This window comes from Pseudomonas sp. KB-10, from assembly GCF_018221585.1.
GTDB lineage: Bacteria > Pseudomonadota > Gammaproteobacteria > Pseudomonadales > Pseudomonadaceae > Aquipseudomonas > Aquipseudomonas yangonensis.
Window position 1 is genome coordinate 1 of the sequence record NZ_QYYB01000012.1, and the last position, 103,085, is coordinate 103,085.

Below are 103,085 nucleotides of genomic sequence, written 5' to 3' on the forward strand. Positions count from 1 at the left end.
CAGGATCGACCGTATGCAGACGGCCATTGAACAGGATGAGATCGGCGCTCATGGAGCCTCCCGGGGAACTGGTTGAAGAGTCATTGGCGAAGGTGGCGAAAGGCAGGGCGGACCAGATGGCCCCGGCGGCGCCCAATACTCCGCCGGCAGCAAGGACGCGGCGGCGGCTTTCATCGTGCGGATTGCGGCTCATGAGCGCTTCTCCTGGCCGTGAGGCATCAGCCAGGCAGCAAATGCGCGCGTGGCCATGGGCATGAACAGGTACACCACGAGCAGAACGATGCTCAGGGTGATCAACACTTTGCTCAGCAGATGGCCTGCGAGCCATGGAAGCATAGTGAATACTGGCTGCCACAGCGCCGGCACCAGAAGGCTCAGCGGCATGATCACCAGAAAGGTGACAATCGCCTGCTTCCAGCGCGGCGGTGGCTGCACGGCATCCCGTGGCACGAACCAGAAATCCTTGCCCAGCAACACTTCGGTGTCGTCACCTGCGCGCAACAGCGGCTGAACCTCGACGACCAGTTGCTTGCGCACCTCGGAGTCGAGCCAGCCCTGCATGTGCGACAGCTGGTCAAAACGCAGCACGCAGGTGAAATGCACCAGGCCACCCTGGCGCTCACGCGCGACGTCGACGCCCAGGTGACCAGCGCAATCGCCGGCGATGTCGATGATCTGGCGCAGCCAGGTTTCGTAACGTTGCTCGTGTTGCTGCTGCACCTGATGGCGCACCACCAGGGTGACGGTGTCCGCTTGCGTCTGCTTCATTGTCTGTCTCCGCATCTGATGCGAGTTGGAACCAGCCTCCGCCGCGCGAAGGCTGGCATCGGCTCAGATAGGAGCGGCGACTGGCGCCAGAGTCGGGCCGTGCTGCACGCGCTCGGGCGCCTTGTGGACCATGGTGTAGGCGTAGTCGACGCCCATGCCGTAGGCACCGGAGTGCNACGCTGCCATTCCAGCAACACCTGCTGCCAGGTCACCGGTACCACGCCGGCCTGGATCATGCGCTGCATGGCGTAGTCGTGGGCCGCCTGGGTGGTGCCACCGGAGGCGTCGGCGACCATGTAGATCTCGTACCCGGCATCGTGCATGGCGGACAGGGCGAAGGTGGTGTTGCACACCTCGGTCCACAGGCCGGAGACGATGATCTTGTTGCGACCGTTCTTCTTCAGCGCGTCCCGCACTTTCTGGTCGTCCCAGGAGTTCATCGAGGTGCGCTCCAGCAGCGGCGCATCGGGGAACACGGCGAGCAGCTCGGGGTAGGTGTGGCCGGAGAAGCTCTCGGTCTCGACCGTGGTGATGATGGTCGGCACGTTGAAGATCTTCGCCGCCTTGGCCAGGCCAACGGTGTTGTTCTTCAGGGTCTGGCGGTCGATGCTCTGCACACCGAAGGCCATTTGCGGCTGCTGGTCGATGAAGATCAGCTGGCTGTTGAAGGGAGTGAGAACTTCGGTTTTCGGATTGCTCATGGCGGTTACCTGTCTGCTGAACTGATTATTGTTGGGCACCCATCCCGGTGCTCGTCTTTGCCCCGGCGGCGTCGTGGACTCGCTGGTCACGACCGGAACAGGGACTCAAGTTAGCGGATCGACAGGCGCTTTGTTCGTGCATTTTTGCGCCTCCATGAGCGCAAAAATGCACCTTCCACAGTGCATGGCCGGTGCTAGGATTTTCCTCCCGACCACTCGGGAAGCCGCGAAATACGCGGTCCTTACATGCATGGAGAAGGCAATGGCAGCTTCACGTCCGTACAACGAAAACACCGCCTATTGGGGCGTTCCATGGGAAGACGCTTACGGCTATCCGCAGGCCAGAAAGGTGGGCGACGAAATCTTCGTATCCGGCCAGTTCAATCACGATGAAAAGGGCAATCTGGTCGCACCGGCGCCGCTGGACAACGAAGGCCGGCCGAGCGATTTCTCCGCGATGGGCGACCAGATGCGCAGCGCCTACGACAACATCGCCAAGCTGCTGGCGCTCTATGGCGCGACGCTCGCAGACGTCGTCGAAGAGACGCTGTTCGTCCTCGACATGGATGCGGCATTCGCCGTGGTTGGCAAAGTGCGCAAGGCCGCCTATGGCGCCGAGCGGCCACAATGCGCCAGCAACATCATCGGCGTATCCAGGCTGGCCCAGCGGCCGCAACTGATCGAGATCGCCTGCCGGGCGGTGATCGGTGCACGCGCCGACTAAGTCGCGCTCCCGGTTTCGTCCAACGCAACCGGGAGAGCCCGCTGCCCTTCGATCAGCGCCTTCTGCTCGGCCACGGCAGCGGCGCAGAACGCCATGAACGCCTTGACCCGCCACGACTTGCGAATGTCCTGGTGGGTAAGCAGCCATAGCTCGTCATGGAGCTCGGGCACCACCGGCCCGACGCGCACCAGCCCGGGCGTGATATCGCCCAGCATGCAGGGTAGAAAGCCGAAGCCAAGCCCCGCGGCGATGGCCGCGCTCGCCGCCGCGACCGAATCGGTACGATAGGAAATGCATTCGGCCGCCACCCGACATTCCAGATAGCTCGCCGCCCTGAGGCCGGACAAGGCGCCGGAGTATGACACCCAGGCCTGGCCATCGAAGGGGTCAGCACTCGACGCATGCCCAGCGCGTCCGTACGACGCCCAGGCGATGGTCGCAAGCTTGCGCCCGACCAGGCTTTCCCCCGGTTTTCTCGTCGCGCGCACGGCGATATCCGATTCGTCCCGGGCCAGGCTCAGGGTCTGGTTGCCCACCAGCACCTCGACGGCGATGCCTTCGTTGACGACCTTGAAGTCGGCGATGATCGGCGTGAGAAAGTGCAGCAGCAACGAGTCACTGGTGGTGATGCGCAGCTTGCCCTGCGGCCCCTGCCCCGCTCGCGACACGCGCCGCGTGACGCTGACGATATCCAGTTCGACCCGCTCGCCGAGGGCGCGCAGTTCCTCGCCCTCGGCAGTGAGCATGTAGCCCGAACGACGATGGTCGAACATCGCGACACCGAGCGTCTTCTCGACCTGCGCCAGGCGGCGCGACACGGTCGAGACGTTGATGCCGAGCTTCTTCGCCGTGGCGGCGCGATTGCCGCACTCACTCAGCGTCTTGATGATGCGCAGATCGTCCCAGGAGAGCTGGCTTACCGCTTCGCCCGCATCCCATTTTCCAGCAGCTACGCTCGGGCTCGATGAAGCATTTCTAGATGACGAACTCACGCCAGGGCATCCCAACTACGGTGTGCGTCCATCATACGAAAAGGCTATCGGCGAACCAAGGCAGCCCCCGTCATCCGGGCGAAGGCTGGGCTTTCAGCGCAGTTTTTCCAGCATCTGGTAGTACCACATGCCGGCCGCCAGCATCGGGTTGCCGAGCTGGTCGCCGAGCGGCACCTTGATGTGCTTACAGGCGGCGAAGGTGTCGTACTGCTCCAGGTCGCCGGTGATGGCCTTGGCCATGATCTCGCCCATGATGTGGCTGGTGGCGATGCCATGGCCGGAGTAGCCCTGGCAGTACCAGACGTTGCTCGACAGCTTGCCCAGCTGCGGGATGCGGTTCATCACGATGCCCATGGCGCAGCTCCAGTGGAAGTCGATCTGCACGCCCTTGAGCTGCGGGAAGGTGCGCTCGATGCACGGCCGCAGTTCACCGGCGATATCGCGCGAATCACGCCCGGAGTAGTTGCAGCCGCCGCCAAACAGCAGGCGACCGTCGGCGGTGAGGCGGTAGTAGTCGAGCACGAAGCGGCAGTCGTATACCGCCAGGTCCTGCGGGTTGATCTCTTTCGCCAGCTCGCCCAGCGGCGCGGTGGTGACGATGCCGCCCATGGCCGGGAAGATCAGGCCCTTGAGCTTGCGCCGCTCCAGCTTGTGGTAGACGTCGCCGGCCAGCAGCACCTGTTTGGCCTCGATCCGCCCGCCGCGGGTGACCACCGCCGGGCGCTTGCCGTGAACGATCTCCAGCACCTCGGAATGCTCGAAGATCAGCGCGCCCAGGCTCTCGGCGGCCCTGGCCTCGCCGATGCACAGGTTGAGCGGATGCAGGTGCATGTTGCGGCTGTTCCTGATCGCCCCGCAGTAAAGCTCGCTGCCCAGTTGCGCACGTACGCCGGCGGCGTCGAGCAGCGTCACCTCGTCACCCATGCCGCGGCGCAGCGCCTCTTCGAAGGAAGCCTTGAGCTCGTCCATATGGCTGGGCTTCATCGCCGCGTGCAGATGGCCGTGCTTGAGGTCGCAGTCGATGCCGTACTTCGCCACGCGATTCTTGATGATCTCGTGACCACGCCAGCGCAGGTGCCAGATGAAGTCGTCCACCTCCTCGCCCAGGCTGTTGCGCATCTGCTTGCGCATGGCCTCGTCGCCGGACAGGCTGCCGGTGACCTGGCCGCCGTTGCGCCCGCTGGCGCCCCAGCCGACCTTGTTGGTTTCCACAACCGCCACTTTCAGTCCGCGCTCGGCCAGCTCCACCGCCGTGGCGATGCCGGTGAAGCCGCCGCCGATGATGGCCACGTCCACCGTCACGCTGCCCTGCAGCGTCGGGTAGTCGGTCTCGAAATTGAGCGAGGCCGAGTAGTAGGAAGGCGCGCGCTCTGCGGCGGGTTTGACGGGTTGCTTGATCATGTTCACTGCTTGTCCTTGGGGTGCGTTGGCACCGATGAATCTGGGATCGCGGCTGAAGCCGCTCCTACGATGCCGGCCTGGTAGGAGCGGCTTCAGCCGCGATGCTGTTCAGTCAGGCGTTGCTCAGGTACCAGCGCCAATCCTGCTCGCCGACTTCGCCCATGAACTGGCGATACTCGGCGCGCTTGACCGCGAGAAACACCTTGAGGAAATCGGCACCGAAGGCATCGCGCGCCCAACCGGACTGCTCCAGCGCCTGGATCGCCGCCGACCACTGGGTAGGCAGATGTTCCGTGGCCTGGGCATAGCCGTTGCCCTCGATCGGCGCACCGGGATCGAGATGTTCGCGGATGCCGCGGTGTATCCCGGCGAGGATCGCCGCCGCGGCCAGATAGGGGTTGGCGTCGGCGCCGCAGATACGGTGCTCGACATGCCGGGTCGGCGCCGGGCCGCCCGGCACGCGCAGGCTGACGGTGCGGTTGTCCACACCCCAGGTCGGCGCCAGCGGCGCGTAGCTGTTGGCCTGAAAGCGCCGGTAGGAGTTGGCGTTGGGGCAGAACAGCAGCAGCGAGTCGAGCAGGCCGGCGAGCATACCGCCCACAGCCTGGCGCAGCAGCGGCGTGCCGGCAGGATCCTCGCTGGCAAACAGGTTGTTGCCCTGCCCGTCGGCCAGGCTCACGTGCATATGCATGCCGGTGCCGGCGATCTCGGCGAACGGCTTGGCCATGAAACAGGCCTGCATACCGTGGGCATGCGCCACACCCTTGACCAGGCGCTTGTAGCGCACCGCCTGGTCCATGGCTGCCAGCGCCGGGCCGTGTTCCAGGGTGATTTCCACCTGGCCGGGGGCATACTCGGAAATCGCCGTACGCGCCGGGATGCCCTGGGCCTTGCAGGCGGCGTAGAGATCGCGCAGAAACGGCTCGATCTGTTCCAGCTCGCGCAGGCCGTAGACCTGGGTCTGCCGCGGGCGACCGCCGTCGGCGTCCAGCGCCGGCTGCGGGCGGCCCTGGGCATCGCGTTTCTGATCGAGCAGATAGAACTCCAGCTCGCAGGCCATCACCGGGTGGTAGCCGTCGGCCTCCAGCTGCTCGATCACCCGCACCAGCAACTGACGCGGATCGGCCGGCGTGGCCGGCAGGCCTTCGCTGGGGTGCATCGATACCTGCACCGCGGCGGTGGGGATCTGCCGCCAGGGCAGGCGCACCAGGCTGCCGGGCAGCGGATAGGCGCGGCAGTCGATATCGCCCACCTCCCAGACCAGGCCGGAATCCTCGACGTCCTCGCCCTGGATGGACAGGCCGAGCATGGTGCTCGGCAAGGGCCGGCCGCTCTGGTACAGCGCCAGTAGCTCCTCGCGGTGCAGCAGCTTGCCGCGCGGCACGCCATTGGCGTCGAGGATGAACAACTCGATCAATTCGATATCGGGGTGGCTGGCCAGGAAATCCTGGACCTCCTGCACAGCAGCGAAAGTCGTCATATCGCACTCGCTTGCGCCAGTCGGGCGCTCGGTGTCCGCACGGCCCGTTCGACTCTCGAACAGGTTGCACAGGCAGACAAATGGGCATCGGCGGCTGCGGACATGGCGCAGCCATCGGAGTCAGCGGGAGGGGACGATGTCCGGCGGGCGCGCGTGGCGGCAATGCCACAGCGCCCAGAAGGCGAGGATGATGGTCAGCAGCGGGTTGAGCCGCTCGAGCAGGCGGCGCCGCGCCGGGGCGCGGTGGAGCGGAACAGGGACTTGGCAGGCCGGGGAGTTCATGGCTTGGCAGCGTCGCACAGGGTCTGACGTGCGTTAAATCGGGATTTTCATACGCTTGGTTATGCGTTGGCTAAACAATCCCCGCCCACGCCCAGCCATGGCTCAGGCCATGCGCACCGCTGTCCAGGCAACTACCAGTGGCAGCGCATCTCAGGGCTCCGGCCGATAACCCAGACGCAGGCCACCCCAATGCCGCCCGCGCACCATGATCGGTACCGACAGGTCATGCATCAGCTCGCCGGTATCGCGCATGTAGGTCTGCAGCAGCAACGCCTGCTTGTGGCTGCCGCAACGGATGCCGGTGCGGTCGTTGAACAGGCGCTTGCCGCGGCTCTTGGCGGCATCCACCGCCGGGTCACCGCTGGGCGGGTGGTTGAATGCGGCGTTATGGGTCGGCACGTAGCCTTCCGGGGTGGTGGAGATGGCGAACACCAGCCCTTCGTGGCGCTTGAGCAAGGGCTCCTGCAGCGCCGGCAGCACCTGATCGGCGTACTGGTCGAAACGCGTGCGATATTTCTGCGGCCGGGTGCCGGGTATCGGCTGGTAGTGGCGATCGAACAGGTCGTCGAGGCTGATGCGGCCACCCTGCAGATCCTGTTCGAACTGCGCGGCTATGGCTGCCGCACCCTCGCGGGCGAGGTCATAGGCGCGCTGGTGATAGTCGTCCAGGCCCACTTCGGCGAGCTGTTCGCTGACCGTCTCGGCCTGGCCGACCAGGTGATCGGCGGCAGCGGCGAGCTGCCGCGTCTGCCCTTCGCTGCCCTGCACATCGTCCTGCAGCTGCAGCGCAGCCGCCGACAGGCTGGCCAGGCGCTGATGGTTGTCGGCAGTGCCGGCGCTGATCTGCGCCACCTGCTGTTCGACCTCCTCGGCCTGATCGGCAATGCCATGCAGGCGGCTGCCGGCGGTCTCGATCTGCTGCGCGGCCTGCTCCAGCTCGACGCTCTGACGCTGAATGTGGGCGACCACCGCCGTGCTCTGCTGACGGATGTCGGCGATCATCTGGCTGACTTCCTCGGTGGCGCTGGCGGTGCGCGCGGCGAGGTTGCGCACCTCGTCGGCGACTACGGCAAATCCCCGGCCCATCTCGCCGGCGCGTGCGGCTTCGATGGCGGCGTTGAGCGCCAGCAGGTTGGTCTGGCTGGCGATGGACTGGATCACCTGGGTGACCTGCTCGATCTGTTCGGTACGACTACCCAGCCCATCGATCAGCTCGCGGCTGGCCAGGGTTTGCGCGCTGAGCTGCTGCATGCGCGCAATGGCCTGGCTGAGCTCGGCCTGGCCGCTGGCACTGGCTTCACGCACATGCTGCGCGGCCGCCAGGGTGTGTTCGGCACGGCCAGCGCTGTCCTGCTCGGTGTGGGTGATGGCCTCGGCCGCCTGGCTGACTTGTTGCACCGCGGCCAGTTGCGACTGCAGACGCTCGGCCAGATGCTTGACCGCGTGGGCGACCCTGGCCGCAGACAGCGCGTTGTGGCAGGTATGTCGCGACAGGCCGCGGCTGAGTTCGACGAAGTCCGTCGCGGCAGCGGGTCGAACGACGGGCGCGGCATCGTCACGACGCTGCCAGGGGCCGAGCCAGGGCCAGAGCGCCAGCAACAGGAGGGACGGCACGCTGACATAGGCCGGTAGCTGCACCTGCTGGTAGACCAGCATCAGCGCGGCCAGCCCCAGGGCGTGGAGAAGGCAGGCAACGGGTGAACGGATAAAGGCAGCTTGCATGACCGACCTCAGAGTTCTTGTTCTGGTGCGCGAGGCGCTGTAGGCGGACGGGGTCACGGCGGGTTCTCTCCTTGAATATCCCACGCACCCTGGGCAGCGGCTACGTGTTCGACAGGCCCGACGAAAATAAGCATACGACCGGGCACCATGACCCGGATTCGAACAGCCTGGAAGCACCTGCACCATAAAACTTTGGTAGTACGCCGTCATGAATTTAGACGGTCCGCCCATTGGCAGACTGATCGAACAGGCTTCCAGCGCCGCCTTCGGTGGGTGCACCCAGTCACTGTATCGACGCCTAGCCGCCGGGCATTAGCGGCGGGAGGAAAACGCTTCCGGCGTAAGCGCCCCGGCCTGGGTTTCCGATGGTTAACCCACCATGCGGTGGCGCTTTAAGAAGCGTCGGTCCAGCCAGTCCTTGCAATGCCCGTACAACTGCCCGCCAGCGCTCCAGTCATGCCAGCCCAGCAACGCTCCACCATCACCGGTGGCAAGCAGCGCCAGGCTCTGCCATTGCGCACGGTACTGACGCAGCGGGCGGCCCTGTAACGCCGCCTGAAGGTTGGCACCGAGTACCGGCGCCTGACGCACCGCGAATCGCCCGCTGCGACGCATGCCGTCGAGGCTGGCGCTGTCGCCGACGGCGAAGATCTGCGCATGGGATTCGCTCTGCAGAGTCGGACGAATGGCGATGAATCCGCCGGCATCGCTGGCCAGCTGGCTGGCTGTCAGCCACGGCCAGGGTCGCGCACCACTGGCCAGCAGCAGGCGCCGGCCACGCCATACCGGCTCGTCGCCGCTGAGCAGCCAGTCATCCTCGATCCGCCCGATCGGACAATGTTCGCGCACCTGTACGCCGCGCTGACGCAGATGGCCCAGCGCGCGCAGGCGCAGCCCCGGTGAAAGACCATCGAGCAAGGTGCCGCCACAGAACAGCGCCAGCGCCGGTACCTGGTCGGCCAGTGCCAGGGCCAGCTCTACGCCGCCGGCTCCGCCACCGAGAATGGCCATGCGCCGCGGCTCGGCCTGCCACTGCTGCCAGCCTTCGAGCAGCTTGTCGATGGGCCTGGCGGCCAGCACCTGCATGGCATCGCCCTGCTGCGGCGGGATGGCCATGCCGGCACCGACGTTGAGCGACAACCATTCGCCATGCAGGCGGCGTCCGTATTCGAGTTGCAGGATCCGCGCATCGGCATCGAGCGCAGCGATCTCGCCCTCGATCAGATCGACCTTGGCTGCACGGCACAGCGGCTGCAGCTCCACGCGGCAATCGTCCGGGCTGAACCGGCCGCTGATCAGCCCCGGCAACATGCCGGCATACCAGGCCTCGGGCCCGATACTGAGCAAGGCGATACGACCGGGCGGGCGCTCCACCAGGGCCCAGCGGCGCAACACACCAAGATGGGCATGGCCAGCCCCGGCCAGGATCAGGTCGTACCGGGTCATGCGTCGCTGCATCCGTCGCGGTACTGGCTCGGCGTCTGCCCGGTCCAGCGCTTGAACGCTCGGCCGAAGCTGCTGCTGTCGCTGAAGCCGAGCAGGTAGGCAATCTCGCTGATCGAACAGCGCGGGTCGCGCATATGCCGCAGGGCCAGGGCGTGGCGCGTCTCGCCGAGCAGCGCCTCGTAGCTGGTGCCCTCCTCGGCCAGGTGACGCTGCAGGCTGCGCAGGCTCAGATGCAGGGTCTGGGCAATGCGCTCGGCGGAGGGCTCGCCATCGGGCAATTGCGCCTCCAGACAACTGCGCACCCGCTCGCTGCAACTGGCCGCCTGCAATTGCTCCAGATTGCGCCGCAACACCGTCTCGTTGTGCTCGGCCAGCTCCGGGTTGCCATCGTCCAGGCGCTGCTCGAACGCGGCACGAGGGAAACGCAGCAGGCTTTCCTCGGCATCGAACTGCAGCGGCGCGCGAAACACCGCCTGCCAGGGCGCCGGGTCCGCCGGCCGTGGGCGTTGCAGCTGCACCAGCAACGGTGAGAACTCCCGACTCAGGCGATTGCGACAGCTACGCACGTAGATCGCGGCGAAGGCGTCCAGCGCTTCGGGCGCCGGCGCGGGGCTGCCTGGCGGTACGCGAAAGCGAAACTCGTATGCATCACCGACCTCGCGCAGCTCCAGTTGCAGCGCATCGCTGACCACCCGGTGGTAACGCACGATGCGCTCGAACATCTCGCGCAGGCTGCTGCTGGCGATCAGCGCATAACCCAGGGCATGGAAGGTGGTCGGGCTGACGTACTGCGAGGTCTTCAGGCCCAGCGCCGGATCACCGCTGGCGGCCACTGCCAGTTGCCACAGGCGCGTGGTCAGCGACAGCGGGCAGCGCGCGTTGGGGTCGTCGAGCAGCGCCGGCTCGAGCCCCGCCTCGCGGCACAGGGCAGCGCTGTCGAGCCCGAGGGCATCGAGCTGCTTGCGCAGGGCGCGGGTCCAGCTGGCCAGGGTGGTGGGTTCGGCGGTCATGCAGATTGGCGTATCCGGTAGGCAGGTTGGCGTGCACGGTCGGGCGCTCTGACGACCGTCACGGCACAGTGAAGTCACAACCCGATAACAAGAGGATGTCGGCATGTCCCCTTCTCCCGCAAGCCTTAATGACCAGCAACGCGCCGCTTATATCCGTGAACAGGTGATGGCCCACGGCAATGCCCTGCGCCAGCGCTACCCGATCCTGCAGCATCAGGACGCCCTCGGCGCCGGCATCCTGGCTTTCGCCCTGCTCGGCATGATCGGCTCGGCAGCCTTGTACATCGGCGGTCATCTGGCCTGGTGGGCCTGCCTGCTGCTTAACGCCTTTTTCGCCTCGCTGACCCACGAGCTGGAGCACGACCTGATCCACTCGATGTACTTTCGCAAGCGCCCCGTGCCGCACAACCTGATGCTGGCGCTGGTCTGGCTGGCGCGGCCGAGCACCATCAACCCCTGGGTACGCCGCCATCTGCACCTGAACCACCACAAGGTGTCCGGCAGCGAGGCGGACATGGAGGAGCGCGCCATCACCAATGGTGAGCCCTGGGGCATCGCGCGCCTGCTGATGGTCGGCGACAACATGATGAGCTCGTTCATCCGCTGGCTGCGGGCGAAGAACCCCGAGCACCGCCGGCTGATCCTTACCCGCACGCTGAAGGTCTACGCGCCGCTGGGGCTGCTCAACTGGGCGACCTGGTACCTGTTCCTCGGTTTCCACCTGCTGGGCTGGGCCGCCACCGCGCTCGGCGCCCCCATCGCCTGGTCGGCCGCCACCCTGGGGGTGATGCAGGTCGTGAACATCGCCGTGGTGGTGCTGGTCGGCCCCAACGTGCTGCGCACCTTCTGCCTGCATTTCATCAGCTCCAACATGCACTACTACGGCGACGTCGAGCCGGGCAACGTGATCCAGCAGACCCAGGTGCTCAACCCCTGGTGGCTGTGGCCGCTGCAGGCGTTCTGCTTCAACTTCGGCAGCAGCCACGCGATCCATCATTTCGTGGTCAAGGAGCCCTTCTACATTCGCCAGCTGACCGTGCCCTTCGCCCATCGGGTAATGCGCGAAATGGGCGTGCGCTTCAACGACTTTGGCACCTTTGCCCGTGCCAATCGCTGGACGCGTTCTCGGAAGGCCCGCGAGGAGCTTACGCAGGCCGCATGATCGAGGCGCTGCGGCACGCCCATTCGTCACGCGATCCTGACGGATGAGACCCGCAGCGCAATCATCGCGCCAGTAGTCAGCTAGAATCCTCCTGCGCCCGACCGCTCCTCAGACCCAACAGCGTCCACCGGATCTCGGCGCCCTCGTAGTAGCCATGAGGCGCCCAGGATGCTTCGACCGCTTCGCGCACTGATCTTGCTGCTCTGCCTGGCCGGTGCCGTGCCGACCTGGGCAGGCAGCGGGCTGCCGCTAATGAAGCTCAGCGCTGCCGACCTGGCCAGCCCCGTGAGCATCGAACACAGCCTGCTGCTGGAAGATCCCAGCGGCCAGTTGAGCGCCAGCGAAGTCCTGCAGCGCATCGAGACGGAAGGTCGGCAGATTCAGGGCAGCGCGCGCATCGGCTATACGCGCAGCGCCTGGTGGCTCGCCGTGCAACTGCAGGCTCCAGCGGCCGAGCGTCTGCAACTGATCATCGGCCAGGCCTTCCTCGATGATCTGGAGGTCTGGCTGTTCGACGGTGAGCAGTCACTCGGCCCGCTGTACAGCGGGGCCCGACGTGCCTTCGCCGAACGTGGCGAGCCCTATCCACAGTTCCTGCTCAATCTGCCCCGCCTGACCGATGGCCCGCACAGCCTGCTGCTGCGCGTACAGAGCCATTCGGCGATCAACCTGCCGCTGCAACTGGTCGGTGCGCAGCAGGGCCAGCAGTTGATCGCCTACAGCTGGCTGCAGAGCGGCCTGCTGATCGGCGCACTGATAGCCCTGGCGCTGTTCTATCTGGTCAAGTACAGCACCCTGCGCGAAGCGCAACTGGCCTATTTCAGCCTCACCTCGCTGTGCGTGGCGCTGTACAACGCCAGTCTGTACAACCTGGCCGGGCTGCTCTGGCCGCAGTGGCCGCATCTGCCCAAATTACTGGTCAACCTGCCCACCGCGGGCATGATGATCTTCAGCTCGCTATTCATCGCCAGCGCGCTCGGTCTGCGACTGGGTCGCCTGCGCTGGCTGCGCGACGCCCTGTTCGCCGCTACGCTGCTGGTCAGCGTGGGCAGCTTGCTGGTCGAGCATCCCTATGCCTACCAAACGCTGAACCTGCTGATCCTGGCCACCGGGCTCTATCAGTTGCTGCTGATGGGGCTCGGCATCGCCCAGCGCCGCCCCTATGCGCCCGGTTACCTGCTGTGCTGGAGTGCCGCGCTGGCGCTGATGCTGCTGGTTCCGCTGAGTCGCGCCGGGTTGATTGCGCTGCCCACCGGATTCTATGCGCTGTACGCCTACCTGCCGGCGTTGAGCATGCTGCTGTTCGGTGCCCTGCTCGACAAGCAGCTGGAGCGCGTGCGCCGCGTGCTGCTGAGCAGCCAGGCGCAGGCCATCGACAACCTGGAACAGTATCAGGCGCTGTTTCGCAACAGTGGTGAGGGCATATTCCGCTGTCAGCGCGACGGCCGACTGCTGGAGGCCAACCCGAGCCTGGCGCGTCTGCTCGGCGCTGCAAACCTGCCGGACGATATCGACCAGCTCTCCCTGCAGCGTCTGCTGGGTGAAGCGCAGTGGCGTTCACTGCTGCGCCAGCTCGACGAGCAGGCCGGCATGGTCAGTTGCGAGTGTGAACTCTACGACCTCAAGCAGCGCCCGCTATGGGTCTACCTGTCACTGCATCTGCGCGTTCAGCGAGACTGCATCGAGGGCATCGTGGTCGATCTCAGCGAACGTCGCGCTCTGGAAGAGCGCCTGCAACAACTGGCGGCCCACGACGCCCTGACCGGCCTGCTCAACCGCCGCGAGCTGGAGCGGCTGCTGGCGGAAACCCTTGGCGGCACTGCCAAACGGCGCTTCAGCCATCTCTTGCTGCTGGGGCTGGATCGCTTCAAGCAGGTCAACGACCTGTTCGGTCACTCGGCGGGCGATCAATTGCTACGCCAGCTGGCCGGCCAGCTGCAGCACCAGCTGCCGCGCCATGCCGAGCTGGCGCGCGTCGGCGGAGACGAGTTCGCCGTGTTATTGCGCGAGGTCGATGACGGCGCCGCACTGGACCAGGCCGAACAGCTACGGCGAGCTGTCGAACAGTTCGTCTTCACCTGGCAGGGACGGCCATTTCGCCTGCACGTCAGCATTGGCATGCTGGCCTTGAGCTCTGGCGTACGCGACTGGGAAACCGCGCTGAACTGGGCCAGCAGCGCCAGCCAGCTGGCCAAGCATCAAGGACGCAACCGCGTGCAGCAGTTCAACCCGGCCGATGGCGCGCTGCTCGAACATCAGCGCCAGCTGCAGTGGATCACCCGCCTGCGCGAGGCCACCGAGCGCGGTCATTTCGAGCTGTTCTTCCAACCGGTACAGGCGCTGCAGAGCACCGTGGCCGGCCTGCATTACGAAGTGCTGCTGCGTTACCGTGACCCACACAGTGGCGAATGGATCAGCCCGGCGCAGTTTCTCGACGCGGCGGCGCGCTACGACTTTCTCGGCGCCATCGACCGCTGGGTGATCCAGCACCTGTGCGCCTGGCTGGCTGCCAATCCGCACCATCTGGCGCAGCTGGGCCAGGTCAACGTCAACCTAAGTGCCAGCTCACTGCTCGATTGCGACTTTCACCAGTTGCTGGAGCAGGAATTGGCCCGTCATGGCCTGTCGCCCCGCAAGATGTGTATCGAGGTCACGGAAATGGTCGCTCTGGGCGAGCTGGGCGTATCGGCACAGTGGATCGAGAAATTGCGCGGCAAAGGCCTCAAGGTCGCGCTGGACGATTTCGGCAGCGGCTTTGCCTCCTACGCCTACTTGCGTCACCTGCCGCTGGATATCCTGAAGATCGACGGCAGCTTCATCAGCGGCATCGAGCACGACCCGATCAACCAGGCCATGGTCGGCTCGATGCGCCAGATCGCGGCGCAGCTCGGTCTGGTCACAGTCGCCGAGTTCGTCGAAACCCAGGCCAGCCTGGACTGCCTGCGCCGCCTGGGTATCGACTACGCCCAGGGCTATTTCGTCGGTCATCCGCAGCCCCTGCGCCAGCTCGCCGACGACGCCCGCCGCCACGGTACTCAGCAAGCCTGATAGAGCGCCGCTGGCAGACGTTCGAGCAGCGCCAGATCGAGCCGTAACAGACGCACGCAGCGCGCCTCAGCCAGGCTCGTCGGCTGCTCGCCGGCCGGCAGCGCCAGGAGCAGGCCGCTGAGGTTGAGCACCAGCGCCTCGCGCGAGAACACACCGCTGCCCAGACCATAGAACGCCGCGATCAGCTCGCGCAGGCCGAATGGCAGACGCCAGCGAATACGCAGAGCCGAGCCGAAGCTCGCCGCGCGGCGCTGCATGGCCTGGTCGATCTGCGCGTTGCTCAACTCACCGCCGGCCTCCAGCCAGTCCTGCAGACTGCGCAGCAAGGCCAGCTCGCCCAGGTTGTGCAGCAAAGCAGCGGTGTAGCACAGCTCGGCATCGAGCCTAAGCTCGAGCGCCAGCCAGCGCGCCAGGTCGGCACTGCGCCGTGCCTGCTGCCAGGCATGAGCGGCCAATTCGGCCAGGCGCGGATCGCGCAGCTGGGCGTTGCGCTGCAGGGCCAGCCCCAGCACCAGGTTCAGCGTGCGTGCCACGCCCAGGCGATGCAGCGCCTGCGCCAGCGTCTGACAGGGCACGCCCTGATGCTGGGCGGCGCTGCTGGCGGCAGCGATCAGTAGTGCTGTGATCTGCGGGTCACTCCCGAACACCGCCTCCAGTTCACCGAGGTCCTGCTCGCCGGCCTGCAAGCCCTGACTCACGGCATTACGCACGTCGCTGAGCAAAGGTGCACCCTGCCCCTCTTCGCGAATCGTATCGAGAAAGTCGCGCAGCTCGCTGACCAGCAACGCCGGCCGCGCCGTCACGGCACCCGCAGGCGCTGGCAACAGGGTACGCAGGCGCTGCCGCAGACTCTCGGCATTGAAGGGTTTGGCCAGATAGGCGCTGGGCGCCAGCGGCCGCGCGGCGCGCACGCTGCTGGCATCGAGGCGACCGCTGATAAGCACGAACGGCAGTGCCGGCGTACGCGGATGACGACGCAACTGGCGCAGTAGCTCCAAGCCGTCGAGCCCAGGCAACTCGCCATCGGCGATCACCAGGTCGGGCAGGTGGCGCTTGCAACGAGCCAGTGCCGCCTGGCCATCACTGACCTGCAACACACGGGCATCGCCACGCACATCGAGCACCAGCTGCTGCAGCAGATTGGACGTCCAGGGGTCGGCTTCGGCGATCAGAACTTCCACACAATGAGCTGAAGCAGTCATGCGAGCCTCTGGGCAAACGACGAACGGAAAGTGCCCGAACCCCCTGTGCCCACATCCAGCAAAAGTGGATGGATATGTCAGTTCCACGGCAACGGCGCAGTCTAAACTCGAGCCTTGTGTGACGTAAGTGACAGATGATCGAGTTGCGCAAAAACAGGCGCGACCAAAAGTCGCTGTGCCCCGCGCAGGCGTGAGCAGCGGAAGAGCAGGCACAAAAAAGCCCGCCGGTATGGGCGGGCTTCTTCGACAGGCAGCCGATCAATTACTTGATCTTGGCTTCCTTGTACATCACGTGCTTGCGTACGACCGGATCGAATTTCTTGATTTCGATCTTGTCGGGGGTGGTGCGCTTGTTCTTGTCGGTGGTGTAGAAGTGGCCGGTACCGGCGCTGGACACCAAACGGATCAGTTCACGCATGACTCTCTCCTTAAACCTTTTCGCCGCGAGCGCGCAGCTCAGCCAGCACTACGTCGATGCCACGCTTGTCGATGACGCGCATGCCCTTGGCAGAAACGCGCAGACGCACGAAGCGCTTCTCGGACTCGACCCAGAAGCGATGGTGCTGCAGGTTCGGCAGGAAACGACGACGGGTTTTGTTGTTTGCGTGGGAAATGTTGTTCCCGGTTACCGGACCCTTACCGGTAACTTGACAGACTCTCGACATGCCTCAGCCCTCTAAAACCACATGCCCAACCCGGCATGGGTTGGCCGCTTAAACTCAATGTCATTGGCGCTCAGCGCCGCGTTTCTCGAGGGTCTTACCGGGCGCACTGGATAGCGCAAGAACCGGGCCCCTAGAAAAGAGCGCTGCTTTATACCAGAAAGCCCCGGGAGCAACAAGGAAAACCGTAGGATAAAACACTGGCCCTGCTACGCAGACTGCTCGGGGGCCGGGGTTCTGGGGGCTGATCAAGATTCGACCGCTCGTCGCCTTCTCCCGGTATTCATGCCCGCGCAAATCGACTAGGGTTGCAAGCTTAGCGTTCCACAGGGAACAAGGAGTCCGCCATGCGTCTGTTACTCGCCACTTTGCTGTGCACCCCGCTACTGGCCCAGGCCGCCACCCTCAGCGTATGCACCGAGGCCAGTCCGGAAGGCTTCGATGTGGTGCAGTACAACTCGCTGACCACCACCAACGCCTCCGCCGACATGCTGATGAACCGCCTGGTGGAGTTCGACGCCGAGCAGGGCAAGCTGCTGCCGAGCCTGGCGCGCAGCTGGACGGTCTCCGACGACGGCCTGGTCTACGATTTCACCCTGCGTGACGACGTGCAGTTTCACCACAGCGCCGACTTCAGCCCCAGCCGCCACCTCGAGGCTCAGGACGTGGTGTTCAGCTTCCGGCGCATGCTCGACCCCGAGCATCCCTGGCACAAGGTCGCCGTCAGCGGCTATCCACACGCCCAGTCGATGCAGTGGCCCAGCCTGATCGCCAAGATCGAGGCGCCGGATTCGCATAGCGTACGTATCACCCTGAACCGCCGCGATGCCACCTTCCTTGCCACCCTGAGCATGGGCTTCGCCTCGATCTATTCCGCCGAATACGCCGACCAACTGATGGCTGCCGGCAACCCACAGAAGCTCAACAGCGCGCCAGTGGGCAGCGGCCCGTTCGTCTTCGAGCGTTTCCAGAAGGACGCCGTAGTGCGCTACCGGGCCAACCCGGAGTATTTCGCCGGCAAGCCGGGCGTGGATCGGGTGATCTTCGCCATCACCCCGGACAGTAACGTGCGCCTGCAGAAACTGCGCCGTGGCGAATGCCTGGTCGCCCTGTCGCCCAAGCCGCAGGACGTGCAGGCCATCGCCGGCGACACCAAACTGAAAAGCGCACAGACCGCCGCGTTCATGACCGCCTTCGTTGGCATCAACAGCCAGCACCCACCGCTGGACAAACCGCAGGTGCGCCAGGCGATCAACCTGGCCTTCGACAAGGCCAGTTACGTCAAGGCCGTGTTCGAGGGCAGCGCCGAGCCGGCCGATGGTCCTTACCCACCGAACACCTGGAGTTATGCCAGTGAACTGCCCGGCTACGCCCATGATCCCGAGAAAGCTCGCGCCCTGCTGAGCGAAGTCGGTCTGCCCGACGGCTTCAAGACCACCATCTGGACGCGCCCCAGCGGCAGCCTGCTCAACCCCAACCCCAGCCTCGGTGCGCAACTGCTGCAGGCCGATCTGGCCAAGGTCGGCATCGACGCCGAAATCCGCGTGATCGAATGGGGCGAGCTGATCCGCCGCGCCAAGGCCGGCGAGCATGACCTGCTGTTCATGGGTTGGGCCGGCGACAACGGCGACCCGGACAACTTCCTCACTCCGCAGTTTTCCTGCGCTTCGGTCGAGTCCGGGCTGAACTTCGCCCGCTACTGCGACGAGGCGCTGGATAAACTGGTTGCCGATGGCAAGGCCAGCAGCGACCAGACCGAGCGCAGCCGCCTTTATCACCAGGCGCAGAAAATCATCCAGGGGCAGGCGCTGTGGCTGCCGCTGGCTCACCCCACCGCCTTCGCCCTTCTCAGCGAAAAGGTACAGGGCTACAAAGTCAGCCCGTTCGGCCGGCAGGATTTTGCCTCGGTACAAATGGCGCCGTGAGCCGTCAACATGGTGGGCTAGAGCCCACCCTACGCAATGTAGGAGCGGATTTATCCGCGATGGGTCAGGCCCCGAGCCGCCAGGATCGCGGATAAATCCGCTCCTACCGTCAGTGCGCCGCCCTACATCCAGCCCAGCTCGGCCATCGACAGCGGCTCGCCGTCACCGACTATGAAGTGATCGAGCACGCGCACCTCCACCAGCGCCAGCGCATCCTTGAGCCGCTGGGTCAGCACGCGGTCGGCCTGGCTGGGTTCCGACACGCCCGATGGATGGTTATATATCGGGGAAAATGGCCCCCAGACGATTTGTTGACAGCGATGCTAGGTAGGTGTCGCAGGGCGACAACCGTCATGAAAAGCCCCTCTAACCTTCGGCAGGCCCCCAATGGGAACAAAAAAAATCTTGGTGCGCGGCTGCGTATATGCGGTTAACCCATTGAATGGGAAACCGCTACATTGCGACACTTACATAATTCAAGACCGAGATGCCAAATATTACTGGCATGAAAACTTATTCCTCTGCGAAGTTGCAAAATGCAAGTCACTTAACACTGTTAGATCATACGCATCCGACTTGGTAATGTTTTGCGAAATGAGCAACCCGTTAGGCGGATGGCAAAACATTACGAGCACTATAATGCGAGGCTATATCAATGGCGCAATGTTCAGCACCCGGAGATACAGCGAAAAAACGCTTGCAAGACATCTCACAACAATCAAACAATTTTATTCCTGGCTGTACGAAAAGGGATATCTTGACGCCCCCACCAATCTAGACTTTTCTTACAAAGATATTTTTATTACGGATCGATCTGCAGATCAAGCGTACGCCATCGCTCAGCACACTTTCAATGCGTCATACATAAGCCATCTGAAATTCAAAAAAATACTGACTGGCATTCAAAGCAGATCAGCATTCATTGTATCGCGAAACGAAATCATTCTACGGCTAGGATTTGAAACAGGAACTAGAGCATCAGAAGTTCTCCAACTAGACTACCCATTAGTAAGAAAAGCCATAAACAGATCCCGCGATGAAAATAACGGATTATGGGCAGCCACGACTGTACCTCTTATCGGAAAAGGCAATGTTAGGCGCGATTTAATCATACCGCCCAACCTATGCGAAACAATAATGCGATACATAAATACGTATCGCTCAAAAATATCGAGCAAAGGTCCGATTTTTTGCACTCGAGCGGGAAAAGGAATTAAAGATACAAAGTTTGCAAGTTCAATCTTTACGACAGCCTGCAAAAAAGCCCTTATTATGCGTAGTTGCCATCAGGGTTATCACGCCTTAAGGAAAAGCTTTGGTACACATTTAGTCGATGAATGCTACAAGCATGGGCGAGACCCCTGGGTTGAGGTGCCCAGACGTCTGGGGCATAAAAATGTAGATACGACGCTGAAATATATACATTTCGATGCACTTCTTAACAAACGAAGTAAAATTTTGTCCGAGCTAAATATGCGCCGCCAAAAGTTCAGGGGGTTACAGTGAACACAAACAGACCTGACTCAATCGACGACGCGAAACTGAGAGAACTAGCGAAGGTACTAAAGTCTAAAAATTTTAGCAGGGAATCAACCCTAAGGCGGCTTCTATCACCAACGGATGCACTGATAGAAACAACCGCGGAACCCGGTTACAAAGTACTTAGTCTTCCGCAGAAATTCACATCCAATGAAGCACTACAAGCGCTACTTGGATACGTGGCCACCCCTGACTATGCAAGACAGAAAAAGCCTGCTCAAAAGAAGTACATAGTGGCTTTTGAGCGCTTTGTAACTCATCTAGACAGCCAATACGAGACCAATATAATCATTGACTTACAAGTTCTCAAGGAATTCATACGTGCATGTGCCATCAAAGTAAGCGAGTTCATGAGCATCAATCACTTTATTGATATAAGACGAGCATTCTTTAGAGCTGCACCCTGCTTGTACGGAGCAGCACATAGTTGGCCGAAAGAGATAAAGGCAACGTATACAAGCTTCAAAAGCATCAAGGTTCGAAGCATTCAGGAAAAAACACCTCCTTTAGGCAAGTACCTAAAAATTCCAAGCACCCAATTCACAAACAAGGAGCTTCTATTTGGACTACGAATGGGAGCAATCTGGACGCTTAATAAAATTCAAGAGCTTCGGCAATCACTTTGCAATAACCCGAAAACCTACGACTGCTTGCTAGAACTCAAAGGCAACAACCTATCAACATACAAATTCGCTTTCAGGGGATTTGTAGACTATAAAGCCGACCCGGATCCAGAGAGATTCAACCACGAGTTAATATCAAGAATTGGAGGCGTTGTTTGGAACGATATATCTAACAACCCACTAATGGCAGAATGGCAATTCTATTCATTTAAAAAAATTAGACCACAGATTGAAAATGATAGATTCAAAGCTAACGTAGACTTTACCTCACACGATCACAAACTGTTATTACAATGTTTCATTCTTCCCAACGGAACAACTAACAAAAGGCCAAAAGCCTCGCCAGATAACATACTGGCCAAACAGAAATTTAGACCCCATCTTTCAGCACCATTTTCAAGCCTGCCCATTACTAAACCTATACTGTGGGCAGAGGAATTACTTACTCACACGCCTCTTGAAAAACTCCTAATGGTTTGGCTTCTAGCAACTGAGAGAGGGCAATCATCCGGAATCTCAAAACTGCTAATACCAGACATTATTTATGGCGCCAATAACTCGACAATACAAATTTCAACAATAAAACTTAGACGCTTGAGCGGTAGGGGAACACTGAACTTCAACTCCCAAGACGCGAGAGTATTTTCTAACATTTACAGAAGAAAATCTCCACCATATAAAACTTACGACAACTGGGTTAGGCAGCTAGCTTGCGGCATGGAGTTCGTAAATGACTTCAATCCGAAGAAAGAATTTCTGCCAACTCCAGGGAAGAGGATTCAGGGACTAATTGCAAACCCAGAAGCACCGGAGATAACCGCATCTTTTCTACCACTATTATTATTAGCCACCGAAGGGTCAACTTGGCAGCGCTCATTCTTAGCGTGTGCGAAGGGCGCTGAGCGAGAGGCAGCATCATTTATTGAAATCTTACGAAACAGGATACTCGAACTCTGGCGAGGTGAAGGAAGCAGTTCAATACCTCCCAGCGTCATAGGGCAATCATTAGTTGTTGAAACTGAGCTTGAAGGCAACCAATCATTTACCTCCAGCAGTGTAGTGTCGGAGACTGTGGGGCACACCCCCTCGACTGGTCGTAACATTTATAAAGACCGTTTCTATGAGATTGGCGTAGCCGAGATTTTCGAGCCCGTTGCGGCTTTCTCAAGGAGAGTTGGCAATGACAAAATTGAGCTTGCCAAAAGCATGGCGCTGAAGCTTTACGAATCAAACGAGAAAGTCACACTCTCAGATTTAGAAGAAATTTCAGGGTTGGACTCTAGTTCACTAACTGTAGAAAACTATCTTTCCAAACTAGACCAAGCAGGAAAGCTTGCCATATCTGGCGAAATAATTTGCGGAGACAGAACCTTAATAGTACAAACCGACATTACAGCAGCCCAAATCTTTGGCTATATAACTCACCTTGAAGCTCACCTCCCTGCGCTATTTAAAAGTCCGCGCCATGAAAACTCTATCAAGCACCTCTCAAAACTGATTTTTCTTCGAGGTATTTTTCAAGAATTTCCAGCACACCTTCAAGAGCAAGGGGTGCGACTCGCTGAAGAAATGTCTTTCCCATTCCCGCCCATCGACTAACTCACATGAATAATCTCGCGGACATAGCAAATACTCCAAAAGCCAAAAATCTTTCAATTGATGCGGCTCAGAGTTTACGCTGGGCACTAAAGATCCAAGACTTAGACAGAGTGCGAATTTCGACCCTGGACTTTCAACGTCTCAATCTCCCCCCAGAGAAGCTAATACTAGCTCAATGTATTTGTCTTGAGTTTCTTGAGGTGGAAGCGGCTACACATGATGTATTCGTTACAGACACATCTTTCACTAAATGCAAATCACTTCTGCTCATTCTTGAGATCCTACATCAGGAGCATCCAAACACTCGTATCGCAGATATTTCATTGGGCGAACTAAACAGCTTGATAATATTAATACTTTTTACCTGTCATGACGCCTCCGCCGCTGATGGAGCACCCAAATGGCAAAGGACTAGCACTCCAAAATCAAAACCACGCCTCGAAACCATAATATCTGCTCTTAAGCTTTGGCATAATATTTTCGTTGAAGGCCGTGTTAGTGACGGCCCGTCTTATCTGGTTTCTTCACAACAATTGCTGCCAATTCTCAAATCAGTTTTCGAGAATGAGGGCATTGACGTTCACGACTGGGCACAAGGAGGAACACATGGATCCATACCCTTCGTAGTTAGTCACCTACTGCTAGCCGATGCACTTGAGGTCGTCGGTTCACTCAAAAGCAAACAGGTAGCAACATACTTTTCATTAGTACAACAAACCAATACCCAGCATCACCTCAGTAGATTCTGGTCGTCATCAACAAGACTAGCCTGGCAACAATACCGCCTCACCTCTGATATTCAAGAATTAGCGCAAAAAATGCGTAGATCAAGAGATGACGCATCGAGGGCCTGTTTCGAACAACTTGCAGAACCCTTACATCATGCCCTTGCCGCATTTGTTTCTGATGGCACAGGCGAGAAAAAAATTTTCCCTTGGTGCTCTTACTCTGAACTAAGCGATGACTATAGAGAAATCATTTCAGCGATCTTGGTGATTTTTCTGTCCGTCATGGGTAAGCGAGGCCCCAGCGAGGTTGGGACGCTTCGTGCAACTGATATCAAAATTCCACTTAACGGAAAGCAGGAGTACGCGACGGTACATCCGGCCATTTTCAAGACTCATCAAGGCCAACGTCTTAGTCATGGTATAACGTGTTTTGTAGATGAGGCATTCCTTATGGCATTGACTCTCGGGAACACTAACAAGTCGGGTACGGATTTACCTCTATTCAGTGCGCCACCCACACTTACTAATCCTTGCACCCAGCCTAAGCGACTGAGTTCCGATAGGTTAAATGCCTACCTCCATTCGTACTATGCGTCATTCTGCACTCGGATATCCCAAAAGGTCGACTTTGACGTCAAAGATTTTCACGCATCTATTACATCTCATCAGTTTCGACATAGCTTTGCCGAGTTCGCACTTCGTAGATATGACGGTAATGTCGAGGAGCTATTAAGGCAACATTTCCTTCATGCATATGATCACTGGTGGACGAAAAGATATACCGCGGACAAGTTAGACAAGGACTATGTTCAACGACTTAATAAGTCCTATATCAAAGAACTAATTCCAAACATCGCATTTGATTCTAGGCTTGAGCCAAGCTACGTAGGAGGAATGGCACTTTATATTCGATCAATTATAAATGAGCAGGTGCTTTCTTTACCGCCACCAGAAGTAGAAAAGCACATTGCGTCGCTCTGCTCAAAAATAACATCGATTACTGCCCACGAGTACGGTTGGTGCCTAGTATTGAAGGAGTTTTCTATGCAGGCCAAGTGTGCTGACTCGACCGGGGCTCCATCGCCTACAAGTACATCCCAAGACAAATGTACTAGCTGTGTGAATTTTTGCTCGTCAAGGAAATCACATCTCGAAGTTAATACCCAGATCGTTATTAGCCACTTAGACTTTCTTGAGCAGGAGGTTTGGCGTTTTCCTGACATCAAGGAACGTAGTCGCCAGGCGGTGCTAAACTCTCAAAAGCTATTTCCTGAACTAAAATCACTTGGGGTCCCAGATGAGTCTTAGAGAAAAACTTAGAAATCCAAAAAATAAAGCCGTTGATGAGCTAGTTCCCCCTGCTTGGGTAGTTCAGGGGTCAGAAACCACGCAAGCTTTGTATCAATCCGCATCTAGCGAATTTATCCGTGTAACAAGTTTAATAGAGCAGAAAAAGCTTCTTTCTCCTAAGGAGCGGAAAATCGTGGCAAGTCATGTAGCACGTATCGCAGGAAGAGACCGTAGTATTATCAACACCAGGCGCCAGGCTGAGTTAGTGGACTGGATTGACCGCGCGAACGAATCTCTAGAAAAATTGTATGAATTGCATAAACCATCCAAGTCAGGCACTAAAAAAGAGAACCCTCACAATCAAATCGCAACTTTACGCAAACAGCTAAAATTATTACAAGAAACAAATGCGAAGGAATTTGTCGATAGAATCTTTGACTCAAACCTATTAGACAACAGAGACAAGCTTGCCGCCGAAGTCATAACACTGAGACGAGTAAATACAGAGCTCCTAAAGAAAATTGATATTCTTCAGGATGAACGTCAAAAGCAAGACCGTAAAATTAGCCTTTTGCTCGTTCAGTTAGGGAAACTCTGAAAGCCCGTTATTTACAAGCTCATAGCTTTCTCTGTCGCATGCCGACTAGGCTGCAATTTTCGATGAAGGACTTTTCTAGGTCATTCCTAGGCGAAAGCAAAGCCGAGATAGCACCAGGGTACTTGGACCGCATCATTAGCGTCACCAGCCACCCCGAACGGCCAGGGCCTGCGCGCCTCACGAAAGTGACTAATGAAATGTCTTCACACCAGGAAAATCTCTAGCGCTACCCGTGAAAAATGCGCCCCCAGTCTCGCGCAGCCATATCACGACATACCTCGTGCACGCCGCCAAAGCAGCGCGAAGACACCGTCCTCATCCGCTCTTCGGAGTTGTACGAAACTGGCACTCCGTCTTGATCAAGTAACACACCACCTGCGCCGATCAGCAACGCATGACCACCCACAACATCATGGGCTGACACAGGGACAAGTGACATGCCGACAACCGCATCACAAGCAGCAACACGTGCCAGGCGATAGGCGATACTCGGCATGGGGATGAAGCTAGCCGGAGCACATAGCTCCGCATTGAGTTCCGGCTTACTGGAAGCCCCGGTGCTCACCAGAACTGAACTACTTTGTAGTGCGAGCTGCTCAAGCACTCTGGGGACTGCTTGCCCGTTGCGAATCACATTCGGCAGTCCCACCGCCCAAGAGATGCAATCCGATCCACGGTCTGAAGTGACAGGCGCGTGAACCACCCCTAAAACAGGCACGCCATTGCGCAGAAGCCCCACTGAAACGGCAGATCCCACTCGCCCTTGTAAAAAATCCCCGGTTCCATCATTGGGATCGACAACCCAGCAATATTCGTGCCCCATTAAGCGGGCACCCGTCTCCTCCCCCCAGAAGTCACAAGCCAAGAGATGCAGCAAATCCGAACGCAGCTGCACTTCGATTACAGAATCGATATCTGCTTTATCACCCTGCCCCCGGGGACCGCCTATGCGATGCCACTCCAAAGCCAGTAGTTTCCCAGCGGAAAGCACGCTACCAACTACAAGATCAAGCAAGCCAGCTAAGCTCATGGGGCACCCTCCACGCACGTAGATCACCTGATCAAGATTGATCACTTTTAATGCGGCCATGGGTAGATGTAACGCCCATCGTTACCCGCAGGTTCGGCCGATGTACCATTTCCGGGTGCGAATACCGTGTTCCGGTCGCAGCGTTTGAAAAGTACAAGCAGCCGGCATCTCGTCCGAGCGGGAGGTTCCTGGCCTCTCCTGGGGCGATTAAATGTTCGATGGAGCGCCTCTCTGACTCGTGCAAACCGAGAGCCACTCTAGAGGGCATGGGTCAGTGGCGAGAAAGCGTACGAGCTAGTCGCCATACCGCGAACGCCAACACCCTTGCGATTCTCATAGTAGGCGCGGGGTTCAATACGAGGTGATACTGGGATTCTAGCCTAATCAGCTTGCGGTGCAGATAGCGCTCCTCCACAGGCAATACATCTGACTGGTGAAGCCGTGCCTCGACAGCACCGCGATAGCCCCAGTACCCTCTCAGAAGCCTGTCGCGGTTAAGCGTCACGGTGACGGGCAGGCACATATAGAGGGCGTAGGAAACGAAACACGACAGCGCAGCAGCGCCATAACTCCAATTCCCCTGCCCCCATAGCCCAAGCAGGGGTAGCAACGTCAGCGCGGGTAGAAGAGCGTACCTGTAGACCCCCGCGGTGGCGGGGCCAGACCAGAAGCCCGGACCGTATTTGGGTTTTCTCATTCTGATTTACTCCATGCAGCTACGATTGATGTCTCGACATGGAAACACCTTTGCCGCGCAGTCTTCACCTCAAAACGATGCATTTTTATCGCTCGCTACCCTCGTCACTGTCGAGTGATGCTGCTCTGGCCTCCAGTACCTAGCTATCTTCTCAACGTGTTTTGGAGTTCCCAACCTGCCTGCAATTACATTTACGTCTTGCGAATCCAATCTAGACTCATCGACATCCCGTAATCCCGCTTGGGTATCTAGCAAGGATCTGATTTGCTCCAGGTTCGCCTCAACGTCTCCCTCACAACCCACCTCCGAAACAGGCTCCCACGCCAGATTTAAGATCACTGTCAGTCGTCGGCTCAAGCAGCCCATGGATTGCAAGGCATGAGCCTTAAGCTCAGTATCGAACCAAGCTTGGTCGTCGCAATCAATTACCGGAGTATCCAATTCTCTCCACTGGTGCGATGAAGAATCGAAGCACGTGCCTCATAGGGTCTACCGATACGCTTGCATCGGATCTCGATGGAGTTAATCCCAGGGCAATTTACCCCTACTGTATCTTCCTACAACTCCGCCAACAACTCTTGTCGCGCGCCGTAAACAATGAAAAACTGAGCACAAAACTTTAGCAATAGCAGGAACTGCAAACCATATGCTCAAGCGGGGAGCTTATATGAAAAGAGATGATCTTTATCTTGCACAATACAAAGCGATCCATAAAAAAATTGACGAGCACCTTGATATTAGAGGAAGCGCTTTGAGTGCACTGGTGCAAATATGCATCAGCAATGACGGCAAGCTACCACAAGCAGCACGAGAAAAATTTAAAGACTGTGTTCCGGACTCGTACTACGATTACATCGAGGCCGCAGCTAAGGATGTTCTTCAGTCGATCCATTAATTTTACAACGTCGTAACATATAGATTCTGAACATTTCTCTCCGCTTGAAGCCTGTTCGTGCCCCCCTCAGAGTCCCCCGAGCTCAATAGCTAAGCCCTTATATGAGCAGCCCATTCCCAAGGGCCATCGACTGTTTGCGGCCAAAAGCAGCCGTTAAGGATTGGGTGAGAAGTTACTTGTGATCCATAACCTTCATAAATCTGAACATCTCATTGTCCTCCCCTTCTTGATGGGCCTGAACAGAAGCCTGGTTTGGATCCGCATGAAATTTGTTGTAGAACTCAACAATCTTGAAGCCACACCTATTTACATAAAAGTGAATGTTTCGCTTCTCAAAATATGGGGTGACGGTTTCCCAGACCTTGGTGTTTGGATACTCGTTCTCGATTGCTTTCCAAGCTTGTAGCCCTAGCCCGCGACTCTGCTGGCCGGTAGAAATGAAGAAGAAGGACAGTGAGTTTAGATTGCTTATTTCATCAATTACCAAAACTGCGCCACCGACTCGCTGATCGTTTGCCATGATCCAGTACGTAGCAGCTCCATCAACAGCGATGGACTGCTCTATGTCCTCATCAGAAGGAATGGGCTCCTCAAGCGGCTGACCTAAGTCAGCTTCTGCCGCCACTCGGAACGAGTCCTGGAGAGCAGTTTTAAACTCGCTGAGAGTGTCTACGTTAGCTTTCAGGAGTTTGATCATTATGGAATCCTCGAACGTTCTGCTAGTGGTTTAGCAAGATCCACAGATAGTGAGATCGTGCGGCTAAATATATTGGACATGAATACGCCGAAGCAGCTGATCCCGAGGCCTGTGCCCAACTCGTACGCAGAGGCTTCCAACGAGCCCGCCGCACCGCCCTTACTGGCACCCACCGAGGCCATGATCGCAATGGACGATGCCGTCAGGTCGATACTGAGTGGCCTGAGCCGCTCTGACAGCGACAATCTCTGCCACATCACGTGCGTGCAGGCCGCCACCGAGCGACTTGTACAGCGCCACCCGGTTGGCGATCTCAGCACCACGCAGCTCCAGCAGCGCCTGCCGCGCGGCTTGCAATTGGCGCTGGGCGTCGAGCAGTTCCAGACGACCATCGACGCCCGCGCGGTAGCGCAGGTCGGACAGCGTCAGGCGTCGTTCGGCCGCGCTCACCGCACGCAGTTGCGCCTCGATCTGGCGGTCGAACGTAGCCGTCCCGGCCAGGGCATCGGCCACCTCACGGAAGGCGCCCTGGATGGCGCGCTCGTACTGGGCCACCGCCTCGGATTTACGCACCTTGGCCAGGCGCAGTTCGGCGCGCAGGCGCCCAGCCTGGAACAGTGGCTGCGAGATCTGCGGCGCAAAGCGCCAGACCTGGCGGCTTGGGTCGAACAGCCCACCGAGCGAGGTGCTGGCGTAACCAAAGGAGGCGGTCAGGGATATCTGCGGGAAGAACGCAGCCCGCGCCGCACCGATGTCGGCATTAGCGGCGATCAGCGTCTGCTCGGCCTGGCGCAGGTCCGGCCGGTTCAGCAGCAGGTCGGCTGGCAACCCCGCCGGTAGTGGCGCAATCACCGACTGGCGCTCCAATGGCAAGCCGGCGGGCAGATCGCCCGGCAGCTCGCTACCCACCAGCAATTGCAGGGCGTTGTCCGCCTGCGCCAGAGCGCGTCGGCGGGCTTCCAGGTCCGCTTCGGCCAGGGCCACTTGCCCTTCGGCCTGGGCCATGTCCAGGCTGCTGTTCTGGTCGGCCTGCTTGAGCAGGCGAGCCAGTTCCAACGACTGCTGCCAATCGGCCAGGGTGCGTTCGGTCAGTTGCAGTTGCTCGTCGGCCAGACGCTGAGCGAAGAAGGCCTCGGCCACTGCACCGACCAGAGCGATCTGCGCGGCATCGCGGCCCTGCTCACTGGCCAGATAAAGGGCCAGCGCCGCATCGGACAGCGAGCGTACACGGCCGAACAGATCCAGTTCGAAAGCGCTGCTACCGAAATTCACCGCGATCTGGCGATTCACCTCGCGGCGCGATTCGCCAGCATTTCCCTGCGCCAGGGCCCGTTCGCGCGTGTGACTGGCGTCGAGCGACACCGAGGGCAGGCGCGCAGCCTGCTGAATATTGAACATCGCTCGCGCCGCCTCGACGTTCAGCGCTGCCAGCCGCAGGTCACGGTTATTGGCCAGCGCGAGGTCGATCAACCGTTGTAGGCGCGGGTCGCCGAACATCGCGTGCCAGCCCACAGTGCTGGCCGAAAGCGTCGTGGCCGGTGCGGCAGCAGCCATGGGGAAGCTCGTCGGCACCGGTGCGGCCGGGCGCTCCAGGGTCGGCGTCAGCGAGCAGGCGCTCAGGCAGATGAGCAGCGGCAGGGTCAGTAACGGACGCATCAGGGGTTCTCCTGGCTCAGCGCGGCGCGGCCACGCTGCGCACGCCAGGCGCTGAAACGCTCCTGGGTGCCGATGACGAAAACGAAGAAGGCCGGCACGAAGAACACCGCCAGCAGGGTGCCGCTGAGCATGCCGCCGAACACCCCGGTGCCGATGGCATGCTGAGTTTCGGCACTGGCGCCGGAGGCGAGCATCAGCGGTACCACGCCGAGGGTGAAGGCCAGCGACGTCATCAGGATCGGCCGCAGGCGCAGGCGTGCGGCGGTCACGGCGGCGTCGATCAGCGTACGCCCCTCGCCATGCAACTGGCGGGCGAACTCGACGATGAGGATGGCGTTCTTCGCCGACAGGCCGATGATGGTGATCATCCCCACCTTGAAGAACACGTCGTTGGGCATGCCACGCAGCATCACCGCGGCCACCGCACCGAGCAGGCCCAGCGGCACCACCAGCATCACCGACAGCGGGATCGACCAGCTCTCGTACAACGCCGCCAGCACCAGGAACACCACCAGCGCCGAAAGCAGCATCAGCAGTGGCGCCTGCGCTGCCGACTGATGCTCCTGCAGCGATTGCCCGGTCCAGGCCACGGCGAAGCCCTGCGGCAACTGCGCCACCAGGCGCTCCATCTCGGCCATCGCCGCACCGCTGGACACACCAGGCGCCGCGCCGCCGGCGAGTCGCACGGCGGGAAAGCCCTGGAAGCGCATCATCTGCTGCGGCGACTCGCTCCACACCGGCGTCACCACCTCGCGCAGCGGCACCATGCCGCCACTGGTATTGCGCACGCGCAGGCCGAGCACATCGTCCAGTTGCATGCGCGCCGGGGCGTCGGCCTGCAGGATGACCTGCTGCATGCGCCCGGCATTGGGGAAATCGTTGACGTACAACGAGCCCATGGCCGCCGACAGCGTGCTGCTCACCGCCGCGAAGGACAGGCCCATGGCCTCGGCCTTCTGCCGGTCGATCTCCAGGCGGATGCTCTCGCCGGGTGGCAGGCCATCGGGGTAGACATCGCTGACCACCTCGCTCTGCGCCGCCAGTTCCAGTAGCTGTGCCTGCGCCGCCAGCAGTGCGGCCTCACCCCGGTTGGCGCGATCCTGCAGGAACAGGGTGAAGCCGGAGGAGGTGCCCAGCTCGTCGATGGCCGGCGGCATCAGGCTCATCACCGTGCCTTCGACGTTATCGACCATGGCCTGCTGCGCCAGCGCCGCCTCGTCGGCAGCCGTGGCGCCCTCGCGCTGATCCCAGTCCTTGAGCATGGTGAAGGCCATGGCGGCGTTGGGGCCGGAGCCGGCGAAGCTGAAGCCCAGCACCACCAGGTTGGCGTCCAGACCAGGGCGCGAGGCGACGTGCGCTTCGTAGGCCTTGACCACATCCAGCGTGCGCTCGCTGGTGGCACCCGTGGGCAACTGGATGGAAGTCATGAAGTAGCCCTGATCCTCCTCGGGCAGAAAGGACGAGGGCAGTTGCGCGGCCGCGATGGCCAGCACCGCGCAGAGCACGGCGAAGGCCACCATCATCCGCCCGCTGCGCCCGACCAGGCGCGCCACCCGTGCCCCATAGCCCGCTGTGAGGCGCTCGAAGGCGCGGTTGAAGGCGCCGAAGAAGCCGCGTTTGGCATGATGATCCGTGCTCACCGGGCGCAGCAGCGTGGCGCACAGCGCCGGTGTCAGGCTCAGGGCGAGGAAGGCCGAGAACAGGATCGACACCGCCATCGACAGGGTGAACTGCTGATAGATCACCCCCACTGAGCCACTGCCGAAGGCCATCGGGATGAACACGGCAGTGAGCACCAGGGTGATGCCGATCACCGCCCCGGTGATTTCCCGCATGGCCTGCCGAGTCGCCTCCTTCGGCGACAGCCCCTGAGTGGCCATCAGCCGCTCGACGTTCTCCACCACCACGATGGCGTCGTCGACGATGATGCCGATGGCCAGAACCATGCCGAACATGGTCAGCGAGTTGATTGAGAAGCCGGCCAGCAGCATCACCGCGAAGGTGCCGAGCAGCGCGATGGGCGCAACGATGGCCGGGATCAGCGTATAGCGCAGGTTCTGCAGGAACAGGAACATCACCAGGAATACCAGCGCCATGGCCTCGAACAGGGTGTAGATCACCTTCTCGATGGACACTTTGACGAAGGGCGCGGTGTCGAACGGCACCGAGTAGGCCATGCCCGCCGGCATGCTCGGCGCCAGCTCGGCCAGGCGCTCGCGCACGGCTGAGGCGGTGCGTACGGCGTTGGCGCCGGGCGACAGTTGGATGGCCGCACTGGTCGACGCCACGCCGTTCTCGCGGTTGGAAAAGGCGTAGGACTGCGCGCCCAGTTCGATGCGTGCCACGTCGCCGAGCACCACTCTGGCACCATCGGCACCGGCGCGCAGCGCCACGGCAGCGAACTGCTCCGGCGTGCTCAGTTGCCCCTGCACGGTCAGCGGCACGGTCAGACGCTGGCCCGGCAATGCTGGCTCGTCACCGATACGCCCCGGTGCGATCTGCGCATTCTGCTGCTCGATGGCCTGGGCCAGCTCGTTCATGGTCAGGCCATAGGCGGTGAGTTTGTTGGGATCGACCCAGACACGCATGGCCTGCTCGGCGCCGAACAGCTGCACGCGCCCCACCCCGTCGATACGGCGCAGCTCCTGGACGATATTGCGCGCCAGGTAGTCGTTCAGCGCCACCTCGTCATACTGACCGTTGGGCGAGGTCATGCCCACCATCATCAGAAAGCCCGAGGCGGCGGACTCCACCTGCAGACCGTTCTGCCGCACGACCTGGGGCAGGCGCGGCTCCACCGCCTTGATGCGGTTCTGCACGTCCACCTGGGCCAGCTCCGCGTCGGTACCCGGCTTGAAGGTGGCGGTGATCTGCGCAGTGCCCGAGGTGTCCACCGAGGACTCGAAGTACAGCAGGTTCTTCACCCCCGACATCTCGCGCTCGACCAGGCTCACCACCGAGTCGTTGAGCGTCTGCGGGGTGGCCCCCGGGTAGGTGGCGTAGAGGGTTACCGACGGCGGCGCCACCGACGGGTAGCGGGCGATGGGCAACTGCGGAATGGCGATGACGCCGACCAGCACGATGAACAGGGCGATGACCCAGGCGAACACCGGGCGATTGATGAAGAACTGCGGCATGACGATCTCTCCGAACTCAGCGCGCGACGGCGCTGAGGCGTTCGCCGTTGGCGGCGGGCTGCCACGGGCGTGTGGCGACCTGGGCATCGGGACTCAGGCGTTCGATACCCTCAACCACCACCTGCTGCCCGGCACTGAGCCCGGACACCACGCGGTAACGGTGCTCCACCAACTCACCGAGTTCGACAGGCACCTGGCCTACTTGGCCCTGGGCATCGACCACCCACACGCTGGCCTGGCCCGCTGTACGGCTCACCGCCTGCTGCGGCACGCTGAGTGCGGCGGAATAATGGGCACGGGGAATCCGCGCCTGCACGTAGAGGCCAGGCAGCAGGCGGCGTTGCGGGTTGTCCACCAGCACGCGCAGCAGCACGTCGCCGGTGCCGGCATCCACCTCGATACCGGAGAACAGGATGCGCCCACGCATGCCCAGCGGCTTGCCGTCGTTGCCGAGGATGTCGACGCTCAACTCCGGTGTCGCCGAGCCGGCCTGCTGACGCAGTGTGTCCAGTATCGAGGCGGACTGGCGCACGTCGACGTACACCTGGTCGATCTGCTGGATGCGCGCCATGGGCGTGGTATCGGTGGGCGATACCAGCGCGCCTTCGCTGACCAGCGCCTCGTCGATGCGCCCGGCAATCGGCGCCTCGACACTGGCGAATTGCAGATCCAGCTTGCGCCGCGCCAGCGTCGCCTTGGCCTGAGCCACATCGGCGGCAGCCTGCTCACGCTGCGCCACGGCGTCGTCATACACCTGGCGACTGACTGCCTCGGCCTGCACCAGCGGGCTCAGGCGCTCGGCCTGCACCCGCGCCCGCGCCAGGGTCGCCTCGGCGCGCTGTAAGGCAGCAGCGGCACTGTCGACCTCGGCCTTGAACGGCGCCGGGTTGATCTGGAACAGCATGGCGCCGGCCTCGATCTCGGCGCCCTGCTCGAACAGGCGGCGTTGCACGATGCCGCCGATCTGCGCGCGAATCTCGGCGCTGCGCACGGCGGCCACACGCGCTGGCAGATCCTCGCTGACCGCCAGTGCGTGCGGCTCAAGCGTCAGCACCGACACCTGCAGCGGCGCGGCCGCTTCGCTTTGCTCTGGCGCCGAATCGCACCCTGCCAGTCCCAACACGGCGAGCCCTGCGAGCACGATACTCAGATGCCGCTGTTTGCTGCCCATAACCCACTCCTCGTTGCCCACTGCGCTCCGGTAACCTGATGACTACCGGGAGCTGATCGAGGCTGCAGTCTGGAACAGCGCTGTTGCGAATGATTCGAGGCTTTGTGGAGAAAGCATGGAGGCCGCGATAACATTCGCAACCACCGTCTGCGAGCCTGTCCATGTCCGATCCCCACGCGCGCACCAGCCCCGCATCCCCCGCCACGGCACTGGTACTGATCGCCGAGGATGAAGCCGAGATCGCCGACATCCTCATCGCCTACCTGCAACGCAGCGGCCTGCGCACCCAGCACGCCAGCGACGGCCAGCAGGCGCTGGCCATGCACCAGGCGCTCAAGCCGGATCTGCTGCTGCTCGACGTGCAGATGCCCATCGTCGATGGCTGGAAGGTGCTCAGCGAAATCCGCTCCCGCGGCGATACGCCGGTGATCATGCTCACCGCGCTCGATCAAGACATCGACAAGCTGATGGGGCTACGCCTGGGCGCCGACGATTACGTGGTCAAACCCTTCAACCCGGCCGAGGTGGTGGCGCGGGTGCAGGCGGTGCTGCGGCGTACGCGGGCCAGCGCACCTGCAGCCATCCAGGTGTTACGCGTCGGTGCATTCCAGATCGACCTGGACAGCCACGAAGCCAGCGTGCAGCGTGATGGTCAGCACCACACGCTGGACCTGACCCTGACTGAGTTCAAGCTGCTGGCCTGCCTAATGCGCGCACCTAAACGGGCGTTCAGCCGCGCCGAACTGCTGGAGAGCTGCCTGCCCGAGGGCGACACCCAGGAGCGCACCGTGGACAGCCACATCAGCAAGCTACGCAAGAAACTCGAAGCCCTCGATATCCAGGGCGTACCGACCAGTGTCTGGGGCGTGGGCTATCGCTTCGGCACCGAATCATGAAGCCGACTCCGGGCCTGCGCCGGCAATTCATTCAGTCCCTGGCGGTGATGGCGCTAAGCATCATTTTCATCGCGGTGTTCGGCTCCTACGTGTTCTACGCCATCGCGATGGCCTACCTGCCGGACAGCATCTCCGAAACCTGGATGCCTTCGCGGGTGGAGATGATCTGGATCGGCTGCACCACCATCGCGGCCCTGGGCCTGGCGGTATTCTTCGCCGTGCGCCTGTCGCGACGGCTGATCACCCCACTGAACTCCGTGGCACACAGCCTGCGTGAAGTGGCTCAGGGCAAGCTCGACGCCCGCGCGCCACTGGACGATCAGGCCATGGGCGAGACCGCGCAACTGGTGCGTGACTTCAATGCCATGGCCGAGCGCCTGCAGAGCATGACCCGCGAGCGCGAGTTCTGGAACGCCGCCATCGCTCACGAACTGCGCACCCCGGTGACCATTCTGCGCGGACGCCTGCAAGGCTTGGCCGAAGGCGTGTTCAGCCCCAGCAACGAGCTGTTCGAGGGACTGCTGCGCCAGGTGGAGGGCCTCAACCACCTGATCGAAGACCTGCGCGTGCTGAGCCTCAACGACAGCGGCCATCTGGAAGTGCAACGGAGCCGTGTGCACCTGGCCGATGAATTGGGCAGCGTGCTGCAGGCCTTCGCCGCCCCCCTGGCCGCCAAGGGCTTTCACCTGCATAACCAACTGGACGCCGAATTGCGAGTGGAGTGCGATGCGCTGCGCATGCGCCAGGCCCTCATGGCGCTGCTGGAAAACGCCCTGCGCCATGCCGATCCAGGCAACCTGCGAGTGCGCCTGGAACAGGTCGGCGACAGCTGCCAACTGAGCGTGGCAGACGACGGTCCCGGCGTCGACAACGCACTGGCCGCAGATATCTTCGAAGCCTTTCGCCGTGGCGACCCGTCGCGCTCGCGCAAGAGCGGCGGCAGCGGCCTAGGGCTAGCGGTGGTCAAAGCCATCGCAGAGGCTCATGGTGGTCATGCGATATGCCAGGCCTCTGGAGCGGGGAGCTTGTTCATTATTTCTTGGCCGGTAAGCAAGCCGGTTGCTCAGACATAGCCTTTTAACCCAATGCCCGCTTTTGGCCGGTTAGCGACCACTTCTCAGGCTAGCCATGCTTGTCCTCCCACATGTGGAGGACTTGCCATGAACATCACTGCTACCTGCACCCGCCGGCCCTGGAACAAAGGAAAGTTGGTCGGACAGAAAACCCCGCTCCGGCTGAGAGATATCTGGGCCATCCGAGTAAGGCTTCAGCTTGCAGAACGAACCCGGGATCTGGCTTTGTTCGATCTGGCCATCGACAGCAAGCTTCGAGCCTGCGACTTAACCAAGCTCCGTGTATGCGACGTTGCTCATGGCGAGCATGTGTCATCACGAGCAATGGTTATGCAGCAGAAAACGAAGCGACCAGTGCAGTTCGAAATTACTGAGCAAACACGGTCTGCTCTCGCCGCCTGGATACACCAAGCCCAGCTCCGTAGCCAGGACTGCCTTTTCCCGAGCAGGCTGCACACCTCAGACCATCTATCCACCAGGCAATACGCTCGAATCGTCAAAGCCTGGGTGACAGCCATTGGCCTTGACCCGGCCATGTACGGCACCCACACGATGAGGCGTACAAAGGCATCCCTGATCTATCGCAGAACGAAGAACTTGAGGGCAGTCCAACTCCTGCTTGGCCATACGAAGCTTGAAAGCACCGTCAGATACCTGGGAATCGAAGTTGACGATGCCCTGGAAATGGCGGAACAGAGCGAAGTCTGACAAAGCATAGCGACGGCCAAAGCCAGACCGTCGCTATCCGGCCAATTGCAGTCGTTCGAGCCGCCGTTCCGCGGTCTATTCGCCATTTCTAGAGCTAATCGACCTCAATTCCCTGCTATCGAACCGCGCTCTCCAGTTCTGTGGTCGCAAACCGGTCAGCTGGAGCCAATGACGACGGGCAACTGGTCATTATTTGTTCACGAATCGTGTATTTCGGAAACTCTTTTGAGAGATTGAGTTACGTATCGCATTCAATATTCTTGTGTGGCATGCCTAGCGCAAAGCCACCGTGATGTCTCAGGACACTCGCATAACAAGCACAAGCGAGAACCGCCCAATGAACCAGCCCAAAACACTCTACGATAAGCACATCGATTCCCATACGGTCTGCACCCTGGATGATCAGGGCCATGTGCTGCTCTATATCGATCGGCAGGTCGCTAACGAATACACCAGTCCGCAGGCGTTTAGTGGCCTGCGCGAAGCCAACAGAAAAGTCTGGCGTCCCTCGGCCACGCTGTGCGTCGTTGATCACGTCAACCCGACTGCCCCGGAGCGTATCGCCGCTATGCCGGACGCTGGCGGTGCCCTGCAAGTGTCGTACTTCGAAGAAAACTGCCGCGACTTCGGTATCGAGCTGTTCGACGTGCTGGACAAGCGCCAGGGGATCGAGCACGTGGTCGCCCCCGAGCAGGGCTTCATCCTGCCCGGTATGATGGTAGCGGCAGGGGATAGCCACACGACCACCTACGGTGCACTGGGAGCGTTCGGCTTCGGTATCGGCACATCCGAGATCGAACACCTGCTGGCTACCCAGACGTTGGTCTACAAGCGTCTGAAAACCATGCGCGTGACCGTTCAGGGCGAGATGGGAGCGGACGTTACCTCGAAAGACATCATCATGGCGCTGATTCAGCGCATCGGTGCTTCCGGGGCAACGGGATACGCCATCGAATTCTCCGGTAGCACCATTGAGTCGCTCAGCGTCGAAGCCCGCATGACCATCTGCAACATGGCGGTAGAAGCTGGTGCACGCGGCGCGTTCATGGCGCCGGACGAGAAGGTCTACGCCTATCTCAAGGACAAGCCTCGCGTACCCAAGGGCGCGTTGTGGGATCAGGCGTTGGAGAAGTGGAAGGCGCTCTACAGCGATCCGGGCGCACAGTTCGACAAGGAAGTAGAGCTTGATGCCAGCGAGCTGATCCCCATGGTGACCTGGGGCACCAGCCCCGATCAGGCCGCGCCCATCGGCGCCCGCGTACCCGACCCGGCGAACGAGCCCGATGCGATCCGCCGCATGGATCTGCAGCGTGCCCTGCGCTACATGGGCCTCGAGCCCGGAACGCCGCTGACTGAAATAGCCATCAGCCACGCGTTCATCGGTTCCTGCACCAATGCCCGCATCGAAGACCTGCGCGACGCTGCGCGGGTGGTGCAAGGTCGCAAGGTCGCGGCGAACGTGCGCGCGATGATCGTGCCCGGCTCGACGCAGGTGCGTGACCAGGCGGAAGCCGAAGGCTTGGCGCAGATTTTCCAGGACGCGGGCTTCGAATGGCGCCAGTCCGGTTGCTCCATGTGCCTGGCGATGAACGATGACGTGCTGGCGCCCGGCGACCGTTGCGCCTCGAGCACCAACCGCAATTTCGAAGGACGCCAGGGCGCGGGGGCACGTACGCACCTGATGAGCCCGGCCATGGTCGCGGCTGCTGCCGTCAGTGGCCGCCTGACCGATGTCCGTACCCTGTCGCTGGAGGCCTGAGATGCAGCCATTCACTACTGTCAGCGGTGTAGCCGCACCGTTTCTCGCTGCCAACGTCGACACCGACGTGATCATGCCCAAGCAATTTCTCAAGGGTATCGACCGCAACGGCCTGGATCGTGGCGTGTTCTTTGATCTGCGCTTTTTGCCGGACGGCAGCCCCAATCCTGAGTTCGTGCTCAATCAGGCGCCCTGGAATCAATCCAGCTTTCTGGTCGTCGGGCCGAACTTCGGCTGTGGCTCGAGCCGTGAGCATGCTGTCTGGGGGCTCAAGCAACTGGGGATTCGCGCCATCATCGGCACCAGCTTCGCCGGTATCTTTTTCGACAATTGCCAGCGAAACGGCGTCTTGCTCATCCAGCTGAGCGAGGCCGAGCTGCAAGTGCTGGGTGCGATGGTCGCCGAAGCGCAAAGCGCCGTCATCGACGTCGATCTGGCCGAGCAAGTCATCTCCCTGGCAGACGGGCGCAGCATCGCGTTCAGCATCGACACGCTGCGCAAGGACGCGCTCATGCGTGGTCTGGACGCCATCGGCAGCACGTTGCAGCGCACCGAACAGATCAAGGCATTTGAAGCCCGGCACCTGCAGGCCAATCCCTGGCTCGCCTGAACTCTTTGACTGGAAACCGGCCGGGTTCTTATGGGCCTGGCCTGGAGACATATCGATGCTCGAAGTAGCGCAAAATCAACAATGGCCAGCCGGCTACATGATCAACCCCCGCGCAGCAGAACTGGATACGCATTGGCTTGAGGCCTTTCGTGGCATGCCAAGTGCCATCCTCAGCGACTGCCTGGGGCGTAATGTCGGAGGCCTTGGCCTGAAGCCTTATCATGGCACCCGTCATCTTTGTGGGCAGGCGCTCACGGTCAGGGTCAGGCCCGGTGACAATCTGATGATCCTCAAAGCCATTCAATTGGCGCAGCCGGGAGACGTGCTGGTCATCGACAGCAGTGCGGATCTGACGCGCGCAGTCGTTGGCGGCATCATGCGGGCGATGGCGATCAAGGCGGGCATTGCCGGTATCGTCGTCAACGGCGCCATACGTGACCACGACGAGTGGCTTGAGGGTGATTTGCCCGTCTTTGCATTGGGCTGTGTGCACCGGGGGCCGAGCACCGATGGTGGCGGGGAGATCAATGTACCGGTTTCTTGCGCGGGGTTGGTGGTCAGCCCGGGGGATCTGGTGATTGGCGATACCGACGGCGTCGTAGCGGTTTCTGCAGTTGAATTACCCGCGGTGCATGCGCGATGCAGCGAGCTACTGGACAGAGAGGCGAGCATCATGCGAGCCATCGAGGAAGGAACGCTCGACCCTGCGCGTTTCGATGCCCTGCTGCGCAGCAAGGGGTGCCCGCTCTAATACCCATCAGGCCCCATTAAGTGAGTCAGCGTCGGGCCTGAGAGGCCCCACCCTAAAGCTTTGACAGGACAGGCCTACAGGGAAATGGCGCGAAAATGCTCGGTCAGAAACTCGACGCATACCCTCAGCTTGGCCGAGTTGGAAAGCCGGGTGGGGTAAACGGCCCAGACGTTGGCGCTCTGGCTGTATTCCGGCAGTATCTGTACCAGCTCGCCGCTGTCCAGCAGAGGTTTAACATCCCAGAGAGAGCGCAGAAGGATCCCGCGCCCATTGAGTGCCCACTGCAGCACGATTTCTCCGTTATTGGATGACAGTGGCCCACTGATTCTGACGCTTTGTTGCTTACCGCCACGATCCAGATTCCACACGCCGAACACGTTGTTGCGTTCCTTTAGCACGAGGCAATCGTGGCGTTGAAGGTCTTCCAGGCTGCGAGGCACACCGCGTCGCTTAAGGTACTCCGGTGTCGCGCAGAGAATGCGTTTGTTGGTGACCAGGCGCTTGCTGATGTGCTGGCCTGGCAAGTCGTCGCCGACGCGAATCTCCAGATCGAAACCTTCCCCCACCAGATCCACGACGCGGTCGAACACCTCGAGACGAATCTCCAGTTCGGGATAACGCTCGGCCAGCAATGAGATGGCCGGGGCCACATGGTTGCGGCCAAAACCGAACGAACTGCTGATGTGCAACAGCCCACGCGGGGTCTGTCTGGCTTGCGAGAGCTCGTCGAAAAGGTCGTCCAGATCTCCGAGGATCCGCACCGCCCAGCGCTGAGCACGTTCGCCATCTTCGGTCAGCGCGATACGTCGGGTAGTGCGATGTAGCAGCCGCGCCTTGAGGGCGCCTTCGAGTATCTGGACGCGTTTGCTGATGTAGGCCGGGGATACGCCCAGCTCATCCGCCGCGCCGGCGAAGCTCTGCTTGCGGATGACCGTGAGGAAAACACGCAAGTCTTCAGGGAGCGGCAATTGATCACGAACTGTGTTCACAGGCCCCATGATTCACCCATTTTTTACACGATGGGCGAAATATAGCATGAGCGTAACTGGACGTATCCATAGGCGTCCGGCCCAAAAAATCCTCACACAAGAACAACCAGAGGAAACACGAAAATGCACACGCTCCGTGGCCTGAAGCTTTACCCCGTCTGCGCCTGCTTTCCTGCATCAGGCCTCTCCGTTGCGTCTCTGGACGTCCTCCGCTGAGTGCCTCGTGCACCTTTCAAGCTGAAACAGGTGAATCATGAATAATTCCGTTGAGCGGGCTGGTAACTCCAGTCACGTGGCTTCGCCGCAGGTGAAATCCGCTGTAACTCTGTATGGCCTGCCTTGGCCCATCTTCGCCCTCATTACCGCCGTCCTACTGGCGGCGGTTTACCTGAATGTGCTGCCGGCCGGTCTGATCGGCAGCCTGATGGTGATGCTGGTCCTGGGCGAGATTCTCGGCTTCATCGGTGATCGACTGCCTATCGTGCGCAGCTATCTGGGCGGCGGCGTGATCCTGGCGATATTCGGCGCCGCCGCGATCGTCTATCTGGAACTGCTACCGAAGCCGGTAATCAGCGATATCACGACTTTCATGAAAGGAGGGGAATTCCTCAACTTCTACATCGTCGCCCTGATCGCCGGCAGCATCCTCGGCATGGACTCCAAGGCGCTGGTGAAGATCGGCATGCGCTATTTCGTACCGATCATCGGTGCCACCGCGGGCGCCATTTTGCTGGCCATCGTGGTCGGCGCGGCATTCGGTTTCACGGTACAGGACGCCGTGTTGGTGATTGCCCTGCCGATCATGGGCGGCGGTATGGGGGCGGGCGCCATTCCCATGAGTCAGGTGTATGAGCAACTGTTGGGACAGCCTGCCAGCTACTACGTTTCGCTGCTTGTGCCGGCCTTGGCATTGGGCAACGTATTCTCCATCGTGCTGGCCAGCGTCTTGGCCAGGGTAGCGGACAAGTTCCCTAGCCTCAGCGGCCAGGGTCAGATCATGCAAGGCGTGAGCATCGAGGAGAAAGCCCAGAGGCTGGACCTGGGCAAGATGGGCATCGGCATGATGATTGCGGCTGCCTTCTATCTTGCCGGCTCGGTGCTGGGCGCCTTCATTCCGCTGCATCCCTATGCGCTGATGATCATTCTGGTGGCCGTGGCGAAGATCGCCAATCTGGTGCCGACCCTGGTGACGGACTCATCCTCGCAGTGGCTGAGCTTCGTGGCGAAGAACCTGACCTTGGCGCAGTTGTTCGGTATCGGCATCGCCTATACCGATCTGCAAACTGTGATCGATGCGCTGAGCATCACCTACGTCGCCATCGTGCTCGCCGTTGTGGTCGGTGCAGCTCTGGGGGCTGGCCTAGTGGGCAAACTGGTGGGCTTCTACCCGATCGAATCGTCCATTACCGCCGGCCTGTGCATGGCGAACATGGGCGGCACCGGTGATGTGGCTGTGCTCTCCGCGGCCAAGCGCATGAACCTGATGCCCTTCGCACAGATCAGTTCGCGACTGGGCGGCGCGTTCATTCTGCTGCTTTCGGGCCTGCTGGTAACGTTCTTCGTATAAGGGGAGCGATCGTTGCGACCGCCGGAGTCGGTAAGGGACCCGGCGGTTTAGTATTTAGTTCGGCTGATCGGCCGTAAGGGTCGTAACGCTCTCGATCAAGCGTTGCAGGGCGGGCGAAACCCTCTGCCGGTTCCAGGCCAGCCCGGTTTCCAGTGTGGGTATGCCACCTTGTAGCTGGAGGTAGAGAACGCCGGTACGTTGCAGGTTTCTCAGCGAGGCCGGTACCAGCGCCATCCCCATGCCGGCAGATACCAGGCTGACAATGGTTTGCATCTGAATTGCCTGTTGGCCCTGGCGGGGTGTGAGTCCCTGGCGGCTGAAATAGCCGCGGATCATCTCATACAGTGCCGGTGCGCTTTCCTGCGGAAAGCAGATCAGTGGCTCGTCCATCAGGCTGGCGATGTCGATCTGCTGCTGCCTTGGGGCAATCTTGCCTGAGGCCTGCCATTGCTGAGGCACTGCCACGACCAAGGGTTCCTCGAACAGGGGCAGATACGACAGACAGGGCGGCAGCTCGATGCGAGGTGGAATGATCATGCCGGCGTCGATGCGTCGTTCCATCAGCGCCGCGATCTGCACGTCACTGGTGGCCTCGCGTAGGTCGACCTGCACTTCGGGATAGCGCGACGTGTAGTCATGCAGCACACGTGGCAGCAAGTTGTAGTCGGCGGTGCTGACGAACGCCAGGGACAAGGTGCCGCATTCACCCGCTGCCAGGCGTCTTGCTAAGGGCTTCAACGCATCTACTTCGGCTAGGACGCGGCGCACTTCCGGCAGCCATTGTGCGGCGGTAGGGGACAGGCTCACCGAGCGTTTGCTGCGGATAAAAAGCGCAACGCCAAGATGCTCCTCCAGTGCCTGGATCTGCTGACTCAGCGGCGGTTGCGTCATGCCCAGGCGTTCGGCTGCACGGCCGAAATGCAGCTCCTCGGCGAGCGTGACGAAATACTGCATCTGACGAATATTCATATATGCAAAAGCAATTAGTGAAGCCTGAATAATATATTTCACAGCGTTTAAGCGGCTCACCATAATCGAAGTCGCCTGATGAAATCACCCGGAGAGCCACACATGCCTTATAACAAGCGCTCAAAAAACATCACTCAGGGCGTCGCCCGCTCGCCCAACCGATCCATGTACTACGCAATGGGTTACGAGAAAACCGACTTCGACAAGCCGATGATCGGCATCGCCAATGGTCATTCGACCATCACCCCCTGTAACGCCGGGCTGCAGCGTCTCGCCGACGCAGCGATCGCGGCTGTGCGCGTGGCGGGCGGTAATCCACAGGTATTCGGCACCCCGACCATTTCCGACGGTATGTCGATGGGCACCGAGGGTATGAAGTACTCATTGATTTCCCGCGAGGTCATCGCCGACAGCATCGAAACCTGTGTTCAGGGCCAGTGGATGGATGGCGTGATGGCCATCGGCGGGTGTGACAAGAACATGCCAGGCGGCATGATCGCCATGGCTCGCACGAACGTGCCGGCGATCTACGTTTACGGTGGCACCATCAGGCCGGGACGCTGGAAAGACCGAGACCTGACCATCGTGTCGTCGTTCGAGGCCGTCGGTGAACTGATTGCCGGGCGCATGAGCGAAGAGGATTTCGACGGTATCGAGCGCAATGCCTGCCCCAGCACGGGCTCTTGTGGTGGGATGTATACGGCCAACACCATGAGTTCGTCCTTCGAGGCATTGGGCATGTCGCTGCTGTACTCCTCGACCATGGCCAATCCTGATGAAGAAAAGGTCGACAGTACCGTGGCATCGGCACGGGTGCTGGTAGAGGCGGTCAAGCGCGACATCAAACCTCGCGACATCATTACCCGCGAATCCATCGAAAACGCGGTCTCGCTGATCATGGCCACAGGCGGCTCGACCAATGCGGTTTTGCATTACCTGGCAATTGCGCACGCCGCTGATGTGCACTGGACGCTGGACGATTTCGAACGCGTGCGGCGCAAGGTGCCGGTCATCTGCAACCTCAAACCTTCCGGGGAATATGTCGCCACCGACCTGCACCGGGTCGGCGGTGTCCCGCAGGTATTAAAGATGCTACTCGACGCGGGGCTTCTGCATGGCCACTGCTTGACGATCACCGGCCGCAGCCTGGCTGAAGAGCTGGCGGATATTCCCGCGCAGCCACCGCTCGATCAGAACGTCATCCTGCCGCTACATGCGCCGCTCTACGCTGAGGGTCATCTGGCGATACTCAAGGGCAACCTAGCGCCCGATGGTGCCGTCGCCAAGATTAGTGGCCTGAAGGTGCCGGCCATCACCGGACCAGCGCGTGTATTCGACGATGAAGGCAGCGCGATGCAGGCTATTCTCGAGGATAGCATTCAGGCTGGTGATGTGCTGGTGCTGCGCTACTTGGGGCCTAAGGGTGGGCCGGGTATGCCGGAAATGCTCGCGCCAACCTCCGCACTGGTGGGCAAGGGATTGGGCGAGAGTGTCGGCCTGATCACCGATGGGCGTTTCTCTGGCGGTACCTGGGGCATGGTAGTGGGGCACGTCGCGCCTGAAGCCTTCGTCGGCGGAACCATTGCCTTGGTCGAGGAAGGCGACTCCATCACTATCGATGCCCATCGCCAAGTGTTGCAACTGAACGTGGATGAGTCGCTGTTGCAGGCCAGACGGGCGCGTTGGAACCCTCCAGCACCGCGTTATACGCGGGGCGTGCTTGCCAAGTTCGCACAGCTAGCGATGCCGGCGTCCAAAGGAGCTTGCACTGGGTAAGTGTCTTCCAATCCCTAGCTTGTGGGCGGTTGTAAGAGCGCTGATTATCCAAGCTAACGAACCAAGCCCGCCATCTGATTTGATGCTGACTGGACTGCCGATCGCTACGAGTAAGCTGTTGGTATTAACGGATCGGATGGCCACTTTTGGCCGATTGCAGCCGGTGACGACGGGCCGCTTCCGGCCAAAAGCAGCCATTCGCTTCCGGCGCAGGTGGTGAAGAAGCGCGTGTTAGAAAAATCTCCCGAACCGAGACGGAATGCTGAGCTGTTGATCATCGGCCCGTCACACATACCTCGCCGCTTTTGACAGATGCTGATGGAAATAGCCGATGAATTCACGGAGACGCGGGGTTGCATGTTTGTTGGTAGGCCAGAGCAAGTGCAGACCGTAGGTCGTGCTCACCGCTTGGCCTAGTACAACAACGAGGTCGCCAGAATCGACGTATTGATCTGCAAGTAAACTGGGCATGAAAGCGATACCCCTATCCTGCAAAGCTAAGCCCAGCCTAGCGTCAGCATTGTTACAGACCAGTTGCTTTGCAAAGCTCAGATTTCTCTCTGGCGTGTCCAAGCTCGGCCAGGTTTCCAGCCGGCCAGTCGTGGGATATCGGTACTGTATACATTGATGATTTGCGAGATCTTCAACGGTACCAGGCACTCCAAAACGTGCGAGATAGCGAGGTGAGGCAACCAGATGCATCTGGAAGTTTCCGATGAGCCTCGAGGTCAGGCGAGAATCAGCTAACTGACCCACGCGGACCACCACGTCAAAACCTTCATCTATCACGTCCACCACCCGGTCACTGAAGTCCAGTTCCAGGTCTATAGCCGGATAAGCGTCTTGAAACCGTCCGATTATGGGGAGAAAAAACGAGGTGATATTCGGCATGCTGATCTTCAGCTGCCCAGTAGGTGCCTCGGCAACCAGCGAGATGTCCAGTTTCGCGGCGTTGAGCTCTCGCAAGATGACCCGACTTCGCTCCAAGAACAGTCTTCCTTCCAGAGTCAGACTGATGCTTCGAGTGTTACGGTTCAGCAGCCTTGTCCCGAGCGTATCTTCGGTTCTTCCGACGAGCTTGCTAACGGCAGACGGTGAAAGATCCAAGTGTCTTGCCGCGCTTGCAAAACTCCCTAAATCCGCCACATGGACGAAAGCTTCAATTCCATCGAGCAGATTCATTTGCGCTCCTGGGCGAGGCGGCTAGGCAGTAGGCATTCGAACGACACAGACCACCAACACGCTGATTCGACTCATGACAAAACGTCACTACTGAACTGATTATCGCCTTATTTTAGTCGCGAAACGACACCCATAGACTTTCTCCCTCAATTCGAATTAGCGAGGAGTAAGTCATGTCAATCAAGCCACGCAACGTCATTATCACCGGCGCGGGTAGCGGTATTGGAGCAGCCACGGCCCACGCATTCGCCACTTCTGGCGACCGTGTACACCTGTTCGACGTGTCTCAAGAACGGCTCGACGCGGTCTCTTCGGGTATGGACAACGTCACCACCCACCTCATCGACGTCGTCGATGCGAAGAAAGTCCGCAAGGCCATCGAAGACATTGAAAAGAAATTTGGCTCGATTGACGTTTTGGTCAGCAATGCCGGGATTTTCGATGGTCTTGCTGGCATTGAGCAGACCACCCCAGAGCTATGGGATCGTATCATCGCAGTGAACCTCACCGGCGCGTTCAACGTCATCAAGCCGGCTTCTGAAGCCATGGTTCGTCAAAAGTCGGGACGAATCATCACTATCAGTTCGATCGCGGCAACTCGAACCACTCCTGATGGCCTCTCCTACGACGCGTCCAAAGCCGGCTTGGAGGGAATGACTCGTCGCCTGGCGGTCGATCTGGGCGGCTACGGCATCACTGCCAACGTAGTGGCTCCCGGGGTCATCAGCACCGGAATTCTGGCTACTTCGCGAGAGATCCTCGGGGACATGATTCCTGACACCGGCTCAGATAACGATGCGACAAATGCAAAGTTTCTTGAGATGGCTGTACCGGCCGGCCGTCCCGGCCAACCCTCCGAAGTAGCCGCGACCATTCACTTCTTGTCCAGCGTTGGCGCTGCATACATCAACGGCGAAGTCATTCACGTCGACGGTGGCTGGATCGCGAGCTAGTCCGTTCCCTCTTCCCGCCGCATCACGCTAGATGCAGCGTTCGCCTCTGTAGCGGCGCTGCATCTTTGCGGCTTAAGGCGCGCTTGCAGTGATTCGTGTTCAACCCATCCTAACGAGCGAGATCCATCGCTATGTCTAAGACGATGTTTTCAAAATTCCCGAACGTAAGCGGCTTTGGATCGGTGACCGGTGTCCCGTACCTGCCTGAAGGATTCAAGTCTGAGTTTCAGAGTATTCATGTCGATACAGGCTCAGTTGGCCTGCATGCCGTTGTAGGAGGTGAAGGACCGCCTCTCTTGCTTATCTGCGGTTGGCCTCAGAACTGGTATGCCTGGAGCGGCATGATGTTGCCACTCAGCAAGCGGTTTACCGTTATTGCAGTGGATCCACGCGGGGTAGGCTTGTCCGATAAACCGTGTGATGGTTTCGATGCAGACACGCCTTCGGGCGACCTTTTCGCCCTTATGGATGCGTTCGGATTCGAGGAGTTTTTCCTTGCCGGCCATGACGTGGGCATGTGGATTGCGTTCGCCATGGCTGCCGATATATCACGCCGCGTGCGCAGGGTTGCGCTAGGCGAGGCTATTGTCCCTGGCGTGTTCGAGACCCCGCCGATTGTCTGCGACGATCAGGAGACGAACGAGTTTCTCTGGCACCACATGTTCAACCGTGTTTCGACCATCAACGAAAGGTTGGTTGAGGGACGAGAGGAGATATATTTTGGTTCCCAGATGGACCACAAAGCAGGTCCCCCCGGTGCCATGCCGCGTCATGCACGGGACTTCTATATCGAGATGCTGCGCCGCGTGCCCGGCGCGTTAAAAGGTAGTTTTGATTACTACCGCGGAATCGGAAAAGCGATTCCCCAGTATCGCGAACGTGGAAAGCTCGGCATCAACATTCCTGTCCTGACATTCGCGGGTGACCTTGCCTGCGGTGATCTGGTTGAACGCGAAATGCGCAAAGTCGCGGGCGATGTTCAATCCGTCATATTCAAGGGTTGCGGCCATTACGTTCCAGAGCAGGTGCCGAAGGAACTCGCAGCTGCGTTCGAGGAATTCTTCTCCCTCTCCTAGGTACCACATAGCTCCGCCCTGAGGGGCGGGGCCGAACAACATCCATAGCTTTTCGTAACCGACGCCTGATCGCTCCCAGATCGTTAGGTTGGGCGACCAGTTACCTCGAGCGATCTAGATCACAACGTGAGGCCTTACCAATGCAGGGCACTTCGTCGGGCCTCTCTTGCCTCGCAGCGAGGCAGATGGAGCGGCTTGGCTGATGGAAATCAAATGCACGATTCAATGAATACTCAACAAGACACCAGCAACTCTGTGCTCGGAACAACACCAGCAAGAGAAAGCGTGGGAGCCAGCCCAGGTCTCACATTATTTTTCATTGCGATGGGGCTCTTCGGCATGTTCACCGTCGAATTCAGCGTCGTGGGCGTCATGCCAATGATCGTCGAGAGGTACGGTGTCTCTATCGCAGAGGCCGGAATGTTGGTATCGATCTTTGCTGCTGTACTGGCTTTGTTCGGTCCCGTGATGGTCCTCTGGCTGTCCAGCTATGAGAGCAAAAAAGTACTCGTTCTCTCGCTGGGGGTGTTTTCGGTTTGCAGCATCCTCTCGGCATGGGCTCCTAACTTCGCGACGCTGATGGCGTTACGGTTACCTTCGGCGCTGATGCTGTCAGCTTTTTTTTCCGTCGCATTCGTAACTGCAGTTTCGCTGTATCCCCCCGAGCAAGCAGCCCGTGCTTCCTCTATGGCGATCATGGGGGAGAGCGCAGGCTTGGTCTTCGGTGCCCCGGTAATTACTTTGATCGCATCGACGATTTCATACGAGGCGAGTTTCTATTTCTGCGCTGCGGTATGCGGTGCTGCCGCGCTCGGCCTGCAGCTGGCAAGACTTCCCGAAGTCCGCAGTCGATCGCCGAGGATCACCAGCAGTTTCAGGATCCTGCGTGATTCTTCGTTTTGGATGGCCATCACGTTCAGTGTTCTGGCGTTCGCTGCCATCTACTCCGTTTACAGCTACACCGTCGAGTACCTTTCCAGTGAAGGGTTTAGAGGTGAGAAAGCAAGCCTTGTCATGGTTCTCTTTGGCATCGGAGGGCTGATCGGTACCTACCTTGCCGGGCGGTTGCTCACCTACAGCGTTCGGATAGCGTTAATGGTGTACCCAGTATTGATGGGGTTGTCCTATCTCCTGTTGAGCTTCACCAATCAGCCATCACTGGGCGTGATGGCGGCGCTGTGCCTTGTATGGGGTGCTGTTCAGATGGGCCTCGTCGTGGCCACCCAGTTTTTGGTAACGACCGCTGGCAAAGAAGCCCCCCAGTTCGCCACCAGTCTATTCGTATCGTCCGCGAATATTGGAATCACCGCAGGCGCTGCGATTGCCGGCTTGTGGATAACCACAGCCGGTGTTGAAGGCGCCTTTTCGGTTGGCTGGGTTTTCTGCGCAGCGGCCCTTATCGCGATTGGAGCAGTGCTGCCAATCCTTAGACGAAATGGTCAGATGAAGAACTGGTAAGCGACCGAGTTTAAAACGCGTTTGGAGATCTTATGAAGTCGTCTAGCAACGAATCTCAGCTTGTTGAAGAGTCGCATGCCATCCACGTTTATGGCGCACAGACCCACAATCTGAAGGACGTCTCTGTGGCAATCCCACGGGATTCGCTGGTGGTTTTCACAGGTGTCTCCGGATCGGGAAAATCCTCTCTCGCGTTTGATACGATCTACGCGGAAGCGCAGCGCAGATACATAGAGTCAGTGGCGCCGCATGCTCGTCGGCTGATTGATCAGGCGAGCACTCCAGAGGTCGGCGACATCACTGGGCTTCCACCCGCGATAGCCTTGCAGCAGAGTCGCGCTGGTGCGCAAGAGCGCTCGACCATCGGCAGCCTGACACGACTGTCGGTCACACTGAGGTTAATGTTCTCGCGTGCAGGGCAACGACCTGAGGGCGCTGCGATGCTGCCGGCAGAGTCGTTCTCCGCGAACAATCCACAGGGTGCCTGCCCAGGCTGCCACGGACTCGGGGTCATTCACGAAGCCTCGGCTGAGGCAATGGTGCCGAACGATGCCCTATCGATTCGGCAGGGCGCCATTGCGTGCTGGCCCAACGGTTGGCAGGCCAAGAATCTGTGCTCGATCCTTTCCACCCTAGGCTACGACGTGGATGCGCCTTGGAAATCATTGCGGAAGAAAGACCGCGACTGGATCCTTTTTACCGACGAGCAGCCATCAGTTCCGATCTATGTGGGACGAGATGGGGCCAAGAGAAAAGCCGCGATCGAAGCCGGTGAGCAGCCCGACTACACCGGGACATACACCGGCGCGAGAAGAAACCTTTTCCAGAGCTACTCCAACGGTAGTGATGCAGCCAAACGTAGGTTGTCTCGGTTCATCACGGTTGTGCGTTGCCCGGAGTGCCAGGGTAAGCGCCTGAGACCAGAAGCACTCGCTGTGAAATTCGCTAACTACGATATCTCTGAGTTCAGCGAGCTAACCATCGATGAGTTACAGGGGGTGCTTTCGCCTTATGCGGATCAGACCGCGCGGGATCTTCCCCAGGAGCCCGCTTTGCGCGAGGCAGTTGTTCGCATGAGCTCAGATCTCTGTGAACGCTCAAAGCAGCTCTCCAACCTCGGTCTCGGGCATTTGTCGCTGGCGCGTAAAACTACGATGCTGTCTTCAGGTGAGCTGCAGCGTGTTCGACTTGCGACGCAACTGATCTCGAAATTATTCGGGGTGCTGTACGTTCTCGACGAGCCATCCGCGGGACTGCATCCCGGAGATGTAGCAAGCCTCATGAAGCCACTGAAAGCGCTGCTGCACGCGGGGAATTCTCTTCTCGTAGTAGAACATAACTTAGAGCTAATCGGTAGCGCGGAATGGGTTGTGGACGTCGGCCCCGGGCCAGGTGTCGAAGGTGGTCATATCGTTTACAGCGGTTTTCCAGACGGGCTTCGGCATGCGGGCAACTCTTCAACTGCGAAATATCTTTTTGAACAGGCAGGACCAGGGCTACGCAGGCGAAGCGAGCCAGAAGAGTGGCTTAGGCTTGAGGCAGTGTCTTGTAACAACGTTCACGGGGTCGATTTCTCCCTGCCCTTGGGCCGTATGACTGTGCTCACAGGTGTCTCGGGGTCCGGAAAGTCCACGCTGCTTACTCAGGTCATACCAAGCTTGCTCGAACGGATCGACAGCACTCGCGTAGTTGACGAGGACCAAGAGGCTCCAGCGTCAGCGCCCGCTGTGGAAGGGGTAGTAGTGGAAGGCGGTGAAAAGGTGAAGCGTCTCGTGCGCATTGACCAGCGCCCTATCGGCCGTACCCCTCGTTCCAACCTGGCCACCTACACTGGTTTCTTCGACACGGTACGGAAGCTATTCGCTGAAACTGACCAGGCTAAACGGCTCGGATTTGATGCCGGCAGGTTCTCGTTCAATCTTCCTTCGGGCCGTTGTGACGTTTGCGAGGGGCAAGGCAGGATTACTATCGAGCTGATGTTCATGCCCAGCGCAACTGCACGCTGTAGTGCTTGCAGAGGAACCCGCTATAACGAACAGACCCTGTCTGTTCAGTGGCAGGGTAGATCCATTGCGGAGATCCTGGATCTCACCGTGAAGGGCGCTTGCGAGGTTTTTGAGGGACATGAAGGCATTCAGCGCTCGCTAACTGCGTTGATGGCGCTTGGACTAGGCTACCTTCGACTGGGGCAACCTGCCACTGAGCTCTCTGGTGGGGAATGTCAGCGGATCAAACTGGCGTACGAGCTACAGAAGCTCCAACGCGCCAAAACGCTTTATTTGATGGATGAGCCAACATCGGGACTCCATCCAGCCGATATGGATCGGCTGATGACTGTATTGGATCAGTTGGTTCAACGCGGGCACACGGTGTTGATGGCTGAGCATGATATGCGTATTGCCGTAGAAGCCGACTGGATCATCGACTTGGGGCCAGGAGCGGGCTTGAATGGTGGAAAGGTCGTTGCAGCCGGCACGCCTGAGACTGTTGCTGCCACGCCGAGTAGCGCTACAGCTCCGTATCTTACCCGCCGTCTCAAAAAGCGAACGGGAGATCCTGGCTGACTTTCAAGAGTGTTACCAATGTAAGCGTATTGGTCCACGGTAAATCGCAATTAGATGCTAGGTCGCGGGTTAGGCTGGCGTTTTATGCGCAACGTGATCGACCAGCGCCGATCCTTGACCGGCGGTACCGAATGCTGCCAATCCCATCGAGCTGGACCTTCCATCTTGTAAATCGATCTAGGGATCACTTCTAGCTTCACAGCATGGCGATTCGTCAGTTGGCTCGGTGGATAGGGCCGAAAACCGATGACGGCGGAGCTCCCAAGGGAAATTCCCACGACTTCCTCGTAATAGGGGACGTCGCGGTGCCAGCCCAGCTGCGTACCCGGCTCGTACTCCGTCACGAGCAGGTGCTCAATTTTCTGCTCCTCGACATTGAGCCAATCTGCGACACGCTTGCGAATGGGATAAAACCGAGGATCCAGTTCTACGCTTGGCTTAACCGTATTAGTACTGAAATCGTAGAGCCCACCATAGCTAATGATCTTGCACCGGGACTCGAATTCTTTGTACTGGACAGGGTGCAGATCAAGCGTACGAATGATGCGAAGCAGCTCTTGCTCCTCATCTTCTGTTAAGAAGCCAGGCTCATAGCTGAGGCCGGGGATTGCTTGGCCTTCGTCATGACCGAATAGATCTATCTGCATCAGTGCCCCTAGTGCATTCCCCAACTGGGATGCTTGATTGATGCTTTTCATTATATCGACAGCCATAAATGGATAGCCTCATACAACCGCATTGATCGTAACGAGGCTCATTGATCGCCAGCTTTTGGCCGGTAGCAGTCATCAGCGAGAGGCCATTTGGAACTGCAAGTCAGTGACTGGATATCTCCGGGCGTAGGCGAAGCGGACTGTCGGAGGATGCGAATAGGTGTCGACGGGCGCGAATGGCTGTCGGTTTTGAAGAACCGTGTTGTGTCGGTTTTGCATGCGAATCAGTGTCGGTTAGGCATGCGAATTGATGTCGGAACCAATGCGAATACTCAGCCTGCAAAGCCAGCATGGGAGATGCGTCGGGATATGCTGAGCCAGAGAAACACGACTCGCTGGGATGATGCGATCGGAGTGTGTGGGTAGCATGTTCATACAGACTACTTCCGGCCGGTTCCGCCGACTTTGGAACAGAAAATTGACCGCCAGCTCTGCCAAGGGAGCGCTTTCGTTGCCTCATGATCGAAGTAAGTGGCCCCAGAATAGAGTAGATAGGCGTAGCTGGTTCCGCGGGCCAACTCTATTCCTTTGATTTCCCTTAGTTTCTCCATCTGCCACTCGCCCGTCCCGTTCATTCGCCCAGGGCTTACCAGCTGCACAGACTGAATTTCCCACCCCTGCGACTCGGCTGCTGCTAGATCCAGCAGATCATGCACGGTGTAAACGAGCAGCGTCGTAGGACGAGTGCGGTCGTCATCGACATCAAGTGCAGTTACATGAAAGTAGGGGAAAGAAGCCAGGTACTCGACGTATCGCCATGTATGCACGCCCTTCAGGAGCGCTCCAACAGGGATCTCTGCGTGATCAAGCGTGAGGAACATTATCGCACCCCTTAAAAATGCACATTATTACTTGTAGCATTATAGTGTGCGCAATTGCTTTATCGTTCCTTTTGCCGGTACCGCAAATGGAACTGAATAAGGCCTTCGGGCAAGCCCTCAAACGATCAAGAATGACAGCAGGACTAACCCAGGAAGATTTCTCCACTGTCAGTAGCCGAACATACCTAAGCGCTCTTGAGCGAGGCCTCCAATCACCGACACTTGAAAAGCTTGCAGCTATCTGTGAACTGCTTGGAGCTCACCCCGTTACGCTCGTAGCGGCTACGTACTTGGCAAAGGAGGACATGAGCGTGGAAGAGCTCCTGCGTACCTTGACAGAAGAGTTGGGTACGATGGGGTTTCTTCCTCCAGAGCCACGCTAATGGGCTGGCAAGAACACCTCTTACAGTTGCGATCTCGCTCCTCATTGGAGCCCCAGACGTGAGCTGTAACACTCGGATAGTCGCTCGCTAAGCTGAACGCAAATACTCGCGTTCTAAGGGCGATCACGTAACCTTATCCTGTCAACAGTGACACCTGATTCTTCTGAGAAAATTTACCTATAATCAAGGCAGATCAAGCCTTCCACACATCCAATTGCTGCCAGACAACAAAAACACTTGCGATAAGATATGGGGTGAGGATGACGGCGGCGGCATTGTTGGCCAGCGAGCGTTTGACCACCTGCCTGGGATAAACGCTGGCGCTGTCGATGCTGCCGCGAAACAGCACCTCGAAGGCCAGCACGCGGTGCTTGGCATCGAGGAACAGGCAGCCGAATACCTCATGCGGTTCGTGGCGCAGTTGCGCCTTGAGGTAGTCGCGCACCGCCTGCGGGCTTTCCAGCGCCGAGTCGCGGCGCAGGCGCTCGGCCAGATGCCGCCGCGACATTTCCAGCACGGCCTGCAACTGCGCGTACTTGGCCGGACCGAGTCCGAGGTGCTGGCTGAAGCCAGCCAGATCGGCTTCCAGCAGGGCTCTCAGGCTGCCGAATTCGCTGAGCAGATAGCGCGCCAGGTCCACCGCACTCTTGCCGGTCACCCCGGTGCGCAGAAAGATCGCCAGCAGCTCGGCGTCGGTCAGCGAGGCCGCGCCCTGCTCCAGCAGTTTTTCCCGCGGACGCTCTGCCGCGGGCCAGTCACGAATGCTCATCGGCACCTCCATGTTGAGCCAGGCGCCCACTGCTTCCGTTATAGGCGCTGTGCTATCGTAGCCCATCTTTTTACACGGGGCCGGCCTGGGGAGGCGTTGGTCACGTGGCGCACATCCACCGGTTTATAAAAGGCAAGCCTATGCAGCGGCTGTATCGCAAACGCATCATCGTCGGCGTGGGGGGCGGTATTGCTGCCTACAAGAGCGCCGAACTGGTTCGCCGGCTGAAGGATCAGGGCGCCGAAGTCCGCGTGGTCATGACCCAGGGCGGCCGCGAGTTCATTACCCCGCTGACCCTGCAGGCGCTGTCCGGCCACCCGGTTCATCTCGATCTGCTCGACCCGGCCGCCGAAGCGGCGATGGGCCATATCGAACTGGCACGCTGGGCCGACCTGATCCTCATCGCCCCGGCCACCGCCGACCTGATCGCGCGCCTGGCCCAGGGCGTGGCCAACGACCTGCTGACCACCCTGGTACTGGCCACCGATGCGCCGATCGCCCTGGCCCCGGCGATGAATCAGGCCATGTGGCGCGACGATGCCACCCAGGCCAACCTCGAGCTGTTGCAGCAGCGCGGCATGCGCCTGTTCGGCCCTGCCTCCGGCAGCCAGGCCTGCGGCGACGTCGGCCTCGGCCGCATGCTCGAACCCAATGACCTGGCCAACCTGGCCGCCGACTGCTTCCAGCGTCAGGCGCTCGAAGGCCTGCACGTTCTGATCACCGCCGGCCCGACCCAGGAAAACATCGACCCGGTGCGCTACATCACCAACCACAGCTCCGGCAAGATGGGCTTCGCCCTGGCCGAAGCCGCTGCCGAGGCCGGAGCCAAGGTCACCCTGGTCAGCGGGCCGGTGCACTTGCCGACGCCGGATCGGGTCAGCCGCATCGACGTGGTCAGCGCTCGCGACATGCTCGCGGCCTGCGAAGCGGCGATGCCCTGCGACGTGCTGATCGCCGCTGCCGCAGTGGCCGACTACCGCCCGGAAGTGGTCGCACAGCACAAATTGAAGAAAGACCCCAGCAGCGGCGAAGGGATGCTCCTGCAAATGGTGCGCAACCCCGATATCCTCGCCACCATCGCCGGCCGCGACGACCGGCCCTTCAGCGTGGGCTTCGCCGCCGAAACCGAGAACCTGCTCGAATACGCCTCGCGCAAGCTGCGCGACAAGAATCTCGACCTGATCGTCGCCAATGATGTGGCCAACCCCAGCATCGGCTTCAATAGTGAAGAGAACGCCATCACCGTGATCGACCGAGGGCTGCAGCAAATCAGCTTTGCCCAGACCAGCAAGGGCAAGATCGCCCGCCAGTTGATCACCCTTATCGCCGAACGACTGAACAAGAACTGACCATGCACGCTCTGCAAGCCAAGATCCTCGATCCCCGCCTCGGCCAGGAATTCCCGCTGCCGCAATACGCCACGCCCGGTTCCGCCGGCCTCGACCTGCGCGCCATGCTCAAGGAGGACATCGTCCTCGAACCGGGGCAGACCGTACTGATCCCCACCGGTCTGTCGATCTACATCGGCGATCCGGGTCTGGCCGCGATGATCCTGCCGCGCTCGGGCCTCGGCCACAAACACGGCATCGTGCTCGGCAACCTGGTCGGCCTGATCGACTCCGACTACCAGGGCGAGCTGATGGTGTCGTGCTGGAACCGCGGCCAGACGCCTTTCACCATCGCCATCGGCGAGCGTATCGCGCAGCTGGTGCTGGTGCCGGTGGTTCAGGCGCATTTCGAGCTGGTCGAGCAGTTCGACGAGACCCAACGTGGCGCTGGCGGCTTCGGCCACTCCGGTAGTCACTGACCCATATCCCACAGGACGACCCGCCGAGGAGCGCCTACGTGAAACTCTTCAAGCGTACTGCCAAGGAAGTCGATAGCGCCGCCAGCCTGGTACCGGACCAGCCCAAGCGCAAGGCCGCCGGTCCCTCGCTGGGCACGCTGCTGCCAGGCCTGCTGGCCGCCCTGATCGGCATTGGTGCAGGCGGAGCATTGCTCTGGTTCGCCGAAGGCAGCAGCCGCCAGGCGCGCCAGACCGAGCTGACCCAGGCCCTCGGCGGCAGCCAGGCGGCCGCCGTGCAACAGGCGCTGAAGCAGATGCAGGCCGACAGCCTCGCTGCCGCGCGCAACCCTGAGCTGCTGCAAGCACTGCAGAGCGGCGACAATCTTCAGGTCAACCAGGCCGAGCGGCGCCTGAGCTACTGGGACGGTGTGATCGACGCCCATCTCAACCGCCGCGGCGAAGCCGTACAGAACACCAGCCGCAGCGCACCGATGAACTTCGCCGGTCTGGACCTGCTGCGCCGCGCCGAAAGCGGCCAGCAGCCTGCCGTCGAAGCCTACCGGGTCGGCCAGCGCTGGCTGGCCTACAGCGCCGTGGTGCTGCGCGTCGGCGAGAACCAGCCGGCCCAGGGCACCTTGCTGCTGGCCTTCGACCTGCAACGCCTGCTCGCCGCCCTGCCAGCGCTGCCTGCCGAATATGGCCAGGTGCAGCTGATCCAGCAGTTCGCCAACACCCCGGAGCAGGTGCTGCTGCAACGCGGCCAGGCGGGCGAGGGCGCGGCGCAGAACTTCGCCACCGGCAATCCGTACTGGAAGATCAGCTTTACCCCCGGTCCGGCCTTGGCACAGGGCAGCGTCCCTGCGTCCATGCTCGGCCTGGCGCTCCTGCTGGCATTGGGCGGCGCCCTGATCGGTCTGATTCTGGTGCAGGGCGCCCTGCAGCGACGCGTCAATGGCGATGCACAGCAGCTCGGACAAATGCTGAAAGAACTCTCTGCCGGCAAGACCGTCAAAGCCTTCAGCCTCAGCGTACCGGCACTCGATACGCTGGCCCAGAGTCTGGCGCGCCTGCCGCGTCGCAGTAGCCCTGAAGGCAGCAATACCGCCGTTAGAGAAACAGCCGCGGCCCCCGCCGTTCAGCCGGTCAGCAAACCTGCCGAGCTGGTCGACCCGCTGTTTCAGGACACCGATATCCTTGATATCGACATTCTCGATGAAGACCAGGATCTCCTGGGACTGGAGCAGAGCCCCGCAATGAGCACTAGCCAAAGCGCCCCGAAACTCCCCGCCGACATCTTCCGCGCCTACGACATTCGTGGCGTGGTAGGTGACACCCTGACCGCCGAATACGCCTACTGGATCGGTCGCGCCATCGGCTCGCAGAGCCTGGCCCAGGGCGAGCCCAAGGTCGTCGTCGGCCGTGATGGCCGCCTGTCAGGCCCCGAACTGCTGCAGCAACTGGTACAGGGCCTGCTCGACTGCGGCTGCGAAGTCACCGACATCGGCATGGTGCCGACACCGGTGGTGTACTTTGCCGCCAACGTGCTGGAAGGCCGTTCGGCCGTGATGCTGACCGGCAGCCACAACCCGCCGGACTACAACGGCTTCAAGATCATCATCGCTGGCGACACCCTGGCCAACGAGCAGATCCAGGCACTGAAGACCCGCCTGGACAACAACGAGCTGGCCACGGGCGTCGGCAGCGTGCAGCAGGTCGACGTGCTGCCGCGCTACTTCAAGACCATCCGTGACGACATCGCCCTGGCCAAGCCGCTCAAGGTGGTGGTCGACTGCGGCAACGGCGCTGCTGGCGTGATCGCCCCGCAACTGATCGAAGCCCTCGGCTGCAGCGTGATCCCGCTGTTCTGCGAAGTGGATGGCACCTTCCCCAATCACCACCCGGACCCGGGCAAGCCGGAGAACCTGGTCGATCTGATCGCCCGTGTGAAATCCGAGAACGCCGACCTCGGCCTGGCCTTCGATGGCGACGGCGACCGCGTCGGCGTAGTGACCAACACCGGCACCATCGTCTACCCGGACCGCCTGCTGATGCTGTTCGCCAAGGACGTGGTCTCGCGCAACCCCGGTGCCGACATCATCTTCGACGTCAAATGCACCCGTCGCCTGACCCCCCTGATCAGCGGCTACGGTGGCCGTCCGGTGATGTGGAAGACCGGCCATTCGCTAATCAAGAAGAAGATGAAGGAAACCGGCGCCCTGCTGGCAGGCGAGATGAGCGGTCACATCTTCTTCAAGGAACGCTGGTACGGTTTCGACGACGGCATCTATAGCGCCGCGCGCCTGCTGGAAATCCTCAGCCTCGAGAAACGCAACGCCGAACAGGTGTTCAGCGCCTTCCCCAGCGATATTTCCACGCCGGAGATCAACATCAAGGTCACCGAGCAGACCAAGTTCGGCATGATCGAACGTCTGCAGCGTGAAGGTCAGTGGGGCGAGGCGAACATCACCAGCATCGACGGTGTACGCGTCGACTATCCCAAGGGCTGGGGCCTGATTCGCGCGTCCAACACCACGCCGGTGCTGGTGCTGCGCTTCGAGGCCGACACCCAGGAAGAGCTGGAGCGCATCCAGGATGTCTTCCGCGCCCAACTGCTCAAGGTCGCCCCCGACCTGCAACTACCATTCTGATCGATTGTTCCAGGAGCCCCCTGCATGACCCTCGAGCGTGACGCCGCCGCCCAGGTTGCCAAGGTACTGTCCGAAGCCCTGCCCTATATCCGCCGCTTCGTCGGCAAGACCCTGGTGATCAAGTACGGCGGCAACGCCATGGAAAGCGAGGAACTCAAGCAGGGCTTCGCCCGCGACATCGTGCTGATGAAGGCGGTCGGCATCAACCCGGTGGTGGTACACGGCGGCGGCCCGCAGATCGGCGATCTGCTCAAGCGGCTGTCCATCGAAAGCCACTTCATCGATGGCATGCGTGTCACCGACACTGCCACCATGGACGTGGTGGAAATGGTGCTCGGCGGCCAGGTCAACAAGAGCATCGTCAACCTGATCAACCAGCATGGCGGCAGCGCCATCGGCCTGACCGGCAAGGATGCCGGCCTGATCCGCGCGAAGAAGCTCAAGGTCACCCGTCAGACGCCGGAAATGACTCAGCCCGAGATCATCGACATCGGTCATGTCGGCGAGGTCACCGGGGTCAATACCGAGCTGCTGAACATGCTGGTCAAGGGCAACTTCATCCCGGTCATCGCGCCGATCGGCGTCGGCCAGGACGGCGAGTCCTACAACATCAACGCCGACCTGGTGGCCGGCAAGGTTGCCGAGGCGCTGAAGGCCGAGAAGCTGATGCTGCTGACCAACATCGCCGGCCTGATGAACAAGCAGGGTGAAGTGCTCACCGGCCTGACGACCGAGCAGGTCGATGGCCTGATCGCTGACGGCACCATTTACGGCGGCATGCTGCCGAAGATCAAGTGCGCCCTGGAAGCCGTGCAGGGCGGCGTCACCGCCGCGCACATCGTCGACGGCCGTGTGCCCAACGCAGTGCTGCTGGAAATCTTCACCGACACCGGCGTCGGCACCCTGATTACCAACCGCAAACGCCCCTGAACAGCGGCCGCAACGCGGCCTTCTGATGACCCTCTCCCGCTTGCGGGGCGAAGAGGCGCGCCTTTGGAAGCACTGCTTCCTGCACCGATGAGCGCCTGATCGCTAGCGATCAGGCCGGGGCGCGGAGCGGGGTGCCCGGTGGGCACCACGAATCCCCCACGCATGTACGCATGGCGACCCGAGCGGTGCGCATAGCGTACCCTACCCAAACCATCGAGCAGCCTTATCGCAGCCCATCCGCACGCCAACTCGAACTTGCGGCAATCCCCCTCTACAAGCACGCTCACCAGGCACCCCTGATAAGGAACACCCATGAGCAGTCAGCCCGAAGCCAGCCAGTTCACCTTCTTCCATCCGTTGCGCGTGCGCTGGGCCGAGGTCGACCCGCAAAGCATCGTCTTCAACGGCCACTACCTGACCTACGCCGATGTTGCCATCACCGAGTACTTTCGCGCCCTCGGCGTCGCCTACCCCGGTGACCTGGCCCAGGACGGCGGCGATTTCTTCGCCATCCGCACCTTGCTCGAATACCACGCCCCGGCACGCTTCGACGATGAGCTACAGATCGGCATCCGCAGTGCACGCCTGGGTCGCTCCAGCCTGACGTTCGCCCTTGGCATCTGGCGTGACGGCGAGCTACTGACCAGCGGCGAAATCGTCTACGTGCACGCCGACAGCGCGACACGCAGCAGTGCGCCGCTGCCGCAGTGGCTCAGAGAAAAGATCGGGAGTTTCGAGAAGACTCAGCCGCAGAGCTGAATTACCGAGCCTTAAGGCTTTTTCTGCGGCTCGCCAAACAGCTCGGCCAGACGTGCGCGATCAGCGGCGAAACCCGCTTCGGCCTGGGTGCGCGTCTCCTTGTAGCGGGCGATGTCGCGCTGCAGACGCTGCTGTTCTTCCTTGAGGTTATTGATCTGCACCAGCAAATGCTCAGGCACCGGGCGCCCGGCACGTTCGTGATCGGCGGCCTGGCTCTGCAGGTTGGCCTGCTGAGTGCGCACCGACTGCAGATTGCCGCGAGCCACGCTGGTGACGCTGTCGAGCTCGGCCAGCTTGCGTTCGCGGGCGCGGTCGACGTCATCGAGATTGGTATACAGGCGCAGCAGCTGAGCATCGCTGCTGGCGCGCGCCTTGTCCGCCTGCATGCGGGCAAACTCCTCCGGCGTCGGCGCCGGCGGAATCACACGCACGACGCGGCCCTGGTCATTGAGCACTTCATAACCCTTGCCGATGAACTCCGGTGGCACACCCTGGCGGCTGAGCACCGTCACGCCCTTGTCGTCGACATAGCGATACAGCTCGGCGGCCACTCCGGACAACGGCAGCAGCAGACTACAGAGCAGCGTACAGCGGGTCAGGAGCGGTGCAGGCATAGGACGACCTTGTGCTAGGGCTAGATTCCGTATTCGGTGCGATAGGCTTCGACAGCCGGCAGATATTGCTTCAGTTCAGCATCACCTGCCAGATATTCCAGTACCTGCTGCAGTGACACGATGCTCACTACCGGCATGCCGAAGTCGCGCTCGACTTCCTGGATGGCGGAAAGCTCGCCCTGGCCGCGCTCCTGACGGTTCAACGCGATGAGGGTGCCGGCGGCCTGCGCGCCCTGGCCCTGGATGATCTGCATCACTTCGCGAATGGCGGTGCCGGCGGTGATCACGTCGTCGACGATCAGCACACGGCCCTTGAGCGGCGCACCGACCAGAGTGCCGCCCTCGCCGTGATCCTTGGCTTCCTTGCGGTTGAAGCACCAGGGCAGATCGCGCTGATGATGCTCGGCCAGCGCCACGGCAGTGGTCGCCGCCAGCGGAATACCCTTGTAGGCCGGCCCGAACAGCACGTCGAAGTCGATACCGCTGTCGACGATCGCAGCCGCGTAAAAACGCCCCAGCTGAGCCAGCGCCAGACCGCTGTCGAACAGGCCGGCATTGAAGAAATAAGGGCTGGTACGCCCGGACTTGAGGGTGAACTGGCCGAAACGCAGAACCCCGCGTTCGATGGCGAAGCGAATGAAATCGCGCTGGTACGCTTGCATGAAAAAGTCCCGGACGGCACGGATTTAGCTAATTGAGGTGAGCTCGGGTATCATACACGCACGTGTTTTTGGGGGCCATTTATGCGGATCATCAGTGTGAACGTGAATGGTATTCAGGCTGCGGCCGAGCGAGGTTTGCTCAGCTGGCTGCAAGCCCAGAATGCCGACGTGATCTGCCTGCAAGACACCCGTGCCTCCGCCTTTGAAATGGACGACCAAGCCTTCCAGCTGGATGGTTATTTCCTCTATGCATGCGACGGTGAAGTGCCCAGCCAAGGTGGCGTGGCGCTCTACTCGCGATTGCAACCCAAGGCGGTGATCAGCGGCCTCGGCTTCGAGATGGCCGATCGCTACGGGCGCTACCTGCAGGCAGATTTCGACAAGGTAAGTATCGCCACTCTGCTGCTGCCGAGCGGGCGTGACGGCGACGAGAGCTTGAATCAGAAATTCAAGTTCATGGACGACTTCACCCATTATCTGGACAAGCAACGGCGCAAGCGCCGCGAGTACATCTACTGTGGCTCGCTGCACGTGGCGCATCAGAAACTGGACGTGAAGAACTGGCGCGACTGCCAGCAATCACCGGGCTTCCTGGCACCCGAGCGTGCCTGGATGGATGAGGTGATCGGCAACATGGGCTATGTCGATGCCCTGCGCGAAGTCAGCCGCGAAGGTGACCAGTTCAGCTGGTGGCCGGATAACGAGCAGGCGGAAATGCTCAACCTGGGTTACCGCTTCGACTACCAGCTGCTCACACCGGGCATGCGTCGCAGCGTGCGAAGCGCGCGCCTGCCACGCCAGCCGCGCTTCTCCCAGCATGCGCCGCTGATCGTCGATTACGACTGGATTCTCAGCGTCTGATCGACAGGTACGAAAAAGCCGGCATACGCCGGCTTTTTTTCACTCGTGATTCTGCTTCAAACCACTCTCAGCCTGCACCAACAGATTGCGTATGTACGCATCATCGGCATAGCGCTGACTCAGATCGAGCAGATGGACATGAGCCTGCTCATAGTCCTCTAGCACCAGGTAGTTACGCACCAGTGCGATCTGGGTAATACGACCCGGCTCGATCTCGAAAGCAGCCTGGTTATAGGCAAGCGCCTTGCGATGATCGGAGTACTGCTCGCCGTTATCGCCCAGATAGAGTAGGCCCAGCACGTTATTGGCTGCCAGACCGCGGGGCTCCAGCGCATGTGCCTGCTCGAGCTTGGTGGCGGCTTCCGGCACCCTGCCCTGCATCAGATCGGCGTCAGCCATATTCACCAGGTAATCGTAGGAACCCTGTGGATAGTAGGCTGCAGCCTTGGCCGCGTATTCGCCTGAGCGCGGAAAGTCATTCAGCTCGTAATAGCCCAGCGAGATGAAGCGAAGCGCATGGGCCTTCTCCGCATTCGTTGCAGCCGAGCTATAGACCACCTCTTCGAACTTGGCAATCGCCTGCCGCGACTGTCCCGCGTCATGCAGTTGCGCAGCCTCGATCCTCAAGGCCTGCAGTTTCGCCTGCTCGGCCAGCGTCCGAGCGGCGTCACCGCACCCGACCAGCGCTGCCAGAAAACACGCCAGCACCAACATTCGCCCATTCATCAAACCTGTCCTTCCCTGACACGGAAGAAGTCGCCCTTCCGATCACTTCCTATGCAATTACTTGATTAACCGCCAACTGAAGGGGTAACGATAAGTCTGCCCTTCGTTGGCCTTGATCCCGGCGATGATGGTCAGCACCAGCGCCGCCAGGCCCAGCAGCATGAGCAGCGGGAAGCCGATCACCACCACCATGAGGATGAAGCAGACCACCGCAGCCAGCGCCACGCTGATCTGGAAGTTCAACGCTTCCTTGCCCTGGGCGTCGACGAAGGGGTCGAAGTCCTTCTTGATCTGCCAGACGATCAGCGGGCCGAGCAGATTACCGAAGGGGAACACCAGGCCGAGAAATGCGGCGAAGTGGCAGAACATGGCCCACTGGCGCGCTTCCTGGCTGGGCGTCGGAAGCGGGTTTTGCATATCGTCGTTCATCCTGGTGCTCCTTGCTCGGTTACGGGTTTCAGTCGACCAGAGCGGCCTTCTGCAGTTCAAAGATCTCGTCCATGCCTTTCTGCGCCAGGGCCAGCATGGCGTTGAACTCATCGGGTTGGAACGGCGCACCCTCGGCCGTGCCCTGCACTTCGATGAAGCCACCGGCGTTGGTCATCACGACGTTGAGATCGGTCTCGGCGGCGGAATCTTCCAGGTAGTCCAGATCCAGCACCGGCTCGCCCTGATAGATGCCGACCGATACGGCAGCGATCATCTGCTTGAGCGGCTCACCCTTGAGCGAACCACGCTTCTTCAGCACCTTCAGCGCGTCGATCAGCGCCACCATGGCGCCAGTGATGGAGGCGGTACGGGTACCGCCGTCAGCCTGGATCACGTCGCAATCGACGTACAGGGTGTTCTCGCCCAGCTTGCTCATGTCAAGCGCAGCGCGCAGCGAGCGACCGATCAGGCGCTGGATTTCCAGAGTGCGGCCACCCTGCTTGCCGCGACTGGCCTCACGCTGGTTACGCTCGCCGGTGGCGCGCGGCAGCATGCCGTATTCGGCAGTCAGCCAACCCTGGCCCTGGCCCTTGAGAAAACGCGGCACGCCGGATTCGACGCTGACAGTGCAGATCACCTTGGTATCGCCGAACTCGACCAGTACCGAACCCTCGGCATGCTTGGTGTAGTTGCGGGTGATGCGAATCGAGCGCAACTGATCGGCGGCGCGGCCACTGGGACGTTTCATCGAGCGATACCTACTTCGTTAAGTGAAAACAGCACGCATTATAGGGGGCGGTCGGCCGCGACGACATGCCGAATTGGCAGCGACTGACCGCAGGCCTGATCGCCTGCACATGAAATGGGCAGGCGCGCTGCGCTACAATCCTGCGTTTTTCGAGCCGACTTTCGCGAGGTATCCCATGGTTCACAGCATGACGGCCTTTGCCCGCAACGAGCAGGCAACCGCCCACGGCACACTGAGCTGGGAGCTGCGCTCGGTCAACCACCGCTACCTCGAGCCGCACCTGCGCCTGCCCGACGCGTTCCGCGATCTCGAAGGCGCGGTGCGTGAGTCGCTGCGCCAGGGCCTTTCGCGCGGCAAGGTGGAATGCACGCTGCGCTTCGCCGAAGAAAGTGCCGGCAAGCAACTGCAGGTCGACAGCGAGCGGGCGCGCCAGCTGATCGCCGCCGCCGAACAGGTCGCCGCGCTAATCCAGCAACCGGCGCCGCTCAACCCACTGGAAGTGCTGGCCTGGCCCGGCGTACTGGTGGCCGACTCGGCCGACCCGCAAGCGCTCAACGCCGCCGCGCTGAAGCTGTTCGACCAGGCATTGGGCGAGCTGAAGACCGGCCGCGCCCGGGAAGGCGCCGAGCTGGCCAAGCTGCTCAACGAGCGCCTCGACAGCATCCTCGATGAAGTCGCTGCCCTACGCGAACTGGTGCCGCAGATGCTCGCCGGCCAGCGCCAGAAGATCGAAACCCGCTTCGCCGAGATGCAGGCCGAGCTCGACCCGCAACGTCTGGAGCAGGAGCTGGTGCTGCTGGCGCAGAAGAGCGACGTGGCCGAGGAACTGGATCGCCTGAGCACCCATGTCAGCGAAGTGCGTCGCGTGCTCAAGGCCGGCGGAGCTGCCGGGCGGCGCCTGGACTTCCTGATGCAGGAGCTCAACCGCGAAGCCAACACCCTCGGTTCCAAGGCCTTCGACCCGCGCAGCACGCAGGCGGCGGTCAACCTGAAAGTGTTGATCGAGCAGATGCGCGAGCAGGTGCAGAATATCGAGTAACGCCAGCCAGACGGCTGCTATCTTTCTTTCGCTCAACGTTTTTCAGGACGCTTCTTTCATGGCCATCACCACCGGCACCCTCTATATCGTTTCCGCACCCTCGGGCGCCGGCAAGACCAGCCTGGTCAAGGCCCTGATCGAGAGCGAGCCGCAGATTCGCGTCTCGGTATCGCACACCACCCGCGCCATGCGCCCGGGCGAAGTGGACGGGGTCAACTACCACTTCGTCGACCATGCACGGTTCAGCGCGATGATCGAGCGCAGCGAGTTCCTCGAGCATGCCCAGGTCTTCGACAATTTCTACGGCACCTCGCAGAAGTGGGTCGAGCAGACCCTGGCCGAAGGCTTCGATCTGATCCTTGAGATCGACTGGCAGGGCGCGCAGCAGGTACGCAAGCTGATGCCGCAAGCCAAGTCCATCTTCATTCTGCCGCCGACCCAGGAAGCACTGCGCCATCGCCTGACCAACCGCGGCCAGGACAGCGGCGAGATCATCGAGCGCCGTATGCGCGAGGCGGTCAGCGAAATGAGCCACTACGTCGAGTACGACTACCTGGTGATCAACGATGACTTCAATCACGCCCTGAGCGATCTGAAAGCCATCTTCCGCAGCAACCAGTTGGCGCAGACGCAGCAGCAGCAGCGCCATGCCGGCCTGCTCAGTGAACTGCTGGCGTAAAACAGCGCTTCCATTGTCGCTGGTGATTTTTTAGACTATTCAGTCCGCTCGCCCGCTCGGGCCAAGCTTATCCGCACAAGTTACGAGGAACACCATGGCTCGCGTTACCGTCGAAGATTGCCTGGACAACGTTGATAACCGCTTCGAACTGGTCATGCTCGCGACCAAGCGTTCGCGCCAGCTGGCCACCGGCGGCAAAGAGCCGAAAGTGGCTTGGGAAAACGACAAGCCCACCGTGGTTGCCCTGCGCGAAATCGCTGCCGGCCTGGTGGACTATGAAGTCGTCGCCCAGGAAGACATCGTCGAAGAAGAACCGCTGTTCGCTGCCTTCGAGGAAGAGGCCAACGAGCCTCTGTAAGTCGATGATGCCGGGTCGAAGTCGCGCGGCGCAGGGCCACAGCTGCCAACGGGAGAGTCTCCCATGGCTGGCATAGACGCTCTCGCCGATCGGCTTTCGGCCTATCTCGGCCATGATCAGGTCAACCTGGTCCGCCGAGCCTACTTCTACGCCGAACAGGCGCACGATGGCCAACGCCGCCGCAGTGGCGAAGCCTACGTGACCCATCCGCTGGCCGTGGCCAGCATCCTCGCCGACATGCACATGGATCATCAGAGCCTGATGGCCGCCATGCTGCACGACGTCATCGAAGACACCGGCATCGCCAAGGAAGCGCTCAACGCGCAGTTCGGCGAAACCGTGGCCGAACTGGTCGACGGGGTCAGCAAGCTGACCCAGATAAACTTCGAGACCAAGGCCGAGGCGCAGGCCGAGAACTTCCAGAAGATGGCCATGGCCATGGCCCGCGACATCCGCGTGATTCTGGTCAAGCTCGCCGACCGTCTGCACAACATGCGCACCCTCGATGCCATGCCGCACGAGAAGAGCCGGCGCATCGCCAAGGAAACCCTGGAAATCTACGCGCCCATCGCCAACCGGCTGGGCATGCACAACATGCGCGTGGAATTCGAAGACCTGGGCTTCAAGGCCATGCACCCGATGCGCTCCGAGCGCATCCGCGCCGCCGTGCGCCGCGCTCGGGGCAACCGCAAGGAAATCGTGGCCAAGATCGAGGAATCGATCCAGATGTGCCTGCAACGCGAAGGCATGGAAGGCGAAGTGATCGGCCGCGAGAAGCACCTGTACAGCATCTACCAGAAGATGCGCGGCAAGCGTAAGGCGTTCAACGAGATAATGGACGTCTACGCCTTCCGCATCATCGTCGACAAGGTCGACACCTGCTACCGCGTGCTCGGCGCCGTGCACAACCTGTACAAGCCGCTGCCGGGACGCTTCAAGGACTACATCGCGATTCCCAAGGCCAACGGCTACCAGTCGCTGCACACCACGCTGTTCGGCATGCACGGCGTGCCCATCGAAATCCAGATCCGCACCCGCGAAATGGAGGAGATGGCCAACAACGGCATCGCCGCGCACTGGCTGTACAAGTCCAACGACGACGAGGTGCCCAAGGGCAACCATGCCCGTGCACGGCAGTGGGTCAAGGGTGTACTGGAACTGCAGCAGCGCGCCGGCAATTCGCTGGAGTTCATCGAAAGCGTAAAGATCGACCTGTTCCCGGACGAGGTCTACGTGTTCACGCCCAAGGGCCGCATCATGGAGCTGCCGAAAGGCTCCACCGCGGTCGACTTCGCCTACGCGGTGCATACCGACGTCGGCAATACCTGCATCGCCTGCCGCATCAACCGCCGCCTGGCTCCGCTGTCGCAGGCGCTGGAAAGCGGCTCGACGGTGGAAATCGTCACCGCGCCGGGCGCCCGTCCGAATCCGGCCTGGCTCAACTTCGTGGTCACCGGCAAGGCGCGCACGCACATCCGCCACGCCCTCAAGCAGCAGCGCCGCTCGGAATCCATCAGCCTCGGCGAACGCCTGCTGAACAAGGTCCTGGCCAGCTTCGACACGCATCTGGAGAAGATTGCCCCCGAGCGCGTACAGGCGGTGCTCGGCGAATACCGCCAGGAAGTCATCGAGGATCTGCTCGAAGACATCGGCCTGGGCAACCGCATGGCCTATGTCGTGGCCCGTCGTCTGCTGGCCGAGAGTGGCGACGAGACCCTGCCGAGCAGCGAAGGGCCGCTGGCGATCCGTGGCACCGAAGGCCTGGTGATGAGCTACGCCAAGTGCTGCACGCCGATTCCGGGCGACCCCATCGTCGGCTACCTGTCCGCCGGCAAGGGCATGGTGGTGCACATGGAAAGCTGCCGGAACATCGTCGACATCCGCCACAACCCGGAAAAATGCATCCAGCTCAACTGGGCCAAGGATGTCACCGGCGAATTCAACGTCGAACTGCGCGTCGAGCTGGAACACCAGCGCGGCCTGATCGCCCTGCTGGCCAGCAGCGTCAATGCCGCCGATGGCAACATCGAGAAGATCAGCATGGACGAACGCGACGGCCGCATCAGCGTCGTGCAGCTGGTGGTCAGCGTGCATGACCGCGTGCACCTGGCCCGCGTGATCAAGAAACTGCGCGCGCTCAAGGGCGTGATGCGTATCACCCGAGTACGCGCCTGACACAATTCCCCTATTTCGATTCTGTAGGCTGGGCGCTCGACCCAGCCAGTTCTCACAAGGAGCGATTCATGAGCAAGACCGTCATCACCAGCGACAAGGCCCCCGCCGCCATCGGCACCTACTCCCAGGCGATCAAGGCCGGCAACACCGTCTACATGTCCGGCCAGATCCCGCTGGACCCGGTGAGCATGGAGCTGGTCGAAGGCTTCGAAGCACAGACCGTGCAGGTGTTCGAGAACCTCAAGGCCGTTGCCGAAGCCGCCGGCGGCTCGTTCAAGGACATCGTCAAGCTGAACATCTTCCTCACCGACCTCTCGCACTTCGCCAAGGTCAACGAGGTGATGGGCCGCTACTTCGAGCAACCCTACCCGGCCCGTGCCGCCATCGGTGTGGCCGCCCTGCCGAAGGGTGCACAGGTGGAAATGGACGCCATCCTGGTCATCGAGTAAGTCATTCGAGCGGGGCACCAGGCCCCGCTCTCCCCCTTCCCCGGCATGGAGATCGCCATGCGTCTGCTTGCTCTGCTGTTACTGGCCGCCCTGCTCGGCGGCTGCGCCAGCGCGCCGAACAACGACCCGAGCGGAACCTGGATCAACCAGGCGGCCATCGACGCCGCACGCGAAAGCGGTCGTCTGCGCGAAGCTCTGCTCGCCTACGGCCCCAACCTCGAATGGCAGATCGACCCCGAGCAACGCCAGGCCAGCTACAGCAACGGCTTCGAACTGGCCGAGGGCAGGCTGCAGAGCGCAGGGGAAGGCCGCTGGCAGGTAACCTTCTATGGCGACTACAAGGAGCAGCTTGCCATTCAGAACGGCGAACTGGTGCAGATCGCCAGCGGCTACTGGCCCGAACAGCACTTCGCCCGTGTTTCCGGCGAATCGAAAGCGCTGGGCAGCAGCTTCGAACAGGCGCTGTACCGCGACTACCTGGGCGGCGACTGGCTGATCGAGGAAGGTCTCGGCCAGGGTGGCCTGGTGCGCTTCAACAGCGACGGTCAGGTCCAGGGCCTGCCTGGCGCCGAACGCTTCGCCCTGTGCCTGGCGGGTGATTGCGCGGCCATGAGCGGCGAACATGACAGCATCTGGCTGCAGGCCGGCGAGCAGGGCAGCCCCTGGCTGTTCGTTCATGAAGGTAATCAGCTGCGCATCTTCGAAGCGCAGAACCGCGCACAGTTCGACGAGATGCCCGAGTACCAGCCCGGCCCGCAGCGCTGGTTGCTCAAGCGCCGCTGATCGCAATGCGCCGCCCGGCAAGGAGCGGCGCCACGCTACAAGGCACCCAGCAACAACCAGCCACCCAGCGCCAGCAGCAAGCCGCCACAGCCGCGATCCAGCCAGCGCACGCGACGCTGCAACCAGCCGCGCCAGCGTTCCTGATCGAGCAGGCGCACCAGCGCCAGATCCCAGAACAGCACCACCAGGGTCATCCATAGCATTGCCAGACCCAGCCCCCAGGCCGGCATCGCCGATTCGCGCAGCACCCCGAACAGCCCGGCATAGAACAGCGGCAGTTTGGGGTTGAGGCTGCTGGCCAGAAGGCCCTGACGCATGCCCTTCCACATCCCGCCCAGCAGCAACTGCTCACCCTGCGGCAGGACCAGATCCCGCCGCGAGGCCAGCGCCTGCAGACCGACCCAGGCGAAATACAGCCCGCCGCCAAGCTGCAAGCCGCGCCACAGCCAGCTGCCTTCGGCAGGCAACAACGCCAGGACGAACAGCACCAGCAGCATGCTCAGCAGGTTGGCCAGGGCGATGCCACAGGCGCAACCATCGGCCTGGCGCCGTCCTTTCGTCAGCGCGGTACGAATCAACAGAAAAAAGTCCGGCCCCGGCGACAGCAAGGCCGCGAAATGAGTACCGGCAACCAGCAGAAACAGCGCGAACATGAAACCTCCGTTTGGCGGAGGCAGTGTCGACAATGACCGGTAGCGCTGTATTGGAAGAAAGTCAGGCTCGCCAGCGTCGCTGGTCGAGGCTGTTTAGTCCTGCATGTGAGGCGCCCCGATGCCGCAACCGCGCCGCATCACGCTTGCGCCAGCATGCGAAAACGGCCTGGAGTGACCCCGGTAAAGCGGCGAAAAACGCCGTTAAAATGCGCCTGGTCGTAGAAGCCCAGGCCCAGCGCGACATCGGCCAGCGCCTGGTCCTGCAGCAACCTGCGCTTGGCCTCACGCACCCGGCGCTGCAGCAGATAGGTATGCGGCGGCACGCCATAGGCACGACGGAAGGCTTCGATCAGGTGACGTGGATGACGCTGCACCAGCGCGGCCAGCTGCTCCAGGCTGACGGCCTCGGTGTAGTGCGCTTCCAGGTAATCACGCAGGTACGCTATCACTCCGCTGTCGCGTGATGCCGGGCGCGCCTGGCGCAAGCCGCCGTGACGCACGAACACCAGCTCCAACAGCGCCAGCAGCTCACTCTCCAGCGCCAGCGCATCGCCCCGCTCGAACTCGCCGGCCAGCCGCGCCAGACCTGCCGCGACCTGACCGTCGTCATGCGGATTGAGTGTACTGAAGCCATTGGGCAGACGCTTGCGCCCGAGCAGCGCGGGCAGACGCGATTCCTCGATATAAAGCATGCGATAGACGACCCGCGCCGACTCGGCATGCCCGGTATGCGGCTCCTCGGGATTCATCAGCGACAGGGTGCCGGCAGGCAGCGCATAGCGCTGGCCACGGCACTGGTAGCCCCCGACACCCCGCACGATGGCGCCGATGGCAAAGGCATCGTGGCTGTGGCGGCCGAACGCCTGACCGGAGAAGTCGGCGTGGAACAGCTCGACGCCCGGCAGCCAGGGCTTGGCCAGCAGACTGTTGGCGTCCATCTCAGCGCTCGGCGAGGATCGCCGCATAACCTTCGCGATAGCTGGGATACTGCGGCGCCCAGCCAAGGGCGCGGGCGCGGGCATTGCTGCAACGCTTGCTGCCGGCGCGGCGCACGCGCTGCTCGTCGCTCCAATGGCTGACGCCCAGGCGCTCGCGCAACCAGGCCACCACCTCGTGCAGCGGCGCCGGCTCGTCATCGACGCCCAGATAGCAATCGGCCAGGGGTACGCCCGCGGCATCGGCCTGCAGCAGCGTGGCGAGCAGCCCCGCTGCGTCATCGACATGAATGCGATTGCCATAGAGCGGCGGCGTCTCGTTGACCTGGTAGCCACCGCGCACTTGCCCCAGCAACCACTCGCGGCCAGGGCCGTAGAGGCCGGTCAGGCGCACCGTGGTCGCAGGCAGGCCACTTTCGAGCGCGACGCGCTCGGCCTCGCGCATGATCACCGCAGAAAAACTCTGGGCTTCGGCCGCAGATTCCTCGTCTACCCATTCGCCGTCCTGCTGCCCATACACCCCGCTGCTGGAGGCGAACAGGATGCGCCGCGGTCGCTGGCCATGCAGCGCCAGCCAGCCCAGCACGCGGCGCAGGCCATCGACATAGGCGGCGCGGTAGCCGGCTTCATCGTGCTGGGTGGCGGCCGCGCAGTACACCAGATAGTCCAGCTGCCCCTGCGGCCAATCCGGCGGGCAGGCATCGGCATGCAGATCGCCCGCCAGCGGTTCGATCGCAGCAGGCAGCGCGGCTACGTTGCGGCGCATGCCCAGCACGCGCCAACCCTGTTCGGCCATACGCAGGCCAAGACGGGTACCGACGTCCCCGCACCCGGCAATCAGCAGGCTGTTGCATCCCGACATGCTGTTCTCCATGACTTAAGCAAAGGCGCAGTGTAACAGCCCGTTTGAAGTCGTCAGCGGAGGGCATGGACGCGGGATATAGGACAGCGCAGAGGCGCAAGTCGAGATAGTTTTGCAACAGTCTATTAGCGCGGTTGGTTCATCTGTTTGCAAAGGCTATGCTTGGCAGCAACTTAATGGATAAACACTATGACCCTCACCGAACTGCGCTATATCGTCACCCTCGCCCAGGAACAGCATTTCGGCCGCGCCGCCGAGCGTTGCCATGTCAGCCAGCCGACCCTGTCGGTCGGCGTGAAGAAGCTGGAGGATGAGCTCGGTGTGCTGATCTTCGAGCGCAGCAAGAGCGCGGTACGCCTGACCCCGGTCGGCGAAGGCATCGTTACCCAGGCACAGAAGGTGCTGGAACAGGCCCAGGGCATTCGTGAGCTGGCTCAGGTCGGCAAGAACCAGCTGGCCGCGCCGCTGAAGATCGGCGCCATCTACACCGTCGGCCCTTATCTGTTCCCGCATCTGATCCCACAGCTGCACCGGGTCGCCCCGGACATGCCGCTGTACATCGAGGAGAACTTCACCCACATCCTGCGCGACAAGCTGCGCACCGGTGAGCTCGACGCCATCATCATCGCCCTGCCATTCCAGGAGGCCGATGTACTGACCAAGCCGCTGTACGACGAGCCGTTCTACGCTCTCCTGCCGGCCGGCCACCCCTGGGCAGCGATGGAAACCATCGACACCAAGCTGCTCAACGACAAGAGCCTGCTGCTGCTCGGCGAAGGCCACTGCTTCCGCGATCAGGTGCTGGAAGCCTGTCCGACCCTGCGCAAGGGCGGCGATGACCACGGCAAGCACACCACGGTGGAGTCCAGCTCGCTGGAAACCATCCGCCATATGGTCGCCTCCGGACTGGGCGTGTCGATCCTGCCGTTCTCGGCGGTGGACAGCCATCACTATGCGCCAGGCGTGATCGAAGTGCGTCCGCTCAGCGCGCCAGTGCCGTTCCGTACCGTGGCCATCGCCTGGCGCGCCAGCTTCCCGCGGCCCAACGCCATCGAAGTGCTGGCCGACTCCATCCGCCTCTGCTCGGTCGCCCGCAGCCCGCAGACCAAGAGCGCCTGAGGCCGGACGTGAGCGAGCTGTCAGCGGTTTCCGTCACCGCGCTGAAAGGCGTAGGCGCCGCGCTGGCGGAAAAACTGGCCAAGGTCGGCCTGGAAAACCTGCAGGACGTGCTGTTCCACCTGCCACTGCGCTACCAGGATCGCACCCGTATCACACCCATCGGGGCACTGCGACCGGGGCAGGATGCGGTGGTCGAGGGCATCGTCGCCGGTGCCGACGTGGTCATGGGTCGGCGGCGCAGCCTGCTGGTGCGTCTGCAGGACGGCAGCGGCACGCTGAGCCTGCGCTTCTTCCATTTCAGCCAGGCGCAGAAGGAAGGCCTCAAACGCGGCACGGCGCTGCGCTGCTATGGCGAAGTGCGCCCCGGCGCCACCGGCCTGGAGATCTACCATCCGGAATACTGCGCGCAGAGCGGCGACGAGCCGGCCCCGGTGGAACAGAGCCTGACCCCCATCTACCCGACCACCGAAGGCCTGACTCAGCAGCGCCTGCGCCAGCTCAGTCAGCAGGCACTGGCGCGCCTGGGCCCCCGCAGCCTGCCGGACTGGCTGCCTGACGAACTGGCCCGCGACTATCGCCTGGCGCCGCTGGATGAGGCCATCCGCTACCTGCACCGACCGCCGCCGGACGCCGATCTCGAAGAGCTCGCCGAAGGCCGTCACTGGGCCCAGTATCGCCTGGCCTTCGAAGAGCTGCTGACCCACCAGCTGTCGCTGCAGCGTCTGCGCGAACAGGTGCGCGCGCAACAGGCGCCGGCCCTGCCGCCAGCGAAGAGGCTGCCGCAGCAGTATCTCGCCAACCTCGGCTTCGCCCCCACCGGCGCGCAACAGCGCGTCGGTGCCGAGATCGCCTATGACCTGGCGCAGAGCGAACCCATGCTGCGTCTGGTGCAGGGCGACGTCGGCGCCGGCAAGACGGTGGTCGCCGCCCTGGCTGCATTACAGGCGCTGGAGGCCGGTTATCAGGTGGCGCTGATGGCACCGACCGAAATTCTCGCCGAGCAGCACTTTCTCAACTTCAGCAAATGGCTTGCACCGCTGGGCCTGGACGTCGCCTGGCTGGCCGGCAAGCTCAAGGGCAAGGCGCGCGCCAGCGCACTGGAACAGATCGCCGGCGGTTGCCCGATGGTGGTCGGCACCCATGCCCTGTTCCAGGACGAAGTGAAGTTCAGGCGTCTGGCTCTGGTGATCATCGACGAGCAGCACCGCTTCGGCGTACAGCAGCGCCTGGCCCTGCGCCAGAAAGGCATCGACGGACGCTTGAGCCCGCATCAGCTGATCATGACTGCCACGCCCATCCCGCGCACCCTGGCGATGAGCGCCTATGCCGATCTGGACACCTCGATCCTCGATGAGCTGCCGCCGGGGCGCACCCCGGTCAACACCCTGGTAATCGCCGACAGCCGCCGTGACGAGGTCATCGAGCGGGTGCGCAACGCCTGCCAACAGGGACGCCAGGCCTACTGGGTGTGCACCCTGATCGAGGAATCAGAAGAACTCACCTGCCAGGCCGCGGAAACCAGCTTCGAGGAACTCTCCGCCGCGCTCGGCGAGCTGCGCGTCGGGCTGATCCACGGGCGCATGAAACCGGCCGAAAAGGCCGCGGTGATGGACGAGTTCAAGCAGGGCCACCTGCAGCTGCTGGTGGCCACCACGGTGATCGAGGTGGGCGTAGACGTGCCCAACGCCAGCCTGATGATCATCGAGAACCCGGAAAGATTGGGATTGGCGCAACTGCACCAGCTGCGCGGCCGGGTCGGTCGCGGCAGCGCCGCCAGTCATTGCGTGCTGCTCTATCACGCGCCATTGTCTCAATTGGGCCGCGAACGCCTGGCGATCATGCGCGAGACCACCGATGGTTTCGTCATCGCCGAGAAGGATCTGGAGCTGCGCGGCCCCGGGGAAATGCTCGGCACCCGACAGACCGGTCTGCTGCAATTCAAGGTCGCTGACCTGATGCGCGACGCCGACCTGCTGCCCGCCGTGCGCGATGCCGCGCAGGCACTTCTGGAACATTGGCCACAACATGTGGCTCCATTGCTGGAGCGCTGGTTGCGTCACGGCCAGCAATACGGTCAAGTGTGAACCTGTTCACAGGACAGCCGTCGCCACGAACCTTTGCACAAAGCCTCGCTGGTTATACTCCGAGGCACATGCGCCAACGCTGGATACCGATATGACTGAAGTCGCCCTCGCCGCCAACGCCAATCCGCAACCGCCCGCCGTGATCGTGCAACTGCTGGAGAAACTCGCCGTGCCCTATCAGGTACGTGCCGAGCGCCCAGGCCAGCCGAGCGAGGCGCGCCTGCAGGCCGTGCTGGTAGACGACGCCGTTGGCGCCCTGCTGGTGCTCTACCCGCGCAGCCACTTGCTGGATCTGTCGCGCCTGGCGGAACTGACCGGGCGCCAGCTCACTGCGGTCAAACCGGAACGTCTGGAACGCATGCTCGGCAAGCACAATCTGACTGCCCTGCCCGGCTTGCCGCCGCTGACCAGTTCGCCCTGCCTGTACGAGGAACGCCTGCTGCAGGTACCGAACCTGCTGATCGATTCCGGCCTGCCCGGTGTGCTGCTGGAAATTCCCACCGAAGCCTTCAAGACCCTGCTGAGCAAGGCCAGCGCGGCGCGTTTCGGTGAGCCGGTCAGCGCGATCAGGCCGAACCTGGATCGCCCGCATGATGACCGCGAGGAGATCACCCAGGCCGTGCGCGCCTTTACCGCACGCCGGATTCAGCAGCGTCTGGAAGAAACCATCGAGATTCCGCCGCTGCCGGAAACCGCCCAGAAGATCATCAAGCTGCGGGTCGACCCCAACGCCACGGTGGACGACATCACCGGCGTGGTGGAAACCGACCCGGCGCTGGCGGCCCAGGTGATCAGTTGGGCGGCATCGCCCTATTACGCCGCACCCGGCAAGATCCGTTCGGTAGAGGACGCCATCGTTCGCGTGCTGGGCTTCGACCTGGTGATCAACCTGGCGCTAGGCCTGGCGCTGGGCAAGACCCTGAGCCTGCCCAAGGATCAACCGCAGCAGGCCACGCCCTACTGGCAGCAGGCGATCTATACCGCTGCAGTGATCGAGGGCCTTACTCGCGCCATGCCCCGCGCGCAGCGCCCGGAAGCCGGCCTGACCTACCTCGCCGGTCTGCTGCACAACTTCGGCTATATGGTCCTGGCGCACGTCTTCCCGCCGCACTTCTCGCTGATCTGCCGGCATCTGGAGGTCAATCCGCATCTGTCGCACAGCCATATCGAGCAGCACCTGCTGGGTATCACCCGCGAGCAGATCGGCGCCTGGCTGATGCGTCACTGGGATATGCCGGAAGAGCTGGCCAGCGCCCTGCGCTTCCAGCACGACCCGAGCTACGCTGGCGACAACGCCGCCTTCCCCAACCTGGTGTGCCTGGCCGTCAGCCTCCTGCGCAACCGTGGCATCGGCGCCGGACCACAGAGCGAGATTCCCGATGAGCTGTTCGAGGCTCTGGGGCTTAGCCGGGAAAAAGCCGAGGACGCCGTAAGCAAGGTGCTCAGTGCCGAAGTCGCCCTGCGCGAGCTCGCGGCGCAGTTTCAGCATTCGCACTGACAGGCGTCCGGCCCGGTAATTACCGCTTGCTCGCCGTCTTGCGCAACTGCTCGCGGCGCTCGGCGAACAGCTGCGGCAGAACTGCCAGACTGACGTTGAGCAATTGGCTGACGCTGGGATGCTCGTATAACGCCGCATACTCGGCCAGCTGATCGCTGGGCATCTGCCGGTAGGCATAGAACATGAAGGTTTCCACCGCCTGCCCGCTGGACTGGCGGATGGCGTCGGCCTGCTTCTGCGTCTGCGCCTGCAGCTCGGCCTCGCCGAGGCTTTCCCCCCGCGCCCTTAGCGCCTGCAGCGCCTGGGTCTTGCCGACTTCGTAACGCAGCAGGCTGGCCAGTTCGGTGGTGCGCGCGGCGGCATCGAGGCGTTTGACCAGTTCCAGACGCGCGCCTCGTGGCGGCTGTGCCTGCAATCGCTGGCGGTATTCAGCCAGCCCTTGCGGCTGCTCACCGACTGCACGTTCGGCCGCGGTGAAGCGCTGCGCCAGCGGGCTGTCGAGACGCTCATGCGCCTGCTCGGCTTGCGCAGCATCGAAACGGGAGCCGACCCGTTCAGCCAGTTCGAGACAGAACGCCTCGCTTGCGAACAGCTGCGCAAGGCGTTTCTGTTCGGCATCAGCCTGGCCGCGCTGCAACAACGGCGCGCTCTGCTCGCAGAGTAGGTGGATACCCGCCAGCTCGAACAACGGCAACAGGGTTTTGGCGGAGGCCGGCTCGGCTCGCGCAGTGACGGCGACCAGCAACAGCAGGGGCAGGAGGAAAAGGCGCATGCTCAGGCTTTCCACAGGAACGTGCCTGGCAGCCTAACCAAAGCGTAGCGTCGCGGCCAGCCGCGACGCGAACTGGTGCTATCAGGCAGCCTTTTTCGGTGCTTCGGTCTTCTTCTTCGGCGTCAGGTACTTGGTCAGCCCCTGGAACCACATGACCAGTGCCGGATTGCCCTGGATCTGGATGTCCTTGTTCTGGATACCCTGCATGAAGGCCAGCTGTTTGTTCTTCGCAGTCATGGTCTCGAAGCCGTAGACGGCGTCCTTGAAACCAATGGCGAAAGCAGGCGCTTGAGCCACACCGCGTTTGCTGGTGACACGCTGACCGGCGACGATGAAATGGCGGGCAACCTTTCCATCGAGAGTGTGCAGCTGAAAGACCATGTCGCGACCTTCGAGCTGCTGGCGGAATGCCGGGTTTTCACGGCTGGCCTTGGCCATCAGGCGACCCAGCATCCACAAAAGAAAACGGAATTTCATGCACAGGCCCTCGTGATCGAAGATGATGGGCGCGCATTGTAGTGGTTTTTCCGCAGGACTACAGCCTGTCGAAAGCATGGCTGCGATGACGGTGGGGTAACCAGGCTGCTTAGGGTTCCCGGAGCCGAGCGGCTCCGGGCAGCGGGCTCAGTTGACCGCGTCTTTCAGGGATTTGCCCGGCTTGAAGGCCACGGTGTTGCTGGCCTTGATCTTCACCGGTTGGCCGGTTTGCGGGTTCTTGCCCGTGCGGGCACCACGGTGGCGCTGGACGAATGTACCGAAGCCAACCAGGGTCACACTGTCCTTGCGGTTCAATGCACCGGTGATTTCTTCCAGTACGGCGTTGAGTACACGATTGGCCTGATCCTTGGTCAGATCAGCCTTTTCGGCGATGGCGGCGGCGAGTTCCGGTTTACGCATAGATGCCTCTTTGACGGTTTTTTGTTGTTGTGTCCGTGCTGTTCTTCCAGAACAGCGCCCAAGGCGCCGCAACAGCTCTGCGCTGCGGCAGACCCTTGGGAGAATGGCATGCCGCATCGCGCTGCGCCAGTGTCGCCCGCCACTTTAACCAGGCAAATTCGTGGCGTATCCGACAGAACGGCAGGCGATCATGCCAGCAGCGCGGGCAATTCCTTGTTCAGGGCCAGTTTCTCCTGCACCGCGGCGCCGGTCAGGGCATAACCGAGCAGAGCTCCGGAAGCCTCGCGGCAGAGCGCCTTGATATCGCTGCCGCTGCCTTCGACCGTCCATTGACCCTCGCGCCCACGCGGCGGCGGCGAAACCACCAGCGGACACACCGGCGTCTTGACCGTCACCGGCATCGGCCCGTAGCTGACCGCCGTCGGCTCGCCGGCCAGGGTCTTGGCCAAGGCACGGGCGCAGGCCATCAGTGGCATGACGTAAAGCAGGTTGAGACCATCGACCTCGGCGCAATCACCCAGGGCGTAGATATTGGCGTGCGAGGTGCGCAGGTGGCGGTCGACCATCACGCCACGGTTGATGTCGAGACCGGCAGCCGCAGCGAGCGCAGTCCGCGGGCGCAGGCCGACGGCGGAGACCACTGCGTCGCACGGGATCAGACGGCCATCGGACAACGTCGCCTGCAGCGCATCGCCCTGACGATCGAGGCTGGCCAGCACCGGGCCGAGGTGGAAACGCACGCCCAGCCCCTCCAGGCCAGCCTGGACGGCGGACGCCGCAGCCGGATGCAGCAGCCCGGGCATCACCTGCTCACAGGGCGCCAGCAACTCGACCTCGTAGCCGCCGGCAGTCAGATCGTTGGCGAACTCGCAGCCGATCAGGCCGGCACCGAGGATCAGCACACGACGCTTGCCGGCCACGGCGGCGCGAAAACGCGCGTAGTCCTCCAGATCGTTGATCGGGAATACCGCGTCCTGCGCGTCACCTTCCACCGGGATGCGAATCGGCTCGGCGCCCCAGGCCAGGATCAGATCGCGATACGCCACGGCCTCCTCGCCAATCCACAGGCGCTTGTGGCCGGGGTCGATACCGGTGATGCGGGTGTGGGTGCGAATCTCTGCGTTGAGCTGCTCGGCCATGGCGCCGGCCTCGGCCATCGCCAGGCCATCGGCGTCCTTGTTCTTGCCGAAGCCGGTGGACAGCATCGGCTTGGAATAGGAACGCCCGTCGTCGGCGGTAATCAGCAGCAGGGGCGTCTGCGTGTCGAGCTTGCGCCATTCCTTGGCCAGGTTGTAGCCGGCCAGGCCGGTCCCGACGATGACGACTGGTGCATTCATGCTGTGATTCCTCGCTACACAAACGACGCAACGGCCTGCTGGCCGTCACCATTGATTCATAGGTTCAGGGGCGCTCGATAGGTTCGTAGTCGACCTTGGCCACAGCTCTCCAGGACCGTGTCAGTCAGGTGACAGGTCTTCACGGGCGGTGGCGGATTCACACCCTACTGGATCGGGCAGCAGCTGGCCAGAAGCGGCTCGGCAAGCCAGACAGAGGTTGGGGATGGCATACACGGATGCAGCGGCGCGGTGAACAACAGCGAGGGGAAACCGCCCGACAGCGCGGGCGGTTCTTCAAGTGCGGCTTGGCTTAGAACGCCAGACCGACACGCAGGCCGACCTGCTCCTGCTTGAGCTTGCTGCGCTCAGCCAGCTCGCTGTTGCTGTCGAGCTCGTAGCGGGTCTGGGTGTAGTACAGGCTGGTGCTGATCGGCAGGTTGTTGATGCCCTTGTTCCACAGCATGGTCAGCTCGCCGTAGGGGTTGACCTTGTTCTTCAGGTCCACCGAGTCGCTGTCACCGTCGACCTTCAGGCGCGCCTCGGAGTCGATGGAATAACGCGCGCCCACTTCCAGGCGCAGGGTGTAGTCCGGCGTCAGGTAGTTGTAGCCGAGCCCGGCCTTGGCGAAGGGCGATTTGCTGGTCAGCTTGACGTTGCTGTCGAACGGGCCGACATCATCCTGCTCGATACGGCCCCAGTCGTAGCCGCCACCGACGATCAGATCGACGTAGTTGTTGGTGCTCAGTGCGGCACGCATACCCAGATCGATATCGGCACGTGCGGACTTGTATTCCACATCGTCCTTGTCGCGGTACTGGCCTTCGATGCCGGCCTGGTAGATGAAGCCTTCCTGTCCGGTCAGCTTGTTGCCGAAGTGGTAGAACAGGCCGCCCTGATTGAGCCGTTCCTTGTCGCTTTCATCGTCCACGGTGAGTTTGTACTGGTTGTGCGAAGCGATGACACCGAAGGTGGAGATGGGGTCGGTGACCGAGTCTGCGTAGGCCTGCGAAGCGCCCGCCAGGCAAAGGGCGAGTGTTGCTTTGGGGGTTATGCTGGACAGCTGCATGACGATTTCCTTGGCAATGATTGACGAGCGCCACCACCCAGAGGTGGGACGCAAGTACCTAGACTGTCGATGCAACGAGTGATTCGCCAAGCCTGACAAGCGGTCGCGAAACTGAACGAGACCTGAACAGGCCTGGGTTTGAAGAAAAAAAGCTGACCGAATGGACACCCCCTCCGGCCGTATTTTCTCCGGCCGTGGCGCTTTGCCAATTCAGTCCAGCTTGACCACCTTGGCCAGGACCACCTTCGGCCCTTTCATCTTCTTGACGATGATGCGCAGGCCATCGGTTTCCAGCACCTCCTCTTGCTCGGGCATGCGCTTGAGGGTCTCGTAGATCAGACCGGCGAGCGTCTCGGCCTCGATATGGTCGAGGTCGACGCCGAGCAGGCGCTCGACCTTGGCCAGCGGCGTGTCGCCGCGCACCAGCAGCTTGCCCGGCTGGTAGGCGAGAATGCCGCGCTCGGCCTTGCGGTGTTCGTCCTGGATATCGCCCACCAGCGCTTCCAGCACATCCTCCATGGTCAGGTAGCCGATCACCTTGCCGTCGGCCTCCTCGACCAGGGCAAAATGTGCGCCGCCCTGGCGGAACTGCTCGAGCAATTGCGACAGCGGCATGTGCCGGCTGACGCGCTCCAGCGGGTGCATCAGGTCCCCCAGCTTCAGCGCCGAAGGCAGCATTTCCAGCAAGGACAGGTGCAGCAGCAGATCCTTGATGTGCAGCACGCCGACGAACTCGCCCTTGCTCTCGTCGAAGATCGGGTAGCGGCTGTACTTGTGTCGGCGGAAGGTGGCGAATACCTGATCCAGGCTGGCATTGAGCTCGAGGAAGATCAGGTCCTCACGCGAGTTGGCCCAGTCCACCACCTCCAGCTCGCCCAGCTCCACCGCCGACGCCAGCACGCGCAGGTCCTGGTCGTTGTCGCTGGTGGCGCGGCTGGAATGCAGAATCAGCTTGAGTTCTTCACGGCTGTAGTGGTGCTCGTGGTGCGGCCCCGGCTCACCCTGCCCGGCGATGCGCAGGATGGCGTTGGCGCTGGCATTGAGCACGAAGATCGCCGGATACATCAGCCAGTAGAAGGCGTACAGCGGCGCGGCTGTCCACAGCGACAGCAGCTCGGGTTTGCGGATGGCCCAGGACTTGGGCGCCAGCTCGCCGATGACGATGTGCAGGTAGGAAATGATCGAGAACGCGGTGAAGAAGGCGATGCCGTGAATCAGCTTCGGTGACTCGACGCCCACCGCCACCAGCAGCGGCGTGAGCAACTCGGCGAAGGCCGGCTCGCCTACCCAGCCCAGGCCCAGCGACGCCAGGGTGATGCCCAGCTGGCAGGCCGAGAGATAGGCATCCATCTGATTGTGTACGGTGCGCAGGATGTGCCCGCGCCAGCCGTGAGCCTCGGCCAGCGCGTCGACCTTGGTCGCGCGCAGACGCACGATGGCGAACTCCGCAGCGACGAAGAAGCCGTTGAGCAGAACCAGAAACAGGGCAAACAGCATGAGGCCGAAATCGGCAAAGTAGGCAGAAGCGGGGAGACTCGCGGAGGGGTCCATGGAGGTTCGGATTGGCCAATGATCGCTAGAGGTTGGAGCTTCGTCGTGGCGAATGCAAGCATTCAGCGCGCGCGCTGCACCACCTGCGCTGCGGCGAAATGGCAGGTAAAGGTGCTGCCCTTGCCGAGAACGCTGCTGATTTCCAGATTGCCACGATGGCGCAACAGCACGTGCTTGACGATGGCCAGGCCGAGACCGGTGCCGCCGGTGTTGCTGGCACGGCTGGAGTCGACCCGGTAGAAGCGCTCGGTCAGGCGCGGCAAATGCTTGGCCTCGATGCCCATGCCGGTATCGCTGACCGCCAGGTGCGCGCCCTGCTCGTCGCCCCACCAGCGAATGCGGATATCGCCGCCGGCCGGGGTATACTTCACTGCATTGAACACCAGGTTGGAGAAGGCGCTGCGCAGCTCCGCCTCGCTCCCTTTGAGTTTGAGGTGCGGATCGGCCTCCAGGCTGATGCGATGCAGCTGATCACCGGATAACGCCTGGGCATCGTTCTTGATCGACAACAGCATCAGATCGACCGCCACCGGCTGGTTGTCCGAGGGGTAGTCGGTGGCCTCCAGCTTGGCCAACAGCAGCAGGTCGTTGAGCAGGGTCTGCATCCGTGCGCCCTGCTGCTGCATCTGCTGCAGCGCACGCAGCCAGCGCGGATTGACTGCCTCGACGTTGTCCAGCAGGGTTTCCAGGTAGCCGGCGATCACCGTCAGCGGCGTGCGCAGCTCGTGGGAGACGTTGGCGACGAAATCCTTGCGCATCTGTTCCAGCTGATACAGGCGGGTGACATCACGCACCAGCAGCAGGTGCTCGCGATTGCCGTAGCGGGTGATATGGAACTGCAGACGACGGCGGTCATTGACCGGCGAAGGAATCTCCAGCGCATCGGCGTAATTGCCGCGTTCGAAGTACTCCTTGAAACGTGGATCGCGCACCAGGTTGGCCAGTTGCTGACCGCTGTCCTGCGGCGTCTTGAGGCCCAGCAGGGTCTCGGCGGCGCGGTTCCACCATTCCAGATTGCCCTGGCTGTCGAGCATCACCACGGCATCCTTGAGCGCCGCGGTGGACTCCTGTACGCGATCGATCACCGCCTGCAGGCGGCCGCGGGCCTTCTGATTGCGACGCTGCAGGTGATAGATGCTGTCGAACACCTCGCCCCACAGGCCGTAGCCATCCGGCGGCGGCTCATCGGGTTTGTGCTCACGCAGCCATTTATGCAGGCGCAGCAGTTGGCTGAGGGTCCAGCCCAGGTGGATGGCCAGACCAAAGGCCAGCACCCAGGCGTACTCGCCGGTGATGAAGCCCAGCAGCAGGCAGGCGCCGATCAACAGCAACAGCCGGCGCACAACGGCGCCACGCCAGTCATGATTCACGATGAAGCGCATCCTTGTGAGAAGCGCGAGTGCGCAAAAGCACCGCGCCCGCGATTAACCTTTCGTGGAGAAACGATACCCAGTCCCGCGCACGGTTTGTACCAGGTTTTCGTAGGCATCGCCGAGGGCCTTGCGCAAGCGGCGGATATGCACGTCGACGGTGCGCTCCTCGACGTAGACGTTGCCACCCCACACCTGGTCGAGCAACTGGCCGCGGGTGTAGGCGCGTTCCTGATGGGTCATGAAGAACTGCAGCAGACGGTATTCGGTCGGGCCCATCTCGGCCGGTTTGCCGTCGATGGTGACACGATGGCTGATCGGGTCGAGCAGCAGGCCGCCGACCTCGATCGGCGCCTCGCTGTCGCTGGGGCCGGCACGACGCAGCACGGCCTTGAGACGGGCTACCAGCTCACGCGGCGAGAAGGGCTTGGTGATGTAGTCGTCGGCGCCGACCTCCAGGCCCTGGATCTTGTTGTCTTCTTCACCCTTGGCGGTGAGCATGATGATCGGGATATCGCTGGTCAGCTCGTCGCGCTTCAGGCGTCGGGCCAGCTCGATGCCACTGGTACCGGGCAGCATCCAGTCGAGCAGGATCAGATCGGGTTTGCGGTCGACGATCACGGCATGGGCCTGCTGGGTATTCTCCGCTTCCAGGCACTCGTAACCGGCCATCTCCAGGGCCACCGCGATCATCTCGCGGATCGGTGCTTCGTCATCGACGATCAGGATGTTCTTGCCAACCATGGGGCCTTAGCCTCTATTCGTTCTCTGTCTGCGCCGCATTAGATAACGGAATTATTGCAGCGATATGACAGGTAGGCGGCAGTGCCTGGAGCGTAGTCACGATTTTGCGAGCTGCAGCACTACAAGGCACAAACAGGCGAGGAAAGGTCGGGGTCGCGCTCGGCTTTACTGAAGTAAATGAGCATTACTCGTTTCCCTCGCTCTTCGGGCCGCCCCTTGGACGTTCAGTGACAGGTCACGGTCCGAGCCTGTTTTTAACACAGCAGGGCCGACGCGCAGCAGATCGTCATCACCCGCTCAACGCAATGCGTAGTCCAGCACTATGCCGACAAAGATCGCCAGCCCCGCCCAGTGGTTGTGCAGGAAGGCGTTGAAGCACACCAAGGGCTCGCGGCGGCGGGTCGCGTGGAACTCCCAGGCGAAGCATGCGGCGGCCACCAGCAGACCGAGATGGAAGTAAAGGCCCAGCTCGAAACGTGCGCCAGCCAGCAGCAGACAGAGCAGCGCCAGACCCTGCAGGCTGGCGATGATCAGACGGTCGGCGTCGCCGAACAGGATGGCAGTGGACTTCACCCCGATCTTCAGGTCGTCCTCGCGGTCGGCCATGGCGTAGTAGGTGTCGTAGGCCACGGTCCACAGCAGGTTGGCGATGTACAACAGCCAGGCTTCCGGCGGCAGGCTGCCGGTCTCGGCGGTGAAGGCCATCGGCATGCCCCAGGAGAAAGCCGCGCCGAGCACCACCTGCGGGTAGAATGTGTAACGCTTCATGAAGGGATAGCAGGCGGCCAGGGCCAGGCCGCCGAATGACAGCCAGATGGTGGTGGCGTTGGTGAACAGCACCAGCACGAAACTCATCGCCACCAGCACGGCGAACAGCACCAGTGCTTCGCGCGGCCGGATCTTGCCGCTGGCCAGGGGGCGTAACTGGGTACGGCTGACGTGGCCGTCGAAGTTGCGGTCGGCGTAATCGTTGATCACGCAACCGGCGGCGCGCATCAGAATCACGCCGAACACGAAAATGAACAGGTTCTTCACGCTCGGCACGCCTTCGGCGGCCACCCACAGCGCCCACAGGGTCGGCCACAGCAGCAGGTAGATGCCGATGGGTTTGTCCAGGCGCATCAGCTGAATGAAGTCCCAGGCGCGCGGGTGCAGGCGAGTGGTTGATTGCAGCAGGCGGGTGTACATCGAAGCGTCTCCGTGCAGGTTGCGCGGATTATAAGGGGAAAGCGTCTCGACCGAGGCGCTCGGGTCACCCGCACCCCGGCCCTTTAAGGGGGGCAGCTACGCGTCGATCGTGGCGGCTTGCCAGAACGCCGGCAGAAAGACCTCAGCCACCAGCACCCCCAGCGCGCCGCGGCTGAAGCAGGAACGGCGCGCCCACAGCCGCTCTTCGCGCACCTCCTGCGGCAACCAGGCCGCTGGATAACGACAGGCCTGCAACTCGCCGCGGTCGAAGGCGCGGTCACTGAACAGCAGCTCGCCAAGCGAACGACTGCCCAGCTCGGCCAGGTTCAGCCCGGAGCCTTCCAGCGCACTGCGCGCGGCGACGCTGCGGGCGAACACCCAAGGCTGCCCGTGGCCGCGCAGGTACACCTCACGCACCCAGCCCTGGCTGCCATCGGCCACGCCGAGCAACGCACACTCGTCAACGCGCAGGCGCTGCCAGCCCTCCTGCAGCGGGGTCACCGAGAAGCCGTCATTGGACAGCGCCGTCAGACGGCGGGTCAGCGAGTCCTCGTTGAACAGCCAGTCGCGCACGCCGGCAGCCGGCTGCGGATGCAGCTGGGCGTGGGTCAGCCAGCGCGGCGGATGAGCAAGAGCAGCCTGAGGCACGAAGATAAGTCACCAAAGATCGGAAGCGCGCGAGTCTAGCACGGCACGCTTTGAGGCCGGAGCACACTCGGCTCAATAGGGCTGCGGCGCGTACAGCTGGCCGGCGCCCGGTTCGCCAAGCAGCTGTTCGAGAATCTCGTTGTGCATCGCCAGCAGCTTGCCGTTGCGCTCGTTGAGGCGCTTGCACTGGCCGGCCAGTTGACCGAGCTGCTCCCAGGTGAGTTCGAGGTGTTTGCGCTGAGCCTGTGGATAACGCGCCAGCAGCTTCTGCATGGCGCTGTTGCCACTCCCCAGCTGAAAGGCGGCGAGCACCTTGCTGCGACGCTCAGCGCGGGCCTTGGCCTGATCGACCAGCTGCAGGATCTGTTCGTTGAGCAGGTCGATTTGCCTGCTGTCGCGCTTGAGCAACTGCTGATACAGCTCCTGCATCAGACCGCGCAGGGTCAGATAGTCGGTGCAGTCCTGATGCAGGTCCTGCTCGACGATCTGCAGCAACTGTTGCTCACGCGCAGTGGTCACGCATCGCTACCGCTGTGGTAGGTCAGCATGCTGCCGGCCAGTGCAGCCGGATCGCTGCTCAGCTCGCCGCGCGCCAGGGCGGCCTTGAGCTGAGCGACCTTGTCCAGGTCGACGTCCGGCAGGCTGCGCAGGGCGTCCTGCAACTGCTCCAGACGCGGTTCCTGGCTGACGCTGGTGCGGACATTGGCGCCTGGCTGCGGGCGGGCGCTCTGCACCTGCGCCGGTGCGTCGCTGGGCAGGTTGAGGCTGGGCTTGAGATGCCTGCTGATTTCCATGATTCGAATCCAACTCGCGTGGTGTTATGGCCTAAGAGCGACCGGGCACGGCAAGAACTTAAACACGTCGAATAAAATTAGCTGACCTGGGCGCGCCACCAGGCCTGCGCGGCCAGCCCATCCTGAATCTTCTGCTCCTGACGGGCAAGCTGCTCCTGCCACTGCCCCATCTTGCCCTCGAGAAACTGGGTGATGACCTTCTCGCTGCGCATCGCTGCCAGCAGCTCGCGCTGAATGCGCACCAGGTTCTCCTCGGCCAGCGCCAGTTCGCGACGCTGCAGTTCGACCATCTTGTACAGGGTCGCCTTGTAACGCTGCTGGTTGTCGCGCTGCAGTGGCGTCGTCATCGGCACGGTGAAACCACACAGGCGACTGAGCCCGGTGATGTTGTTGCGGTAGCGCTGGCACAGGTTCTGTTGATAACTGACCCGGCCGAGCATTTGCTGCACCTTGCTGCCGCGCAGGCTGGCCAGGCGTCCGAGCATTTCCAGCTGTTCTTTCATTTGATGATGCTCTGCAAGGTGGCGATGCTGGCGCCAAGCTCGGCGCTGGCACCGACCTCCTGGCGCAGGAAGCGTTCGAGGCTGGGCGCCAGCTGCACGGCGCGGTCGGTCTTGGCGTCCATGCCCGGGGTGTAGCCACCCAGCGGAATCAGCTCCTTGATCTTTTCATAGGTGCTGTAGAACTCCTTGAACTGGCGCCCGGCAGCCAGGTGCGCAGGCTCGCCGACCTGGCTCATGCAGCGGCTGACCGAGGCGGAAATGTCGATGGCCGGGTAGTGGCCGACATCGGCCAGGCGCCTTGAGAGCACGATATGGCCGTCGAGGATGGCGCGCGCGCAGTCGACGATCGGGTCCTGGTGGTCGTCGCCCTCGGCCAGCACGGTGTAGATGGCGCTCAGGCTGCCACTGCCGCTCTCGCCGTTGCCGGCGCTCTCCACCAGCTCCGGCAACATGCCGAACACCGAAGGCGGATAGCCCTTGGTCGCTGGCGGCTCGCCGAGGGCCAGGGCGATCTCGCGCTGGGCCATGGCGTATCGGGTCAGCGAATCGACCAGCAGCAGCACGTCCTGGCCCTGATCGCGAAAATAGGCGGCGATGCTGTGGCACAGCTCGGTGGCCTTCAGGCGCATCAGGGGCGACTCGTTGGCTGGCGCCACCACCACCACGGCCTTGCGCAAGCCTTCCTCGCCAAGCGAATGGAGAATGAATTCCTGCACCTCGCGGCCGCGCTCACCGATCAGCCCGACCACCACCACGTCGGCCTTGGTCTGCCGGGTGATCATCCCCAGCAATACGCTCTTGCCCACCCCGGAGCCGGCGAACAGGCCGACGCGCTGGCCCTTGCCGAGGGTCAGCAGGCCGTTGATGGCGCGCACGCCGACATCCAGCGCGGCCTCCACCGGACGGCGCTTGAGCGGATTGACCGAAGGCAGCTCGACCGGCAACGGGTCACGCCCGGAGAGCTTGCCGCGCTCGTCCAGCGGCTCGCCGAGGCCATTGACCACGCGGCCGAGCCAGGATTCGTCGATCTGCAGCAGCGCCTCGTCCTTGGCCGGGAACACCCGCGAGCCGGCAGCCAGGCCGACCGGCTTCTTGAACGGCATCAGGTAGGTGATGTCGCGGTTGAAGCCGACCACCTGCGCATCCAGCAGGCTGCCGTCGGCCTGCTCGACGCGGCAGCGCTGGCCGGTGCTGCGCTGACAGCCGAGGCTCTCCAGGAGCATGCCGGAGACACGCACCAGGCGCCCGGCCACCTTGGCCAGTTGCACGCCGTCGAGCGAGCGCAGCGCTTCGTCGAGTTTGTAGTCGAGCATCGGCGTCCGCTCCTGCTCAGGCTTCGGTCAGGTGCAGGTGTTCGGCCAGAGTGTCGATGCAGGCATCCAGACGCTGCTGGCACCCCACGTCGGCTTCGGCCTGCGGCGTGACCACGCGGCACTCGCCCAACGCCAGGCGCTCGTCGGCCACCAGCTTCCAGCCGGCGGCACGCTCCGGCGCCACGGCCTTGATCCGCGCGTATTCCTCGGGACTGAGCAGGACCTGCACGTCTTCGGGCTCGCCCGGCATGCTGGCCAGCGCTTCCTCGACCAGCGCCAGCAACTGGGTCGGATGCAGCGTGAGTTCGCAGCGGATCACCTGCTGCGAGACCTTCTTCACCAGCTCGAGCAACTCCTGGCGGCGTTTGTGCTCGAGCTCGCCGAGATACTGTTCGACCTTCTCGCTGATCTGCTGCAGCGGCTGCGCAGCCAGCTCGAACTCACGACGCCCTTCGCTGCGGCCTTGCTCTCGCCCGAGTTGCAGACCCTCGTCGCGCCCCTGCTCGAAGCCGGCCTGGCGCCCGGCTTCCTCGCCCTGCTGCAGGCCGTCCTGATAGCCCTTTTCGATGCCCTGCTGAAAGCCGTCGGCCATGGCCCGCTGCAGGCCGGCGGCATCGCCGCTCCAGTCCGCGGCCGGCTGGCTGCTGCGCGGCGGGAAGCGGTAGGCGCGCCACTGGCGGGCGTCGCCCTTGATCACCTTGACCGTCATCTCATTCCACCGTCTGTTCGCGGAACAGCTGCACCTGCAGCTCGCCGCTGGCCGACATTTCGCGGACCACGGCCATGATGTCCTTGCGCACCTGCTCGACGCGGCTCAACGGCACCGGGCCCTGGCGGCGGTTGATCGACTCCATCTGCTGCGCCTGGCGCTTGGGCATGGCGCCCTGGATGGCACGCACCAGTTCCGGCTCGGCGCCCTTGAGGGCAACCACCCACTCCTCCAGCGGCACGGCTTCGAGCAGCGCCTGCAGCACGTCCTGGTTCTGCCGCGAGAGGATGAAGAAGTCGTACATTTCGTCCTCGATGCGCTCGACCAGCTGGTCGTCATGGGCACGCAGCAGCTCGAACATCTGCCCGCGGTCGCCCTTGAAGCGGTTCATGATGTCCGCCGCCTGCTTGATGCCGCGCACCTGAGAACCCTGGGTGCTGAGCACCGCCAGGCTGCGTTCGATCAGCTGCTCCAGCTCGGCGATGACGTCGCTGTTCACTTCGCTGAGGTTGGCGATGCGGTACAGCAGCTCGTCCTGGCGCTCCTTGGGCATGCACTCGATCACCTCGCTGGCCATGCCCGGCGGCAGGAAGGCGAGGAACACCGCCTGCATCTGCGCGTGCTCCTTGGCGATCAGCGCGGCGAACTGCTTCGGGTCGAGCCACTCCATCTTGGCCATCTTGGCGCGGATTTCCTCGCCGTAGATGCTGTCGAGCAGCGAGCGGGTGATCTCGCTGCCCAGCGCCTTGCTCAGCATGCCGTCGAGATAGCCACGCGAGGCGCCCTTGATGCTGCTCTGCTCCTTGTAGTCCTCGAAAAAGCGGCCGATCACGTCGGAGACCATCGGCTGCTTGACGTTGGACAGTCGCGCCATGGCCTGGCTGATGCTGACGATTTCCTCGCGGGAGAAGTGCTTGAGCACGCCAGCGGAAATCTCGTCGCCCATGCTCAGCATGAGGATCGCGGCCTGCTCGGAAGAACTCAGCGAACGCTTCTGCACGCGCAGGCGCATTTCCTTGGCGGTGGAACCACCGCGGCCGTCAGGCTGGGTTGAGGTCTCGCTCATTGCGTCCTATCCATTGTTTGATGACTTCCGAGACGCGCTCGGGATCGTTCTTGGCCAACATCTGCAGGTGTTCGATCTGTAGTTCCAAGCCCGAGCCGGGCGCCGGCAGGCGAATCTCCGACAAGGGGCTTAGTTCGCCGAGCACGGTAGCCCCCGGCGCGTCGTCACCGACGCGGGCCAGCAGGCGTTCGGCCGCCCGCTCGGCATGCAGGGCGAGCTGATCATCGCCCTCGGCCACCGCCGGCAACCCCGTCTGGTTGCGCTGGCTCAGGCTGCGCACCGCAGGACGCACCACCATCAGCAACAGCAGCAGGCTGATCAGGGCGAACACGCCGAGCTTGGCCAGGTCATGCACCTTGGAGTTTTCCCACCAGGGCAGCAGATCCTCACCCGCACCACCAATGCCGGCATCGGTGAAGGGGAAGACGCTCAGCGTCAGCAGGTCGCCGCGCGCCTGATTGAAACCCACGGCGCTCTTGACCATGGCCGCAAGCTCCTCGCGCGCCTCGGGCGTCCAGCCGCCTTCCGGCGCCACCGCCGCATTGAGCACCACGGCGATGCTCTGCTGACGCAGGCTGAAGGGCGCGTGTTTGACGTGGGTGATGCTCTGGTCGTAATCGAGCTGCCGGTTGGATTCCTTGCGCAGCGAAGTCGCCGCCTGGTTAGCGTTGTCGCCCTGGGCGCCTGCCTGCGCCTGCTGGTTGGCGGCCTGATTGGCCGGCGGAGCCGGTTGCGGCGGGCGATTGGCCAGCGAACCGGGCACGCCGAGAGCCAGTTGGTCGAGTACGCTTTCGTCACGCAGCACTTCATTACGCAGGCGCGGGTTCTCGCCATAGGCCTGGAAGGTTTCTTCCTTCTGGCTGAAGTCGATGTCGGCCGACACGCTGATACGGTAGTTGCCGCCTCCGAGCACCGGCGCCAGCACCGCTTCGGCATTGGCGACCGCCTTGCTCTGATAGTCATCGACCACCTGCCAGTTCTGCACCGGGCCGCCGAGGGTATCGATGCCGCGCGAGAGCAACGCGCCGTACTGATCGACCACCTGCACGTTGCCGGCCTCGAGCTGCGGCACGCTACCGGCCACCAGATTGACGATGGCGCTGACCTGTTCCGGCGTCAGCTTGTAGCCGGGCGCCAGCTGCAACATCACCGAGGCCTTGCCCGGCTCGCGCTTGCCGACCACGAAGGAACTGCTCTCCTGCAACGCCAGGTGCACGCGTGCGCCCTCAACGCCCTTGAGCGCCATCACGGTGCGGGCCAGCTCGCCCTCCAGGCTGCGCTTGAGGCGCACGTCCTGAACGAACTGACTGGTGCCCAGCGGCTCGTCCTTGTCGAACAGCTCGTAGCCCGCCGGCACCTTGACCTGCACGCCCTTGGCCGCCAGCAGCATGCGCGCGCGGCCGAGCTGATCCTCGCGCACCAGCACCTGACCGCTTTGCGGATGCAAGCGGTAGCTGATGGCGTCGCCGTCGAGCACCTGCATCACCTCGGCGGCCGGATACGCCTCGCCGGTGCCGTACAGCGGGCGGAAAGAGCCCTGGTCACGCCAGAGGTAGAACACCACGCCAACGGCCAGCAACGCGGCGATCACCGCGAGGCCGATCAGGGTCATGCGCGGATCGAGTTTCAGCCCGTGTTCAGGCAGCTTGCTTCTTATGGTCTGCAGCACGCGTCAGTCCCCAATCCGCTTACAGCGGCATCTTCATGATGTCGTCGAAAGCACTGGATAGCTTGTTGCGCACCTGCATCAGGGCGCTGAAGGAAACGCTGGCCTTCTGGCTCTCGATCATCGCTCCCACCAGGTCATCGCTCTGCCCGCTGTCCACGGCTGCCATCAGCTCGCCGGAGCGATGCTGCTGCGCGTCCACCGCACGCACCGCATTGTCGAAAGCCGCAGCAAACCCAGGCTCGCCAGGCTGCACGGCAAAGGCTTGCGCCGGCTTGATCGGCGAGGCTTCGCCGAGGTTCTTCATCTGCTCCATGCGGCCCAACAGGTCCTGCTGCACCTGGCTAATCGGATTCATCCTTTGCTTCTCCTAGACGGGAATCTGAACGCCCTGCTCACGCATGGCGTTAAGGCGATAGCGCAGCGCGCGCGGGGTCATGCCAAGGCTTTCGGCGGCCTTGGTCTTGTGCCCGCCGAAACGGCGGATGGTGTCGATCACGTGCTGGTACTCGGCCCACTTGCCGCTCGCGCGCAAGGCTGCCTTGCCGCCTTCGGGCACCTGCGGCTGCAGACGTGGCGCCTGTTCTGCCGCGCAGCTCACAGGGACGCTCAGACCCAGGTCCTGAGCCTGGATGTACAGGCCATTGCGCAGAATCAGCGCACGCTGCAGGCAGTTCTCCAGCTCGCGCACATTGCCCGGCCAGTCATGCGCCAGCAGCGCGCGGCAGGCATCTTCGGTGAGCAGTTCATGGCGTGCATCCTGCGGCGCGTACTGGCGAATGAAGCGACGCGCCAGGGCCAGCACGTCTTCCTTGCGCTCACGCAGCGGGCTGATGTGTAGCGGCAGTACATCGAGACGAAACATGAGGTCGGCGCGGAAACGCCCCTCGGCCACTTCCTGCTGCAGATCACGGTTGGTGGCGGCGATGATGCGCACGTCCAGGGCGATTTCGCGGCGCCCGCCCAGGCGCTCGACACGCTGCTCCTGCAGCACGCGCAGCAGCTTGGCCTGCAACCCCAGCGGCAACTCGCCGATCTCGTCGAGCAACAACGTGCCGCCGTTGGCCAGTTCGAACTTGCCCGGCTGGGCGCTGACCGCGCCGGTGAAAGCGCCCTTCTCATGGCCGAAGAGAATGGATTCGAGCATCTGCTCGGGAATAGCCGCGCAGTTCACGGCAATGAAGGGCGCATCGTCCTGAGCCGAGAAACGGTGGATGTAGCGCGCCATCAGCTCCTTGCCGGTGCCGGTCTCGCCGGTGATCAGAATGGGCGCACGGGTCATGGCCACACGCTGGGCCATGGCCAGCAGGCGGCGGCCGGCCTGCGAGCAGGAAACGAAACCCTCTTCGCCGGAGCTGGCCGACTCCTGACGACGCAGCAAGGCACTGAGCTGGGCTTCGCTGAATGGCGCCAGCAGATAATCGACGCAGCCCAGCTCGAGTAGCGCGGCGGCCTTTTCCTGATCGACATACTCCACCACCGGCACTACGCCGACGCGACCGACCTGGCGCAGGATAGCGCCCATCTGGGCATACAGGGTGCTGCCGGCCAGACTACTGACGAACACCAGCACCAGGCTGGCATCTTCAAGCGCGGCCGGATCCAGCTCCAGGCAGCTGGCAAAACGCCGAACCGGATAACCCTGGCGCTGCAGTCCGCCGGTCAGCAGTCGTTCGCTGGCGGCATCGGCCTGGCCGATCACGACTATATGTTGCTGCCCCAGCTGTTCATCGAACAGCTCGTCGCAGGCGTAACTTACCGTTTGAGTTGAATGCTTCAAGGTAAATCACCCGATGTCTTTCATGAGCCAGGCGGCGGCATACGACCCCGTGTTCAAAACTGCCAAACAGATGACAGATTTTTTTCACATGGCCCCTTAATCTTTCGAAACTTTCCGTCGCTCTTATTGGTCAACTTCGGCAGCACTGGATGGCCTGCCTATGTGTGCGCGGCGGATCACGGCGCGAACGTTAACAAGCGCACAAAAAATCGCCGAATTACTTGCTGTTATTTTCTATCAATGCTGGCAAGCCGCCATCAAAAACAGCATTTGATATCTATTGATTTAATTTCCCGACCTCCCTCCGCCTAGACTCCCCCTCGTCATCACTGGGCTGCAGCGCTGCGCCCGGATGATTTTCGACGCCATTGCCCCTGCGCTGCTGCTGCGGCCCGCCGGCACATCAAAACGTCCTCTGCACGCCCAGCGAAGTGCTCGTTGGTGCACTCGCAGTTACAACCAGGAATACAGCCCACAACATGACCGGGATTAAAAAAGTCCTTCATGGCGTGCCCGCCGACAGTCTGACCCGGTTGAAACCGCAGAAACTTGGCCGGCACTATCACAAGATCCCCAACTATATTCGCGAGCTTTCCAGCAAATATCCGCGAATCATCAGCGACTACTTTCTGCGCAACTATCGAATCAATCTCGAGCTGCTTCGGGTCGATGTTCACGAGCAGGTAGATAAAGAAGCCGAGTGTCTCTATCGCTCGCCACTGGGCAAGGTCGGCTTTGCCATGGACCGCCCTCTGCTGACCGAAGCGCTGGAGTGCTACTACGGCGGCACCTGTCTGCCCAACCATGAAGAGACACCGGTAAGCACCTCGGAACAACGCATGCGCACGCGTCTGGGTCTGGACGTGAGCCAGCTGTTCGCCCGCTCGATTCTCGCCGGGCAGACCTTCGGCAAGCTCGAGCCGTACGACAACACCTATGACGAGACCACCTGGGAGTACGTGGCGCAATTCCACTTCACCAGCCACATCACCGGCAGCCAGGCATCGATCTTCATCTATCTGGATACACAGCTGGTCGATGAGCTGACCAACCGCCTGACACCTCCGGCACCGGTGGCCCAGAGCGGCAACTCGCTCAATCAGATTCGCCAGCTGCCGGTACGCCTGGACTGCGTGGTGGCCAGCCTGCAGATGCCCTTGTCGCAGGTCCTCGCCCTGCGCCCCGGCGACATCCTGCCGATGCGCCTGCTGGAGCGCTGCGACGTGCAAATCAACCAGCAGAAGCTGTTTCGCGGCGCCATCTTCGAAGACGACGGCTCCTTGTTCCTGACTTCTCTTGAGAGCGTGAAGACCCCATGAGCAGCCCCATTTCCGATAACGATTTCGACAGCCTGATCAACGACGCCGGCCTTGTCATTGACGAGCCCGTCAGCGACGCCATGCCAGAGCAGGCTCCGGTCGGCCTGCCGCAGCAGGACCTGAGCTTCTTCGGCAAGATCCCGGTCAATGTCACCCTGGAAGTGGCCTCAACCGAGATCACGCTCAAGGAGCTGATGGATGTCGATGCAGGCAGCGTGATTGCCCTCGACAAGCTGGCCGGCGAGCCGCTGGACGTGAAGGTCAACGGTGCGCTGTTCGCCAAGGCCGAAGTGGTGGTGATGAACGGCAACTACGGCCTGCGCATCGTCGAGCTGTCCGGTAGCGGCCTCAGCGGGCTGGGCGTGTGATGCTGCGCCGGCTGCTGCAACTCGGCCTGCTGCTGGCGGCCCTGTGCTGCCCGCTGCTGGCCCAGGCGGCTGGCGGCGACATCACCCTGTTCAACTTCAACGATACCGAAGACGGCCAGACTCTCAGCGTCAAGCTGCAGATCCTGCTGATCATGACGCTGCTGGGCTTTCTCCCGGCCATGTTGATGATGATGACCTGCTTCACCCGCTTCATTATCGTCCTGGCCATCCTGCGTCAGGCCATCGGCCTGCAGCAAAGCCCGCCCAACCCGGTGTTGATCGGCATTGCCCTGTGCCTCACCCTGCTGGTGATGCGCCCGGTGTGGCAGGAGATGTACACCGAGGCCTACGTGCCGTTCGAAGCGGATCAGATCAGCCTCGAGCAGGGCCTGGGCGAAGGCAAGCGCATCATCAGCCAGTTCATGTTGGCGCAGACCAGCAAGAACTCGCTGGAAACCCTGGTCGCCCTGGCCGGCGAAGAGCTGCCTGAGGACCTGGCCCAGCTGGACTTTTCCCTGCTGCTGCCGGCCTTCGTACTGAGCGAGCTGAAGACCGCCTTCCAGCTCGGCTTCATGATCTTCGTGCCCTTTCTGGTAATCGACCTGGTGGTGGCCAGCGTACTCATGGCGATGGGCATGATGATGCTCTCGCCAATGATGATCTCGCTGCCGTTCAAGCTGCTGGTCTTCGTTCTGGTCGACGGCTGGACGCTGCTGGTCGGCACCCTCACCACCAGTATCCAGCCCTATTAGCGAGGCCTTGCGATGCTCACGCCCGAACACGCCGCCCAGCTGGTGGCTCATGCCGTCTACATCACCGGTCTGATCGTCTGCGTACTGGTGGTGCCGAGCCTGCTCGGCGGCCTGCTGGTGAGCATTTTCCAGGCGGCTACGCAGATCAACGAGCAGATGCTCAGCTTCCTCCCACGCCTGTTGATCACCCTGGCGATGCTGGTGTTCGCCGGCCACTGGATTCTGCGCACCCTGGGGGATCTGTTCATCGAAACCTTCAAGCAGGCCGGGCATCTGGTGGGCTGACGCATGTCCGAACCCGTGCTGCATGCCAGCCAGTATCTGACCAGCCTGCAGGCCTACTGGTGGCCGTTCTGCCGCATCGTCGCGCTGCTCAGCATGGCGCCCTTGTTCAACCACAAGGCGGTGTCGGTACGCGTGCGTATCCTGCTCGCCCTGGCGCTGACGGTGGCATTGGGTGCGGCATTGCCGGACATGCCGCCGATCGACCCGCTGTCGCTGAAAGGGCTGATGACCGCACTGGAACAGATCGCCTTCGGTGTGCTGCTGGGCCTGACCCTGCAACTGGTGTTCACCATCTTCATGCTGGTCGGCGAGGTGGTGTCGACGCAGATGGGCATGAGCATGGCGCGCTACAACGATCCGGTGAACGGCGTGTCGTCGTCATCGATCGTCTATCAGCTGTACTTCATCCTGCTGGTGCTGCTGTTCTTCGTCATCGACGGCCATCTGGTCACCGTCAGCGTGCTGTACCAGAGCTTCCTGTTCTGGCCGGTGGGCAGCGGTCTGCATTACCTGGGCGCGCAGAGCTTCGTCCAGGCCTTCGCCTGGGTATTGGCCGCCGCCGTGCTGGTGACCTTGCCGATCGTGTTTTGCCTGACATTGGTGCAGTTCTGCTTCGGCCTGCTCAACCGCATTTCGCCGGCGATGAACCTGTTCTCCCTGGGCTTTCCCATCAGCATTCTGATGGGCCTGCTGTGCATCTACCTGACCCTGCCCAACCTGCCCGACAGCTACCTGCACCTGACCCGCGAACTGCTCAACGGCATCGGCGTGATTCTGCGCGAGGGCGGCGATGTCTGAGCAAAACAGCGGCCAGGAAAAGACGGAAGAAGCCTCCGCACACAAACTGAAGAAGAGCAAGGACGACGGCCAGGTCGCGCGCTCCAAGGACCTGTCGACCACCATCTCGCTGATCGCCACCCTGTTCATTCTCAAATTCAGCGCCGGCCTTTTCATGGAAGGGCTCAGCGACAGCTTCCGCCTGTCCTATATCCAGTTCGGCCACAGCGAAATCGGCCTGGACGATCTCGACACCCTGCTCGGCTACAACATACTGGTGTTCATCAAGCTGCTGGCGCCGATGCTGCTCACCTCCGTACTGGTGGTGGTGCTGTCGCTGGTACCGGGCGGCTGGGTGTTTTCCGCAAAGAACTTCGCGCCTAAATTGAGCAAGCTCAATCCCATCACCGGCCTCGGCAAGATTTTCTCGGCACAGAACTGGAGCGAGCTGCTCAAGTCGGTGCTCAAGGTGCTGGTACTGCTCGGCATTGGCTATGTGCTGGTGCGCGCGGCCTTGCCGGAACTGATCGCCCTGCAGCGCAGCAGCGTGCTCGAAGCCATCTCGGCGGCCTTTGATTTGACCTTCAACCTGATCCTCTGCCTGATGCTGGTGTTCGTGCTGTTCTCCTTCATCGACATCCCGCTGCAGCGCTACTTCTTCCTCAAGAAGCTGCGCATGACCAAGCAGGAGCGCAAGGAAGAGCACAAGAATCAGGAGGGCCGCCCGGAGGTCAAGGCGCGCATCAAGCAGTTGCAGCGGCAGATGCTGCAACGGCAGATCAGCAAGGTGATCAAGAACGCCGATGTGGTCATCGTCAACCCGACGCACTATGCCGTAGCGCTCAAGTACGACAGCAAGAAGGCCGCCGCGCCCTTCGTGCTGGCCAAGGGCGTCGACGAGACCGCGCTGTACATGCGCCAGATGGCGGCCAAGCACGAGCTCGAAGTGGTGGAGATTCCGCCACTGGCACGCGCCATCTACTTCACCACCCAGATCAACCAGCAGATCCCGGCCCCGCTCTACACCGCAGTGGCCCATGTGCTGACCTACATCCTGCAGCTCAAGGCCTGGCGCCAGGGGCGCAGAAGCAAGCCGCAACTGGCGAGCAACCTCCCGATTCCCGACAGCTTGGCCAACAGGGGCTGATTCATGAACCTACTGCAGCAACTCGCGCCCACCTTCCGCAGCGGCCGCATCGGCATTCCGGTGCTGATCCTGTCGATCCTGGCCATGGTCATCCTGCCGCTGCCACCGGTGCTGCTCGATGCCCTGTTCACCTTCAACATCGCCATGGCGATCCTGGTGCTGCTGGTCAGCGTGTCGTCGAAAAGCCCGCTGGATTTCTCCCTGTTCCCCACGGTGATCCTGATCACCACCCTGCTGCGTCTGTGCCTGAACGTCGCCTCTACCCGCGTGGTGCTGCTCGAGGGTCACACCGGTACCGGTGCGGCGGGCAAGGTGATCGAGTCGTTCGGCGAGGTGGTGATCGGTGGCAACTTCATCGTCGGCCTGGTGGTGTTTGTGATCCTGATGATCATCAACTTCATCGTCATCACCAAGGGCGGCGAGCGTATTTCCGAGGTCACCGCGCGCTTCACTCTCGATGCGCTGCCGGGCAAGCAGATGGCCATCGATGCCGACCTCAACGCCGGCCTGATCGAGCAGCACGAAGCCAAGCGCCGCCGCGCTGACGTGGCCAAGGAAGCCGACTTCTACGGGGCCATGGACGGCGCCTCGAAGTTCGTCCGCGGCGATGCCATCGCCGGCATTCTGATTCTCTTGATCAACCTCTTCGGCGGCTTCGCCATCGGTTTGTTCGTCTACGACCTGAGTGCCGGCCAGGCTTTCCAGCAATACGCCCTGCTCACCATCGGTGACGGCCTGGTGGCGCAGATTCCGGCGCTGCTGCTGTCCACCGCGGCGGCGATCATCGTCACGCGGATCAACGAATCCTCGGACATCACCGATCAGGTGCACCGCCAGCTGCTGGCCCAGCCGGCGCTGCTCTACACCGTGGCCGGCATTCTCTTCACCCTGGCATTGGTGCCGGGCATGCCGCATCTGGCCTTTATCAGCTTCGCCGCGCTGGTGGCCTTCGTCGCCTGGATGGTGGCGCGCAACGGCCCGCCGAAAGAAGCAGCGAGCCTGGAGCAAGTGGAAGCTCTGGGCAAGGCGATGGACCAGGAGCGCGCGCAGAACCTTGTGTGGGAGGACATCCCGCTGGTGGAGCGGCTGTCGGTTTCGCTGGGCTACAAGCTGGTGGGCCTGGTCAACGAAGCCGCCGGCGCGCCGTTGACCCAGCGTGTACGCGGCGTACGCCAGACGCTTTCGGAAAACCTGGGTTTCCTCCTGCCGGAGGTGCACATCCGCGACAGCCTGCGTCTGAAGGCCTCGCAGTACAGCATCCAGATCAATGGCGAGAAGATCGACGGCGCCGAACTGCATGCCGACCGCATGATGGCCATCCCCTCACCGGAGCTCTATGGCGAGATCGACGGCATTCTCGGCGTCGACCCGGCCTACCGCATGCAGGTGGTGTGGATTCAGCCGGAGGACAAGGCGCGTGCGCTAAATCTCGGCTACCAGGTGATCGACTGTGCCAGCGTCATCGCCACGCACCTGAACAAGGTGATCCGCGAACATCTGCCGGACGTGTTCAAGCACGACGATGTCGACCATCTGATGCAGCGGCTGCAGGTGCAGGCGCCGAAGCTGGCCGAGAGTCTGAAGAACCAGCTCAGCTACACCCAGCAGCACCGTGTCTATCGTCAGCTGCTGCAGGAGCAGGTGCCACTCAAGGATATCGTCACCATCGCCACCACCCTGCTGGAAGCCAGCGAGTCGACCAAGGATCCGGTGCTGCTGGCGTCCGACGTGCGCTACGCGCTGCGCCGCAGCATCGTCGGCATGATCGCGGGCGAGCGACAGGAGCTGTCGGTGTTCATCCTCGAGAATGCGCTGGAAAATACTCTGCTCAACGCCCTGGCCATCGCCCAACAGGCCGGTCCGGTGAGCCTTGACAACATCCCGGTAGAACCGAGCCTGCTCAACCAGCTGCAGAACACCATGCCGGTGGTAAAGGAAAAGCTGCGCAAGGACGGCCACCCTCCGATCCTTACCGTGATGCCGCAGCTACGCCCTCTGTTGGCCCGCTACGCCCGGGTGTTCAGCCCCGGTCTGCACGTGCTGTCGCAGAACGAAATTCCGGACAGGGTGGGCGTCAATATCCTCGGCACTCTGGGCTGATCGAGATTGCGAAGGTGGATGCGTCCTCGCATCCACCATGCCGCGCTAGCAGTCAGGAATAATCACTCCGGCATCAGATCGCCGTTACGCTGCGTCACTGCCCAGCCTACCTAAGCCTTCTCCTTGCGCACCTTGCGCATGCCCTCGATCAGCTGCACGTACTCAGCCGAGTCCCCCTGCAGAGCGAGCCCTGCCTCGAAAAAGCCGGTGCGGATATTTTCCTGCGACCACTGACAAGCCATGTCTACGTCTACCTGGCGCATCTCTCCGTGGCGGTCACGCATACGCACACGCAGTTTCAGTTCGGTTCCTGGCTCTACCGCGGTATCGGTCAGCAGTTTCATTCCGCACTCGGAAACGTCGCCGGCATAACCGATCAGGGTGTCGCTTTCCCGATCGCTGATCTTGATGCGAAAGGTGGAACGGAAGGTGATTCGGCTCGATTGACGCATAAGAGAATGCCTTAGTGCTCGCCACGTCTGATGGGATCGCTAGGATCAGGCGTTATCAATGGATCATTCGAAACCTAATCGCGCATCGATAATGCCTGTGACTCATCACAGCAAGGCGACCATGGCGTGCAGACAGTTAAATCCGCCTAAGTCGCTGGAGTGATACATCGCCGGTAGGAGCGAGCTTTGCTCGCGAATGCGCACCAACCCGCTGGATGCGCTCTGTATTTTCCGCGCCACAAAGAAGAAACCCCAGACCGCGATTGCGATCTGGGGTTTCGTATAGGAGCTTGACGATGATCCGGCCGGCGTTCCGGTGGCCGGCACTCCGGGACTCTCACAGCCACACCATCATTCGAGCAGAAAAGAGAAAGCCCTGATCAGTAAACTGATCAGGGCTTTCGTATAGGAGCTTGACGATGACCTACTCTCACATGGTGAAGCACCACACTACCATCGGCGATGCGTCGTTTCACTACTGA

94 protein-coding genes and 3 pseudogenes are annotated in these 103,085 nt (G+C 61.6%); 45 read left to right on the forward strand and 52 right to left on the reverse strand.

What is annotated here, in order from left to right; all coding sequences use genetic code 11:
* From DXK50_RS23550 to DXK50_RS23560, 3 genes and pseudogenes are all read right to left on the reverse strand, one after another.
* A partial coding sequence (locus tag DXK50_RS23550; protein ID WP_212631960.1) for a hypothetical protein occupies window positions 1-193 on the reverse strand: 193 nt, incomplete at its 3' end.
* Window positions 190-768: an antibiotic biosynthesis monooxygenase gene (locus DXK50_RS23555; RefSeq protein ID WP_212631961.1), complete on the reverse strand. Its 579-nt coding sequence runs from the start codon at window positions 766-768 to the stop codon at window positions 190-192. The genes DXK50_RS23550 and DXK50_RS23555, both read right to left, overlap by 4 nt.
* Window positions 769-831: 63 nt before the next feature.
* Window positions 832-1,469: pseudogene (locus DXK50_RS23560) on the reverse strand (hydrolase).
* Between the two features lie 262 nt (window positions 1,470-1,731).
* Between DXK50_RS23560 and DXK50_RS23565 the strand changes: the two are divergent.
* Window positions 1,732-2,193: a Rid family hydrolase gene (locus DXK50_RS23565; RefSeq protein WP_212631962.1), complete on the forward strand. Its 462-nt coding sequence runs from the start codon at window positions 1,732-1,734 to the stop codon at window positions 2,191-2,193.
* Here the strand turns inward: DXK50_RS23565 and DXK50_RS23570 are convergent.
* The 6 genes from DXK50_RS23570 to DXK50_RS23595 form a co-directional block, all read right to left on the reverse strand.
* On the reverse strand, window positions 2,190-3,185 hold the full coding sequence (locus DXK50_RS23570) for a LysR family transcriptional regulator (protein ID WP_212631963.1): 996 nt from the start codon (window positions 3,183-3,185) through the stop codon (window positions 2,190-2,192). The two genes, DXK50_RS23565 and DXK50_RS23570, sit on opposite strands and share 4 nt — an antisense overlap.
* A gap of 93 nt (window positions 3,186-3,278) precedes the next feature.
* Window positions 3,279-4,586: an NAD(P)/FAD-dependent oxidoreductase gene (locus DXK50_RS23575; RefSeq protein WP_212631964.1), complete on the reverse strand. Its 1,308-nt coding sequence runs from the start codon at window positions 4,584-4,586 to the stop codon at window positions 3,279-3,281.
* A gap of 112 nt (window positions 4,587-4,698) precedes the next feature.
* Window positions 4,699-6,066 (reverse strand): glutamine synthetase family protein, encoded by a 1,368-nt coding sequence (locus DXK50_RS23580; RefSeq protein ID WP_212631965.1) that lies wholly within the window; start codon window positions 6,064-6,066, stop codon window positions 4,699-4,701.
* A gap of 432 nt (window positions 6,067-6,498) precedes the next feature.
* Window positions 6,499-8,301, reverse strand: a complete 1,803-nt coding sequence (locus tag DXK50_RS23585) for a methyl-accepting chemotaxis protein (RefSeq protein WP_461818891.1) — start codon at window positions 8,299-8,301, stop codon at window positions 6,499-6,501.
* 138 nt (window positions 8,302-8,439) lie between these two features.
* Window positions 8,440-9,516 (reverse strand): FAD-dependent oxidoreductase, encoded by a 1,077-nt coding sequence (locus tag DXK50_RS23590; protein WP_212631967.1) that lies wholly within the window; start codon window positions 9,514-9,516, stop codon window positions 8,440-8,442.
* Window positions 9,513-10,526 (reverse strand): AraC family transcriptional regulator, encoded by a 1,014-nt coding sequence (locus tag DXK50_RS23595; protein ID WP_161867606.1) that lies wholly within the window; start codon window positions 10,524-10,526, stop codon window positions 9,513-9,515. The genes DXK50_RS23590 and DXK50_RS23595 overlap by 4 nt, the downstream gene beginning before the upstream one ends.
* 103 nt (window positions 10,527-10,629) lie before the next feature.
* Between DXK50_RS23595 and DXK50_RS23600 the strand changes: the two genes are divergently transcribed.
* Window positions 10,630-11,688: a fatty acid desaturase gene (locus tag DXK50_RS23600; RefSeq protein ID WP_212631968.1), complete on the forward strand. Its 1,059-nt coding sequence runs from the start codon at window positions 10,630-10,632 to the stop codon at window positions 11,686-11,688.
* Between the two features lie 168 nt (window positions 11,689-11,856).
* Window positions 11,857-14,736 carry an EAL domain-containing protein gene (locus DXK50_RS23605; RefSeq protein WP_212631969.1) on the forward strand — a complete coding sequence of 960 codons (2,880 nt, stop codon included), beginning with the start codon at window positions 11,857-11,859 and terminating at the stop codon, window positions 14,734-14,736.
* Here the strand turns inward: DXK50_RS23605 and DXK50_RS23610 are convergent.
* The 3 genes from DXK50_RS23610 to rpmB form a co-directional block, all read right to left on the reverse strand.
* A complete protein-coding gene (locus DXK50_RS23610; protein WP_161867603.1) occupies window positions 14,724-15,938 on the reverse strand; it encodes an HDOD domain-containing protein in 1,215 nt (404 codons plus the stop codon). The genes DXK50_RS23605 and DXK50_RS23610 overlap by 13 nt on opposite strands.
* A 262-nt stretch (window positions 15,939-16,200) precedes the next feature.
* Window positions 16,201-16,356 carry a 50S ribosomal protein L33 gene (gene rpmG, locus DXK50_RS23615; protein ID WP_003464575.1) on the reverse strand — a complete coding sequence of 52 codons (156 nt, stop codon included), beginning with the start codon at window positions 16,354-16,356 and terminating at the stop codon, window positions 16,201-16,203.
* A 10-nt stretch (window positions 16,357-16,366) separates the two neighbouring features.
* The gene (rpmB, locus tag DXK50_RS23620) at window positions 16,367-16,603 is read right to left on the reverse strand and encodes a 50S ribosomal protein L28 (RefSeq protein ID WP_003242523.1); all 237 of its coding nucleotides are present in this window, start codon (window positions 16,601-16,603) and stop codon (window positions 16,367-16,369) included.
* A gap of 344 nt (window positions 16,604-16,947) precedes the next feature.
* On the opposite strand from rpmB, the gene DXK50_RS23625 reads away from it, so the two are divergent.
* The gene (locus DXK50_RS23625; protein ID WP_212631970.1) at window positions 16,948-18,525 is read left to right on the forward strand and encodes an ABC transporter substrate-binding protein; all 1,578 of its coding nucleotides are present in this window, start codon (window positions 16,948-16,950) and stop codon (window positions 18,523-18,525) included.
* A 122-nt stretch (window positions 18,526-18,647) separates the two neighbouring features.
* Here the strand turns inward: DXK50_RS23625 and DXK50_RS23630 are convergent.
* Window positions 18,648-18,806 (reverse strand): annotated as a pseudogene (locus tag DXK50_RS23630) (JAB domain-containing protein); the annotation flags it as partial.
* Window positions 18,807-18,912: 106 nt separating this feature from the next.
* On the opposite strand from DXK50_RS23630, the gene DXK50_RS23635 reads away from it, so the two are divergent.
* Genes DXK50_RS23635 through DXK50_RS23650 form a run of 4 tightly spaced genes read left to right on the forward strand, consistent with a single transcriptional unit; the run spans window position 18,913 to window position 24,902 of the window.
* Window positions 18,913-20,031: a tyrosine-type recombinase/integrase gene (locus DXK50_RS23635; RefSeq protein ID WP_212631971.1), complete on the forward strand. Its 1,119-nt coding sequence runs from the start codon at window positions 18,913-18,915 to the stop codon at window positions 20,029-20,031.
* On the forward strand, window positions 20,028-22,286 hold the full coding sequence (locus DXK50_RS23640) for a hypothetical protein (protein ID WP_212631972.1): 2,259 nt from the start codon (window positions 20,028-20,030) through the stop codon (window positions 22,284-22,286). The genes DXK50_RS23635 and DXK50_RS23640 overlap by 4 nt, the downstream gene beginning before the upstream one ends.
* A gap of 5 nt (window positions 22,287-22,291) precedes the next feature.
* The gene (locus DXK50_RS23645) at window positions 22,292-24,322 is read left to right on the forward strand and encodes a hypothetical protein (RefSeq protein ID WP_212631973.1); all 2,031 of its coding nucleotides are present in this window, start codon (window positions 22,292-22,294) and stop codon (window positions 24,320-24,322) included.
* Window positions 24,312-24,902 (forward strand): hypothetical protein, encoded by a 591-nt coding sequence (locus DXK50_RS23650; protein ID WP_212631974.1) that lies wholly within the window; start codon window positions 24,312-24,314, stop codon window positions 24,900-24,902. Before DXK50_RS23645 ends, DXK50_RS23650 begins: the two co-directional genes overlap by 11 nt.
* A 226-nt stretch (window positions 24,903-25,128) precedes the next feature.
* Here the strand turns inward: DXK50_RS23650 and DXK50_RS23655 are convergent, their stop codons facing one another.
* Entirely contained in the window at window positions 25,129-25,932 is an 804-nt protein-coding gene (locus tag DXK50_RS23655; RefSeq protein ID WP_212632026.1) for an inositol monophosphatase family protein, read from the reverse strand.
* A gap of 1,364 nt (window positions 25,933-27,296) precedes the next feature.
* Here DXK50_RS23655 and DXK50_RS23660 point away from each other — a divergent pair.
* Window positions 27,297-27,524 (forward strand): hypothetical protein, encoded by a 228-nt coding sequence (locus tag DXK50_RS23660; RefSeq protein WP_212631975.1) that lies wholly within the window; start codon window positions 27,297-27,299, stop codon window positions 27,522-27,524.
* Window positions 27,525-27,696: 172 nt separating this feature from the next.
* Here DXK50_RS23660 and DXK50_RS23665 read toward each other — a convergent pair whose 3' ends face one another.
* The 4 genes from DXK50_RS23665 to DXK50_RS23680 form a co-directional block, all read right to left on the reverse strand.
* Window positions 27,697-28,221, reverse strand: coding sequence for a GNAT family N-acetyltransferase (locus DXK50_RS23665; protein WP_212631976.1), 525 nt, complete (start codon window positions 28,219-28,221; stop codon window positions 27,697-27,699).
* Window positions 28,222-28,380: 159 nt separating this feature from the next.
* On the reverse strand, window positions 28,381-29,877 hold the full coding sequence (locus tag DXK50_RS23670; protein ID WP_212631977.1) for an efflux transporter outer membrane subunit: 1,497 nt from the start codon (window positions 29,875-29,877) through the stop codon (window positions 28,381-28,383).
* Window positions 29,877-33,014, reverse strand: a complete 3,138-nt coding sequence (locus tag DXK50_RS23675; RefSeq protein WP_212631978.1) for a multidrug efflux RND transporter permease subunit — start codon at window positions 33,012-33,014, stop codon at window positions 29,877-29,879. Before DXK50_RS23675 ends, DXK50_RS23670 begins: the two co-directional genes overlap by 1 nt.
* A gap of 16 nt (window positions 33,015-33,030) precedes the next feature.
* Window positions 33,031-34,185 carry an efflux RND transporter periplasmic adaptor subunit gene (locus DXK50_RS23680; protein ID WP_212631979.1) on the reverse strand — a complete coding sequence of 385 codons (1,155 nt, stop codon included), beginning with the start codon at window positions 34,183-34,185 and terminating at the stop codon, window positions 33,031-33,033.
* 161 nt (window positions 34,186-34,346) lie between these two features.
* Between DXK50_RS23680 and DXK50_RS23685 the strand changes: the two genes are divergently transcribed.
* The 6 genes from DXK50_RS23685 (at window position 34,347) to DXK50_RS23710 (ending at window position 39,982) form a co-directional block, all read left to right on the forward strand.
* Window positions 34,347-35,081, forward strand: a complete 735-nt coding sequence (locus DXK50_RS23685; protein ID WP_212631980.1) for a response regulator — start codon at window positions 34,347-34,349, stop codon at window positions 35,079-35,081.
* Entirely contained in the window at window positions 35,078-36,154 is a 1,077-nt protein-coding gene (locus DXK50_RS23690; RefSeq protein ID WP_212631981.1) for an ATP-binding protein, read from the forward strand. The genes DXK50_RS23685 and DXK50_RS23690 overlap by 4 nt, the downstream gene beginning before the upstream one ends.
* A gap of 87 nt (window positions 36,155-36,241) precedes the next feature.
* Entirely contained in the window at window positions 36,242-36,862 is a 621-nt protein-coding gene (locus tag DXK50_RS23695) for a tyrosine-type recombinase/integrase (protein ID WP_212631982.1), read from the forward strand.
* A 337-nt stretch (window positions 36,863-37,199) separates the two neighbouring features.
* Window positions 37,200-38,621, forward strand: a complete 1,422-nt coding sequence (gene leuC, locus DXK50_RS23700) for a 3-isopropylmalate dehydratase large subunit (RefSeq protein WP_212631983.1) — start codon at window positions 37,200-37,202, stop codon at window positions 38,619-38,621.
* A gap of 1 nt (window position 38,622) precedes the next feature.
* Window positions 38,623-39,231 carry a 3-isopropylmalate dehydratase small subunit gene (gene leuD / locus DXK50_RS23705; protein ID WP_212631984.1) on the forward strand — a complete coding sequence of 203 codons (609 nt, stop codon included), beginning with the start codon at window positions 38,623-38,625 and terminating at the stop codon, window positions 39,229-39,231.
* Window positions 39,232-39,286: 55 nt separating this feature from the next.
* On the forward strand, window positions 39,287-39,982 hold the full coding sequence (locus DXK50_RS23710; RefSeq protein WP_212631985.1) for an RraA family protein: 696 nt from the start codon (window positions 39,287-39,289) through the stop codon (window positions 39,980-39,982).
* Between the two features lie 74 nt (window positions 39,983-40,056).
* On the opposite strand, the gene ttdR is transcribed toward DXK50_RS23710, so the two are convergent.
* On the reverse strand, window positions 40,057-40,980 hold the full coding sequence (gene ttdR / locus DXK50_RS23715; RefSeq protein ID WP_212631986.1) for an L-tartrate utilization transcriptional activator TtdR: 924 nt from the start codon (window positions 40,978-40,980) through the stop codon (window positions 40,057-40,059).
* A gap of 244 nt (window positions 40,981-41,224) precedes the next feature.
* Between ttdR and DXK50_RS23720 the strand changes: the two genes are divergently transcribed.
* Complete coding sequence (locus tag DXK50_RS23720) at window positions 41,225-42,538, forward strand: 2-hydroxycarboxylate transporter family protein (RefSeq protein WP_212631987.1); 1,314 nt, start codon at window positions 41,225-41,227, stop codon at window positions 42,536-42,538.
* Window positions 42,539-42,592: 54 nt separating this feature from the next.
* On the opposite strand, the gene DXK50_RS23725 is transcribed toward DXK50_RS23720, so the two are convergent.
* Window positions 42,593-43,570, reverse strand: coding sequence for a LysR family transcriptional regulator (locus tag DXK50_RS23725; RefSeq protein WP_212631988.1), 978 nt, complete (start codon window positions 43,568-43,570; stop codon window positions 42,593-42,595).
* A 39-nt stretch (window positions 43,571-43,609) separates the two neighbouring features.
* Between DXK50_RS23725 and ilvD the strand changes: the two genes are divergently transcribed.
* Window positions 43,610-45,283, forward strand: a complete 1,674-nt coding sequence (gene ilvD, locus DXK50_RS23730; protein WP_212631989.1) for a dihydroxy-acid dehydratase — start codon at window positions 43,610-43,612, stop codon at window positions 45,281-45,283.
* A gap of 285 nt (window positions 45,284-45,568) precedes the next feature.
* On the opposite strand, the gene DXK50_RS23735 is transcribed toward ilvD, so the two are convergent.
* Window positions 45,569-46,465 (reverse strand): LysR family transcriptional regulator, encoded by an 897-nt coding sequence (locus DXK50_RS23735; protein ID WP_212631990.1) that lies wholly within the window; start codon window positions 46,463-46,465, stop codon window positions 45,569-45,571.
* Window positions 46,466-46,638: 173 nt separating this feature from the next.
* Here DXK50_RS23735 and DXK50_RS23740 point away from each other — a divergent pair, with 173 nt between their 5' ends.
* From DXK50_RS23740 to DXK50_RS23755, 4 genes are all read left to right on the forward strand, one after another.
* The gene (locus tag DXK50_RS23740) at window positions 46,639-47,418 is read left to right on the forward strand and encodes an SDR family NAD(P)-dependent oxidoreductase (RefSeq protein ID WP_212631991.1); all 780 of its coding nucleotides are present in this window, start codon (window positions 46,639-46,641) and stop codon (window positions 47,416-47,418) included.
* Window positions 47,419-47,549: 131 nt separating this feature from the next.
* Window positions 47,550-48,494 (forward strand): alpha/beta fold hydrolase, encoded by a 945-nt coding sequence (locus DXK50_RS23745; RefSeq protein ID WP_249187007.1) that lies wholly within the window; start codon window positions 47,550-47,552, stop codon window positions 48,492-48,494.
* Between the two features lie 213 nt (window positions 48,495-48,707).
* Window positions 48,708-49,952: an MFS transporter gene (locus DXK50_RS23750; RefSeq protein WP_212631992.1), complete on the forward strand. Its 1,245-nt coding sequence runs from the start codon at window positions 48,708-48,710 to the stop codon at window positions 49,950-49,952.
* A 32-nt stretch (window positions 49,953-49,984) separates the two neighbouring features.
* Entirely contained in the window at window positions 49,985-52,516 is a 2,532-nt protein-coding gene (locus DXK50_RS23755; protein ID WP_212631993.1) for an excinuclease ABC subunit UvrA, read from the forward strand.
* Window positions 52,517-52,566: 50 nt separating this feature from the next.
* Here the strand turns inward: DXK50_RS23755 and DXK50_RS23760 are convergent, their stop codons facing one another.
* Complete coding sequence (locus DXK50_RS23760) at window positions 52,567-53,214, reverse strand: alpha-ketoglutarate-dependent dioxygenase AlkB (RefSeq protein WP_212631994.1); 648 nt, start codon at window positions 53,212-53,214, stop codon at window positions 52,567-52,569.
* Window positions 53,215-53,469: 255 nt separating this feature from the next.
* Between DXK50_RS23760 and DXK50_RS25240 the strand changes: the two genes are divergently transcribed.
* A complete protein-coding gene (locus DXK50_RS25240; protein ID WP_283089329.1) occupies window positions 53,470-53,595 on the forward strand; it encodes a DUF4113 domain-containing protein in 126 nt (41 codons plus the stop codon).
* 14 nt (window positions 53,596-53,609) lie between these two features.
* On the opposite strand, the gene DXK50_RS23770 is transcribed toward DXK50_RS25240, so the two are convergent.
* Window positions 53,610-54,050 (reverse strand): hypothetical protein, encoded by a 441-nt coding sequence (locus DXK50_RS23770; RefSeq protein ID WP_212631995.1) that lies wholly within the window; start codon window positions 54,048-54,050, stop codon window positions 53,610-53,612.
* A gap of 131 nt (window positions 54,051-54,181) precedes the next feature.
* Between DXK50_RS23770 and DXK50_RS23775 the strand changes: the two genes are divergently transcribed.
* Window positions 54,182-54,433, forward strand: coding sequence for a helix-turn-helix domain-containing protein (locus tag DXK50_RS23775; protein ID WP_461818892.1), 252 nt, complete (start codon window positions 54,182-54,184; stop codon window positions 54,431-54,433).
* Window positions 54,434-54,686: 253 nt separating this feature from the next.
* Here DXK50_RS23775 and radC read toward each other — a convergent pair.
* A pseudogene (gene radC / locus DXK50_RS23780) lies at window positions 54,687-55,202 on the reverse strand (RadC family protein); the annotation flags it as partial.
* Between the two features lie 140 nt (window positions 55,203-55,342).
* Between radC and coaBC the strand changes: the two are divergent.
* From coaBC to DXK50_RS23805, 5 genes are all read left to right on the forward strand, one after another.
* Entirely contained in the window at window positions 55,343-56,551 is a 1,209-nt protein-coding gene (gene coaBC, locus DXK50_RS23785; protein ID WP_092378677.1) for a bifunctional phosphopantothenoylcysteine decarboxylase/phosphopantothenate--cysteine ligase CoaBC, read from the forward strand.
* A 2-nt stretch (window positions 56,552-56,553) separates the two neighbouring features.
* Window positions 56,554-57,009, forward strand: a complete 456-nt coding sequence (gene dut / locus DXK50_RS23790) for a dUTP diphosphatase (RefSeq protein WP_024310042.1) — start codon at window positions 56,554-56,556, stop codon at window positions 57,007-57,009.
* Window positions 57,010-58,241: 1,232 nt separating this feature from the next.
* Entirely contained in the window at window positions 58,242-59,636 is a 1,395-nt protein-coding gene (gene algC, locus DXK50_RS23795; protein WP_212632029.1) for a phosphomannomutase/phosphoglucomutase, read from the forward strand.
* A 24-nt stretch (window positions 59,637-59,660) separates the two neighbouring features.
* The gene (argB, locus tag DXK50_RS23800) at window positions 59,661-60,566 is read left to right on the forward strand and encodes an acetylglutamate kinase (protein ID WP_024310044.1); all 906 of its coding nucleotides are present in this window, start codon (window positions 59,661-59,663) and stop codon (window positions 60,564-60,566) included.
* 312 nt (window positions 60,567-60,878) lie between these two features.
* The gene (locus DXK50_RS23805) at window positions 60,879-61,325 is read left to right on the forward strand and encodes an acyl-CoA thioesterase (RefSeq protein ID WP_161867598.1); all 447 of its coding nucleotides are present in this window, start codon (window positions 60,879-60,881) and stop codon (window positions 61,323-61,325) included.
* A gap of 11 nt (window positions 61,326-61,336) precedes the next feature.
* Here DXK50_RS23805 and DXK50_RS23810 read toward each other — a convergent pair whose 3' ends face one another.
* Entirely contained in the window at window positions 61,337-61,939 is a 603-nt protein-coding gene (locus DXK50_RS23810) for a DUF4124 domain-containing protein (protein ID WP_092378686.1), read from the reverse strand.
* Between the two features lie 20 nt (window positions 61,940-61,959).
* Window positions 61,960-62,601 carry an orotate phosphoribosyltransferase gene (pyrE, locus tag DXK50_RS23815; protein ID WP_212631997.1) on the reverse strand — a complete coding sequence of 214 codons (642 nt, stop codon included), beginning with the start codon at window positions 62,599-62,601 and terminating at the stop codon, window positions 61,960-61,962.
* Between the two features lie 81 nt (window positions 62,602-62,682).
* Here pyrE and DXK50_RS23820 point away from each other — a divergent pair, with 81 nt between their 5' ends.
* Window positions 62,683-63,462, forward strand: a complete 780-nt coding sequence (locus DXK50_RS23820; protein WP_092378689.1) for an exodeoxyribonuclease III — start codon at window positions 62,683-62,685, stop codon at window positions 63,460-63,462.
* 39 nt (window positions 63,463-63,501) lie between these two features.
* Here DXK50_RS23820 and DXK50_RS23825 read toward each other — a convergent pair whose 3' ends face one another.
* The 3 genes from DXK50_RS23825 to rph form a co-directional block, all read right to left on the reverse strand.
* Window positions 63,502-64,176, reverse strand: a complete 675-nt coding sequence (locus tag DXK50_RS23825; RefSeq protein ID WP_212631998.1) for a tetratricopeptide repeat protein — start codon at window positions 64,174-64,176, stop codon at window positions 63,502-63,504.
* Window positions 64,177-64,245: 69 nt separating this feature from the next.
* Window positions 64,246-64,617, reverse strand: coding sequence for a DUF4870 domain-containing protein (locus tag DXK50_RS23830; RefSeq protein WP_212631999.1), 372 nt, complete (start codon window positions 64,615-64,617; stop codon window positions 64,246-64,248).
* Between the two features lie 28 nt (window positions 64,618-64,645).
* Complete coding sequence (gene rph / locus DXK50_RS23835) at window positions 64,646-65,365, reverse strand: ribonuclease PH (RefSeq protein WP_161867947.1); 720 nt, start codon at window positions 65,363-65,365, stop codon at window positions 64,646-64,648.
* 175 nt (window positions 65,366-65,540) lie between these two features.
* On the opposite strand from rph, the gene DXK50_RS23840 reads away from it, so the two are divergent.
* The 6 genes from DXK50_RS23840 to DXK50_RS23865 all read left to right on the forward strand — a co-directional run bounded on the left by DXK50_RS23840 (window position 65,541) and on the right by DXK50_RS23865 (window position 70,848).
* Entirely contained in the window at window positions 65,541-66,404 is an 864-nt protein-coding gene (locus tag DXK50_RS23840; RefSeq protein ID WP_212632000.1) for a YicC/YloC family endoribonuclease, read from the forward strand.
* A gap of 58 nt (window positions 66,405-66,462) precedes the next feature.
* A complete protein-coding gene (gene gmk, locus DXK50_RS23845) occupies window positions 66,463-67,083 on the forward strand; it encodes a guanylate kinase (RefSeq protein WP_212632001.1) in 621 nt (206 codons plus the stop codon).
* Window positions 67,084-67,177: 94 nt separating this feature from the next.
* Entirely contained in the window at window positions 67,178-67,441 is a 264-nt protein-coding gene (gene rpoZ, locus DXK50_RS23850; protein ID WP_003242550.1) for a DNA-directed RNA polymerase subunit omega, read from the forward strand.
* A 63-nt stretch (window positions 67,442-67,504) separates the two neighbouring features.
* Window positions 67,505-69,616 carry a bifunctional GTP diphosphokinase/guanosine-3',5'-bis pyrophosphate 3'-pyrophosphohydrolase gene (gene spoT / locus DXK50_RS23855; protein ID WP_212632002.1) on the forward strand — a complete coding sequence of 704 codons (2,112 nt, stop codon included), beginning with the start codon at window positions 67,505-67,507 and terminating at the stop codon, window positions 69,614-69,616.
* 68 nt (window positions 69,617-69,684) lie between these two features.
* Window positions 69,685-70,065 carry a RidA family protein gene (locus DXK50_RS23860; RefSeq protein WP_024310054.1) on the forward strand — a complete coding sequence of 127 codons (381 nt, stop codon included), beginning with the start codon at window positions 69,685-69,687 and terminating at the stop codon, window positions 70,063-70,065.
* A gap of 57 nt (window positions 70,066-70,122) precedes the next feature.
* The gene (locus DXK50_RS23865) at window positions 70,123-70,848 is read left to right on the forward strand and encodes a hypothetical protein (RefSeq protein ID WP_161867944.1); all 726 of its coding nucleotides are present in this window, start codon (window positions 70,123-70,125) and stop codon (window positions 70,846-70,848) included.
* 35 nt (window positions 70,849-70,883) lie between these two features.
* On the opposite strand, the gene DXK50_RS23870 is transcribed toward DXK50_RS23865, so the two are convergent.
* The 3 genes from DXK50_RS23870 to DXK50_RS23880 all read right to left on the reverse strand — a co-directional run bounded on the left by DXK50_RS23870 (window position 70,884) and on the right by DXK50_RS23880 (window position 73,298).
* Window positions 70,884-71,501 (reverse strand): LysE family translocator, encoded by a 618-nt coding sequence (locus tag DXK50_RS23870; RefSeq protein WP_212632003.1) that lies wholly within the window; start codon window positions 71,499-71,501, stop codon window positions 70,884-70,886.
* A 137-nt stretch (window positions 71,502-71,638) separates the two neighbouring features.
* Window positions 71,639-72,439, reverse strand: coding sequence for an AraC family transcriptional regulator (locus tag DXK50_RS23875; protein ID WP_212632004.1), 801 nt, complete (start codon window positions 72,437-72,439; stop codon window positions 71,639-71,641).
* A gap of 1 nt (window position 72,440) precedes the next feature.
* Entirely contained in the window at window positions 72,441-73,298 is an 858-nt protein-coding gene (locus tag DXK50_RS23880; protein WP_212632005.1) for an NAD-dependent epimerase/dehydratase family protein, read from the reverse strand.
* A gap of 189 nt (window positions 73,299-73,487) precedes the next feature.
* Here DXK50_RS23880 and DXK50_RS23885 point away from each other — a divergent pair, with 189 nt between their 5' ends.
* From DXK50_RS23885 to DXK50_RS23895, 3 genes are all read left to right on the forward strand, one after another.
* Complete coding sequence (locus DXK50_RS23885) at window positions 73,488-74,417, forward strand: hydrogen peroxide-inducible genes activator (RefSeq protein ID WP_161867940.1); 930 nt, start codon at window positions 73,488-73,490, stop codon at window positions 74,415-74,417.
* 8 nt (window positions 74,418-74,425) lie between these two features.
* A complete protein-coding gene (gene recG, locus DXK50_RS23890; RefSeq protein WP_212632006.1) occupies window positions 74,426-76,501 on the forward strand; it encodes an ATP-dependent DNA helicase RecG in 2,076 nt (691 codons plus the stop codon).
* A 91-nt stretch (window positions 76,502-76,592) separates the two neighbouring features.
* Window positions 76,593-77,999 (forward strand): aminoacyl-tRNA deacylase and HDOD domain-containing protein, encoded by a 1,407-nt coding sequence (locus tag DXK50_RS23895; protein ID WP_212632007.1) that lies wholly within the window; start codon window positions 76,593-76,595, stop codon window positions 77,997-77,999.
* A 19-nt stretch (window positions 78,000-78,018) separates the two neighbouring features.
* Here DXK50_RS23895 and DXK50_RS23900 read toward each other — a convergent pair whose 3' ends face one another.
* The 19 genes from DXK50_RS23900 to DXK50_RS23990 all read right to left on the reverse strand — a co-directional run bounded on the left by DXK50_RS23900 (window position 78,019) and on the right by DXK50_RS23990 (window position 95,403).
* Window positions 78,019-78,771, reverse strand: a complete 753-nt coding sequence (locus DXK50_RS23900; protein ID WP_212632008.1) for a hypothetical protein — start codon at window positions 78,769-78,771, stop codon at window positions 78,019-78,021.
* A gap of 81 nt (window positions 78,772-78,852) precedes the next feature.
* Complete coding sequence (locus tag DXK50_RS23905; protein WP_212632009.1) at window positions 78,853-79,248, reverse strand: helicase; 396 nt, start codon at window positions 79,246-79,248, stop codon at window positions 78,853-78,855.
* A gap of 147 nt (window positions 79,249-79,395) precedes the next feature.
* Complete coding sequence (locus DXK50_RS23910; RefSeq protein WP_003242571.1) at window positions 79,396-79,668, reverse strand: HU family DNA-binding protein; 273 nt, start codon at window positions 79,666-79,668, stop codon at window positions 79,396-79,398.
* A gap of 188 nt (window positions 79,669-79,856) precedes the next feature.
* Window positions 79,857-81,005 carry an NAD(P)/FAD-dependent oxidoreductase gene (locus DXK50_RS23915; RefSeq protein ID WP_212632010.1) on the reverse strand — a complete coding sequence of 383 codons (1,149 nt, stop codon included), beginning with the start codon at window positions 81,003-81,005 and terminating at the stop codon, window positions 79,857-79,859.
* A gap of 310 nt (window positions 81,006-81,315) precedes the next feature.
* Window positions 81,316-82,071: an outer membrane beta-barrel protein gene (locus DXK50_RS23920; protein ID WP_161867934.1), complete on the reverse strand. Its 756-nt coding sequence runs from the start codon at window positions 82,069-82,071 to the stop codon at window positions 81,316-81,318.
* Window positions 82,072-82,281: 210 nt separating this feature from the next.
* Window positions 82,282-83,622, reverse strand: a complete 1,341-nt coding sequence (locus tag DXK50_RS23925; RefSeq protein WP_212632011.1) for a hemolysin family protein — start codon at window positions 83,620-83,622, stop codon at window positions 82,282-82,284.
* A 62-nt stretch (window positions 83,623-83,684) separates the two neighbouring features.
* Entirely contained in the window at window positions 83,685-85,004 is a 1,320-nt protein-coding gene (gene phoR / locus DXK50_RS23930; RefSeq protein ID WP_161867932.1) for a phosphate regulon sensor histidine kinase PhoR, read from the reverse strand.
* A gap of 42 nt (window positions 85,005-85,046) precedes the next feature.
* Window positions 85,047-85,736: a phosphate regulon transcriptional regulator PhoB gene (gene phoB / locus DXK50_RS23935; protein WP_003242584.1), complete on the reverse strand. Its 690-nt coding sequence runs from the start codon at window positions 85,734-85,736 to the stop codon at window positions 85,047-85,049.
* A gap of 297 nt (window positions 85,737-86,033) precedes the next feature.
* The gene (gene ubiA, locus DXK50_RS23940; RefSeq protein WP_212632012.1) at window positions 86,034-86,924 is read right to left on the reverse strand and encodes a 4-hydroxybenzoate octaprenyltransferase; all 891 of its coding nucleotides are present in this window, start codon (window positions 86,922-86,924) and stop codon (window positions 86,034-86,036) included.
* Between the two features lie 96 nt (window positions 86,925-87,020).
* Window positions 87,021-87,572 carry a chorismate--pyruvate lyase family protein gene (locus DXK50_RS23945; protein ID WP_161867930.1) on the reverse strand — a complete coding sequence of 184 codons (552 nt, stop codon included), beginning with the start codon at window positions 87,570-87,572 and terminating at the stop codon, window positions 87,021-87,023.
* A 72-nt stretch (window positions 87,573-87,644) separates the two neighbouring features.
* Window positions 87,645-88,091 carry a flagellar export chaperone FlgN gene (gene flgN / locus DXK50_RS23950; protein ID WP_212632013.1) on the reverse strand — a complete coding sequence of 149 codons (447 nt, stop codon included), beginning with the start codon at window positions 88,089-88,091 and terminating at the stop codon, window positions 87,645-87,647.
* The gene (gene flgM / locus DXK50_RS23955; RefSeq protein WP_212632014.1) at window positions 88,088-88,366 is read right to left on the reverse strand and encodes a flagellar biosynthesis anti-sigma factor FlgM; all 279 of its coding nucleotides are present in this window, start codon (window positions 88,364-88,366) and stop codon (window positions 88,088-88,090) included. Before flgM ends, flgN begins: the two co-directional genes overlap by 4 nt.
* A 77-nt stretch (window positions 88,367-88,443) precedes the next feature.
* Window positions 88,444-88,869, reverse strand: a complete 426-nt coding sequence (locus DXK50_RS23960; protein ID WP_212632015.1) for a flagellar FliJ family protein — start codon at window positions 88,867-88,869, stop codon at window positions 88,444-88,446.
* Complete coding sequence (gene fliI, locus DXK50_RS23965; protein WP_013717781.1) at window positions 88,866-90,182, reverse strand: flagellar protein export ATPase FliI; 1,317 nt, start codon at window positions 90,180-90,182, stop codon at window positions 88,866-88,868. The genes DXK50_RS23960 and fliI overlap by 4 nt, the downstream gene beginning before the upstream one ends.
* A 16-nt stretch (window positions 90,183-90,198) precedes the next feature.
* On the reverse strand, window positions 90,199-90,891 hold the full coding sequence (gene fliH / locus DXK50_RS23970; RefSeq protein ID WP_161867926.1) for a flagellar assembly protein FliH: 693 nt from the start codon (window positions 90,889-90,891) through the stop codon (window positions 90,199-90,201).
* A gap of 1 nt (window position 90,892) precedes the next feature.
* Window positions 90,893-91,957 carry a FliG C-terminal domain-containing protein gene (locus DXK50_RS23975; protein ID WP_212632016.1) on the reverse strand — a complete coding sequence of 355 codons (1,065 nt, stop codon included), beginning with the start codon at window positions 91,955-91,957 and terminating at the stop codon, window positions 90,893-90,895.
* A complete protein-coding gene (fliF, locus tag DXK50_RS23980) occupies window positions 91,932-93,626 on the reverse strand; it encodes a flagellar basal-body MS-ring/collar protein FliF (protein ID WP_212632017.1) in 1,695 nt (564 codons plus the stop codon). Before fliF ends, DXK50_RS23975 begins: the two co-directional genes overlap by 26 nt.
* 19 nt (window positions 93,627-93,645) lie before the next feature.
* Window positions 93,646-93,981: a flagellar hook-basal body complex protein FliE gene (locus DXK50_RS23985; protein ID WP_197858537.1), complete on the reverse strand. Its 336-nt coding sequence runs from the start codon at window positions 93,979-93,981 to the stop codon at window positions 93,646-93,648.
* Window positions 93,982-93,993: 12 nt separating this feature from the next.
* On the reverse strand, window positions 93,994-95,403 hold the full coding sequence (locus DXK50_RS23990) for a sigma-54 interaction domain-containing protein (RefSeq protein ID WP_212632018.1): 1,410 nt from the start codon (window positions 95,401-95,403) through the stop codon (window positions 93,994-93,996).
* Between the two features lie 479 nt (window positions 95,404-95,882).
* Here DXK50_RS23990 and DXK50_RS23995 point away from each other — a divergent pair, with 479 nt between their 5' ends.
* Genes DXK50_RS23995 through flhA form a run of 7 tightly spaced genes read left to right on the forward strand, consistent with a single transcriptional unit; the run spans window position 95,883 to window position 102,151 of the window.
* The gene (locus tag DXK50_RS23995) at window positions 95,883-96,722 is read left to right on the forward strand and encodes a FliM/FliN family flagellar motor switch protein (RefSeq protein WP_212632019.1); all 840 of its coding nucleotides are present in this window, start codon (window positions 95,883-95,885) and stop codon (window positions 96,720-96,722) included.
* The gene (fliN, locus tag DXK50_RS24000; RefSeq protein ID WP_212632020.1) at window positions 96,719-97,090 is read left to right on the forward strand and encodes a flagellar motor switch protein FliN; all 372 of its coding nucleotides are present in this window, start codon (window positions 96,719-96,721) and stop codon (window positions 97,088-97,090) included. The genes DXK50_RS23995 and fliN overlap by 4 nt, the downstream gene beginning before the upstream one ends.
* Window positions 97,090-97,842, forward strand: a complete 753-nt coding sequence (gene fliP, locus DXK50_RS24005) for a flagellar type III secretion system pore protein FliP (RefSeq protein ID WP_212632021.1) — start codon at window positions 97,090-97,092, stop codon at window positions 97,840-97,842. The genes fliN and fliP overlap by 1 nt, the downstream gene beginning before the upstream one ends.
* 12 nt (window positions 97,843-97,854) lie before the next feature.
* Entirely contained in the window at window positions 97,855-98,127 is a 273-nt protein-coding gene (locus tag DXK50_RS24010; protein ID WP_012020176.1) for a flagellar biosynthetic protein FliQ, read from the forward strand.
* 3 nt (window positions 98,128-98,130) lie between these two features.
* Window positions 98,131-98,925 carry a flagellar biosynthetic protein FliR gene (fliR, locus tag DXK50_RS24015; protein WP_212632022.1) on the forward strand — a complete coding sequence of 265 codons (795 nt, stop codon included), beginning with the start codon at window positions 98,131-98,133 and terminating at the stop codon, window positions 98,923-98,925.
* A complete protein-coding gene (flhB, locus tag DXK50_RS24020; RefSeq protein ID WP_212632023.1) occupies window positions 98,918-100,051 on the forward strand; it encodes a flagellar biosynthesis protein FlhB in 1,134 nt (377 codons plus the stop codon). Before fliR ends, flhB begins: the two co-directional genes overlap by 8 nt.
* 3 nt (window positions 100,052-100,054) lie before the next feature.
* Entirely contained in the window at window positions 100,055-102,151 is a 2,097-nt protein-coding gene (gene flhA / locus DXK50_RS24025; protein WP_212632024.1) for a flagellar biosynthesis protein FlhA, read from the forward strand.
* A gap of 110 nt (window positions 102,152-102,261) precedes the next feature.
* On the opposite strand, the gene DXK50_RS24030 is transcribed toward flhA, so the two are convergent.
* Entirely contained in the window at window positions 102,262-102,603 is a 342-nt protein-coding gene (locus DXK50_RS24030; protein ID WP_212632025.1) for a PilZ domain-containing protein, read from the reverse strand.
* Between the last annotated feature and the right edge of the window lie 482 nt (window positions 102,604-103,085).

Coding starts and splice junctions, on each gene's coding strand:
- DXK50_RS23555 (WP_212631961.1), bottom strand. CDS start 768: ATGAAGCAGACGCAAGCGGACACCGTCACCCTGGTGGTGCGCCATCAG.
- DXK50_RS23565 (WP_212631962.1), top strand. CDS start 1,732: ATGGCAGCTTCACGTCCGTACAACGAAAACACCGCCTATTGGGGCGTT.
- DXK50_RS23575 (WP_212631964.1), bottom strand. CDS start 4,586: ATGATCAAGCAACCCGTCAAACCCGCCGCAGAGCGCGCGCCTTCCTAC.
- DXK50_RS23580 (WP_212631965.1), bottom strand. CDS start 6,066: ATGACGACTTTCGCTGCTGTGCAGGAGGTCCAGGATTTCCTGGCCAGC.
- DXK50_RS23585 (WP_461818891.1), bottom strand. CDS start 8,301: ATGGGCGGACCGTCTAAATTCATGACGGCGTACTACCAAAGTTTTATG.
- DXK50_RS23590 (WP_212631967.1), bottom strand. CDS start 9,516: ATGACCCGGTACGACCTGATCCTGGCCGGGGCTGGCCATGCCCATCTT.
- DXK50_RS23595 (WP_161867606.1), bottom strand. CDS start 10,526: ATGACCGCCGAACCCACCACCCTGGCCAGCTGGACCCGCGCCCTGCGC.
- DXK50_RS23600 (WP_212631968.1), top strand. CDS start 10,630: ATGTCCCCTTCTCCCGCAAGCCTTAATGACCAGCAACGCGCCGCTTAT.
- DXK50_RS23605 (WP_212631969.1), top strand. CDS start 11,857: ATGCTTCGACCGCTTCGCGCACTGATCTTGCTGCTCTGCCTGGCCGGT.
- DXK50_RS23610 (WP_161867603.1), bottom strand. CDS start 15,938: ATGACTGCTTCAGCTCATTGTGTGGAAGTTCTGATCGCCGAAGCCGAC.
- rpmG (WP_003464575.1), bottom strand. CDS start 16,356: ATGCGTGAACTGATCCGTTTGGTGTCCAGCGCCGGTACCGGCCACTTC.
- rpmB (WP_003242523.1), bottom strand. CDS start 16,603: ATGTCGAGAGTCTGTCAAGTTACCGGTAAGGGTCCGGTAACCGGGAAC.
- DXK50_RS23625 (WP_212631970.1), top strand. CDS start 16,948: ATGCGTCTGTTACTCGCCACTTTGCTGTGCACCCCGCTACTGGCCCAG.
- DXK50_RS23635 (WP_212631971.1), top strand. CDS start 18,913: ATGGGAACAAAAAAAATCTTGGTGCGCGGCTGCGTATATGCGGTTAAC.
- DXK50_RS23645 (WP_212631973.1), top strand. CDS start 22,292: ATGAATAATCTCGCGGACATAGCAAATACTCCAAAAGCCAAAAATCTT.
- DXK50_RS23650 (WP_212631974.1), top strand. CDS start 24,312: ATGAGTCTTAGAGAAAAACTTAGAAATCCAAAAAATAAAGCCGTTGAT.
- DXK50_RS23655 (WP_212632026.1), bottom strand. CDS start 25,932: ATGAGCTTAGCTGGCTTGCTTGATCTTGTAGTTGGTAGCGTGCTTTCC.
- DXK50_RS23660 (WP_212631975.1), top strand. CDS start 27,297: ATGAAAAGAGATGATCTTTATCTTGCACAATACAAAGCGATCCATAAA.
- DXK50_RS23665 (WP_212631976.1), bottom strand. CDS start 28,221: ATGATCAAACTCCTGAAAGCTAACGTAGACACTCTCAGCGAGTTTAAA.
- DXK50_RS23670 (WP_212631977.1), bottom strand. CDS start 29,877: ATGCGTCCGTTACTGACCCTGCCGCTGCTCATCTGCCTGAGCGCCTGC.
- DXK50_RS23675 (WP_212631978.1), bottom strand. CDS start 33,014: ATGCCGCAGTTCTTCATCAATCGCCCGGTGTTCGCCTGGGTCATCGCC.
- DXK50_RS23680 (WP_212631979.1), bottom strand. CDS start 34,185: ATGGGCAGCAAACAGCGGCATCTGAGTATCGTGCTCGCAGGGCTCGCC.
- DXK50_RS23685 (WP_212631980.1), top strand. CDS start 34,347: ATGTCCGATCCCCACGCGCGCACCAGCCCCGCATCCCCCGCCACGGCA.
- DXK50_RS23690 (WP_212631981.1), top strand. CDS start 35,078: ATGAAGCCGACTCCGGGCCTGCGCCGGCAATTCATTCAGTCCCTGGCG.
- DXK50_RS23695 (WP_212631982.1), top strand. CDS start 36,242: ATGAACATCACTGCTACCTGCACCCGCCGGCCCTGGAACAAAGGAAAG.
- leuC (WP_212631983.1), top strand. CDS start 37,200: ATGAACCAGCCCAAAACACTCTACGATAAGCACATCGATTCCCATACG.
- leuD (WP_212631984.1), top strand. CDS start 38,623: ATGCAGCCATTCACTACTGTCAGCGGTGTAGCCGCACCGTTTCTCGCT.
- DXK50_RS23710 (WP_212631985.1), top strand. CDS start 39,287: ATGCTCGAAGTAGCGCAAAATCAACAATGGCCAGCCGGCTACATGATC.
- ttdR (WP_212631986.1), bottom strand. CDS start 40,980: ATGGGGCCTGTGAACACAGTTCGTGATCAATTGCCGCTCCCTGAAGAC.
- DXK50_RS23720 (WP_212631987.1), top strand. CDS start 41,225: ATGAATAATTCCGTTGAGCGGGCTGGTAACTCCAGTCACGTGGCTTCG.
- DXK50_RS23725 (WP_212631988.1), bottom strand. CDS start 43,570: ATGGTGAGCCGCTTAAACGCTGTGAAATATATTATTCAGGCTTCACTA.
- ilvD (WP_212631989.1), top strand. CDS start 43,610: ATGCCTTATAACAAGCGCTCAAAAAACATCACTCAGGGCGTCGCCCGC.
- DXK50_RS23735 (WP_212631990.1), bottom strand. CDS start 46,465: ATGAATCTGCTCGATGGAATTGAAGCTTTCGTCCATGTGGCGGATTTA.
- DXK50_RS23740 (WP_212631991.1), top strand. CDS start 46,639: ATGTCAATCAAGCCACGCAACGTCATTATCACCGGCGCGGGTAGCGGT.
- DXK50_RS23745 (WP_249187007.1), top strand. CDS start 47,550: ATGTCTAAGACGATGTTTTCAAAATTCCCGAACGTAAGCGGCTTTGGA.
- DXK50_RS23750 (WP_212631992.1), top strand. CDS start 48,708: ATGCACGATTCAATGAATACTCAACAAGACACCAGCAACTCTGTGCTC.
- DXK50_RS23755 (WP_212631993.1), top strand. CDS start 49,985: ATGAAGTCGTCTAGCAACGAATCTCAGCTTGTTGAAGAGTCGCATGCC.
- DXK50_RS23760 (WP_212631994.1), bottom strand. CDS start 53,214: ATGAAAAGCATCAATCAAGCATCCCAGTTGGGGAATGCACTAGGGGCA.
- DXK50_RS25240 (WP_283089329.1), top strand. CDS start 53,470: ATGCGAATTGATGTCGGAACCAATGCGAATACTCAGCCTGCAAAGCCA.
- DXK50_RS23770 (WP_212631995.1), bottom strand. CDS start 54,050: ATGTTCCTCACGCTTGATCACGCAGAGATCCCTGTTGGAGCGCTCCTG.
- DXK50_RS23775 (WP_461818892.1), top strand. CDS start 54,182: ATGACAGCAGGACTAACCCAGGAAGATTTCTCCACTGTCAGTAGCCGA.
- coaBC (WP_092378677.1), top strand. CDS start 55,343: ATGCAGCGGCTGTATCGCAAACGCATCATCGTCGGCGTGGGGGGCGGT.
- dut (WP_024310042.1), top strand. CDS start 56,554: ATGCACGCTCTGCAAGCCAAGATCCTCGATCCCCGCCTCGGCCAGGAA.
- algC (WP_212632029.1), top strand. CDS start 58,242: ATGAGCACTAGCCAAAGCGCCCCGAAACTCCCCGCCGACATCTTCCGC.
- argB (WP_024310044.1), top strand. CDS start 59,661: ATGACCCTCGAGCGTGACGCCGCCGCCCAGGTTGCCAAGGTACTGTCC.
- DXK50_RS23805 (WP_161867598.1), top strand. CDS start 60,879: ATGAGCAGTCAGCCCGAAGCCAGCCAGTTCACCTTCTTCCATCCGTTG.
- DXK50_RS23810 (WP_092378686.1), bottom strand. CDS start 61,939: ATGCCTGCACCGCTCCTGACCCGCTGTACGCTGCTCTGTAGTCTGCTG.
- pyrE (WP_212631997.1), bottom strand. CDS start 62,601: ATGCAAGCGTACCAGCGCGATTTCATTCGCTTCGCCATCGAACGCGGG.
- DXK50_RS23820 (WP_092378689.1), top strand. CDS start 62,683: ATGCGGATCATCAGTGTGAACGTGAATGGTATTCAGGCTGCGGCCGAG.
- DXK50_RS23825 (WP_212631998.1), bottom strand. CDS start 64,176: ATGTTGGTGCTGGCGTGTTTTCTGGCAGCGCTGGTCGGGTGCGGTGAC.
- DXK50_RS23830 (WP_212631999.1), bottom strand. CDS start 64,617: ATGAACGACGATATGCAAAACCCGCTTCCGACGCCCAGCCAGGAAGCG.
- rph (WP_161867947.1), bottom strand. CDS start 65,365: ATGAAACGTCCCAGTGGCCGCGCCGCCGATCAGTTGCGCTCGATTCGC.
- DXK50_RS23840 (WP_212632000.1), top strand. CDS start 65,541: ATGGTTCACAGCATGACGGCCTTTGCCCGCAACGAGCAGGCAACCGCC.
- gmk (WP_212632001.1), top strand. CDS start 66,463: ATGGCCATCACCACCGGCACCCTCTATATCGTTTCCGCACCCTCGGGC.
- rpoZ (WP_003242550.1), top strand. CDS start 67,178: ATGGCTCGCGTTACCGTCGAAGATTGCCTGGACAACGTTGATAACCGC.
- spoT (WP_212632002.1), top strand. CDS start 67,505: ATGGCTGGCATAGACGCTCTCGCCGATCGGCTTTCGGCCTATCTCGGC.
- DXK50_RS23860 (WP_024310054.1), top strand. CDS start 69,685: ATGAGCAAGACCGTCATCACCAGCGACAAGGCCCCCGCCGCCATCGGC.
- DXK50_RS23865 (WP_161867944.1), top strand. CDS start 70,123: ATGCGTCTGCTTGCTCTGCTGTTACTGGCCGCCCTGCTCGGCGGCTGC.
- DXK50_RS23870 (WP_212632003.1), bottom strand. CDS start 71,501: ATGTTCGCGCTGTTTCTGCTGGTTGCCGGTACTCATTTCGCGGCCTTG.
- DXK50_RS23875 (WP_212632004.1), bottom strand. CDS start 72,439: ATGGACGCCAACAGTCTGCTGGCCAAGCCCTGGCTGCCGGGCGTCGAG.
- DXK50_RS23880 (WP_212632005.1), bottom strand. CDS start 73,298: ATGTCGGGATGCAACAGCCTGCTGATTGCCGGGTGCGGGGACGTCGGT.
- DXK50_RS23885 (WP_161867940.1), top strand. CDS start 73,488: ATGACCCTCACCGAACTGCGCTATATCGTCACCCTCGCCCAGGAACAG.
- DXK50_RS23895 (WP_212632007.1), top strand. CDS start 76,593: ATGACTGAAGTCGCCCTCGCCGCCAACGCCAATCCGCAACCGCCCGCC.
- DXK50_RS23900 (WP_212632008.1), bottom strand. CDS start 78,771: ATGCGCCTTTTCCTCCTGCCCCTGCTGTTGCTGGTCGCCGTCACTGCG.
- DXK50_RS23905 (WP_212632009.1), bottom strand. CDS start 79,248: ATGAAATTCCGTTTTCTTTTGTGGATGCTGGGTCGCCTGATGGCCAAG.
- DXK50_RS23910 (WP_003242571.1), bottom strand. CDS start 79,668: ATGCGTAAACCGGAACTCGCCGCCGCCATCGCCGAAAAGGCTGATCTG.
- DXK50_RS23915 (WP_212632010.1), bottom strand. CDS start 81,005: ATGAATGCACCAGTCGTCATCGTCGGGACCGGCCTGGCCGGCTACAAC.
- DXK50_RS23920 (WP_161867934.1), bottom strand. CDS start 82,071: ATGCAGCTGTCCAGCATAACCCCCAAAGCAACACTCGCCCTTTGCCTG.
- DXK50_RS23925 (WP_212632011.1), bottom strand. CDS start 83,622: ATGGACCCCTCCGCGAGTCTCCCCGCTTCTGCCTACTTTGCCGATTTC.
- phoR (WP_161867932.1), bottom strand. CDS start 85,004: ATGCGCTTCATCGTGAATCATGACTGGCGTGGCGCCGTTGTGCGCCGG.
- phoB (WP_003242584.1), bottom strand. CDS start 85,736: ATGGTTGGCAAGAACATCCTGATCGTCGATGACGAAGCACCGATCCGC.
- ubiA (WP_212632012.1), bottom strand. CDS start 86,924: ATGTACACCCGCCTGCTGCAATCAACCACTCGCCTGCACCCGCGCGCC.
- flgM (WP_212632014.1), bottom strand. CDS start 88,366: ATGGAAATCAGCAGGCATCTCAAGCCCAGCCTCAACCTGCCCAGCGAC.
- DXK50_RS23960 (WP_212632015.1), bottom strand. CDS start 88,869: ATGAAAGAACAGCTGGAAATGCTCGGACGCCTGGCCAGCCTGCGCGGC.
- fliI (WP_013717781.1), bottom strand. CDS start 90,182: ATGCTCGACTACAAACTCGACGAAGCGCTGCGCTCGCTCGACGGCGTG.
- fliH (WP_161867926.1), bottom strand. CDS start 90,891: ATGACGGTCAAGGTGATCAAGGGCGACGCCCGCCAGTGGCGCGCCTAC.
- DXK50_RS23975 (WP_212632016.1), bottom strand. CDS start 91,957: ATGAGCGAGACCTCAACCCAGCCTGACGGCCGCGGTGGTTCCACCGCC.
- DXK50_RS23985 (WP_197858537.1), bottom strand. CDS start 93,981: ATGAATCCGATTAGCCAGGTGCAGCAGGACCTGTTGGGCCGCATGGAG.
- DXK50_RS23995 (WP_212632019.1), top strand. CDS start 95,883: ATGACCGGGATTAAAAAAGTCCTTCATGGCGTGCCCGCCGACAGTCTG.
- fliN (WP_212632020.1), top strand. CDS start 96,719: ATGAGCAGCCCCATTTCCGATAACGATTTCGACAGCCTGATCAACGAC.
- fliP (WP_212632021.1), top strand. CDS start 97,090: ATGCTGCGCCGGCTGCTGCAACTCGGCCTGCTGCTGGCGGCCCTGTGC.
- DXK50_RS24010 (WP_012020176.1), top strand. CDS start 97,855: ATGCTCACGCCCGAACACGCCGCCCAGCTGGTGGCTCATGCCGTCTAC.
- fliR (WP_212632022.1), top strand. CDS start 98,131: ATGTCCGAACCCGTGCTGCATGCCAGCCAGTATCTGACCAGCCTGCAG.
- flhB (WP_212632023.1), top strand. CDS start 98,918: ATGTCTGAGCAAAACAGCGGCCAGGAAAAGACGGAAGAAGCCTCCGCA.
- flhA (WP_212632024.1), top strand. CDS start 100,055: ATGAACCTACTGCAGCAACTCGCGCCCACCTTCCGCAGCGGCCGCATC.
- DXK50_RS24030 (WP_212632025.1), bottom strand. CDS start 102,603: ATGCGTCAATCGAGCCGAATCACCTTCCGTTCCACCTTTCGCATCAAG.